The organism is Nocardia sp. Marseille-Q1738 (genome assembly GCF_965283145.1).
Map to the genome: position 1 here is coordinate 1 of NZ_CBDIMS010000001.1, position 111,816 is coordinate 111,816.

The following is a 111,816-nucleotide window of genomic DNA, read 5'->3' on the forward strand; positions in this document are numbered from 1 at the left end:
CCAGCCGGAAAAATAGCTGACTTAAATACCCGACCCTCCACACGGGGGGTGAAGAGCCGGAACCAAAAATAATTGGCACTGACATTCATCGACACACTATTGAGTTCTCAAAGAACACACGCACACACCATCGCCCGGTTTGAGCCGTTTGATCGGTGAAGCAACTTTTCCAGCTTAGCTCAGCCTCGAACCCAGTTGCAAACAAGGTTCTCGTTCGAGCTAGTGTGATCGCCAGGCGCTCCTCGTCCTACCTCGTTTCCCTCGCCTCTCGCTCAGCGTTTCCGCTCAGCTCCTCGGCTCCGGGTCGGTGTCCGTGTCGCTCTGACTTGGACAAAGTTACGTGTCTGCGTGCACGATGTCAAATCCCCTGGTCAGGAAGCGTTTTCGCGGAAACGTTCAATCCGCGGCGCCGACGCGCACTACATCGCCCCCCAGTGCCTGCAACTGCTCGACGAAATTCGGATAACCGCGATCGATGTGGAAGACGTCGTGCACTTCGGTGGTCCCATCGGCGACCAAGCCGGCGAGGACCAATCCGGCACCCGCTCGAATATCGGACGACCACACGGGGGCACTCGACAACCTCGGAATACCGCGCACTACGGCGTGGTGCCCGTCGGTGCGGGCGTCGGCACCGAGCCGGATCATCTCCTCCACGAAACGGAACCGCGCTTCGAAGATGTTCTCGGTGATCATCGAGGTCCCGTCGGCGATGGACGCGAGCCCGATGGCCATCGGCTGCAGGTCGGTCGGGAAGCCGGGGAACGGCAGGGTCGAGAAGTTCACCGCGCGCGGGCGCTCGGCCTGCACCACACGGAAGCCGTCCTGCTCGAACGAGATCCGCGCACCCGCGGAACGCAACTTGTCCAGCACCAGGGACAGGTGCTTGGGGTTCACTCCGGTGACGCGGATGTCCCCCAGGGTCATCGCGGCGGCGATCCCCCAGGTCGCGGCCACGATGCGGTCACCGATGACGCGGTGTGTGGTGGGCGAGAGCCGCTCGACGCCCTGGATGGTGAGCACCGAGGTGCCCGCCCCGCTGATCCGCGCGCCCATCCGGACGAGCATGTTGCACAGGTCGACGATGTCCGGCTCGCGCGCGGCGTTGTCGATCACCGTCTCCCCCTCGGCGAGCACTGCCGCCATGAGGATGTTCTCGGTCGCGCCGACGGAAGGGAAGTCCAGACGGATCCGGGCGCCTTGCAACTCGTCCGCTCTCGCCACCACGCAGCCGTGCTCGATCTCGCTGGTCGCGCCGAGCAGACGCAGACCGGCTTGATGCATATCGAGCGGACGCGAGCCGATCGCGTCACCACCGGGCAGCGCGACGACCGCACGCTTGCACCGAGCCATCAGCGGACCGAGCACACACACCGACGCACGGAACTGGGTGACCGCGGGGAAGTCCGCGTGGTACTTCGGCTCGGCGGGCGTGGTGATCGTGACCACCCCGCCGTCGATGGTCACGTCACAGCCGAGGCCGCGCAGTACATCGGCCATCAGCGGCACATCGAGGATGTCCGGGCAGTTCGAGATCGTGGTGGTGCCCTCGGCCAGCAACGCAGCGGCCATCAGCTTGAGGACGCTGTTCTTGGCGCCCCCCACCGTGACCTCACCGACGAGTCTGTTTCCGCCGGTAACCAGAAACCGTTCCATGCCGCCTCTCCGCGTATTCGGCGCACTGTTGGTGCAAGGATAGTTGCGGCGGCCCACTACGGTGCCGCCTCTCCGCGACTCCCCTTCGCCTCTGGCCATCTTTGCCGTACGAGTGAGTGCCGCGAGCTGGGTTTGCGCGGCCGACGGCGTGGTCGGCGTCGTGGTCCCGGCATACCCGGTGGTTACTCGCGTACTCGCATGTTCTCGCCGACGCGATCAGTCGCTCGGCAGGTCCCCGCCGGGCTTCCACAGGATATCGCCGCCGGGATTGGCCACCCGGCTCAGGATGAACAGCAGGTCCGAGAGCCGATTGAGGTACTTGGCGGGCAGGACGTTGGTGTCCTCCGGATACGCCTCGATCGCGGCCCACGCGGAGCGTTCCGCGCGGCGGGCAACGGTGCGGGCGGTGTGCAGCAGGGCCGCCAGCGGCGTACCACCGGGCAGGATGAACGAGTTCAGAGCGGGCAGTTCGGCATTGAACTCATCGCACCACGCTTCGAGCCGGTCGACGTAGGGCTGGGTGACGCGCAGCGGCGGGTACTTCGGCTCCGCGACCACGGGTGTGGAGAGGTCGGCGCCGGCGTCGAACAGATCGTTCTGCACGTGCCGCAGCACCGCCAGCATCGTCTTCTCCGGCTGCCCGAGTGCGATCGCCACGCCGATGGCGGCGTTCGTCTCGTCGCAGTCGGCGTACGCGACCAGGCGCGGGTCGTTTTTGGCGACCCGGGAAAAGTCGCTCAGTCCCGTGGTCCCGTCATCGCCGGTCCGGGTATAGATCCGCGTCAAGTGCACACTCACAGCACAACCCTAATGGGCGCAGCCAGGCGAAGTCCGCCCCAGCCCGCGGTCAGGTCCAGCGAAGGCCTTGGGCAGCCGCTCATCTGTTTCGGTCTACAGGCCTGGCATCCGCCGAGTGCGGTCCGAAGGGCGGGACTCCACCCAGGAAAGAAAGGCGGTCAACGAGTCGCGGTCGAGTGCCAACTCGAAGCCGCCGGTCCGGTCCGACACCGCGATCACGGCGATGTCGTCGGTCATGATGTCGTATTCGTCACCGCGCGGGCCGCGGCGATCACCGATCTCGATGCCTTGGCGCCGAATCGTGGAATCCGGGCCCAGTTTGAGGCTGGTCAGCTTGAAGAAGACGAGCCGGTCCTCGTCGTACCGGATCAATCCGTGCCGCCAGCCCTGACCACCGCGGGCAGGGAGAACGCGCAGAATCGCGGCAGTTCCGCCGCGACGCAACATGATCAGGCGATAGGTCGAGGCCAGCGCGAGGAACACGAGCATGAGCACCAGAATGATCAGCAGAACCATCCCGGTTTGCAATGCCGTTCGTCCCTTCGCTCCGCCGCCGTGTCGTCGACACGGTATTTGATTGGCGGTGTTCGCAGGCTTCGTTGGTTACGCAGGCTTTCGCCTCCGAGCCTGATGCTCACACCGCGTGCGGTCATTCAACCACGGCCCTGAGTTTACAAATGGCCCGGCCGTGTCCGACTCGCCTGCAAAAGACGCTGTCGGCGGTGAAGAGTGTCTTCACCGCCGACAGCCGTCGTTCCTCGATGACAGGTTGTTGCTACGCGTTCGAGGTCTGCTCGACCGCGCGCACCCGGGCCTGAGCCGCCTTCTGCTGCTCTTCGCTGGCCTCCGAGTCGGCCAGGACCCGGCGGGCCGCCTCGACATCCACCTCGTCGGCGAACTCCGCCGATTCGGCCAGTACCCGAACCGAGTTCGCGGTCACCGAGAAGAAGCCACCGTGCACGGCGGCGACGATGCGCTCACCCTCGCTGGACACGATGTTCACGGTGCCGCCTTCGACCAGCTGGCCGAGCAGCGGCTCGTGCCCCGGCATGATGCCGATCTGGCCCTCGGTGGTCTGCGCGCTGACGAACGACGCCTGGCCGGACCAGAGCAGCCGTTCGACCGCGACGAGATCGACTGACATTTCCGCCATTGGTGACTACTACTTTCCGGCGATCTTCTTCGCGGCCGCCTCGACGTCGTCGAGACCACCGCAGCTGTTGAACGCCTGCTCCGGGAAGTGGTCGAACTCGCCCTTGCAGACCCGGTCGAAGTCGTCGATGGTCTGCTCCAGCGGCACGACCGAACCCACCTGGCCGGTGAACTTCTCGGCCACGATGAAGTTCTGGCCCAGGAACTTCTCCAGACGACGGGCGCGGCCGACGAGGACCTTGTCCTCTTCGGAGAGCTCGTCCATACCGAGGATGGCGATGATGTCCTGCAACTCCTTGTACTTCTGCAGGATCCGCTTCACCTCGTTGGCCACCGCGAAGTGCCGGTCACCGACGATCGAGGCCTCCAGGATGCGGGAGGTCGAGGTCAGCGGGTCGACGGCGGGGTAGATGCCCTTCTGCGAGATCGGGCGGGAGAGCTCGGTCGTCGCGTCCAAGTGGGCGAAGGTGGTGGCCGGCGCCGGGTCGGTGTAGTCGTCGGCAGGCACGTAGATGGCCTGCAGCGAGGTGATGGACCGACCGCGGGTCGAGGTGATGCGCTCCTGCAGCTCACCCATCTCGTCGGCCAGGGTCGGCTGGTAGCCGACGGCCGAAGGCATGCGGCCGAGCAGGGTGGAGACCTCGGAACCGGCCTGGGTGAACCGGAAGATGTTGTCGATGAACAGCAGCACGTCCTGGTGCTGCACGTCGCGGAAGTACTCGGCCATGGTCAGGGCCGAGAGGGCGACGCGCATACGGGTGCCCGGCGGCTCGTCCATCTGGCCGAAGACGAGGGCGGTGTCCTGGAGGACGCCCATCTCTTCCATCTCCAGGCGGAGGTCGGTGCCCTCACGGGTGCGCTCGCCGACGCCGGCGAACACGGAGGTACCGGAGAACTCCCGCGCGATACGGGTGATCATCTCCTGGATCAGAACGGTCTTGCCGACGCCGGCGCCACCGAACAGACCGATCTTGCCACCCTTCACGTACGGGGTGAGCAGGTCGATGACCTTGATACCCGTCTCCAGGATCTCGGTCTTGCCCTCGAGCTGGTCGAACGACGGCGGCTTGCGGTGGATGCCCCACTGCTCGCCGTCACGGCCGGTTCCGGGCGCGTCCAGGCAGTCGCCGAGCGCGTTGAAGACGTGGCCCTTGACCACGTCGCCGACTGGCACCGAGATCGGCTTGCCGGTGTCGGTGACGGTGGCGCCGCGGACCAGGCCGTCGGTCGGCTGCATCGAGATGGTGCGCACGATGTTGTCGCCGAGGTGCTGGGCGACCTCGAGGGTCAGGGTCTTGGCCACCGAGGTCAGGGCGATCTCGGCGTGCAGGGCGTTGAACAGTTCGGGGATGGCTCCGCGGGGGAATTCGACGTCCACGACGGGGCCGATGACCCGGACGACGCGGCCCGTGGCGGCGCCGGTCCGGCTCGTGTCTTCTCGAGTGACAGCTGCGGTCATTGGTGTTGGTTCTCTCCGTGTCGATGGGCGGCCCTCGGGCCGCGGCGCTTAGTCGCGGTCCGAGCTCGCCGCCAGCGCGTTCACGCCGCCGACGATTTCGCTGATTTCCTGCGTGATCTGGGCCTGACGGACCGAGTTCGCCTCGCGCTGAAGCACACTCGCGAGTTCGTTGGCGTTGTCGGTGGCGGCCTTCATTGCGGTGCGCCGAGCCGCGGACTCGGATGCCGCTGCCTCGAGCAACGACGCGTAGATACGCGTATTGATGTACTTCGGCAGCAGCGCCGCCAGCAGCACATCGGCGTCGGGCTCGAATTCGTACTGGGCGTGGACTTCCGCGGTCGGCGAATCCGACACGATGTCCTCGCCCAGGTCGAAGTTCTCGTCGACGAAGCTCACCTGGATGGGCGCAAGCCTGCGCACCTCCGGGGTCTGTGTCAGCATCGACACGAAGCGGGTGTAGACGATGTGCAGTTCATCCACACCGGCGATGTCGCCCGTCCCGTGCGGGTGCGGAACCTCGCCGTCGGACCCGGCCATGAACGCATCCACCAGATGGTGGCAGGCGGCCGAGGCATCGGTGTACTTCGGCTGCTGCGAGAACCCGGTCCAGGCGGAGACGAACGGACGGTTGCGGAAGGTGTAGTACGTCAGGCCCTTGTTGCCCATGACGTAGAGCACCGGCTCCTTGCCCTCGTCGCGCAGGGTGGTCATCAGCTCTTCGGCGCGCTTGAGCACGTTCGAGTTGTAGCCACCACACATACCGCTGTCACTGGTGATCACCAGCACCGCCGCACGACGCGGGTTGGGGCGCTCGGTCAGCAGCGGGTGCGACAGGTTCTTCGACGCGCTCGCCAGCTCGCTGAGGACCTTGGTGATCTCCTCGGCATACGGCTTCGCGGCCGCGACCCTGGCCTGGGCCTTGGAGATGCGCGAGGTCGCGATCAGCTCTTGAGCCTTGGTGATCTTCTTGATCGAATTCACACCACGAATGCGGGAGCGCAATTCACGCAAGCTTGCCATCAGCGGTTCACACTCCCTTCATTCGCACGAATCGAATAGCGCATGGCAGGCTCGATTACTTCTCGACGTGCTTGCGCGTCACCGACAGGGACTCGACCTCTTCATGGTCGAGCTCGCCCGCTTCGGCCTCGTTCACCACACGGCTGCCGTCGGAGGCGAGGAAGCCCTGCTTGAACTTGTCGGTGGCCGCCTTGATCGCCTCGGCCGCGTCGCCATCGAGCACCTTGCCGCCCGCGATGGCCTTGAAGGCATCCGCGGCGGTGCGGTGCAGATCCTCCAGCAGCTCCACGTTGAAGCGGCGGATGTCGGCGACCGGAACCGAGTCGTAGTAGCCGCCGTCGACCAGGTAGATCGAAACGATCTGGTCTTCGACCGACACCGGCGAGTACTGGTCCTGCTTGAGCAGCTCGACCCAGCGGGCACCGCGCTCGAGCTGCGCCAGCGACGCGGCGTCGAGGTCGGAGGCGAAGGCGGAGAACGCCTCCAGCTCGCGGTACTGCGCCATTTCCAGACGCAGCGAACCGGCGACCTTCTTCATGCCCTTGGTCTGGGCGGCGCCACCGACGCGGGAGACCGAGGTACCGACGTTGATCGCCGGGCGGACACCCTTGTTGAACAGGTCGGACTCGAGGAAGACCTGGCCGTCGGTGATGGAGATGACGTTGGTCGGAATGAACGCCGAGATGTCGTTGGCCTTGGTCTCGATGATCGGCAGACCGGTCATCGAGCCTGCGCCCATCTCGTCGGACAGCTTGGCGCAACGCTCCAGCAGACGGGAGTGCAGGTAGAAGACGTCACCGGGGTACGCCTCGCGGCCCGGCGGGCGACGCAGCAGCAGCGAGATGGCGCGGTAGGCCTCGGCCTGCTTGGTCAGGTCGTCGAACACGATCAGCACGTGCTTGCCCTGGTACATCCAGTGCTGGCCGATGGCCGAACCGGTGTAGGGCGCCAGCCACTTGAAGCCGGCGGAGTCGGAGGCCGGGGCCGCGACGATGGTGGTGTACTCCAGCGCGCCGTGCTGCTCCAGCGCGGTCTTGACGCCCGCGATGGTCGAACCCTTCTGGCCGATCGCGACGTAGATGCAGCGCACCTGCTTCTTGGGGTCGCCGGTCTCCCAGTTGGCCTTCTGCGCGAGGATCGCGTCGATGCAGACCGCGGTCTTGCCGGTCTTGCGGTCGCCGATGATCAGCTGGCGCTGGCCACGGCCGATCGCGGTCAGCGCGTCGATGGCGGTGATGCCGGTGGCCAGCGGCTCCTCGACCGGCTGGCGCTGCAGCACGGTCGCGGCCTGCAGCTCCAGCACGCGCTGCTCCTCGGACTCGATCTCGCCGAGACCGTCGATCGGCTGACCGAGCGGGTTCACCACGCGGCCGAGGAACTTGTCGCCGACCGGAACCGAGAGCACGTCACCGGTCCGGCGGACCTCGTGACCTTCCTGGATTTCGGCGAACTCGCCGAGGATGACCGCACCGATCTCACGGTCCTCGAGGTTGAGCGCCACGCCGAGCACGCCACCGGGGAACTCGAGCAGCTCGTTGGCCATCGCCGAAGGCAGGCCGCTGACGTGCGCGATGCCGTCGCTGGCGTCGGTGACCACGCCGACTTCTTCGATGGAGGTCTCGGGGGTGTAGCTCTGGGTGTAGCTCTCGATCGCGCTACGGATCTCGTCGGAGGAGATCGTCAGCTCCGCCATGTTCTTCCTGCTCTCGCTGTCTGGGTCTGGAATGTCGGGGGTGGTGGTGAGCGCGCTAGGTCAGGGCCCGGCGCAGCTTTTCCAGTCGGCCGAGGGCGCTGCCGTCGATCACGTCGTCACCGACGCGCACGACGAGCCCGCTCAGCAAACTCGGGTCGACCTGGACGTGCACCGTGATCGCCTTGCCGTAGATGCGGCCCAGCGAGCCGGCCAGCCGGTCACTCTGCTGCTCGGTGAGCGCGATCGCGGCGCGCACGTGCGCGACGATCTGCTCACGGCGACCCGCTGCCAAGTCGGACAGCTCGTCGAAGGCCGCGCCGATGCTCGTCCGCTGCCTGGCCACCACCTGCTCCGCCAGGGTCAGGGTGATCGGCTCGGTCTTGTCCGCGAGCAGGCGGGCGACCAACTCGCGCTTGGCCGAAGCCGGCTTCGCCCGATCCGACAGAGCCTGCTCCAGCTCGGGGTTGTCGGCGATGATCCGGCCGAGCCGGAACAGCTCGTCCTCGACCGCGTCGAGCCGGCCGCGCTGCGCCGCCGACTCCAGCAACGCCTCTTGGCCGAGCAGTACCAGGGTGTCGACCAGGTTCGAGGTGCGCGACCAGTTCTGGGCCACCGCGGTGGTCAGCACCGCCAGCGTGGCAGCGCTGACCTTGCCGCCGAAGACCCGCTCGCAGAGTTCCGCGCGCACGGAACCCGGCACCGACACGTCCGCGAGCGCCACACGCAGCGAACGCTGGTCGTCCAGCACGGCGACAACGGCGAACAGTTCCGAACCCGTCGTGGCCGCAGCCGTATCGCTTCCGGTCAGAGCGGCCCGAAGCGCCTCCCGGGACCGGGCGCTTGCCTCGCGGCTCGCTGCGTACATGCTTCTCACTTTCGCGTCGTTACCTTCCGACCCCGATGCCAGCGTCCGACTCGTCGAGCTCGTCGAGGAACCGCTCGATCGACGCCGCCTGCTTGGCCTCGTCCGACACCGACTGACCGATGATCTTCTCGGCCAGGTCGACGGCCGTGCGGCCGACTTCGGAGCGGAGCTCGGTGAGGATCTGCTGGCGCTGGGCTTCCAGCTGGGTGTGGCCTGCCGCGACGATGCGGTCGCTTTCGGCCTGGGCCTCTGCACGCATCTGGGCGAGGATTTCCTGGCCCTGGGTGCGCGCGTCCTCCCGGATGCGGGCGGCCTCGAGCCGGGCATCGGCCAGCTGCTGCTGGTACTGCTGCAGGGTGAGCTGAGCTTCCTCCTGCGCGGCTTCCGCGCGAGCGATGCCGCCTTCGATCTTGTCCGAACGCTCATCGAGCGTCTTCATCAGGCGCGGAACCACGTACTTGTAGAACAGGGCCGCGATGATGATGACGCAGACGATCGACCAGACGATGTCGTACGTTTCGGGGACGAGAGGATTCACTTCCTCTCCCTCCGCCGCCGCGAGCAAAACTGACTCGTACATCGGAATCAGAAAATGAAGCCGGCGACGAGACCGATGAGGGCGAGCGCCTCGGTGAACGCGATACCGAGGAACATGTTGGTGCGGATGGTGCCCTGCAGCTCAGGCTGGCGCGCGATGCCCTCGATGGCCTTGCCGACGACGATGCCGACGCCGATGCCGGGGCCGATCGCGGCGAGACCGTAGCCGATGGCACCGAAACCCTTGAAGGTGCTCTCGGTCGTCGCGGCTTCCTGGGCCAGGTAAGCGAGGCTCATGAGTCTTCCATTCCCTTTCTGTTGCTCACCCGCCGGTCGGCGTGGTGTAGCAGGTTTCCGGTAGTTGTGTCGGTCGGGTCAGTGATCGGCCGCGTGCTGCGCGAGCCCGATGTAAACGGCGGTCAGCAGCGCAAACACATAGGCCTGCAGGAAGATGACCAACATCTCGAACAGCGTGAATCCGAGTCCCGCGATCAGCGAGAACGGCGAGAACACCTTCATCCATGCGGTGGCGTCGAACAGGAAGAACCAGGTGGCGCTGAAGAACAGCACCAACATGATGTGACCGGCCAGCATGTTGGCCATGAGTCGGACGGTCAGCGTGAACGGACGCAGGATGAAGGTGGAGACGAACTCGATCGGAATCAGCAGCACGTGCAGTGCGGGGGGAACATTCGGAACGACGATGCTGCTGCGCATGTAGGTGAGGAATCCGTACTTCTTGATACCGACGTAGTTGAACGCCAGGTACGCGATGACGGCCAGCGTCAGCGGCATGCCGATGCGAGCATTCGACGAGATGTTCAACCCCGGAATGATGCCGGAGAAGTTCAGAAAGAGGACCGTGAAGAAGATCGTCGCGATCAACGGGAAGAATCTGCGTCCCGATTCCTTGCCCAGCACCTCTTCGCAGATCTGCTCCTTGACGAAGACCAGGCCGATTTCGGCGACATTCTGCAGACCGCGCGGCACGATCTTCGGCGAACGGAACGCCAGCAGCATCACGCCGACCAGAACGGCCGACATCAGCAGGCGGATCAGCATCAATCGATCGAGTTCGAACGGCGTTCCCTCGAACAGCACAGCTGGAGGGAAGAAATCGGTAAGCGACGGCGCATGGAACTCGGCCGCCAGAGTGGTGACGCTCAGCGTTCTCTCCCGTGTTCGGGCCGCGGGTACGGTCATTCCCGCGGTTCGATCGGACATTGACGATCAATTTGGTCGACTCAGGTCGGCTCGAAGTTCGTCAGCAGCTGTGCGGCGGTTTGGACTCCACCCGGCGTCTGTACGTGTGTCGGCGACATCGTCGACATGCAGAACCGGAACACCCCTCGGAGCCCGGCACGGCAGTAAGCATAGCGGCCTATGTGGGAGATCCAGCGGGTGACCCCTCACTTGGTCGCTTGCTTACCAACACTTTACCAAGTGATCTACGACAGCATGTAGGGGGTGTGCGTTTTTTGTTACTCGCGGGTATCAGACGCTTCCGTGTCGGTGGTCGTCACGTACGGAACCTTCTGGCGCAGAACGCCGTACGTCTCGGCGCCGAGCACGATGACCAAGGCTCCGACGACGGTGAGGAACAGGACGACCCGGTCGTAGAAATCGAACTGGTTGAGGATCGCTATGACGACCAACGCCACCAGCATCTTGCCCACCCAGCTCACCAGCATGACCAGACCGGCGGTGGTCGGCGGCAGTTTCGCGCCGAACAGCACGACGGCCGCGGTGGTGAGAATGAAGCCCCCGCCGATCGCGGCGCCCAGCAGCGCGCCCCACACGCCCGGCATTCCCGAGACGGCGGCGCCCAGCCCGACCGCGAGGACCACCAGCACGCCCAAGCCGATCAGGCCGTAGCGCAGAGCGGACCGCAGCGGAGCGTCGGGGCCGGGGACAGGTTCGATCACAGCCGCCGACTTTACCCCGACGCCGATCCGTCCCCCGCCGGGTCCCTACGCCGCAGCCCCGGAATCGCGGTGATCACCAACGCGAAAACCAACCCGCCCGCCATCATCAGGACAACCAGCCTGCGGTCCATCAGCGAGGTGCCCACCGCACCGAACGCGAGCACACCGACCCACAAATAGATGAGCAGCACCACGCGCCGGTGGGAATGACCGATCTGCAGCAAGCGATGATGCAAGTGCATTTTGTCCGGCGTCGAGAAACTCACGCCCGCGCGAACCCGGCGCACGATGGCGAGCAACAGGTCCAGCACCGGAATGAACATCACCGCGCCGACCAGCAACAGCGGGGAAAGCAGACCCACGATGTCGCGCGGCCCATACCCCTGCAACGGGATTCGACCGGATGCACCGGTGGACACCGCCGCCAGCATCAATCCGATCAGCATCGAGCCGGAGTCGCCCATGAATATGCGCGCGGGCTGGAAATTGTGCGGCAGGAATCCGAGGCATCCGCCCGCCAGCGCGGCGGCGAGCAGCGCGGGCGGGTAGGTATCGACCGAGCCGCCCTGCTCGTTCATCAACCCCACGCAGAACACGAAAACGGCCAGCGCGGCGATCAGGCCCAGGCCCGCGGCGAGACCGTCCAGACCGTCGACGAAGTTCATGGCGTTGACCAGGGTGACGGTGACCGCGACCGTGACCAAGCCGCCTTGCAACCCGTCCAGCACCACCGTGGTGTTGCTGAACGGGTTGTAGATGACGTACCAGCCCAGCCCCATGACGGCCATCACGCCCGCCGCCGTCACCTGTCCGGCGAACTTCGTGAGCGCGTCGAGTCCCCACCGGTCGTCGACGATGCCGACCGCGACGATGAGCGTGCTCGCCACCAGCACGGCGATCGGGATATTGGGTTTGTAGTCGAATCCGCTCCGCAGCGCGGGCAGCTGGTGCGCGAACAGCACCGCGGTGACCACGCCGATGTACATGCCGACGCCGCCCATCCGCGGAATCGGCTTGACGTGCACGTCCCGATCGCGCGGCACGGCGACCGCGCCGAAGCCGATCGCCAGCACGCGCACCCCGCCGGTGGCCAGGAAGGTCACCACCGCGGAGATGAGCAGCACGACGAGCAGCTCCCGCAGGGGAACGACAGCACTCGAACCCATCATCCGAGCCGCTGCGCGGCGCCACCGAGCGCCTCCGGCGACATGCCGAGCACCTCGGCGATGTCGGCGACGGGCACCGCGCCGGCGCGCAGGATGCGCGGTTGGTCGGCGGTCAGGTCGACGATGGTGGAGGCGACGGCGTGCTCGGCGGGACCCCCGTCGAGATACACGCCGACCAGCTCGCCGAGCTGATCCTTGGCCTCGGCCGCGGTCTTGGCCGGTGGCTGTCCGGACACGTTGGCGCTGGACACCGCCAGCGGGCCGACCTCACGCAACAACTCGAGCGCGACCGGGTGCAGCGGCATCCGCAGCATCACCGTCCCGCGCGTGTCACCGAGATCCCAGGCCAGCGAAGGCGCTTGCTGCACAACCAGACTCAGGGCACCGGGCCAGAACGCCCGGATCAGTTCGCGCGCTTGCGGCCGCACCGAGAACACCAGGCCGTCGATGGTGTGCCAGGATCCGACGAGCACCGGCACCGGCATGTCCCTGCCCCGGCGCTTGGCCGCGAGCAACGAGCTCACCGCGGTGGAATCGAACGCGTCGGCGGCCAAGCCGTACAGGGTGTCGGTGGGCAGCACGACCAGCCGTCCGGATTTCAGGGCGCTGGTGGCTGCGGACAGTCCGGCGGCACGCGAGTCGGGATCCGCGCAGTCGTAGACGGTACTCACCCGACCATCCTGTCACGCTGTACCGCCTCTCCGCGTATTCAGGCTCCCCCGCCTCTCCGAATCCTCAGGCCGTACCAGTCGGGTGACGCGCGATTTGCGTTCAGGTCCTGCGTCGGGTGCCACTCGAGTTTTGGGCGTGCCCGACGAGTTACCCATGTACTCGCGAGATCAGTTGTCACGTTCTCAGCGGCGTTTGTGCCGCTTCGACGGCTGCCAGGTCCGAATCACGCCTGAGCTGCACACCGCGGTGTTGAACGCACACTTCTACCAGGGGCGAGCGGGTTGATGGTGCACGGTTCCGAGAGCGGCTAGCTGGTGAGCACTCTTGCCGCTTGAACTTCACGTCCTGATAGAAGACATCACCCGCCTGATCGACTGGGTGCGGCACCTGGCGAACGGGGTCGGGGGTCAAGTGCGAGTGGCGGCGACGAAGCGTGGTTTCCCTGCAAGGTCGGGGTGTTCGACGATGTCGGTGAATTCCCCGTGCTCTGCCAGCAGTGCGGCCAGGGCGGAACCGTTGGTGTCGTCGTGTTCGATGGCGACGCCGCCGCCTGGGCGCAGCAGGCGGGTGATGTTCGGGATCATGCCGCGGATGACCGACAAACCGTCCGGGCCGCCGAACAGGGCGATCGGCGGGTCGTGCTCGGCCACCTCGGGGTCGAGGCGGGCGCCCTCCGGGATGTAGGGCGGGTTGGAGACCACGACGTCCACGCGGCCGTCGAGGTTGGTGAGCAACGTGGGGTCGGTGGCGTCGTCGGCGTAGAGCGTGATCGGTGTGTCACCCGCCGCGATGCGGTCGTCGGCGTTGCGGCGCGCCCAGACCAGCGCCGCGGGATCGAGCTCGATCGCGTGCACGTCGGCGTCGGGGCGAGCGTGCGCGATGGCGAGGGCCAGCGCGCCCGATCCGGTGCACAGGTCGACGACGATCGGGGCGTGATCGTGCGGCAGGGCCTCCAGCTGCGCCAGGGCCCACGCGAACAGCAGCTCGGTCTCCGGGCGCGGCACGAAGACGCCTGGTCCCACCGCGAGATCGAGCGCACCCATCACGGCCGTTCCGGTCAAGTGCTGCAACGGAATCCGCTGGGCACGGCGATCGACCAGCTCGCGGTACTCGGCCAGCTTGCCGGGCGGCACGAGCGGGGTCAGTGCGAGCCTGGTGCGTTCCACGCCGAGAACGTGCGCCGCCAAATGCTCGGCGTCGGCCCGCGGACTGTGTACCCCGGCCGTCCGCAACGTCTCGATGGCGTCGTTGATGGCGGGGCGCAGCGCTACTCGGGTGGTGGACATGGCACTGACTCTGCCCGAAACGCGATCATTCCGCGGCCATACGCGCTTCGCGATCCGCCTTGCCCAGGGCATCCAGCAGCGCGTCGAGATCGCCGTCGAGCACGGCGTCGAGGTTGTGTGCCTTGAAGCCGATGCGATGGTCGGTGATCCGGTTCTCCGGGAAGTTGTAGGTGCGAATCCGCTCGGAGCGGTCCACGGTGCGGATCTGGCTCGCCCGGCCCGCGGCCGCCTCCTGGTCGGCCTGCTCCTCGGCCAGCGCTTGCAACCGGGCCGCGAGCACCTGCATGGCGCGGGCCTTGTTCTGCAACTGGGACCGCTCGTTCTGGCAGGTGACCACGATGCCGGAGGGCAGATGGGTGATGCGTACCGCGGAGTCGGTGGTGTTGACGCCCTGACCGCCCTTGCCGGAGGAGCGATAGACGTCGATCCGCAGATCGGACTCGTCGATCTGCACCTCTTCGATTTCGTCGGGCTCCGGGTAGATCAGCACGCCCGCCGCCGACGTGTGGATGCGTCCCTGCGATTCGGTCACCGGGACGCGCTGCACCCGGTGCACACCGCCTTCGAACTTGAATCGCGACCACACGCCGTCGCGCGCGGCGTCCCGGCTCTTGATCGACAACGTGGCCTCTTTGTAGCCGCCCAGATCCGACAGCGTGGCGTCGAGAATCTCGACCTTCCAGCCGTGGCGCTCGGCGTAGCGCACGTACATGCGGGCCAAGTCGGCGGCGAACAAGGCGGACTCCTCGCCGCCCTCCCCGGACTTCACCTCGAGCACGACGTCGTCGCCGTCGTGCGGGTCGCGCGGGGCCAGCAGGTCGGCGAGGGCCTGTTCCAGTTCCTGGACCTGTTGTTCCAGGCCGGGGATCTCGGCGGCGAAGGCGGCATCGTCGGCGGCGAGTTCCTCGGCGGCGGACAGATCGTCGCGCGCCGCCTCCAGCTTGCGGTACGTGGCCATGACCGGAGCCAGCTCGGCGAACCGCTTGCCGACCCGGCGCGCGGCGCCCGCATCGTTGTGCAGCGACGGATCGGCCAGCTGCGTCTCCAAGCCGGCGTACTCGGCCAGAACGTCATCGATGGCGGACGGTTGCGTCACGGTGCTTCCTTCTCCTGGTACCTGTCCATACAAAAACACCGACGCCCGGCCTGCGCAGCAGGACCGGGCGTCGGCGAGGAAGCTACTTGGCGTCGGCCTTCTTGCCGGCACGCTTGCCGTAGCGGGCCTCGAAGCGGGCCACGCGGCCACCGGTGTCGAGGATCTTCTGCTTGCCGGTGTAGAACGGGTGGCACTGCGAGCAGACCTCGACGGTGATGTGCCCCGACTCCTTGGTGCTGCGAGTCTGGAAGGTGTTGCCGCAACCACAGACGACCGTGGTGTCGACATACGCCGGGTGAATTCCTGCCTTCATGGATGTCCTCTCGAGATGTGGCCGCCGGGTCGCCGACGCGAATTCGCGACGAGCGTGAACCGGAACCGACTAGGCGGGAGGTCTGCTCACGTGAGCAGACGCAACGACCGTTCAGTATGCCAGAACTGCCGTTACGCTCCCAAAACGCCCCTGGCGAGTGGTTTGTTCCCGCCCTGGGTATTCCCCCCGATCGTTTGCGCCCCTGAAAATTCGGGCGCGCGAATCCTCGCCGCCTTCGAGACGCTGAAGTCGGGTAGTCCGCTACTCAGGAATGCGAACAGATCCGTTCATAGAGTTGCAGACCTGGTGCACATCGCCGTTCGGCGGCAGGAAGGAGACCCGCGTGGCAATCCGGATCGCGTCCGCGATTTTCGTTCTCCTGATCCTCACCGCGGCCGTCGGCTGGTGCGCACTCCCCGAAACCACGAACTATCCTGCCCCCGCGAACGCCGTGTACGTCCGGACCGCCACGCCGGGTCCCGGAGACGCGACCTGCGCGCTCATCCTCGGTTTCCTGATCAGCGGCGCGGCCGTGATCGGCCTGGCCTTCTTCGCCCCGGGAACGCCGAAAGGGTCCCGCACGGGCGGGACCCTTTCGGCCGTTGCCATGGCGACAACTCGGTTCTACGCGCTACTCGTCCAGCGCGCCCGGCGCGGTCTTGCTCACCTGCATGAGGAACTCGAGGTTGTTCTTGGACTTCTTCAGACGGTCGATCAGCAGATCGATCGCCTGGTGCGAGTCAAGGCCGGACAGTACGCGGCGCAGCTTGTGCAGTACCGCCGCCTCGTCGGGGCTGAGCAGTAGCTCGTCCTTGCGGGTACCGGACGGGTTGACGTCCACCGCGGGGAACACCCGCCGCTCCGCGATCTTGCGGTCCAACTTGAGTTCGGCGTTACCGGTGCCTTTGAACTCCTCGAAGATCACCGTGTCACCGGTCGAACCGGTCTCCACCATCGCGGTGGCGATGATGGTGAGCGATCCGCCGTTCTCGATGTTGCGCGCCGCGCCGAGGAACCGCTTGGGCGGGTACAGCGCGGTGGAATCGACACCACCGGAAAGGATCCGGCCCGAGGCGGGTGAGGAGTTGTTGTACGCGCGGCCGAGCCGGGTGATCGAGTCCAGCAGCACGACGACGTCCTTGCCCATCTCCACCAAACGCTTGGCGCGCTCGATGGCGAGTTCGGCGACCGAGGTGTGGTCCGACGGCGGACGGTCGAAGGTCGAGGAGATGACCTCACCGCGCACCGAACGCTGCATGTCGGTGACCTCTTCGGGACGCTCGTCGACCAGCACCACCATCAGGTAGCACTCCGGGTTGTTGGTCGCGATCGCGTTCGCCAGATCCTGCAGGATCGTGGTCTTACCGGCCTTCGGCGGCGATACGATCAGCGCGCGCTGCCCCTTGCCGATCGGCATGATCAAGTCGATGACCCGGGTGGTCAGCTTGTTCGGCTGGGTCTCCAGCCGCAACCGCTGGTTCGGGTACAGCGGGGTGAGCTTGCCGAACTCGGGGCGGCGCTTCGCGGCCTCGACCTCACCGCCGTTGACCGTGTCCAGCCGCACCAGCGGATCGAACTTCTGGCGCTGGTTGGCCTGTTCGCCGTCACGCGGGGCGCGCACGGCGCCGGTGATCGCGTCACCGCGGCGCAGACCGTTCTTGCGAACCAGGTTCATCGAGACGTAGACGTCGTTCGGCCCGGCCAGGTAGCCGGAGGTGCGCACGAAGGCGTAGTTGTCCAGCACGTCGAGGATGCCCGCGACCGGCTGGAGCACGTCGTCCTCGCGGATCTCCAGCTCGCGCGTCTCGCCGCCACCGCTCTCGCGGTCGCGACCACGACGACGCTCCCGGAAGCGGCGTCCGCGCCGACCGCGACCGCCTTCCTCATCGTCACCGCCGCGGCCCGCCGCGCTGCCGTTCTGGCTCTGGCCCTGGCCGCGCTCGCCTTGGCCACGCTCGCCGCGCTCGCCCTGGCCACGCTCGCCCTGGCCACGCTCGCCCTGGCCACGCTCGCCGCGCTCCCGGCGACGCTCGCCGCCCTGTTCGGCGTCCTGCCTCGCCTCGTCACCACGCGTTTCGCCGGGCGCGCTCTCGCCGCCGGATCGCGCCTGGTCACGACCGCGCCGCTGCCGACCGCGGCCACGCTGGCCACTCTCGCGGCCGGACTCCTCGGTGGTTTCGGTCGCGGAGGCGGGCGCAGAGTCGGCCGCGGGCGCGGAATCGGCGTGCGCGGTCTTCGCCGGGGCGGGAGCCTCGGTGGCCGGGGCCGAAGCCGCGGGCGTCACGTCGAGGGTCGCCTGCTCGGCCTTCGCCGGCGCCGACGCGACCGGAGCCGATGCGGGCGCGGAATCGGCCGCGGAATCGGCCTTCGCCGGGGCATCGGACTTGGCGGTCACCGCGGACTTCGCCTCGCCTTTGGCGGGCTTTTCCACCTTCGCCGGTTTCCCGGCGGACTGATTTTCCTTGATGGCGGCGATCAGATCGCCCTTGCGCATTCCGGAGGTACCTCGGATTCCGAGTTCCCCCGCGAGGGCGCGCAACTGCGGCAACAACATTCCAGTCAGCCCCGATCGTGCGACGTCGGTGTGTTCGCTCATCTTCGAAATCTGTCCGGATTCACTTTCGCGGTCGCCCGTCGGGTTCGATTCCACGCCGGGTGTCGCGAGCAGGTCCGTATCTGTCACGGAAATCCTTTCCTTCCCTCGATCGCCGTGTGCTGTTTCGAGGGTTCGTCCCGCAGCCCGGGCATTCTGCCGGACTGGGATGCGTCCGTCCGGGCGCTATGTGCCGTATCACCTGCCCCGCCGGACCGGCGGCTTCTCCACCATTGGCGAAAGGTGGGGAGTGATCATTCCAGTTGCGCAGCTACGCAGCACCCCCATGGCCTGGAGGCTCGAGCCTGGAGCCTGCTGGAGCGATTGCCCTGATGAAGCACCGGCGTCTGATGCGCACGATGTACGGACTTGCCCAGGATAGCTGCCCATTGCGAATCTCGGCAAGGCAGACTCGCCGTCAGTCGACCTGGACGCCTTCGGCGAGTCCAGGCTCCACCACACGCAGGCCGTCGGTGGCCGCGAGTTCGCGGAGTTCCGCGGGGAATTCGCTGGTACTCAAGGCCAGGATGGTCGGTCCGGCGCCGGAGACGGTGGCCGCGATCCCCGCCGCCCGCAGACGCGCGATCCAGGATGTGGTCAGCGGTAGCGCGGGGGCACGCTGGGGCTGGTGCAGGCGGTCCGCGGTAGCCGGCATCAACAGGTCGGGGCGCTGGGTCAGCGCGACCACCGCGAGCGCGGCGCGGCTGACATTGAAGGCGGCGTCGCCGTGCGGCACGACCTCGGGCAGCAGGCCGCGGGTGTGCGCGGTGGACGAGCGCTCCTCGGGAATCAGCACGACCGGTCGCAGCGCGGGATGCGCCTCGAGCCGCACCGCGCGGTAGACGCGACCGTGGTACTCCGTCTCGGGCGTGACATCGCGGCCCGCGTCGGCGGCGAGCTCGGTCTCGGCCTCGGTCCACGAGACCACGATTCCGCCGAGCACGCTGGCCGCCGCGTTGTCCGGGTGACCTTCGAATTCCGAGGCCAGCTGGACCAATTGATCGGCCGGCGTGGCCAGCGCCGGGTCCAGCTTCGCCGCGAGGGCACAGCCGGCGGCCAGTCCACCGACCACCGCGGAAGCCGACGAGCCGAGCCCGCGCGCATGCGGAATCACGTTGCGGCACACCACATCGAGCCCGTCGGCCCACACGCCCGCCGATTCCAGGCCGCGCTCGATCGCGCGGACCACGAGATGCGAAGGGCCCCAAGGCACATCGTCGGCGCCCTCACCCTCGACCCGGATGGTGAGTCCGGAATCGGTGGTGCGCACTTCGATCTCGTCATAAAGACCCAATGCCATTCCGAGCGAGTCGAACCCTGGCCCGAGGTTCGCGGTCGACGCGGGTACCCGCGCGGTCACGGTGAGGCCAGCGGGCAGCGTCGCGCTCACACCCGCGCCTCGCCCGGCTCCGGCATGCGCGGTGCGCGCTGTGTCGATGATTCGCTCGCTACCGCTCATGAGCTGGCTGTCGCGCGAACTCAACTCAGGCCAGCTCGAGTTCGGCGGCGACCGCGACCGGGTCGACCGGAATCGCCTGGACCTGCGGCATCCCCGACAGCGCCGTGTCGGGATCCTTGAGGCCGTTACCGGTGACGGTGCACACCACGGTGAGCCCGGCATCCAGCCAGCCTTCCTTGCGCGCGGCGAGCACACCGGCGACGCTGGCGGCCGACGCGGGCTCGACGAACACGCCTTCGGTGGCCGCGACCAGGTGATATGCCTCGAGGATCGCCTCGTCGGTGGCGGCGCGGAACACTCCGCCGGACTGTTCCTTGGCCTCGACGGCACCGTTCCACGAGGCCGGCGCGCCGATCCGGATGGCGGTCGCGATGGTCTCCGGGTCCTTCACCGGCGCCCCGTTGACCAGCGGCGCCGCGCCCGCGGCCTGCACGCCGAGCATGCGCGGCAGCTGACCGGTGACACCGTCGGCGTAGTACTCGCGGTAGCCGCGCCAGTAGGCAGTGATGTTGCCTGCGTTGCCGACCGGAAGCGCGTGCACGTCCGGCGCCTTGCCGAGCACGTCGCAGATCTCGAAGGCCGCGGTCTTCTGCCCCTCGATGCGCGCGGGGTTCACCGAGTTCACCAGGCCGATGCTGGGGAAATCGGCGGTGACCTTGCGGGCGAGCTCCAGGCAGTCGTCGAAATTGCCCTGCACCTGGATGATCTTCGCGCCGAGCATGACCGCTTGGGCCAGCTTGCCCATCGCGATCTTGCCCTGCGGGATCAGCACCGCGCAGCTCATGCCGGCGCGGGTGGCGTACGCCGCGGCGGATGCCGAGGTATTGCCGGTGGACGCGCACAGCACCGCTTTCTGGCCGCGGTACTTGGCGTCGGTCATCGCCATGGTCATACCGCGGTCCTTGAACGACCCGGTCGGGTTCAGGCCCTCGACCTTCAGGTACACCTCGCACCCGGTCAGCTCGGACAGGTGCGGCGCGGGCACCAGCGGCGTTCCGCCCTCGTAGAGCGTGACCGGCTCCCAGTCGGCTGCGCCCGCGAGCCGATCGCGGTAAGCCGCGATCAGGCCCGGCCAGCGGGAGTGCACTCCTGCCTGGGGTGCGACGCCAGTCGTACGCCCACCCGGCGACACTGTGGTCATTCTTCGGTGCCTTCCAATCTCAGAACGCTGGTCACGGATGTGACGGATGCCATTTCCGCCAGTGCGGCGACGGTGTCCGCGAGCGCCGACTCCGTTGCGTGGTGGGTCACCACGACCAGGCGCGCACCCGAGCCGTGCCCTTCTTGACGGACGGTCGAGATGCTCACCTCGTGCTTGGCGAATTCGCCCGCCACTTTTTCCAAGACCCCAGGACGGTCCTCGACCTGCAGGTTCACGTGATAGCGGGTGGGCGTATCGCCGATCGGCGCGATCGGTAGCTCAGCATAAACCGATTCGCCGGGAGCGCGACCCCCGTAGAACTTGTTGCGTGCCGCCATCACCAGATCGCCGAGTACCGCGGAGGCGGTGGGAGCACCGCCTGCGCCCTGCCCGTAGAACATCAGCCGCCCGGCGTTCTCCGCCTCGACGACGACCGCGTTGAAGGCGCCGGTCACCGCGGCCAGCGGATGCTTGCGCGGGATGAGCGCCGGGTAGACGCGCACCGAGACGCGCTCCTTGCCGCCCTCGTCCGGGCCGGGCTCGCCGGGGCCCGCGTCCACGCGCTCGCAGATGGCCAGCAGCTTGACGGTGCAATCCAGCGCCGAGGCGGTCTCCAGATCCTCCGCGGAGATCCGCGAGATGCCCTCGCGATACACGTCGGCGGCGGTGACCCTGGTGTGGAACGCCAGCGAGGCGAGGATCGCGGCCTTGGCCGCGGCGTCGTAGCCCTCCACGTCGGCGGTCGGGTCGGCCTCCGCGTACCCGAGCCGGGTGGCCTCGGCCAGCGTGGCCGAGTAGTCGGCGCCGGTCTCGTCCATCGCGGAGAGGATGAAGTTGGTGGTGCCGTTGACGATGCCGACCACCCGGTTCACCCGGTCCCCGGCCAGGGACTGGATCAGCGGGCGCACCACCGGGATGGCGCCCGCGACAGCGGCCTCGAAGTACAGGTCGGCGCGGTTGCGTTCGGCGGCCGCGGCGAGTTCGCCGGTGTAGTCGGCCAGCAGCGCCTTGTTCGCGGTCACCACGGATTTGCCCGCGTTCAGCGCGGCCAGGATCAGCCGGCGCGGCGGATCAATGCCGCCGATCACCTCGACGACCAGATCGACATCCTCGCGGGCGACGAGAGCGTCGGCGTCGGTGGTCAGCAGGTCCGCCGGAATGCCGCGGTCGGTGCCGAGGCTGCGCACGGCCACGCCGCGTAGCACCACCGGGGCGCCGACGCGGGCACGCAGGTCCTCGGTGTGCTCGCGCAGGATGCGCACGACCTCGGTGCCGACATTGCCCATGCCGAGGACCGCGACCCCGATCGGGCGATCGGTGCCCCAGACGCCGTTCTTCGCGTTCGCCGTCACGCTTCCACCTCCAGGCTGAGCAGGTCCGCCACCGTCTCCCGGCGCAGGATCAGACGCGGCTGTCCGTCCCGCACCGCGACGACCGCGGGGCGGGTCAACTGGTTGTACCGGCTGGACATCGAATAGCAGTACGCGCCGGTGGCGGCGACGGCGACCAGGTCACCGGGACCGACATCGGCGGGCAGCCAGGTATCGCGAATGACGATATCGCCACTCTCGCAATGCTTTCCGACTACACGCGCGACCACCGGCCCGGCCTGCGACGAGCGCGAGACCAGACGGCAGTCGTAGTCGGCCTGATACAGCGCGGGACGGATGTTGTCGCTCATGCCGCCGTCGACGCTGACGTAGCGCCTGCGCAGGCCGCCGTCCAGCGAGACGTCCTTGATGGTGCCCACCTCGTACAGCGTCACCGTGCCGGGGCCCGCGATGGCGCGGCCCGGCTCCACCGCGATCACCGGCACGGGCAGGCCCGCGCGTTCGGCCTCGGCGGCGACCAGCTCACGCAGCTTCGCGGCGAACTCGTCCAGCGGCGGCGGGTCGTCCGACGGCAGATACGAAATACCAAGTCCGCCACCGAGATCCAGCGTGGAGATCTGGGCGGTGCGCTCGATGCCGAACTTGTCGATGGCCTCGCGCAGCAGGCCGAGCATGCGCCGCGCGGCGATCTCGAATCCGTCGATCTCGAAGATCTGCGAGCCGATGTGACTGTGCAGGCCGACCAGACGCAGGTTGTCGGCGTCGAAGACGCGCGCCAGCGCCTCCATGGCGTCGCCGCCCGCGATCGAGAAACCGAACTTCTGGTCCTCGTGCGCGGTCGAGATGTATTCGTGGGTATGGGCTTCCACGCCGACCGTGACCCGGACCAGCACGTCCTGCACCACGCCGGCGAGGCCGGCGACGGCTTCCAGGCGCTCGATCTCGATCAGCGAGTCGACCACGATGTGGCCGACGCCGGCGGACACCGCTGCCTCCAGCTCGGCTACCGATTTGTTGTTGCCGTGCAACGCGATTCGCTCGGCCGGGAAACCCGCGTGCAACGCCACGGCGAGTTCGCCGCCGGAGCACACGTCCAGCGACAGGTCCTCGTCCCGGATCCAGCGCGCGATCTCACCGCACAGGAACGCCTTGGACGCGTAGTGGACGCGTGCGTTCGCCCCGAAGGCGCGGACCATGTCGCGGCAGCGGGAACGGAAGTCGTCCTCGTCGACCACGAACAGCGGAGTGCCGAACCGAGCGGCCAGCTCGTCCACCGGCACGCCGGCCAGCCGGACCACGCCGTCGGCGTCGCGAACGGCGTTGCGCGGCCAGACGTTCGCGGGCAGATCGATCATCTGTTCCGGGTCGCTCGGACGTTCCGGCAGATTGGGCGCATGCGGGATCTCGGCGTGCCGGGGCCCGGCGGGGTGCGCACTCATGCTTGCGCCTCGCTGCCGCTCGGCTCCGGCATGACCGCGCAGGCGGCTGTGTCGATGGCTCGCTCGCTCAATGAAGTTTCCTTCCTCACTCTGGTCCGGTGCGCGGTCACATGCGCTCCGGCGCACTGACGCCGAGCAGGCCGAGGCCGTTGGCCAGGACCTGACGCGTGGCGTTGACCAGGGCAAGGCGGGCGGCGTTCGTCGGCGAGACGGGCTCGTCGCCCAGCGGCAGGACGCGCAGGTTCTTGTTGGTCTGGAAACGGTGGTAGGCGCCGGCCATCTCCTCCAGATAGCGGGCCACCCGGTGCGGTTCCCGCAGGCTCGCCGCGCTGGCCACGACGCGCGGGTACTCACCCAGGGTGCGGATCAGCTCGCCTTCCTCGTCGGCCGACAGCAGTGCGAGATCCGGGGTGACGGAGTCGTACTCGAACTCGGCGGCGTTCCGCGCGATGGAGGCGGTGCGCGCGTGCGCGTATTGCACGTAGTAGACCGGGTTCTCGTTGCTCTGGCTGGCCCACAGATTCAAGTCGATGTCGATGCTCGAGTTCACCGACGAGCGCACCAGCGAGTACCGCGCCGCGTCCACCCCGATCGCCTCGACCAGGTCGTCGAGCGTCACCACGGTGCCTGCGCGCTTGCTCATCCGCACCGCGACGCCGTCGCGCAGCAGGTTCACCATCTGCCCGATCAGCACCTCGACGGTGGCCGGGTCGTCGCCGAACGCGGCCGCCGCGGCCTTCAGCCTGCCGATGTAGCCGTGATGGTCGGCGCCGAGCATGTAGATGCACAGATCGAAGCCGCGCGAGCGCTTGTTCTGGAAATAGGCGATGTCACCGGCGATGTAGGCGGCCTTGCCGTCGCTCTTGATGACCACCCGGTCCTGGTCGTCCCCGTATTCGGAGCTGGCGATCCACCAGGCGCCGTCCTTCTCGTACAGGTCGCCGGAGCTCTTCAGCTTCTCCACCGCCTGCTCGACCGCGCCGGAGGCGAACAGCGAGCTCTCGTTGAAGTAGACGTCGAAGTCGGTGCCGAACTCGTGCAGCGACTCCTTGATGTGCGCGAACATCAGCTCGACGCCCTCGGCGCGGAACAGTTCCAGGCGCTCGGCCTCCGGCTTGCTCAGCGCGTCGGGGTGCGCGGTCACGATCTTGTCGGCGATTTCGGCGATATAGGCGCCCGCGTATCCGTTGTCCGGGGTCGGCGCGCCCGTCGCGGCCGCGACCAGCGAGGCGGCGAACCGATCGATCTGCGCGCCGTGGTCGTTGAAGTAGTACTCGCGCACCACGTCGGCGCCCTGCGCGGCCAGGATGCGGCCGAGCGCGTCGCCTACCGAGGCCCAGCGGGTGCCGCCGAGATGCACCGGGCCGGTGGGGTTGGCCGAGACGAATTCGAGGTTGATCCGGGTGCCCTTCAGCGTGTCCGCGGTGCCGTACGCGGCGCCGGCGGCGAGCACCCGCTCGATGATCGCGCCCTGCGCGGAGGCGGCGAGGCGGATGTTCAGGAAGCCGGGCCCGGCGACCTCGGCGGCGGCGACGCCGTCCGCGTCGGCCAGCGCGTCGGCCAGCCAGGTCGCCAGCTCGCGCGGCTTGGTTCCGGCGCGCTTGGCCACCTGCATCGCGACATTCGTGGCATAGTCGCCGTGTTCCGGGTTACGGGGACGCTCCACGATGACCTCGTCGGGCAGGACCGCAGGGTCCAGTCCACGTTCGACAAGCACCTTCGCCGCGGTGGCGCGAAGGAGATCTGCAAGGTCAGCTGGAGTCACGAGTCTCTATCCTATGGTCTTGGCGGGTGTACACCACGGGGTGGGCACTGCGCAGCCAGCGGATCCACCACGTCGAAAGAGCACAACGAGCGATGCCGAACAGTCCCAGCGCCAAATCGGCCAAGGCCGCCAAGGCCGCGGCGAAGTTGTCGGCTCCCCGCAAGCGGGGCAAACAAGGGCAACTTCCGAAGAAGAATCGCCAGATTCCCTGGCTGGCCATCGGCGCGGCCGTAGTCATCATCGCATTGATCGGCGCCCTGGCCTACAACCTGGTCCCCAAATACCAGGAGAAGGCCGAGCTGGACAAGTACACACCCAGCGCGCAGCGGAAAGATCCCTCCGAGGGGATCGCGGGCGTGGTGAAGAAGGAGTACCCCGCAGGCCTGCACATTGCCGGGAACCAGCGGGTCGCCTACGACCAGGCGCCGCCGTTCGGGGGTCCGCACGACCAGTCCTGGGCGACCTGCACCGGCGTGGTCTACAACAAGCCGATCCGGGTGGAGAACGCGGTGCACTCACTCGAACACGGCGCTGTGTGGATCACCTATAACCCCGACAAGGTGAACGCCGACGGCATCGAGACGCTGAAGGCGAAGGTCGAAGGCAAGCCGTACACGATGATGTCGCCCTACCCGGGTCAGGATTCGGCGGTGTCGCTGCAGTCCTGGGGGCATCAGTTGAAGCTGGACAGCGCCGACGACAAGCGCGTCGGCCAGTTCATCACCGCGCTGCGGTTGAACTCCTACACCTACCCGGAGGTCGGCGCGGACTGCTCGACGATCGTCTTCGACACCGACAACCCGCCGCCGTTCGACCCGACACCGCCAGGACCAGATGCGGTGCCGATGGACGGCAAGGGCTTGACACCCGACCCGTCCGAGGTCGGCGGCATGCCCGGCGGGCTGCCGGGAGTGCCGGGCGTGCCCGGTCTCCCTGGCGTGCCAGGCGTACCGGCGCCGACCCAGCCCGCGCCGGGTACGGGGCAGTAGTGCCCGCCGACGACATCTCGGACAACGCCGAGACCGGACCCGAGCACGGGGCGGCAACGCCCACCGACAAGCCGTCCACCGATAAGACGCCCACCGACAAGGTCCAGAACAACGTCGAGACCGGACCCGGGCACGGGGCGGCAACGCCCACCGACAAGGCATCCGCCGACCTGGTCCCGGACAACGCCGAGACCGAATCCTGTCTCGGCGGGCAGTTCCGCCGCCAGCGCACCGCGCTGGTGATCCTGGGCACCATCGGCGCCATGCTGATCGGCTTCGCGATCGGCGTGCTGGTGCGGATTCCGCTGGACAGTTCCACCGAGCCGGATCCAGGACCCGTCGACGTGGGCTTCAGTCAGGACATGTCGGCGCATCACGCCCAAGCGGTGGAAATGGCGGGCGTGGTGCTGGTTCGCTCCACCGACACCGAGGTACGCCGCCTCGCCTACGACATCCTCACCACGCAGCAGAGCCAGATCGGCCGCATGCAGGGCTGGCTGCAGCTGTGGGGCGAACCCGCGCAGGGCGTGGACGGGTACATGGGCTGGATGACCGAACCGATGGGCGGCCACGACCATTCCGAGCCGAGTTCGCCGCACCATTCCGGCCCGGTGGCCGCCATGCCCGGCATGGCTACGCCCACCGAACTCGCCGCGCTGCGTCAGGCCACCGGACCCGCACTCGACACGAAGTTCCTGCAGCTGATGCTGCGCCACCACGAGGGTGGCCTGCCGATGATCGACTACGCCGCCCAGCACGCCGAAACCACCGCGGTGCGCACCCTCGCCGACACCATGGCCAAAACCCAACGCGGCGAATCCGCACTGATCACCACGATGCTCACCGCACGCGGTGCCACTCCCCTCCCCGCGAGCTGACCCGAAACCACGCCCCCCGACGCGCTTTTTGGCGGACGGCGGTCGATACGATAGGCTGACCCAGCCCGATCGGACCGCCATCCGGCCCCGACCGAGCCCTATCCCGCCCTCGTAGCTCAGGGGATAGAGCGTCTGCCTCCGGAGCAGAAGGCCGCAGGTTCGAATCCTGCCGAGGGCACCCACGACAAAGGCCCCTGCCAGCTTGATCGCCGGTAGGGGCCTTTCTCGTCGACGACCTCAGCTCGCCTCGAGGACACATCGTCGCCCAAGTCATCGCCGCCTGCTTGCGCCTCGTGACCGATCCGGCGTGGGAGGCCGAGAACTCACCTGATCCGGAACGCGCGGATCAGATGCGGCTCGGAGCGCAGACCGTCGGGGATAAATCCCTCATCGAAGCTTCCCCGTGGCTGGTAGACGAGATCCGCATGCGCGGCCGGGCTGGCGGCGCGATGCGCGCGAACCGCACCCCGGAACATCCCGACATGGGTGTGCGGCGTGCCGCGCGAGGCTTCCACGCCCTGCCGCAGCAAGTGCCGCGATACTCCATGGGAACTCGTGCCCGACAAACATGGCTGCCCGAGAGCGATTAGGTATCGCCTAGCCTCAGCGTTCGGCGTCGGTGCCGTCCTTTCGAGCACCTGTCAACGCAGCCGACCACGCGGCGTACTCGTCCTCGTTGAACGCCCGGCCGGAGTCGCAACTACCGATGTGAGCCTCCTTGATCGCGGCGAAGTACGCTTCGTTGTCGCTGGCCATTCTCATGCCTCCCTGGGGAATTCGGTGATCGGCCCGTCGTGTTCCATGAGCCACTTGATCAATCGGTCGGCTCTGTCGGCGTCCCGTGCCATCGCGCCGAAGCCACCGCCGAGGATTCCGTCCGTCCACTGCCCGGTCCACCGACCGATCGCGGCGTCGCCTTCGTGGTTGAGGACGAAGTACAAAGCGCCACGTTCCTGTCGTTGGTCGCTCACGGCTTGGTAGGTGCCGGTCAGCTTGGAGTCGCTCAGGCGCAGATCGGCACGCCAGTCGTAGTCCCCGTCCGCGTCGAGGTAGACGAATTCGCCCGCGTGCGTAGCGGTGAGACCGTGGCGGTTGAGGGTCGGCAGGCCGTCGCGGGAGGTATCCCAGGTGGCGTACCACTCACCGGATAGGTCGAGGCCGATCGGAGCGATCCCCAGCAGTTCGGCCACCGAGAAGTTCAGCGCCTGCGCGATGTTGACCAGCGCTTCGGACGGAGGAGCCGTGCCGTCTTCCCATCGGCCGATCTGCTTGTCGCTGGTGCCGAGGATGCGCGCGAGTCCCGCCTTGGTCTGACCGATGGCCAGCCGCCGGTTGCGCATGTTGTCGCTGATGCTGCCCATACTGTCCGATCTTCGTACGGTTCTGTCCTGACGGTTCTGTCCAGCATACCCCCGAAAGTGTCCCACAGACCGGGCAAAGGTGCTCTAATGTCTCCTTACGGGACAGATTTGTCTGGACAGATTCGACCCCAAGGGGGACAGAAATGGGAACATCGACGGAGTGGGCGATACTGGCCGTCCTCACGCCGGGTGGAACGCTCACCGTCACCCAGATTCAACGCCAAGCCCAGCTCACCGCATGGAGCACCCGGCGGGCGATAGGTCAGTTGGAATCGCGGGGCCTGATCATGGCTGCACCGCATTCCGCCCGCTGGTCTATCACTCCACGTGGACGCTCGGCGTGGGCCACCAAGGGCAGGCGATTCGCGGAATGAGCGACGGATGGATCGAGGTCGGCATCGCGGTTGCAATCGGCCTGCCCTTGGGTGTGCTCGTCGGGACGATCTACTGGCCGGAACGGATACCGAAGGGCAGGTCGGTGGAGGACATCAAGCGCCGGGTGGAAGAAGAACGTCGTCGGACGCGCTGATCAGCCCCTTGTGCACGGGTCCCGGGTCCGCCAACCTCACAGCTGCGCATTTCGTCGAGCTTGCGAGCCTGGCGCGGGATCATGTTGTCGCCGGTGTCGATTCCATTGCCTTGGCCAACAGGACATCCCACGGGAACCCTTCACCAGGGTCGGAGTGATCGGTGGCGTGCCAGGCCTCAACGGTGTCGCCGTGGCCGCCGACGCCGGACTCTCCTGCGCGCATCTGGTCGCCATTGAGTTTCACGAGCGGAATGCCGTAGCGGTCGGACCAGTCGCGCAGAACGCGGGCGCCGGCGTCCAGCTGAGCCGGACGCGAGAGCCATTCGTCGCGGGGCTGCCGCGCGTAGCCGAGGAAACACAGGTGCAGTCCGCGCTCGTTGGCGGGAGAGCCCGCGGCCCAAGGGATGTAGTCGTCATCGTTGCTGCGCCCGATGCGGCCGTCGGCACCGACGACGATCGTGTACGACGCCCCCACCTCCGGCTGGGCGAGGTAGTTGAGCAGTCCCTCGAGCGAGCCGTCGGCCGGGCCCTCGTTGGTGTGCACGATGATGAGCGAGCAAGAGTGCGGGTCGCGCGGACCGCCGTCGCTGGGAGACAGGATCGTCACGTCTGCCTCGAGTTGGTTGCCCACGGGCTTATCTCCTATCGGAATGGCTGATTCGGGTTCGCGGGCGCCACACAACCATGACAGCGGTTCGGGAGAATCCGGGCGGCTCGGTGATGATGATCAGCTGCACGCCCCCCGTGCTGATCGTGAAGTTGCTGGAGCCAGTGACTCAGTCCGGTGAGCATACCATCGGGGTCGGGATCTGATTCCATTGCACCACAACGCTATTAGCGTCACGTGTGGCCAGGACTCCGCTTCCGGGCGAACTGGCTGCTGGCCAGCACTGGTTCCCGCGTCCCGCCGGAGCGCCTACGGTGTCACTGCGTGATCGGCGCAGCCCACTCTTCACCCCAGAGCGGACAGGCCCGCCACCATACGCCGGAACGGGGCATCATGCGCCCGACCTACCCCATCTCACAGGAGCGTGAACAGCGTTGGGAGACAAAGGAACCGGAAACAGGCCAGCACGGAGGTGGACGGTCGCGGTTGTCGTCGCGACCGTCGCGGTGGTGGTCGCACTACTCGGGATCGTGCTGTTGCCCGAGATCACCGGCGACCGACCGCCGTTCGACACGGACGCGGTTCCGGGAACGCAGGTCGTGTGGGTGACGGCACCCGCGGGCGCCAATCGGGGGACGCTCGAGTTCTGGCAGCGCAACCGGCTTCGGCAGTGGGAACGCACGCTCGCGGCACCCGCGTGGGTCGGCGCGGAAGGTATTTCGAAGGAGGCCAGAGAAGGCGCGGCATATACGCCGGAGGGCACCTTCGCGTTGACGGAGAGCTTCGGGCGGCTACCCGACGTGGGCGCCGAGCTTCCCTACCTGTCGGTGGACCCGTCGAACACCTGGTGGTGGGTGTCCGACACGGAGAGCCCGCTGTACAACCAGAAATATCAATGCGCCGAGGGTGACTGCCCGTTCGACACGAGTCTCAGCGAGAACCTCGGACGAACCGAGCCGCAGTACAACCACGCACTGGTCATCGACTACAACCGCTTCCCCGTCGTGCCGAAGCAGGGCTCGGCCTTCTTCGTCCACGTCGAGGCGGGCAAGCCGACCGCGGGATGCGTCGCGGTCGGCGCCGATGTCATGCGGACACTGCTGACCACACTCGAACCGTCGAGGAAGCCGGTCATCGGCATGTACGCGACCTGAGACCAGGCCCCGCCTCGAGCGTGGGGCGCGACGAGAGAAGGGCTCCCGGAAACCGGGAGCCCTTCGTCGGAGTGGTCGGGTGCCGTCTACGGTTCGACGATCACGGCAGAGGTGCGGTCGGCTTGTCGGTGGCGCTCAGGACGCCCGCGGCGGAGAGGTAGCTGAACGCGGGCGCGGTCAGGCCCGGCTGGAGGAAGTAGAGGTGGGCTTTGGTGAGGGTGCCGTTTTCGGTGGCGTCGCACAGCGCGTTCAAGGCGGTGGGGTCGACGGTGAGAGCGGTCAGCTTGCCCGCCTCGTAGTCCATCTCCACCCATTTCGCGTGGATCGCGGCGCTCATGACGCTGCCGGTGAAACTTTCCCGGTCGGCGGCGGCGCTGAGGCTCATCTCCAGACCGTCGTCGAGATCGGTCGGCGTGTGCTGCCAGCGACCGAATTCCCACCAGCGCACGAAGGTGACCGGACCGTCGACCCCGCCGGGCAGATTCGTCGCCGGATCCACCGTGCGCACCCAGGCGGGCGCCGCGGCCAGCGGATCGTAGGCGGTCCCCGCGACCTCGTTGTCCTCGTCCCTGCCGAATAGGAGCGCACGCTCGCCGGGATATCTGACCAGCGAGTACCAATTGCCCTCGCCGTCGTCGTTGAGCAGCCGGCCACCTGCCACTCTGGCCGTCTGCCCGATCTCCTCCCCGCTCGCAGCCCGCTGGTCGGCGTGGGTCGCGGAGGTGATCACGTCCAAGACGGTCACGCGCGCCCACAGCACCTCGGGATGCGGCAACTGAAATCCCATGCCGGGCAACGTATCAGCTCCCCCGCCTCGCCGCGATTCAAGCTCCCCCGCCTCTCTGGGTCTTCAGGCCGTACCAGTCGGGTGACGCAGGATTTTCGTTCAGGTCCTGCGTAGGTGCCGCTCCATTTCTGGGCGTACCCGACGAGTTACCCATGTTCTTACGAAATCAGCGGTTGCGTGCGACCGGCTGTTGTGTGGCTGGCCCGATGCTGCATGGGAGGATCGAGCCGATCGGTGAAAGTCGCTGTACAGGAAGGTCTTGTACGCCTGATACGAAGTTACAGCTGCGAATTTGCGGACGGGCCGCGGCGCGGGCGCAGAGCGTAGGCGGGGACCAGCTGGTCCCGCACATGCAGATCCGGGCGCCCGTCGGCGAACTGGATGCTGTAGGTGACGCGGCCCATCCAGTCGCCGTCGACGGTGGGCAGCCAATGCGTGAGGGTTCCCGGGCGCTCGCCGCGCATGATCACGCCCGCGCCGTTCACATGCCGCGGGGTGCCCGGGTCGCGGACCAGGATCGCGTCCAGCCGGACCCAGACCGGGCGCGGCGGGTAGGTCAGCGTCCGGTAGTAGTGGCCGGTCCTGTTCGGGTAGACCAGCTCCGGTTCCGTGCCCTCGGTTCGCGGCACGTCATCGCTTGTCGAACCCATGTTCGAATGGTAGCCGCCATCGCGTGGCAAGCACCAGGCAACCCGGCCTCGAATCCGACGGCATGACGGCTACCACAGACGCTGGTCTTCGCACGGGCACGCTTCTAATATGATCGTTCTAGAACGAACATATTAGAAGGAGTCCCGCATGTCATCGAAGTTCGAGGTCGTCAAGGGTTTCTACGCGGCGACCCAGGCGGGCGACGGGCCCTCGATCCTGGCCTTGCTGCATCCGGAGTTCCTGGCGCAAACCGCGCCGGGCATGCCGTGCGGCGCGGGCGGCACCTTCCACGGCCCGCTCGAGGCTATGACCAGGATCTGGGGCGCGGTCGCCCGGGAGTTCGACACCGCGCCGTACGACGAGACCTGGCACGAGACCACCGACGGCACCGTCGTGGTGACCGGTCACTATCGCGGCGCCGCCCGCGTCACCGGTCGCGAGTACGACGCCGAGTTCGTGCACCTGTGGCAGGTGGACGACGACGGCCGCATCACGCGGCTGCACCAGTACACCGACACCGCACGCTGGTATGACGCGCTCGCGGAGTCCGACGCCTGAGCACGCCCACGCGGATCCGTTCGCTTCTGCTTCCGTAAGCTCGCGAACGGTCCCGCCGGTCGGTTTGCGATCTGCCGGGCACGCCAGTTGCCGTAACGTTCCTGGCGTCGGGATACCGCCGACGTCACCGGCACGCTCACCATCGAGCGGTTCCCGGCGAGCGGCCAGTCAGGACCGAGCAGCTGAAGGAAGAAGACGGCAAGTGGAAGGTCTGCTCCGCGCAGGGCACGCGCTGACCCGATGCACGCACGGATGAGCTGCTGCGGGCCGACCCGCAGGACCGTACTCGGGGCGCTCGGCCTCGCCGCACTGTTCCCCCTCGCTGGTCATGCGAAAACGGCTCGGGCGCAGCGGAATCCACTCGTCGCCACGGATCTCGAGGTGGTCACGATCACCGACACCTCGGTGATCCTCACCTGGACCACCCTCGCGCCCGACTCGGCCGGGCGATTGATCCCGGTGGACGCCGACACACAGGTGCGCATCGGCCCCGCGGATTCCCCGCGCGGACCAGCGCCGGTATACGCCGACGACCGTCCGACACCGTTCCACTATGCCGAGATCGATGGTCTCGAACCGGGCCGCACCTACCGATTCGAGGCGTGGTCGGCGGGGCTTCGCGCGACGCCCGCGCTCTCGCTCACGACATCCGGTCCGGCGGCGCCGGAAGCACGCGGCGAGTTCACCACGCTCGTGCCGCCGCCCGGCCGCCGACTACGCACCATCGCCCTGGCCAACGATGTGCACTACGGCGAGCAGGTCAGCGGTCTGATCGTCGGCGAACTGCCGCCGGGTTTCCGGCAGGACCCCGGCTTTGCGCCCTACCCCGAGGTGATGCTGGCCGCGATGCTGGACGACCTGCGCCGCCCCGACCGGGGAGCCGAGCACCTGTTGATCGCGGGCGACCTCACCGCCGAAGCCTCCGAGCTCGAAACCCGCGCGGTGCGCGCCCGGCTCGACGCGTGGGGCTCGCTCGGCCGGGACTACCTGGCCGTGCGCGGCAACCACGACCGGCCGCACCGAGGGACCGAATACTCGCGGTGCGCAGCCGCACCCGCAGGGCACCACGACTGCTGGGCCAACGCCTTCTCCTCGCGCCAGCAACTGATCGAACACGAGATCGGCGGCCTGCGGGTGTTGGGATTGGACACCAGCGAATTGGAGGGCGCGGGTGGGTCCATCGATCGCCCGCAATTCGACCTGCTCGCCGAGCGCTTGGGCGCGGACCCGGACCGGCCGACGCTGATGTTCGGCCACCACCCCGTCACCGCGGAGTCCGGGTTCACCAACGTCGCCGGGCCCGGCTTCGTGCTCAACGGACGCGACAGTGCCGAACTCCAGGCGCTCTACGCCCGGTGCCCCGGCGTCTTCCTGCACCACAGCGGCCACACCCATCGCAACCGGCGAACCCGGCCGGACGCGCCGTGCGCGGTGGAATTCCTGGAGGTCGCCGCGATCAAGGAGTATCCGGGCGGCTACAGCCTGCTGCGCCTCTACGAGGGCGGTTACATGGTCAACTTCTACAAGACCCGCACCGAGGACGCGCGGCGCTGGAGCGCCCTCACCCGCGGCGAGTATTTCGGACTGCTGCCGGATTACACGTTCGGCATCTGTCCCGATCGCAATCATGTTGTGCTGCGCGACTTCTCGGGGCTGACGTAACAAGCGGACGAATTCCGGGAATCCGCCGCGGGACCGAGACCGTTCGCGCACGTCGGAGGCGGTATCTTCCTTAGGTAAGCCTCAACATATGCACGGGGCATGAATGCGATCGGAAGGACGAGGATGAAGCCGGTCAGATGGAAGACGTTTGCCGCTGGACTGGCCGTCGCGATGACGGCACTCGGCATGACGGCCTGCTCGAATTCCTCGGACGACGCGAACGAGATCACCGTCTACAACGCGCAGCACGAATCCCTCACCAAAGAGTGGGCCGACGCGTTCACCAAGGAAACCGGCATCAAGGTGACGTTGCGGCAGGGCGGCGACACCGCGCTGGGCAATCAGCTGGTCGCCGAGGGCGCGGCCTCACCCGCCGACGTCTTCCTGACCGAGAACTCGCCCGCCATGGCGCTGGTGGAGAACGCGGGCCTGTTCGCCGACGTGAACTCCCAGACCCTGGATCAGGTGCCCGCGCAGTTCCGTCCCTCCAGCGGCAAGTGGACCGGCATCGCGGCGCGCGCAACGGTGTTCGTCTACAACAAGAACAAGGTCCAGCCCGGTCAGCTGCCCGCCTCGCTGCTCGATCTGGCGCAGCCGCAGTGGAAGGGCCGCTGGGGCGCGGGCGTGTCCGGCGCCGACTTCCAGGCCATCGTCGCGGGCCTGCTCGCACTGAAGGGCGAGGACGCCACCCGCGCCTGGTTGAAGGGCATGAAGGAGAACGCGACGCCCTTCCCGAACAACGTGGCCACCATGAAGGCGGTCAATTCCGGTAGCCCCGACGGTGGCGTCATCTACCACTACTACTGGTACCGCGACCAGGCCAAAACCAAGGAGAGCAGCGCCGATACCGCGCTGCACTACTTCAAGAACCAAGACCCGGGCGCGTTCGTCAGCATCTCCGGCGGCGGCGTGCTGAAGTCGAGCAAGAAGCAGGAGGCGGCGCAGAAGTTCCTGGCGTTCATCACCGGTAAGGCCGGACAAGAGGTGCTGCGCGACGGCACGTCGCTGGAGTACCCGATCGCCAGCGGCGTGGCCGCCAACCCGGCGCTGCCGCCGCTGGCCGACTTGCAGGCCCCGGCGATCGACCCGTCGAAGCTCGACTCGAAGAAAGTCACGGCGCTGATGACCGAAGCGGGTCTGCTGTAGCCGTGGCACTGCGGACCGTTGTCGCCGCGCCCCGGGTCGGCAGGCCGGGGCCCCTCGTCACGGGCGTCGCGCTGCTGTTGGTGGCGGCGACGTTCGTGCCGCTCGGGTACATCGTCTCGACGGTCTTCTCCACCGGTCTCGAGCAAGCGGCCGAGTTGGTGTTCCGGCCCAGAGTCGGTGAGCTGCTGCGCAATACGCTCGGGCTGGTGGTGTGCACCGTACCCGTCTGCGTGGCGCTCGGCGTCGGGCTGGCTTGGGTGGTCGAGCGCACCGACGTGCCGGGGAGATCGTGGTGGGGCCCGGTTTTCGCGGCGCCGCTCGCGGTGCCCGCGTTCGTCAACAGCTACGCGTGGGTCAGCGTCTTCCCCGGCATGCACGGCCTGGGGGCGGGCGTGGTGATCTCGACGATGTCCTACTTCCCGCTGGTGTACCTGCCCGCCGCGGCCACGCTGCGGCGCTTGGACCCAGCGGTGGAGGAGTCGGCGCGAGCGCTGGGCTCCGGTCCGGTGGCGGTGTTCGCGCGGATCGTGCTGCCGCAGTTGCGGTTGGCCATCCTCGGCGGTGGGCTGCTCATCGCACTGCACCTGCTCGCCGAATACGGCGCCTTCGTCATGGTCCGATTCGACACGTTCACCACGGCAATCTTCGAGCAGTACCAGTCCAGTTTCGCCGGGCCCGCGGGCAGCATGCTCGCGGGCGTGCTCGTGCTGTGCTGCCTGGCGCTGCTCGGAGCCGAGGCCGGGCTGCGCGGCCGGGCCCGCTACGCGCGGATCGGCGGTGGGGCGCCACGCGCCGCAGCCCGGGTTCGATTGGGCATCGGCGCGATACCGGTCCTGGCCGTGTTGGTCACGGTGACCGCGGGAGCGCTCGGCGTACCGCTCTGGACCATCGGGCGCTGGTTGAGCATCGGCGGCACGGCGGTGTGGGATGCCACGGAGATCGGCAACGCGCTGGGCCAGACGGTTGGACTCGCCGCGTTCGCCGCGCTGCTCACCACGCTGTGCGCGTTTCCGGTCGCGTGGATCGCGGTACGCTCCACCTCGGTGTTCGCGCGGCTGGTCGAGGGCGCGAACTACATCACGAGCTCGCTGCCCGGCATCGTGATCGCGCTGGCCATGGTGACCGTGACCATCCGATGGGCACCGCCGCTCTATCAGACGATGTTCATGGTGGTCGCGGCGTATGTCCTGCTGTTCCTGCCCAGGGCACTGGTCAGCGTGCGGGCCGGGCTCGCGCAGGTGCCGGTCGGCTTGGAGGAGGCGTCCCGCTCGCTGGGCAAGTCGGTACCGGCCACGTTCTGTCTGGTCACCCTGCGGCTCACCGCACCCGCCGCGGCCGCCGCGGCGGCGCTGGTGTTCGTAGCGGTGGCCACCGAACTGACCGCGACACTGCTGCTGGCGCCCAACGGAACTCGCACGCTGGCGATGCGGTTCTGGGCGCTGTCGGGCGAATTGGACTACGCGGCCGCCGCACCGTACGCCCTGATCATGATCGCCACCGCGGTGCCGGTGACGTATCTGCTGTTCACCCACTCTCGGAAGGCGGCTGGGATATGAGTCGCGTTGTCGTCGCCGACGTCTCGAAGACGTTCGGACACAACCGAGTACTCGGCGGGATCACTCTCGATGTGCCCGACCACACCGCCACCGCCGTGGTCGGCTCGTCCGGGTGCGGTAAGACCACACTGCTGCGGGTCATCGCGGGGTTCGAGTCGCCGGACGCGGGTTCGGTGTCGATCGGATCGGAAACCGTTGTCGGCGAATGCTTCTCGGTGCCGCCACAGCGACGCAACATCGGCTACGTCGCGCAGGACGGCGCGCTGTTCCCGCACCTGACCGTGGGCCAGAACATCGCCTACGGGCTACCCGGCCTGCGCCGCCGCAGCCACCATCGGGTGCGGGAACTGCTGGAGATGGTGTCGCTGGACCCGTCCTATGCCGACCGGCGACCGCACCAGCTCTCCGGCGGCCAGCAGCAGCGCGTCGCCCTGGCCCGCGCGCTGGCCCGCAAGCCCGCCGTGATGCTGCTGGACGAGCCGTTCAGCGCACTCGACGCGGGCCTGCGCGCGACCACCAGGCAGGCGGTGGCCGACACCCTGCGCGCGGCGGGCATGACCAGCATTCTGGTGACCCACGACCAGGAAGAGGCGTTGAGCTTCGCCGAGCAGGTCGCGGTGATGCGCGAAGGACGCTTCACCCAGATCGGCACGCCGGAGGAGGTCTACGGCACACCGAAGGACCTGTTCACCGCCCGCTTCCTCGGCGACTGTGTGCTGCTCGACGCGGTGGTGGAAGCCGACGTGGCGAAGTGCGCGCTCGGCCGGATCCCGGTGCAGCGCAACGCACCGGCGGGAACCGTGACCATCATGCTGCGACCGGAACAGCTTGTGGCCCAGACTGTTTCGGAAGGCGAGCCCGACAGCGGCCGGGTCCGCGCCGTCGAGTTCCGCGGCGCAGACGTCATCCTGACGATAGACCTGGACGGTTCTGCCACTCCTGTGCGAGTCCGCCGGGCCAGCGTCGACGCCCCCACCACCGGCCAGCGGGTGCGCCTCGAGGTGCTCGGCTCAGCGGTGGCGTACAACGAGCCGACCGCCGCCGCCTGAACCGACGCCCACCACACCCGACAGGCACACGAGTGGCACACCATGGAGAAGTCTTCTCGCGTTCCGCCGCAGCCATGTGCCACTCAGCGGCGCACCTCGAGGCGCTCGGCTCGGCGGTGGCTCGCGCCGAGCCGCGGCACGCTCACGCACGGCACGCGATGGAGTGGTCTTCTCGCGTTCTGCCGCAACCATGTGCCGCTCGGCACTGCTCCTCGAGATGCTCGGCTCGGCGGTGGCGTACACCGAGCCGAGCACCGAGGATGCTTGGAGCGAGCGGCGGGAATTGAACCCGCGTAAACGGCTTTGCAGACCGTTGCCTAAACCACTCAGCCACGCCCGCCTCGTCCTAGATAGTGCCCGGGACCGGCGGCGCGGCCCACCATTGCGCTCACGGTGATCCGAAGGCTGGTCGGATGTCCCCGGCTGCGGTCGGCCTCATGGAATGATCGAAATATGTCTCGGCCACGCCCGCTTCCGCTCGACCCGATCGAGGAGGCCCACCGCCAGTGGGTCGGCCACGGCTGGGGCGACGTCGCCGACGGCATGGCCGCGGTGACCTCGCTGGTGCGCGCCCAGCAAATCGTGATGGCGCGGGTGGACGAGGCACTGAAACCCACCGGTTTGACCTTCTCGCGCTATGAACTGCTGATGCTGCTCAGCTTCAGCAAAACCGGCGCGCTGCCGATGGCGAAGGCCAGCGCGCGCTTGCAGGTGCATCCCACCAGCGTGACCAACACCGTCGATCGCTTGGAGGCGGCGGAACTGGTCGAGCGCGTACCACATCCCAGCGATCGGCGCGCTACCTTGATCGAAATCACGGACGCGGGAAGAGAATTGGTGGCGAAAGCGACGAAGGAACTCAACGAGAAGGTCTTCGCGCTTCCCGGGCTACCGCCGGACCGACTGCACACGCTCCTGCAACTGCTGGCCGAATTCCGCCACGCCGCGGGCGACTTCGATACCGGGGAGGGAACGGCGCGCTGGTCGGCCACCGCTGCGGAGTAAGCGACAGTACCGGTCGGTCGCATTCTCCTTTTGCCCGAATCGGGAAGTGACTACCGGGCATCCGAGCGGCGAATTGCCGGGCCCGTCGTCTTGGCAGCGGCGGGGAAAAGGTTCACCATGTAATCCATGGTGCTGGTCTTGGGTGTATCGGCGGGCGCTGGAGGCGCACACGCGATGCTGACACACTCCGATCAGCCACACCTACCCCCGATCGATCACTGCGAGGTGCCCCGGCGGGCGGGCGGCGGTGTCGAGGAGTCGGTCTTCGAGGCGATCCACCAGATGATGGGCGCCGCAGGCGCGCGTGACGAGTTGGTCTCCGGAACGGCCGTGACCTGCCGCTGTCCCCTGCATGCCGATGCCATCCGCGCCAACGCAGGCGAGCGCAGGCTCACCATCGTCGAGGAACCGCTTGCCCAGCTGCGCTATCTGCGCTTCACCGGGCAACTTCCGGACAGCGGCTCGGTGATCCTTTACGACCTGGGCAGTTCCGGGCTGACCATCACCCACGCCGATTGCCGCACCGACACGATTCTGTCCAGCCGACGCAGCACGGTACTCGGCGGCGACGGCTACGACGCCTTGTTGCGCTGGCGGCTGGCCCGCGACGGCGTGCTCACCGACAAGCCGACCAGCCGGCGCCATCGCGAGGAGCTGAGCGACGCCAAGGTGGTCACCGCGATCGACACCAACACCGGCGACCGGGCCGTGCTGACGCGCAGCGACCTGGTCGAACTCTGCACCGCGGGCATCCACCACTCCGCGTCGTTCGTGCGCCAGCTCATCGAAGAAACCGGCGTGCGACCGGAGGCCATGGTCCTGCTCGGCGGCTGCACCCGCAGCCCCAGCATCCGGGCCGAGCTGGCCGAACTGATCGACCTGCCGATCATCTACGACCCAGAACCGGAGCTGGTCTCGGCACGCGGGGCCGTCCTGCTGGCCGCCGAACGACGGCGCGGCGACCTCCGAATGCCCCGGGTCCGCGCCGGAGCCACACTGGTCCCACCCACCGTGGACCGGCGCAAACTCATCGCCGCGGTCGCGGTCACCGTCGCACTCGGCGCCACCATCGCCGGACTCCTCGCCACCGACAAAGGCTCACCCCGGCCGGAAAGCGGCAACGAGCGCACACCAGCCGAAATCGTCGCGCCTACACCCAGATCCTTCGGATAGCCCACGGCGCATCCACACCGGTTCACACGCACCGAATACCCCGGCGCTCGTTTCGCGTTTCGCGGCGCTGTGTGGTCACACGTGCACTGGTCCACCACCGCGTCGACCTCGATGCTTCGTGGTCAGTCAGGCGACAGTGGCGATCACTGCGGCTGGGCAGAACCCGGTCGCAGGCCGTAGGCGGGTCGATCTCCGCGATCACCCGATCTTCCGGCAGTCGGCGAAGTGGTCGTTCAGGTAGCGTGCGACGGGTCGGCCGGCTGTCGCTTCGGGGGCTTCCAGCAGCACGACTACCCGCGAAAGAGCCGGGATCGCTGCCGGATATCGGAGTATGGTCGAGTCGGTCTCGGGGCATACCCGGATCCGCTTCGGACTCTTGAACCCTTTGCCGAGGGAGGCGTGATGGGCGAATTCGTCACGGCGGCCTTGATCGGCGGGTTCCTCATCGTGGCCTACCTCATCCGACGCCGCAACCAGCGCGGTGGATGAGCGACTGCCCCGTTGCAGGTCAGTGGAACGCGAAGTAGCGCAGCCAGAGATACGGTGCGGCGACCGCGATGGTGATCGCGGTGACGACGGCGCCTTTGCGGGTGAATTCCCAGAAGCTGATCGGGTTGTCGGCGCGGCGGGCGATGCCGAGCATCACGACATTGGCGCTTGCGCCGACGGCAGTGAGATTGCCGCCGAAGTCCGCGCCCAGAACCAGCGACCACCACAGCGCACCGGCTTGCGGGTGGTCCATGCTCTCGACGAGGTCTGCGACCAGGGGGCTCATGGTGGCGACGTAGGGAATGTTGTCGATGAGGCCGGATAGCAACGCGGAGACGACGAGGATGAGCATCGTCGCCAGCAGTGCGTCACCGCCGGTGGCGTCGGTGGCCAGCTCGGCGAGTCGTTCGATCACCCCAGTTTTCACCAGAGCGCCGATTATCACGAACAGGCCCGCGAAGAACAGCAAGGTGTCCCATTCCACCGCGGACAGGTAATCGCGCTGCGGGACGCCGGAGATCAGGACCAGTACACCGGCGCCGAGCAGGGCCACCACCGATGGCGCGATGTGGAAGAGCGAGTGTCCGACGAACCCGGTCAGTACGGCGGCGAGCACGATCGCGCATTTCACCAGCAGCCTGGGATCGCTGATTGCTTCGCGTTCGTTGAGGGACATGACATCGTCCGCGCGGGCCGGGTCCACGTCGAAGCTGCCTCGGAACAGGCTCGGAAGCAGCAGTGTGAATACCGCGAGCGCGATGAGCACGATCGGTGCCATGTGGATCAGGAAGGTGTTGAACGACAGCCCGGCCCGGCTGCCGATGATGATGTTCGGCGGGTCGCCGATGAGCGTGGCGGCGCCGCCGATGTTGGATGCGAGGACCTCGGCGATGAGGAAGGGCACCGGGTTGATCGCGAGCCGATCGCAGACCAGCAGCGTCACCGGCGCGATGAGCAGCACGGTGGTGACATTGTCGAGCATGGCCGACGCGAGGGCGGTGATGAGGACCAGCAGGACCATTACTCGGACCGCGGATCCTCTGGCGCGTTTGGTCGCCCAGATCGCGATGTATTCGAAGACACCGGTCTGGCGCAGAACGCCGACAATGATCATCATCCCGAGCAGCAAGAAGATGACGTCCCAGTCGATGCCGATCTCGCGGGAGTAGAAGGCGTCCTCGGATCCGGTGACGCCGAAGGCGAGCAGGATCGCGGCGCCGCCGAGGGCGGCCTTGGTCTTGTGGATGCGTTCGGTGGCGATGAGGGCGTAGGCGACGATGAAGACCGAGACCGCGACAACTGTCACGACGTCCACCACGCATGAGCGATCGAAGTGGCGCTGGTGATCCCGTCGCGGGTCAGCTGTCTTGCAGCGCAGCGGCCAGTAGCCGGGATGCGGTGATCACTCCGATGAGTTCGTCGCCCTTCAGCACGGCGATGAGCGGGCAGCGTAACCGGGCCATGACCGCGGCGACCTCGATGATCGTGTCGTCGGACCGGGCCGCGGGCACCTTGCTGAGTCGTTCGGGGATGACGTCGCGCACCTTCTTGCCACGCAGCTTGTCCGCGATCCGGTCGCACATCGATTCGGTGAGCACACCGGCCAGGGACGGATCGTCTTGCACGTATTTCGGGACGATGAAGCGCACCACCTGGGAGGCGGGCAAGACGGCTTGCGGGACGCCTTGGCCATCGGTGACCACGATCCCCGGCAACCGGTGCTCGGCCAGCAGCCGAGCAGCGTCCAGCGCGTCGGTGTCCAGACTGACCACCGGGTATTCCTCGGCCATTTGAGCAGCGCGCACACCTGCAGGATACGACCCGGGACGGTGTGATCGCCCGTGCGAAGTTCGTCAAGATCAAGTACGTGCCTGTCACAACAAACTCCCAGGTTGGTGGGTGTGACCCGAGTGCTCAGACCACATGCCGACCAGACTTCCCGGCGCTCCAGAGTAAAGATGCCGCAAGCAACGCCCAGGAGGCAACTCGGGACCTATCCGGCCCATAGCGCCTGGGTTGCTCTCTCCCGCTCCGTAGCGCAAGGTCCGGGCCGATCACAGCTGATCGCCGTAGAGTGTGGTCGACGCTGACAACGCCCACCCGGACGCAAACCGAGGGCGGCGTACCCGAAGCCCTGCCGTGCACGACGTGGCGCGGTGGCCAAGCGGGATGCATGTTCGGCACCGGTTCCCACATAGCACGAAGCCCCGCCCTCGTTTCGAGGTGCGGGACTTCGCGGTTTTGTGCTCAGGGGCGGTTGAACTCCCCATCCGTCATGCCTGCGGTGAAGGCGTCCCATTCGCTGGGCGTGAACATCAGTGCCGGGCCGGTTGGATTCTTGCTGTCGCGTACCCCGATCATGTCCCCGTCGAGGAACGCTACTTCGACGCACTCCTGGTCAGCTCCGCTGTGGGTGCTCTTGAACCACCTCGCGGCGGACAGGTCAACGTTCACGGCCATGCTCCTTGATCTGGGAGATTGTGCTAGCGGCGGTTGAATTCGCCATCCGTCACGTCTGCGGTGAAGGCGTCCCACTCGCCGGGCGTGAACACCAGCGCCGGGCCGGTGGGGTTCTTCGAGTCCCGAACTCCGACGTGCCCGTCGTCAAGAAAGGCCACTTCGACGCAGTCGCCATGTCCTCCGCTATGGCTGCTCTTGAACCACTTTGCGCCGGACAGGTCGGTGTTCACGCTGAGTACTCCTTCACCATCTGCCGTAGCAGACTCCTGCTTGCTTGCGCGTCCAGCGCGGAGCGGTGGAGGGCCGTGGACGCGCTTTTGTATATTGCGACCTCCGCGTCTTCCTCAAAGTACAGGTTGCTGGTGAAGGACTCGACATACACAACGGGCGGGTCGGCCTCGAAGGACAGGATCGAGAAGGCACCGGTGGCTGTCCCTGCTGGATAACCGGCGGTGAACGGCAGGATGCGGATGCTGATGTTTGCGCGGGTGCTCATGTCGGCGAGATGCGCCGCTTGTGCGCGCATGATCCGTCGGTTTCCGACGACCCTGCGCAGTATGGCCTCGTCCAAGACCATGTTCACCTCCAAGGGCTTGGTCTTGCGGGTCAGGCTCGCTTGGCGCTGGAGTTTGAGTTCGATGCGCCGGGCCTGTTGCTCCTCGGAGTCGTGCGGGAAGAACAGCTGGTTGAGCGCCTTCGCATAGTCGGCAGTCTGGAACAGGCCGGGTACCAGTTCTGATCGGTAGATGTCGATCGACCGTGCCTCGTACTCGAGCCCGACGTATACGTCGAATCGCTCTTGCATGACTTCGGTGTGCTGCTGCCACCATTTCTTCGGTTGCGCAGTCGCCTCCGCGAGCAGACCGATCAACGCCGCCACTTCGTTCTCGTCATCGATACCGAGGACTTCGCAGAGGTCGCGTACGTCACGATCGTTGAGCGTGCCGAGATACCCTCTCTCGATGCGCGATTGAGTCGGGACGCTCCAGCGCATCGCTTTCGCAACGTCCGGCTGCCTGAGATTCGCCGCGTTGCGGGCCTCGCGGATGTGGTTGCCGAACCGGCGTCGCGGTAGCGACGGTGGCGGTGTGCTGTCCTTGGCCATCTGTCCCCCTTGATGCTTTCAGAATGAAAGATATTGTCTCACAGATTGGTAGCTGTCCGGCAGGTTTTCGGCAATCCGTTGATATTTTCAGATTGATGCCGTCAGAGCGCGGGACTGGTGGTCTTCTGGATGTGCGCCCGGTGGGGAGGTTGCCCGAGTGGTTCTGCCCCACTCCCCGGTTCCCCTCACATCTGATCGGACGGGGGCCGGGCGCGCCTTCAGCGACGAGCAAGCAGGGGAGAACTGATGGACGACAGGCCTTTCGGGGACACGCCACTGTCCCGCGTCAACTACTACCGGCGGGTATGTGACCTGCCCGCCGTCATCGACCCGCCCTGCATGGGCAGGATCATCATGAGAGCCACTCACGTATGGGGCATCATCATGCCCGCCCCACTCGGCGCGGCGGTCAGAAACCATATGCGGCAACAACATCCAAACGTTGGGCCGATCATGTCGCACCCGCGGTCGAAGCGGTGGACCATCCTCACCCGACCTGATCTCCCAGACGAGGTGCGGCTGTTCGCCGAGCTGTATCGGCTGAACGTGTCGATCGTGCGGACCGGAGCAACGATCGCGCTGCCGAGCCCGGACCAGCGATCCGCGCATCTGCGGCTGTGGGTCGAACCGCCGAAGTGCCCGTTCCGCCATTCGGGTCTGGTCGTGGTCGACGCCATCCGAGCGTGCGCAGGACCCGGCAAGCCCCCGAGGACGGCGGCGCATGTCTGAATCCAGTCCGCCCAGGTCGCTGCGGTTGTCGGAATGCATCGGCGCTGTCTTCCGGAACACGACCGACACGCTGATGTACGTGGGCTGTCCACAGTGCCGTCACGTCGCCCGAGTGCACGACGGCGTGATCGGCGCACACGGCGGTGTGTCGGGCCGCGACTGCTCTACCGCCGGGCTGCGCGTGGTCGATGACAGGTCCGATTTCGTGATCGGTGCTCGGTGATGGGCAGCGGTGAACCCACAGAAGCGAACACGTCCCCCCGCCCTACCGAGACCGATGTCCGCCTCAGCGTCTTCTGGCACGGCCTGCACCTCGAATTCGCCGCCTGCACCACAGCCGCGCACGCATTCGTCCAGGAATGGAGGGCAACCCACTACGGCGACGCGGTGGAAGTCTTCCCGGACGGCGCGAAGGGTCTGCCCCGACTCCCCTGCGAGCGGCTCTACCTCGAGCCATGATTTCCACCGGCCGACTTCGCCCGGCCGAGTGTGCGGCCGGGCGATGTCGTCGTCAGCGGTTGGTGAACTTCGCGGGGCGCTTCTCGACGAAGGCGGTCATGCCTTCCTTCTGGTCCTCGATCGCGAAGAGCGAGTGGAAGACGCGGCGTTCGAAGCGCAGGCCCTCGGCGAGGGTGGTCTCGAACGAGCGGTTCACCGCCTCCTTGGCGATCATCGTGACCGGCAGCGACATCGACGCGATGGTCTCGGCGACCTCGAGCGCGGTGTCGAGCAGTTCCGCGGCGGGCACGACGCGCGAGACCAGACCGGCGCGCTCGGCTTCCTCGGCGTCCATATTGCGGCCGGTGAGCACCAGGTCCATCGCCTTCGCCTTGCCGATCGCGCGGGTCAGGCGCTGCGAGCCGCCGATGCCGGGGATGACGCCCAGCTTGATCTCCGGCTGCCCGAACTTCGCGGTGTCGGCCGCCAGCAGGATGTCGCAGATCATGGCCAGCTCGCAGCCGCCGCCGAGCGCGTAGCCCGCGACCGCGGCGATTGTCGGCTTGCGGAACTGCGCCAGCCGGTCCCAGCGGGCGAAGTAGTCGTTGAGGAACATGTCCATGTACGACTTGGGCTGCATCTCCTTGATGTCGGCGCCGGCCGCGAAGGCCCGCTCCGACCCGGTGATCACGATGGCGCCGATCTCGTCGTCGTGCTCGAGCTCGTCGAGCGCGGCGATGACGTCGTCGAGGACCTGCGCGTTCAGTGCGTTCAGCGCGTTCGGGCGGTTCAGCGTGATCCAGCCGACCCGGCCCTTGCGTTCCAGCAGAATCGTCTCGAAGTCACGCCCTCCCGTCACCCGGCCGCCACCCCCCACGGAATCGCTTCGCGATGCGTCCATCTTCAGGCACCCTCTTTGTCGGAACGATTACGGACATCGGTGACGATAGCGGAGAAGTCCCGCCCGGCAGCCGTCTGGTTGAACCGGCTGTAGATCTCCGCGGCGAGCAATCCGAGCTGGCCGTCGACGTTGTTCTCGAGCAACGCGTTCTCGGCCAGACCGAGGTCCTTGGTCATCAAGGCGGTGGCGAAACCGGGCTGGTAGTCGTTGTTGGCCGGGCTGGTCGGCACGGGGCCGGGGACGGGGCAGTAGTTGGTCAGCGCCCAGCTCTGGCCGGAGGCGGTGGAGACCACGTCGAAAAACGACTGATGACTCAGCCCGAGCTTCTCACCGAGCACCAGCGCCTCCGACAGCGCGATCATCGAGACGCCCAGCAGCATGTTGTTGCAGATCTTCGCCGCCTGGCCAACGCCGGAGCCGCCGCAGTGCACGACTTTGCCGCCCATCACCTCGAGCACGGGAAGCGCGGCGGCGAAGTCCTCGGCGGCGCCGCCGACCATGAAGGTCAGCGTCCCCGCGGCCGCACCGGCCACACCGCCGGACACAGGAGCGTCCAGCGCGCGGTGACCGGCAGCCGTGGCACGTTCTGCCGCGACTCTGGCGTCGGCCACGTCGATGGTGGAGCAGTCGATGAACAGCGTGCCCGGCGCGGCAGCCGGGAGCAGTTCGGCGTACACGTCGAGGACGAGTTTGCCATTGGGCAGCATGGTGATCACAGTGTCGGCGGCCGCCGCGTCGGCGGCCACGCCCACGACCGTCGCGCCGTCACGCTCGGCCTCCTCCCGCGCCGCAGGCACCGGATCGAAGGCGAGCACCTCGTAACCCGCCCGCACCAGGTTGGCCGCCATCGGCGCGCCCATGTGGCCGAGGCCGAGAAAACCGATTCGCTTGCTCATCACGCCACCTCCGGGGCCACCAGGCCCAGTTCTCGTTCGCCCAAGTCGGCGAAGTATGTGTCTACCTGCGCGTCTGTGACCTCGGCGAGGGTCGCGGGCGACCACTTGGGAGCACGGTCCTTGTCGATCACCTGGGCGCGGATGCCCTCGACCAGATCATGCGAGGACAGCGACGCGATCGAGACCCGGTACTCCTCGTTCAGCACCGCCTCCAGGCTCGGCGCGGTCCGCGCGGCACGGAGCGCGCGCAGCGTGACCTTCAGCGCGACTGGGGATTTCGCCAGGATCTCGGCGGCGGCCGCTCGCGCATCGGGCGCTTCGTGCGCCTCCAGGCGCGCGACGATCTCCTCGACGGAGTCGGCCCGGTAGCAGGCGTCGATCCATCCCTGTCCGGTGACCAGCGCGGATTCCGGTGCGTCCGTGGCGAACTTGGCGATCGCGATATCGGCGCTCTCCGAACGCAGCGTCTCCAGCAGGGCGGGCAGATCCTCCGAGGCGACGAAATAGTCGGCGAAGCCTGCCGCGATGGCATCACCTGCGCTCATGCGCGCGGTGGTCAGCGCGACGTGGGTGCCGATCTCACCCGGGGTGCGCGCGAGCAGATAGGTGCCGCCGACATCGGGAACGAAGCCGATGCCCACTTCCGGCATGCCGATCTTGGACCGTTCGGTGACGATGCGGTGGCTGCCGTGCCCGGACAGACCGACGCCGCCGCCCATCACGATGCCGTCCATCACCACCACGTACGGCTTCGGGTAGCGGCCGATCAGCGCGTTCAGGACGTACTCGTCGCGCCAGAACCGGCCGGTCGCCGAATCCGCGGTATTCGCACCATTTTTCGCGTCGGCATGGATGGCGACGATGTCACCGCCCGCGCACAACCCGCGCTCACCCGCGCCGGTGACGACCACGGTGCGCACCGCGTCGTCCTCGGCCCAGGCGCGCAGCGCATCCGTGATGGCAAGGGTCATCGAATGATTCAGCGCGTTGATGGCCTTCGGCCGATTCAGCGTGATCAGGCCGAGGCCGTCACGCTTTTCGAGCAGAACTTCTGATTCGGTCATGCTGTGTCCTTTCCGGCATGAACGGGGCCCTCCATGGTCACGCTGCGCTGCCGCCTCCGGGTCTGACCGTTCATGCCGCTCCTACCACCGCGCGGGCGACGACCACCCGCATGATTTCGTTGGTGCCTTCGAGGATCTGGTGCACCCGCAGATCCCGGACGATCTTCTCCACGCCGTACTCGGCCAGATAGCCGTAGCCGCCGTGCAGCTGAAGCGCCTTGTTGGCCACCTCGAAACCGGCGTCGGTCGCGAAGCGTTTCGCCATGGCGCACAGCTCGACCTTGTCCGGCGCGTCGGCGTCCAGCGCCGCCGCGGCCCGCCACAGCAGGGTGCGCGCGGCCTCCAATTCGGTACGCATATCGGCGAGTTCGAATTGCAGCGCCTGGTTTTTCAGCAGCGGCTTGCCGAACGCGTGCCGCTCGGCCAGATACGGCACCGTCTTGTCCAGCGCCGCCTGCGCGCCGCCGACCGAGCACGCGGCGATATTGAGCCTGCCGCCATTGAGGCCGTTCATTGCGATGCGGAAGCCGTCGCCCTCCGCGCCGAGCCGGTTCGCCGCGGGAATCCTGGCGTCGGAGAAGATCACCTGACGGGTCGGCTGCGCGTTCCAGCCCATCTTCTTCTCATTCGGGCCGAAGGAGACGCCGGGAGTGTCGCCGGGCACGATGAACGCCGAGATCCCGCGAGCCCCGGCGTCTCCGGTCCGCGCCATGACGACGTAGACGTCGGTGGCGCCCGCACCGGAGATGAACTGCTTGGCGCCGTTGAAGATGTAGTCGTCGCCGGCGCGGACGGCCTTGGTGGCCAACGCCGCCGCGTCCGAGCCGACGCCCGGCTCGGTGAGCGCGTAGCTGGCCAGCAGCTCCATCGTGGTCAGGCGAGGCAGCCAGCGGTCGCGCTGTTCCTCATCGCCGTAGCGATCGATCATCCACGTGGCCATGTTGTGGATGGAGATGTAGGCGGCGATGGCCGGGCAGCCGGTGGCCAGCTGCTCGAAGATGCGCACGGCGTCGAGCCTGCGCAGGCCCGAACCGCCCACGTCCTCACGGACGTAGATGCCGCCCAGGCCGAGCGGGCCCGCCTTGCGCAGCACGTCGACCGGGAAATGCTTCTGCTCGTCCCATTCCAGCGCGTTCGGGGCGAGGAATTCGTCGGCGAAGCCGCGCGCGGTGTCGCGGATCGCCCTTTCGTCGTCGTCCAAGTCGAACATGCGCGTCAGTCCATGGTCGGGATGACGAACGCGTTGCTTTCCTTCAGCCCTGCGGGCCAGCGCTGCGTCACCGTCTTGGTCTTGGTGTAGAAGCGGATCGAATCCGGACCGTGCTGGTTCAGATCGCCGAAGCCGGAACGCTTCCAGCCGCCGAAGGTGTAGTACGCGATCGGCACCGGGATCGGGACGTTGATGCCGACCATGCCGACCTGCACCCGCGCGGCGAAGTCGCGGGCGGTGTCGCCGTCGCGGGTGAAGATCGCGACGCCGTTGCCGTACTCGTGCTCGTTGGCCAGCCGCAACCCTGCTTCGTAGTCCTTGGCGCGGACCACGCTGAGCACCGGACCGAAGATCTCCTCGCGGTAGATCCGCATGTCCGGGGTGACCTTGTCGAACAGCGTCGCGCCGACGAAGTAACCGTCCTCGGCGCCTTCCACCACCAGCCCGCGACCGTCCACGACCAGCTCGGCGCCCTCATCGATGCCGAGCTGGACGTAGTTGTTCACGCGATTCACCCCGTCCTGGCCGACCAGCGGGCCGAAGTCGGCGCCGGGGTCGTCGGAGCGGCCGACATTGAGCTTGTGCACCCGCTCGGTCAACTTGGCCACCAGGCGGTCGGCGGTCTCCTCGCCGACCGGAACCGCCACCGAGATGGCCATGCAGCGTTCGCCCGCGGAGCCGTAGCCCGCGCCGATCAGCTGGTCGGCGACGTCGTCGAGGTCGGCGTCCGGCATGACGATCGCGTGGTTCTTCGCGCCGCCGAAGCACTGGGCGCGCTTGCCGTTCGCCGTCGCGGTCTCGTAGATGTACTGCGCGATCGGGGTGGAACCGACGAAGCCGACGGCCTTGATCCGCGGGTCGTGCAGCAGCGTGTCGACGGCTTCCTTGTCCCCGTTGACCACGTTGAACACACCGGCGGGCAGACCGGCCTCGAGGAACAGCTCGGCCAGCCGCAGCGGCACCGAGGGGTCGCGCTCGGAAGGCTTGAGCACGAACGCGTTGCCGGTGGCCAGCGCGGGACCGGCCTTCCACAGCGGGATCATGGCCGGGAAGTTGAACGGGGTGATGCCCGCGACCACGCCGAGCGGCTGGCGCATCGAATAGACGTCGATGCCGGTGCCCGCGCCTTCGGTGTACTCACCTTTGAGCAGGTGCGGGATGCCGGTGGCGAACTCGATGACCTCCAGTCCGCGCTGGATGTCGCCTTTGGCGTCCGCGATGGTCTTGCCGTGCTCGGAGGACAACAGGGCGGCCAGCGAGTCCATCTCGTCCTGCACCAGGGTCAGGAACTTCATCAGCACGCGCGCCCGCTTCTGCGGGTTGAACGCGGCCCACCCCGGTTGCGCCGCCTCGGCATTCGCGATGGCCGCCTCGACTTCGGACTTGCTCGCCAGCGGCACCCGAGCCTGCACCTGCCCGAGATTGGGGTCGAAGACGTCACCGAAGTTGCCGGACGCGCCCGGCACATGCTGTCCGCCGATGAAATGAGTGAGTTCGCGAACCATGCCAGTCCTGTTCTCGTAGCGATCGGGACACCGCCATGCGGTATGCGGGCATCCTATAGTTGGACATCCAAGTATCGACACACCATCCAGAGCGATGTGATTCATCCCACGTCTATGGCGGTGGGGTAGCACTCTGGTGACCGAGTCCAACCAGTGACGCCCAGTTCCCCGCAAGCCCACGGTGAGCCCCCGCCGCCGACCCAGCACCGGTACCGGCATATCCCGGGAGTGGCACATGGCTGCGGCGAAACGCGAGAAAGCGCCTCCGGGATGTGCCACTCGCGCAGCTAGCTGGGTTTGTGGGACCGGGTGAGTTGGAACGCCCCGAAGGCGAGCGTGAGGGCGCCGATTGCCACGACCACGGCCGCCGCGCCGAGCGCGTCGGTCCAGTCGGCGACGGCCTCGCCCGCGGCGAGTGCCACGGACACGGCACCGCCGATGACGAGTACTGCCGACCGCTGGGTCGCGTACAGGACGAAGCAGACCAGCGCCACCAGCGCGGTTAGCACATAAGCCCAGGTCCGGCCGTCGACGTCGATGCTCTGCGCGGCCGCGACGGAGGTGACGATGGCGATGAGATATCCGACCTGGGTTTCGAACAGGGCGCCGATTCTGGTCAACGCGAACCACACGCCACCGAGCAGCAGTACAGCCGCGCTGCCCCACACGTCGTCGAGCTCGAACACCTCGGTGAGCATCCCCGCGACGGCCGCGGGCACGAAGCAGGCGCAGACGAGCATGCCGAGCACCGACGGCAGCGCGAGGTAACCGAGTACCGCGACCACCGCACCCGCCGCGCACGCGAAAACCCAAGCGGCGTCGAATCTCCCGTCCTCGAACGCGGTGCCGACCGCACCGGCGAGCGCGACGGAAGCCAATGCGAACAACGCCGCCGCAAGCCTGGCGCGGGCACCGTGCGCCCTGCGGCGAGTGAACAACGCACCGGCGAGCAGGACTCCGCCGAACAGCAGTCCGGCCGCCACGATGGCGAGCACGCCCACCCGGACCGGACGTCCCAGATCCTCCCAAGACGAAGCCATCACCAGGAAGATCCCGCCGAACACCAGACCGGCACCGAGGTAAGCGGCGATCTCGGCGAGCACCTTTCCGCGCGCCGCCGCAGCCTGCTCGACAGCGAGCGCCGCGAGTACCGCATCGGCCTGCTCACGGGACAGCACACCCTCGGCGACCAGCCGCCCTACCGCTGCCCCGGCCCTGTCGTCGCGCACCATGCGCCCAGTATGTCCGAGTCGGCAGTTCGGGCAACACAAATCAGTCCTGCACAACCTTGCCCGGACTGCTGTTGGCATCGACTTGGACGAACACTTCGCGACTCCGACGACGCGGACCGCCTCGCACAACCACCGCCGGTAACCGTTGAACTCGACCAGCCACCGTCCAAGTCGTGCGCTGGATGACGCAACCGGGCTCGGCACAATGGTCACGAACCAAGACCCCACCACAAAGAGCGCCGTGGCTCTCGGCCATCAGGGTGACGCCCACGTCGTGGCTGGTGCGGTCGATCGCGTCGAGTGCCGCCCCGTGGAAGACGAATCGAGTCGGCCACCGCGTCACGCAACCAGACGCGGCACGAGCGGCAATGGGCCGCCGCTGAACCCAGCCGCCTTCCCTGCGCCAGCGGGTCGGGCGCGCCGGGGAATGAGCTGCCACGCCGCTGTCGCGCCCGGCGCGCCGGACCACCTGGCGATGTGATCACTATCACCGTAGAATTAGTTTGACGTCCTAGTATCGGGCGCCAATGGACTCGCCGGAGGATCCCGTGGCCGACCGCAGCGCGCTCTACACGCCCATCCATCCCGTTCGCTTCGTCACCTCCGCCGCCCTTTTCGACGGCCACGACGCGGCGATCAACATCATGCGCCGCATCCTGCAGAGCCAGGGCGCGGAGGTGATTCACCTCGGCCACAATCGCGCGGTCAGCGAGGTGGTGGACGCGGTGCTCACCGAGGACGCGCAGGGCGTCGCGGTCAGCTCGTATCAGGGCGGCCATGTCGAGTACTTCGAATACCTGGCCGACGCCTTGCGGAAGGCCGGAGCCGAGCACGTCCGGATCTTCGGCGGCGGCGGGGGCGTGATCGTCGCTGAGGAGATCGCGCGGCTGGCAGAATCCGGCGTCACCATCTTCTCCCCCGAGGACGGGCAGCGACTCGGCCTGCCGGGGATGATCAATCAGTTGATCCGCGACTGCGACATCGACTTGGCGGCCGAACCGCCCGCGCTGGACGCGGTACTCGCCGGCGAGCGATCCGCTCTGGCCCGCGTCATCACCTGCCTGCAAGGGGACACGCTGCCGGAGACGGACCGGCAGAAGCTGGCCGAAGCGGCCGCGGCGCGCCGCGTGCCGGTACTGGGCATCACCGGGACCGGCGGCTCCGGAAAGTCCTCGCTCACCGATGAATTGGTGCGCCGACTGCGCTCGGATCAACAGGACAAGCTGCGGGTCGCGATCCTCGCGGTGGACCCAACCCGGCGCCGCGGCGGCGGCGCGCTGCTCGGCGACCGCATCCGAATGAACGCGCTCGGCGCCGACCATGAACAGACGCAGCCGGACGAAGTCCGTCCACAGCCCGCGCCGGGCCGAGCGAAGGCGAGGCAGCCGCACGTTTTCTTCCGCTCGCTGGCCACCCGCAGCGGACGGGAACTGCCGGACAATATCGATCTGATCGTGGCCGCCTGCAAGGCCGCCGGATACGACCTGGTCATCGTGGAGACGCCGGGCATCGGCCAGGGCGACGCGGCGGTGACCGACCACGTCGACGTCTCGCTGTACGTGATGACGCCCGAATTCGGCGCCGCCTCCCAGCTGGAGAAGATCGACATGCTGGATTTCGCGGACGTGGTGGCGATCAACAAGTTCGAGCGGCGCGGCGCGGCGGATGCGTTGCGCGACGTGGCCCGGCAGCTGATCCGCAATCGGGAGGAGTTCCAGTCGACACCGGAGGACATGCCGGTCTTCGGCACCAGCGCCGCGACGTTCAACGACGACGGGGTGACGGCGCTCTACCAGCACCTGACCGGCTTGCTCGCCGACCACGGCCTACCGCTGGAGCCCGGCACGCTGCCGAAGGTCGACACCCGCGTTTCCACGCGCTTCGCACAGCTCATCCCGCCCGCACGGGTGCGCTATCTGGCCGAGATCGCCGAGACCGTACGCGCATACCACGCCGAGACCGCCGCCCAAGTTGTCGCGGCCCAACGCCTGCAACGCCTCGAGCAAGTCGCGGCCGAACTGCCGGATGACCACGCCGTGGCGGAACTGGCCGAACGCGCACGCGCCGAGCTCACCCCGGCGAATGCCGCGCTGCTGGCCGAATGGCCCGCGCTGGTCGAGTCCTATCAGGGCGAGGAGCAAGTGGTGCGCGTGCGCGACCGCGAGATCCACACCCCGTTGCGCCGGGACACGCTGTCCGGCAACTCGATTCCGCGCGTCGCGCTGCCGCGCTACACCGATCACGGTGAGCTGCTGCGCTTCCTGCGCGCCGAACACCTACCGGGCCGATTCCCCTTCACGGCTGGGGTGTTCGCGTTCAAACGCGACACCGAGGATCCGGCCCGGATGTTTGCGGGCGAGGGCGACCCCTTTCGCACCAACCGCAGGTTCAAGGTACTGAGCGAGCATTCCGACGCCAAAAGGCTGTCCACGGCGTTCGATTCGGTGACGCTCTATGGTCACGACCCCGCCGAGCGCCCCGACATCTACGGCAAGGTCGGCACGTCCGGGGTGTCGATCGCCTCGCTCGACGACATGAAAGTTCTCTACGACGGCTTCGATCTGACCGCGCCGACCACGTCGGTGTCGATGACCATCAACGGACCGGCGCCGACCATCCTGGCGTACTTCCTCAACACCGCGATCGACCAAGCGCTGGATCGGTTCGCGACCGAACAGGGACGCCCGCCGACCGACACCGAGGCGGCCGACATCCGGGCCCGGGCGCTGGCCACCGTGCGCGGCACGGTGCAGGCCGACATCCTCAAGGAGGACCAGGGTCAGAACACCTGCATCTTCTCCACCGAGTTCAGCCTGCGCATGATGGCCGACATCCAGGAATGGTTCGTACACAATAACGTCCGCAATTTCTACTCGGTGTCCATCTCCGGCTACCACATCGCCGAGGCGGGCGCGAACCCGATCAGCCAGCTGGCCTTCACCCTGGCCAACGGATTCACCTATGTGGAGGCGTATCTCGCGCGCGGCATGCACATCGACGATTTCGCGCCCAACCTGTCGTTCTTCTTCTCCAACGGAATGGACCCGGAGTACTCGGTCATCGGCCGGGTCGCCCGGCGCATCTGGGCCATCGCCATGCGGGATCGCTACGGCGCAGGCGAACGATCGCAGAAGCTCAAGTACCACATTCAGACCTCCGGCCGGTCGCTGCACGCGCAGGAGATGAACTTCAACGACATCCGCACCACCCTGCAAGCGCTGATCGCGATCTACGACAACTGCAACAGCCTGCACACCAACGCCTACGACGAGGCGGTGACCACCCCCACCGAGGAATCGGTGCGCCGCGCGCTGGCCATCCAGCTCATCATCAACCGGGAGTGGGGCGTCGCGATGAACGAGAATCCGCTACAGGGCAGCTTTCTCGTCGACGAGCTCACCGACCTCGTGGAGGAGGCCGTGCTGGTCGAGTTCGACCGGATCAGTGAACGCGGCGGCGTGCTCGGCGCGATGGAGACCGGCTACCAGCGCGGCAAGATCCAGGACGAATCGATGCGCTACGAGCAGCGCAAACACGACGGTTCACTGCCGATCATCGGCGTGAACACCTTCCGCAACTCACACGGCGAACCGCACCGGGTGCTGGAGCTGGCGCGCGGCACCGAGGCGGAGAAGCAGTCGCAGCTGCAGCGGGTCCGCGAGTTCCAGCAGCGCCACCGCGACGACGCCCACACCGCGCTGGCCCGTCTGGAGGCGGTGGCCCGTACCGACGACAACATCTTCGAGGTGTTGATGGACGCCGCTCGCGTGTGCACGCTGCAACAGATCACCGACACCTTCTTCCGCGTCGGCGGACAATACCGCCGCAACGTGTGAGGCGCGGAAAGCGCTGATCCATCAGAAGATTCGCACCTCGGGGATGGTATCCATGAGCGCCGCCCACTCGGGGTACTTCGCGAGCTTCGCCTCGTGCAGCGCCATGATCTTCTCGCGCAGCTCGGGATCGGCCTGATCGGAGACGTCGGGACCGATCGCGATCTTCGCGAAGTACGGGATGATCCGCGGATCGCCCGCCAAGTGGACCGGGTCGTGCATGTAGCGCTCCAGCGCATCCAGGTCTTCGATGCCCACGCAGTAGGCGTGGGTCAGCCCCTCGGACGCATCACCCAAGTTCTGGCCGACCGTCGAGAACGACACCGACTCCACCGACGCCGTCCGCCGCATCGTCGCGAGGACCTCCGCTTTCTGCTCCTCGGTGGTCTCGGGGCGGAAGCCGAAGCGCAGCAGGTGAACGATCATGAACTCCTCCTCGGATTGAACTTACTAGTTCAATCTAGAGAACTGATCAGTAGATACACAAGATTGAACCCATGAGTTCATTCCGGGGGTCGGAGGCGCTAGCATGCAGAAGTGGCCGGAACAACGGCGGCGCGCGGCCGCATCGACAAGCGACAGGCGATCCTGGACGTCGCGTTCACCGTCTTCGCTCGCCGCGGCTACGACAAGGCTTGTGTGCAGGAGATCGCCGACGAGGCGGGCGTCGCCAAACCGACGGTCTACAACCATCTCAACGACAAGCAGACGCTGTTCGAGCACGCGGCGCTCGCCGCGGCCGACGCCGTCGCCGCACAGACCTTGGCGATCGTCGACGAGTTGCGCGAACCCGGGGATGATCTGGCCGCGGCACTGACCGATGCGGCCCACCGGTTGCTCGAGGTCTGCGCGAGTGATCGCGCCCGCGCCTTACGCGCGATCACCTATGCCCAGCTCGCAGCGTTTCCCGACCTCGTCGACACCGTTCTCACGCGTACCTCGCGCACGGTCGCCGAGGCGCTGGCCGATCGGCTCGCCCGGCTCGCACTCGCGGGCAGGCTCCGCGTCACCGACCCGTCGGAGGCCGCCGAGCAATTGCTCGCCTTGCTCACCGCCCCGCTGGAGGCCCGCTCCCGGCTCGGGACCCGCCCCGTCCCCGCCGACGAACTCGAGGGCATCGCCGCGGCCGCGATCCGTACTTTCCTGGCCGCCTACGGTTCCCGCTGATTCCCGGACCCGCCCCGCATGGGCCGTGTGACAATCGGCCCGGGCAAACCATCAGCGCGGTTGGGACGGCAGACATGGATCTCTCGGGCATTCGGATCATCGACGCGCATATCCACCAGTGGGACCCGTTCACCACGCCCCGGGATTTCAGCGGGCTGGCGAAGCTGTTGCGGCGGCTGCCGGTGCCGGTGGACCTGGCCAAGCGCCTCGCGCCGCGACGCGACCGCGAATTCGTCGGCGACCCGGTCGCCTATCTGCGGCCCTACCTTCCGTTCGACTACCGTGCCGATGCCGGGAACGCGCCGATCGAGGTGGTCGCGCACATCGAGGTCGAATGGTCGCAGCCGGGACCGCTGGGGAAGGCAGGTGAGACCGCTTGGGTGGCGGGTCTGCCACTGGAGGCCGCGCCGCGGCTGGGGGCGATCCTCGCGGGTGGCGACCCGGCGGAGCCCGGGTTCGGCGAGTTACTGGACGCGCATGCCGCCGCCTCACCGCTCTTGCGCGGCATCCGCACGATGGTCGCCCACCATCCCGATCCGTGGGTGCGGTCGTTCACCGACACGCCGGGCAAACTCACCACCAAGGCGTTCCTGGACGGCTTCGCGCACCTCGCCGAGCGCGGCCTGTCCTTCGAAGCATGGGTGTACTCGCACGCCATTCCGGATGTCACCGCTCTCGCCGAGCGTTATCCGGAGGTGCCGATCGTGCTGAACCACCTCGGCACGCCCGCGGGGATTTTCGGCGCGGTCGGCAAGCACACCGGTACCCATCCCGGACTGCGCAGACAGCTACTGGTGCGCTGGCGCGACGATCTCAGCGCGCTGGCCGCGCACCCGAACGTGGTCGCGAAGGTCAGCGGGCTGATGATGCCGATTCTCGGCCACCCGGTCCCACCCCGCGGCACTCCGACGCCCGTTCCGCAGCTGCTCGACCGAGTCGGTCCGCTAGTCGAGCACGCCCTCGACGTCTTCGGCGCCGACCGCCTCATCTGGGGCTCGAACTTCCCCGTGGACAAGCCGATCACCAGCATTCCGGACAGCATCGAGACGATCGCGGCCGCGATCACCGGTCACGGCGGCGGCCGACCGGAACTCGAGCAGGTCTTCCGGACCACCGCGCAGGGGGTGTACCGGATCGCGGACTGAGTCGGAACTCGTCGCGAGCACTACGGGCTCCGACCGCACGAACGAGTTCTGCACGATCATCCCCGCGAGCGGCACCGGCGGTCGCGCGGGCATGGGCCGACTCAGCGTGGACGCCGACGGCACACACAACCATCTGGTTCGATTACGAACTCGGCTGATTCGGCAGCCGCGCACGCCCCAGTGCCGCGGTGAGTTCGGCGCGAGCGGTCGCCAGCGACGGCCCGTACCAGGTCAGGGCACGGCCCTCCACCAACGCGACCGGAATGTCCGGGAAAGCGTCCGGCCCATCGGATTCGGTGAAAACGTAGGGCTCGTCGGGGAGCACCGCCAGGTCGACACCCTCGGTCAGCTCCGCGTCGGTGACGCGGGGATAGCGCTCGGCGCGAACGGCGTGCACCAGCCGCAACCCGAGACGGCGTGCGATATCGCCGGTGAAGGTGTCGCGTCCGACCACCATCCACGGGTTGCGCCAGATCGGGATGACCGCGGCGCATTCCGGCTCGGGTGGCGGTGGCGCCCAGGCGGATTCGGCTTCGACCAGCCAGGGCGGGACGCCGACGCCGAGGGCCTTGGTGCAGAGCCGGGCGAGGGAGGCCATGGCGTCGTCGACGGTTTCGATCTCGGTGACCCACACCGGGATTCGCGCCGCGCGTAGCCGCATGACATCCAAGCGGCGGTTCTCCTCCATGTTGCACAGCACGAGATCTGGGCGGAGTTCGATGATGCGCCGGACGTTCGGGTTCTTGGTGCCGCGGACCCGCTCGACCGCCAAGTCCGCCGGGTGCGTGCACCACTGTGTCGCGGCGACAAGGACTTCCGGGCAGGTCATCGCCACCGTCTCGGTCAGCGACGGCACCAGCGAAACCACCCGGCGCGGGGGCGTGTGGATGTCGACGGGTGTTCCGAGGTCGTCGCGCGGCAACGCTGCCGGTGGGCTCTTCCCTGCCACGCCTGCCAGCCTATAACAGAACATATGCGCTGGTCGGTGCGCATTTCTTGGACCGGTTGCGCGCGGCGTCCAGGCGTGGTCGATCTGATGCCGATCGGTCCTTCTGGTGCCGCCGGGAACCGGGGGTCGGCTCAGCGCTGAGGCCACCAGCGTGAAACGCGGCGTCGCGCTCTGATGCACCGGACCATGAATCGCCAGATCCGCTGGAACCCAGGCTCTTAACGCCATCCTCGACGGCCCGCGGTGAGGGGAACACGCTGGGGCGAGACACGTGGTACCGCTGGTTTACGCGTCAAGTTCGGCGCAAGGGCAGTGCGGGGGCAGTTCCATACGGAAGGGTCTGGCGGGAGACTGAGAAAGGCACCCGGTATCGGGAAGTCTCCGGTCCCTTCGCTGCCGCCGGACTCGATCCCGCCCCGATTGTCCGGCGTCAACCGACAGCCCCGATGCCGGGTGCCTACCAAGCCGATCAGTCGTCGAATCGGCGATAGAGCGCGGTGAGTTCGCGCAGGCCGGTCGCGGCGGTCGTCTCGTCCGGAGCGGTCATCCGCAGCGCCTTGCGCAGCAGCAGCGGGTCCAAATCATCTGGCGCGGGACAGGATTCGGGGCTCGGCAGGTCCGGAAATACGATGTGGTCGCCGTACGGGTCATCGGAGACGGCAGGCTGGGCGTCGCGTTCGATGCCGCCGATCAGCGTGTCCAGGTCGAGGCCGCGCAGGGTGAGGATCTCGCGGGGGCGTTCGTCGAGCCGCTCGGCCAGCAGATAGCACACCGCGGCCACATGCTTGCACGGCCAGCCCGGATCCGGGCAAGTGCACGTGAAATCCAGGTCCGCCGCGGTGGTCGGCAGCAACAGCGGCCCGAGGCCGGTCGGCAGCGCGCCCGACGCGATCTCGGCGAGCATGCCCGGCGCGGAACGGATGGTCTCGATCAGCAGCTCCAGCTCGTCCGCGCGCAGGGGGCGCACGGTGAAGACCGCGGTGAACGGACGCGGTTGGCTGCCTTGCACTTCCGCGGTCACGGCGCCGGGCTCGATCCGGTAGTTCACCACCTGACCCGACCTGGCGTAATTGCGGCCGCGCGCCAGACGCCCCGGCTCCGCCATCCGCTCCACCGATTCCACCAGGGCCTTGCCCCACCACGTGCGCCCGAACGTCCCGCGGCGGCTGCGCGCGGCAACCCCGCCGCGCACCGGCAGCTTCTTCCCGTACTCGGAGTAGTCGACGAAGGGACTCATTCGCCCACCGCCGCGGCGCCCAGGGTGAACAAATCGCGCAGTTCGTCGGTGCTCAGCTCGGTGATCCAGTTCTCCCCCGCGCCGACGGCCAGATCGGCGAGCTGCCGCTTGCCGGTGATCATCTCGTCGATCCGCTCCTCGATGGTGTCCACGCAGACCAGCTTGCGCACCTGGACGTTGCGCCGCTGCCCGATCCGGAACGCGCGGTCGGTGGCCTGGTTCTCCACCGCGGGATTCCACCAGCGGTCCAGGTGGACGACGTGATTGGCGGCGGTGAGGTTGAGTCCGGTGCCACCGGCCTTGAGCGACAACAACATCAACGGCGGTCCGTCCGGCGCCTGGAACCGGGTGACCATGTCGTCGCGCTTCTTCTTCGGCACCCCACCGTGCAGGAACGGGATCTCGGCGCCGAACCGCTCGGCCAGATAGGGCGCAACGAGTTCGCCGAACTCACGGAACTGGGTGAACAGCAAGGCTTTCTCGCCGTCGGCCAGCACCGCGTCGAGCACGTCCTCCACGAGGGCGAGCTTGCCGGAACGGTGGGCGCCGCGGTGCAGCACCGCCGACCCGTCGCCGAGAAAATGCGCGGGATGGTTGCACACCTGCTTGAGCCGGGTGAGTGCGCCGAGGACCGCTCCCTTGCGGGCCATCCCTTCGGCGTCCTTGATCTTGGCGAGCATGTCGTCGACGACGGCTTGGTAGAGCGCGGCCTGCTCGACGGTGAGATTGGCCCGCACCGTCATCTCGAGTTTGTCCGGCAGATCGCTGATCACCGCGGGGTCGGTCTTGACTCGGCGCAGCACGAACGGCCGGGTGAGCCAGCGCAGGCGGCTGATCGCGTTCTCGTCGCGCTCGCGTTCGATGGGCACCGCGAAGCGCGCTCGGAACGACTGCGGGCTGCCGAGCACCTTCGGCATCGCGAAATCCATGATGGAGCGCAGCTCTTCCAATCGGTTCTCCACCGGAGTTCCGGTGAGCGCCAGGCGATGTCGCGCGGGCAGCGACCGTGCCGCCCGCGCCTGCCGCGTGCCCGCGTTCTTGATGTGCTGTGCCTCGTCCAAGACGACGCGGTCCCACGGTTGCCTGCCGAGTTCCTCGACATCGCGGGCGAGCAGCGCGTAGGTGGTGATCACCAGATCGGCGGCGGCGATTTTCGCGTCGAGTTCGGCGCCCGCGAGACGTCCGGCGCCGTGGTGCACCCACACCCGGAGATCGGGCGCGAATCGCTCGGCCTCGCGCTGCCAGTTGCCCACCACGGACATCGGACACACCAGCAAGGTGGGGTCCGGCTGCTCCGGCGCATCGGCCGCCGTCTCGCGCTCGTGCACCAGCAGGGCGAGCACCTGGACGGTCTTGCCGAGCCCCATGTCGTCGGCGAGGATCGCGCCGCAACCCATCCGGCTCATGGTGGCCAGCCAGGCCAGACCGCGTTCCTGATACGGCCGCAGCTCGGCTTTCAACCCGACCGGCGGCGTGACCGGCGCGGGCGCGTTGGCGCCATCGAGCAGGTCCGCCGCCCAGCCCGAGGCCGTGACCTCGGCGATGGGCACCTGCTGCACCCGTGATCCCGCTATCTCGCCGAGCATGTCCGCGAAGGTGACCGGAGAGTCGTCGGTATGCGCGGCGACATAGCGGGCCGCGGCGGCGAGCACCTTGTGGTCGGCCTGCACCCACTGCCCGCGCAACTGGACCAGATCGGACTTGCCGCGCACCAGCCGTTCCATCTCGGCCGGGGTCAGCACGATATCGCCGAGCGCGAGTTCCCAGCGGTAGGAGACCAGGCCGCGCATGCCGACCGTGCTCTCAGCGGCGGGCACCGCGCTGTCCACCTGCAGCCGCATGCTCGGCTCGGCGACGCTCCACGCCCGCGGCAGCAGCAGCCGGACCCCCGCGCCGTGCAGGGCGTGCGCGCCGTGCGCGACCAGGTCGAGCACCACCTCGGTGGGCAGCAGCAGATCCATGCTGCGCGGATCGCTCGGCAGATCGCGCAACCGCGGGTAGGCCCGCTGCGCCGCGCCGAGTTTGTCCACCGCGATCCGGACGAGATTCGGATCACCGTGCAGTGGAACGGGTTTCGGCGCCTCGCCGGCGATGGCCAGGCAGACCTCCAACCGCCACAGCGCCACCGTCTCGTCGCCGGTGCCGAGTTCGCCGTCCGGCTCGAGCAGGCGAAGCACCAGATCCGGTTCGTCGCCGGTCAGGCTGGCGCGCCACTGTTCCAGCACCTCGGCCACTTGATAGCTGCCGTTGTCCAGCGGAGTATCCCCGACCAGGGCAGCCACCAGGGGATGCGGCGAATCGGTCAGGTCGACCAGCGCTCGCGCGATCGGATCGGTGAGTTCGGTGACCATGTCGTCGAGCAGCGCGGCCGGACGTCCGGCTACTCGCAGAGCCTGGGGCATGGCGACGGCCAGTTCGGCCAGCCACGCGCGTTGCCGCTCGCCGCCGACCAGCCGCCAGCGCACCCACCACTCGCCGTCCTCCCTCCGCAGCTGGGGAACTACCCGCCCGGCGCGCACCCAGCGCTCGACCCCGCGCGCGACGTGCGCGAGAAAGCGCAGATCACCCGCCACCCCCTCGGCGGGCAGTCGCTGCCGCAGCACCTGCGCTGCCGCGGAGGGGGTCAGCGCATGCGCCCGGACCTGTTCGGTGGCGCCGGACCCGGCAGCCATAACGTCGGCGCGGTGCCGGAACTTCGCGGCACGCAGCACACCACCCAGCGGGTCGGGAAGCGCAGGCAGCGCGGCGGCCGGCGAGTCGTGCCACAGCAGCAACCCGCCACCCGGCGACCACAGACCGTGCAGCATCACCCCATCCAATCAGGCCGGTCCGACACCACCACGGCCACTGGGGCGTCCCCGGTCTCGGCCGGATCGGGTTCGACCGGCATACCCTGTACGGCTGCCGGAGTAGCACCGCGGCGTGGGCTGCGGCAGGCGGACACGCCGACGACGTGCCGCAGCGAGCGAAGAACGCAGGTCAGGCGTAGTTTCGAAGGTGCGGCCAGTACCGGGAAGGCAGGGACGAGCCGGGCGGGACGGCACGGACCGGAGGATGTGCAGACTCCGACCCGGCGGAACCGACGGGCAGTACCCAACGGACCGGAAAAGGAAGATACTGGAATATCCGCTGGTCATCGCGGAAGAACCGCAGCTTGGTGTCAAGGGAAGCGGAGGAAGCAGCATGACGATTCTGCTCCAGGTCCTCGAACAGAGCTTCACACCGACGACCGCGTGGGAACGACGGAAGTTCACCTTCGTGCACGCCGACAAGATCGTCGGCATGCGGTGCGACGGACAGTGCGGCGTGTGGCTGGACCTGTCGCGACCTGGTGAATCCCAGCGTCTGGCGCGGACAAGCGACCCGCGTGACGCGGTCACGTTCCTGCTCACCACCTTCGCGAAGATCGCCGAGTGCGAGGAGCGCGGCGGATCGTGGGTGATCGGGCACGACGGAACGCACATCGAGTCCATCGCGGCCACCCGGTTCCCGCCCCGGGCGAGCGAGGTCGCCGACGACGATCTCCTGGCGCGCGCCTGGTTGTAACGGCTCGCGCCGTCAGTTCCCCGTCGCCACCGGCCGTTTCGGATCGTTCGACCACTGCGACCACGAACCGGGGTACAGCGCCGCCTCGACACCTGCCACCGCGAGCGCGGCGATCTGATGTGCCGCCGTCACGCCGGACCCGCAGTACACCGCCACCGGCCCCGAGCCGAATCCGGCAAAGCGGTCGCGCAGTTCGTCCGCTGTCCGGAAGCGGCCATCGGCGTCGAGGTTCTCGGCGGTCGGAGCGCTCAGCGCGCCGGGAATGTGCCCGGCGCGGGGATCGATCGGCTCCACCTCACCGCGGTAGCGCTCGCCCGCGCGGGCATCCAGCAGCACGCCCGGCCAGCGTGCCGCGGCGTCCGCGTCGATCACGGGCAGCTGGCCGGGGCTCAATTCGACATCGCCCGGCTCCGGGTCCGCTTCGGCGCCGGTCGCGATCGGCCCGCCCGCGCCGGTCCATGCGGGCAGCCCGCCGTCGAGAATGCGCACGTCCGCGACCCCCGCCCAGCGCAGCAGCCACCAGGCGCGGGCGGCGGCCATGCCGCCGGTGGCGTCGTAGACGACCACCGGATCGCCTTCGCACAGCCCCCAGCTGCGCGCGCACTTCTCCAGTTGCGCGGGGTCCGGCAGCGGGTGCCTGCCGCGGGCGGGTGAAGGCGGCGCGGCCAGTTCGGTTTCCAGATCGACGAACACCGCCCCGGGGATGTGGCCGTCGAGATAGTGCTGCGGCCCATCCGGGTCGCCCAGCGCCCATCGGACGTCCAGCAGGCGAAGCCGCTTGTCCGCCAATGCTTCCCGAAGGTCCCCTGGTGAGATCAGTACCGCGCTCAACCCAGCTCCTCGTCCCGAATCGCGTCCTCGCGCACCGACTCCCCCACCCTACGCATCCGGATGCGCCGATGTCGCCATACTCGCGCGTACCGCTGAGCCGGGCGGCGCGAGTCAGGCCAGTTTCCGGGCACTGGCTGGTGACACGGCCTGGTGACCAGGGGCAATATCCGGCCAATGTCGAAGGTTTCCACGGCCCCGGCCACCACCGCCCGCGAACCCGAGCGATCGAAGGCCGGTCTCGGCCAGCCGATCGGCGCGGGCGTGGTGACGGCGCTGGTGGGTTTCACCAGTTCGTTCGCCGTTGTGCTGAGCGGGCTGACCGCGGTGGGGGCGACTGCGGCACAGGCTGCGTCGGGCCTGCTCGCGCTGTGCCTCATGCAGGCGATCGGCATGATGCTGCTGAGTTACCGGTATCGGATGCCGATCACGCTGGCCTGGTCCACGCCGGGGGCGGCGCTGCTGGCCGGCACCGGGGCCGTGGCGGGCGGGTGGCCCGCGGCGATCGGCGCCTTCGTGGTGGCCGGGGTATTGATCGTGATCACCGGACTGTGGCAGCGGCTCGGCGCACTGGTCGCCGCGATCCCGGTGGAGATAGCGCAGGCCATGCTGGCCGGAGTGCTGCTGCCGCTGTGCCTGGCTCCGGTACGGGCGGTGCAGACCAGTCCGGCGGTGGTGATCCCGGTGATTCTCGTCTGGCTCGTGCTGCAACGGTATGCCCAGCGCTGGGCCGTGATCGCGGCCTTCGCCACCGCGGCAGCCGGCGCCGCGATCAGCATCGTCGTCCAGCACAAGCCGCTCGATGTGCGCGCCATGGTTCCGTCGCTGGAACTTACATTGCCGCACTGGAGTTGGCAGGCGCTGATCGGCGTCGCGATCCCGCTCTACATCGTGACCATGGCGTCGCAGAACATCCCCGGCACCGCGGTGCTGGCTTCGTTCGACTACCGGGTGCCGTGGCGCGCCGCGATGACCGCCACCGGCCTCGGCACCGTCATCGGGGCGCTCGCGGGCGGGCACGCGATCAACCTCGCCGCGATCAGCGCCGCGCTCTCGGCGGCGCCGGCCGCGCATCCGGACCCGAAGCGACGCTGGATCGCGGCATTCACCGTGGGCGTGGCGTACGTACTGCTCGCGCTGGGCTCGGCCGCTCTGGTCACCCTGGTCGCGGCCGCTCCGGCGGGCACGCTGGAGACCGTCGCGGGTCTGGCCCTGCTCGCCACACTCGCCGCGGCACTCAACGCGGCGCTGCGCTCCGACGAACACCGGGAGGCCGGGATCGTCACCTTCTTGATCGCCGCGTCCGGCGTCGGCTTCGCCGGAATCGGCGCAGCGTTCTGGGCTTTGCTCGCCGGTCTGCTGGTGCGCAAAGTGCTGCGTTGACTACCGAACGCGGCTGGTACGGAAGCAGGAGTGCATAACGGCGGCGCCGGAATCGGCGCAGCGTTCCGAGCGTCCCTAGCCGGTCTGGTAGCGCGAAAGCCCCCGGCCGCTCCGGCGGCACGCTGGAAGCGTCCCGGTCTGGCCTTTGCCGACGCACACCACCGCGGCCAGCGCGGCGCTCCAGGGGCCGGTTGCCGCTACGACTGGAGGGCGGCCTGGAAGCGGCGCATGCCGTCGATCCAGCGGTCGTAGTCGGAGCCCTTGTGGCGGTACATCTTCAGCACCTCGGGATGCGGGAGGATCAAGAAGTGCTCCTCCGCGACTCCGGTGAGGACGATCTCGGCGACCTCGTCCGGGGACAGCACCGCGCCCGCGCTGGTGACGGCTTTCACCGCGAGCTCGGCTTCGGCGGCATGCTCCGGCGGAACGAGTCCGCCGTGCAGCAGCTGGGTGTCCACGCCCATCGGGCACACGCAGCTCACCCGCACCCCTTTGTCGCCGTAGGTGACCGACAGCCACTCGGCGAATCCGACGGCCGCGTGCTTGGACACCGCGTAGGGCGCCGAACCGAGCTGGGTGAGCAGGCCCGCCGCCGACGCCGTGCTCACGAAATAGCCGCCACGCTCCAGCCAGCCGGGCACCAGCAGCCGCGCGGCGCGGACATGGGCCAGCACATTGACCTCGAGCGCGGCGGCCCATTGCTGATCGGTGCTGTCCAGACCCGCGCCGCCGCCGATGCCCGCGTTCGCGAAATACAAGTCCACCGGTCCGAATTCGGCCTCGGCTCGCTCGATCAGCCCGCGGATCACCGTTTCGTCGGCCACGTCGCCACCGATCGCGACCGCGGCCGAGCCGAGCGATTCCGCGACCCGCGCCGCACTGGCCGCGTCGAGGTCGGCGAGCACCACCCGCGCCCCACCCGCGACAAGCCGGCTCGCCAGCGCCGCCCCGATCCCGGCGCCCGCCCCCGTGACGATCGCAACCTTGCCCGAAATATCCATCCCCGCACCCTAGCGGGGCGTCACCGGCCCTCGCCGAGAACTCCCCGGCCACCTCGGACAACTGTGGGCGCGCGACGGCGTACGTCGGCGCGGCAGCGAGGCGCTGCTGGAAGTCAGCTCGTTTACGCCAGTGAGCGGTGAACTCGTCGGCGCGCCCGGCGGGCAGGCGGATGGTCGCGATCACTATCCTCGATCACACTCGAGGTCAAGAACGTTCAGCTCGAATTCGCCAGGCGATCCAGCAGCGGCGCGGTACGCGGACCGACCAGCTCGCGCATCACCAGCGCCATATTGGTCCGCTCGACGCCGGGAATCTTGAGGATCTGCCCCGCGATGCGATACAGGTCGTCGGCGTCCTGCGCCACCACCCGCACCGTGAGGTCGGTGAGCCCGGTCATGCCGCACACCTCGGTCACCTCGGGCACCTCCGCGAGTTCGTCGACCACCGAATCCAGCCGATGCTGATCGACGACGACCGCCACGAACGCCGCGAGTGGATACCCGAGCGCGCGCGGCTCGACGCGGCGTTCGAAACTGCCGAGGACGCCACCCGCCTCCCAGCGGGACAGCCGAGCCTGCACGGTATTGCGGGACAGGCCGAGCCGGGCAGCCAGCTCGACGCCCGTCGCCCTGGGATTGGCGACCAGCTCCAGCAACAGCCTGGCGTCGGTGGCGTCCAGGGTCACGCCGACGTTTTCTCTGGTCATACAACGCAGTATGACACCAATCGCGGGGTCGGAATTGAGCATTCTGCCCATTCGCCTGTCAAGCACTTGCGCAGTTCGCGTTCTGGTGGATGCTGTGAGATAGAACACATTCCTTTGTGGCGCGACGGGGTGAGCACCGATGACGGGCAAGTCCGAGTATCCGGTCCAATTGGTCCAGCCGGACGGTCGCCGCGTGCTCGATCCCGAGCATGCGGCGCTGGTCGCCGATATCGGTCCCGAACAGCTGCGCGAACTGTACGAGGACATGGTCGTCACGCGAAGGATCGACACCGAGGCCACCGCGCTGCAACGGCAGGGCCAGCTCGGACTCTGGGCGCCACTGCTCGGGCAGGAAGCCGCCCAGGTGGGTTCGGCGCACGCGCTGCATCCCGACGACTACGTGTTCTGCAGCTATCGCGAGACCGCCGTCGCCTACTGCCGCGGTGTGCCGCCCACCGATCTCACCCGGCTGTGGCGCGGCGCGGCCCACCACTGCTGGGACCCGCACGCGGTGAACATGACCAACCCGAACATCGTCGTCGGCTCCCAGGGCCTGCACGCCACGGGCTACGCGTTCGCCGCGCACCTGGACGGCGCCGACATCGCCACCATCGCCTATTTCGGCGACGGCGCGAGCAGTCAGGGCGATATCGCCGAGGCACTGGGGTTCGCCGCGAGCTGGAGCGCGCCCGTGGTGTTCTTCTGCCAGAACAACCACTGGGCGATCAGCGAACCGGTGCGTGTGCAGAGCGCCACCCCGATCGCGCGCCGCGCGGATGGCTACGGCATGCCGGGCAAGCAGGTCGACGGCAACGACGTGCTGGCCGTGCTCGCCGTGACCAGGCAGGCGGTGGCGCGGGCGCGCTCGGGCTGCGGCCCCTCGTTCATCGAGGCGCTCACCTATCGGATGGGTCCGCACACCACGGCGGACGATCCCACCCGCTACCGCTCGACCGCCGAGACCGAGCAGTGGGCGCGGCGCGATCCGATCGACCGGATGCGCAAGCTGCTCGAACGCGAGGACCTGTGGGACGAGGCGTTCGCCCGGCACGTCGCGGAGCGCTCCGACGAGGTCGCGCAAGCGGTGCGCAGCGCCACCATCGACATGCCCGACCCCGCGCCGACGGAGCTGTTCGATCACGTCTACACCACCCCGCACCCGCTGATCACCGAACAGCGGAGGGTGTATGCGGAGTACCTGACCGGCGATCCCGGCCTGTCCTCCGCACGAGGAGAAGGAGTCACACAATGATCACCACCTTCGCCGCCGCACTCAACACCGGATTGCGGCGTGCGCTGGAGGACGACCCGAAGGTCCTGCTGATGGGCGAGGACATCGGCCGTCTCGGCGGGGTGTTCCGGGTGACCGACACACTGCAGAAGGACTTCGGCGACAATCGCGTCATCGATACGCCACTGGCCGAATCCGGCATCATCGGAACGGCTTTCGGCATGGCGCTGCGCGGCTACCGGCCAGTGTGTGAGATCCAGTTCGACGGCTTCGTCTACCCCGCGTTCGACCAGATCGTCTCGCACGTGGCGAAGATCAACTATCGGACGCAGGGAAAGGTCAACGCGCCGCTCACGATTCGCATCCCGTTCGGCGGCGGCATCGGGTCGGTGGAGCACCACTCCGAGTCGCCCGAAGCTTATTTCGCACATACCGCGGGCCTGCGTGTCGTGACGCCGAGCAACCCGGCGGACGCGTATTCGATGATCCGGCAAGCGATCGCGCTGAACGACCCGGTGATCTTCTTCGAACCCAAGCGCAGGTACTGGGACAGAGCCGATGTCGACTTCGTCGCGCTGGACCGTGACGGCGGGCTGCCGCTGGATCGCGCCAGGGTGTGCACAACTGGCACGGACGCGACCGTCGTCGCGTACGGCGGCACCGTCGCGACCGCGCTGTCGGCCGCGAAAATCGCCGCGGCGGAAGGACACGCGCTCGAGGTGATCGACCTGCGCAGCCTCTCGCCGATCGACTTCGACACGATCGAGACGTCGGTCGCGAAGACCGGGCGGCTGGTCGTCACGCACGAGGCGCCGGTATTCGCCGGGCTCGGTGCGGAGATCGCCGCGCGGATCACCGAGCGCTGCTTCTACCATCTCGAAGCACCGGTCCTGCGGGTCGGCGGATTCGACATCCCCTACCCCCCGGCTAAGCTCGAGAAGCACCACCTGCCCGACCCCGACCGCATTCTCGACGCGGTCGACCGCTCCCTCGCCGCCTGACGCGGGTTCGCCGTAGTGAGAGGTGCCCACGTGGAAGACCATGCCCGCCAGCCCCTTCCGGCGTCCGTGCTGGAGTTCCGGCTTCCGGATCTCGGGGAAGGGCTCACCGACGCCGAGCTGGTGTCCTGGGCGGTGGAAGTCGGCGACACGGTGGAGTTGAACCAGACCATCGCGGAGGTGGAGACCGCCAAAGCGGTGGTGTCGCTGCCGTGCCCGTTCGCGGGCCGGGTGGTCGAATTGCTGGCGCAGCCGGGCGACACGGTCGCGGTCGGCGCACCGCTCCTCCGCGTGGAGCCCGAGCGGAAAACGGCACCCGAAGACACCGCCACTGGGGAAGCGCGGCGCTCCTCGGTTCTGGTGGGCTACGGCCCCGAGGAGGAAGCGACATCTCGGCGGCGCAGGCCCGCAGGGCAACCGGAGCAACGGATTCCACAGCCGGTCGCGGCGGAAGATGCGGCAGATACCGCCGAGCCGGGCGCTCCCGTCCGGGAATCCGAACGATCGAGTTCGGCACTCGGCGCGAGCGATATCGCGGCAGATACCTCAGCCGAACTGGGCACCACTGACCAGGAGCCCGAACGGCAGGACTCAGCGCTCGGCACGACGAATGTCGCGGCAGACACCGCCGTCCAGGAGCCCGGACGACCGAGTTCAGTGCTCGGTGCAGCACGCGCGGCGGCCACCCCGGCCGCCCGAAAACTCGCACGCGAACTCGGTATAGATCTGTGGTTCGTCGCGGGGTCCGGTCCGGGCGGCGCGGTTACCGTCGACGACGTTCGCGGCGCGGTGCCCGTCTCCCAGCCGCGTCCGCTCGAACACGCCGGGGCACCAACGGCCGTCGCCGATTCCGGGGTGGTCCGCCCGCCCGCGCGTGAGGTCCGCACCCCGATCAGCGGCATCCGCAAGCGCACCGCCGCGGCGATGCAGAACAGCGCCCGTACCATCCCGCAGGCCAGCACCTTCGTCACGGTCGACTGCACCGCCTCGATGGAGCTGCTCGACCATCTGCGCAGCACGAAATCCTTTGCGGGGCTGACACCGACACCGCTGGCGCTGGTCGCCAAGTCGGCACTGGCCGCACTCGCCGACTTCCCCGGCATGAACGCCTTCTGGGACGAAGCCAACCAGGAGATCGTCACCAAGCACTATGTAAATCTCGGCATCGCGGTAGCCACCGACCGCGGCCTGCTCGTGCCGAACATCAAAGAGGCGCAGACCCTGAGTCTGCGCGATCTCACCCGCGAGATCGGCTGGCTGGTCGACACCGCGCGCTCCGGCGGCGCCACGCCCGCCGACCTGCGTGGCGGCACCTTCACCATTACCAACGTCGGCGTCTTCGGCGTGGACGCCGGGGTACCGCTGGTCAATCCGGGCGAAGCCGCGATCCTGTGCCTCGGCTCGATCCGCAAGCGGCCGTGGGTATTCCGCGACGAGCTCGCGGTCCGGTGGGTGACCACCCTCGGCGTGAGCTTCGACCACCGGATGATCGACGGACAACTGGCCGCCCGCTTCCTCGCCACCACCGCAAGCCTGCTGGAGGATCCGCTGACGCTCCTCAGCCGCGTCTGACGGCCGTAGTCCGGGGACCGTCAGTCCGTGACGAGCGCCGCCGCGGCAGCGCGAATGACGTCCGGGATCTCGACCGGCTTCCGCGTCTCCGCGTCCACGTAGACGTGCACGAAGGTGCCGGTCGCGACCAGTTCCAGGCCGCCGTCGGCCTCGCGGAAGATGGCCAGATCGTAGGTGATGCTGGAACGGCCGAGCCGCGCGACGCGCAAGCCGACCTGCAACCGATCCGGGAAGCTGATCGAACCGAGGTACTGGCAGGAGGTCTGCGCGACCACACCGAGCGCGGGCAGCGTGCGGATGTCGGTGCCGGTGGCGTGCATCAACCACGCGTTGACCGCGGTGTCGAAGTACGAGTAGTACGTCACGTTGTTCACGTGCCCGTAGTGGTCGTTGTCGGCCCACCGGGTGGGGACCGGCCAGAGCACCGGATACTGCTGCGTCACCCGGCCGACGATAGCTCAGCCGGAGTCCGGGCTGTATCTACGCGGCGCGTGCGGGGCCCTCCATGGCTACGCAAGCTCCCTCCTCCGGGCCTGACCGCTCACGCCGTGGCGGTGGTCGCGCGGGGAGACGCCGAAGTGGCGCTTGAACGCGGTGCTCAGCGCGAAGGCGCTGCCGTACCCGACCTGGCGGGCGATCGCCTCGACGGTGGCGTCGGATTCCTGGAGCAGGTCGGCGGCCAGCGCCAGCCGCCATTCGGTGAGGAACGCCATCGGCGGCTCGCCGACCAGGTCGGTGAACCGGCGGGCCAGCGCGGCCCGGGACACTCCGACCGCCTCGGCCAGGCCCGCGACCGTCCACCCGTGCGCCGGGTTGTGCTGGAGCAGGCGCAGTGCTTTGCCGACGAGCGGGTCACCATAGGCGTGGTACCAGGCGGGCGCGTCGTTGCGGGCGAACCACGCGCGCAGCGCGGCGATCAGCACCAGATCCAGCAGGCGATCCAGCACCGCGCTCTGCGCGGGCTGATCCTTGGTCGCCTCGTCGACCAGAATGTCGAGCACTCTGCTGTCGAAGTCGCCCCGCTGCAACACGATTACCGGTGGGAGCGCGCGCAGCAGGCGCTCGCTGGCCGCGCCCGCGGACTCGTAGGTCCCGGTGACCATCATGGTGGCCCCCACCGGGTCGGTGCCCCACTGCCGAACGCCGAGACTCAATGTCTCGCAGAGGATTTCGCCGTCCGGCGTCTTCGTCACCTGTCCCGGATGGATGACGATCTGCGGTTCGGTCGCCGGGTCGTCGGCCACCGTGTACGAATCGGGCCCGCGGAAGATCGCGACATCGCCCGCGCCCAGCTGCCGCGGCGCGCCCTGGCCGGTGACGATCCACGCGCCGCCGCGGATCATCGACAGCACCGTCAGCGGGGACTGGTCCTGAATCCGCAGCGACCACGGCGGGTCCAGCAGCGAACACATCACGAACGCGCCGCGAGCGCGAGGACCTTCGAGCAGACTGGCTAGCGCATCCACCCGTCAACTGTAGACGATCGAACATGACCATGAGCCGCTGAACGATGTTCCGTCTCAGCCCGGGCCGATGTACTAGGACCATGACAAACACCACCGCTCACCAGCGCCTCATCCTCGTCACCGGCGGCACCGGCAAGACCGGCAGCCGCGTCGTCTCCCGGCTCCGGGCGGCCGGGCATCCGGTGCGGGTCGGCTCCCGAACCGCTGACATTCCCTTCGACTGGGCCGACCGGGACACCTGGGCCGCGGCGCTGACCGGCGTGCACAGCGCCTACATCGCCTACCAACCGGACCTCGCGGTCCCCGGCGCTCCCGAGGTGATCCGCGCGTTCGCCGCGGCCGCCACACACGCCGGCGTGCGCAGGCTGGTGCTGCTGTCCGGCCGCGGCGAGCCGGAAGCCGTGCAGTGCGAGCAGATCGTGCAGGAATCCGGCCTGAACTGGACCATCGTGCGGTGCAGCTTCTTCGCGCAGAACTTCAGCGAAGGCGCGTTCACCGAGTACATCCTGGCCGGGCAGGTCGCGCTGCCGAACGGCCACGTTCCGGAGCCGTTCGTGCACGCCGACGACATCGCCGACGTCGCCGTCGCAGCGCTCACCTCGGACGGGCACGACGGCGAGATCTACGAACTGACCGGTCCACGGGCGATAACCTTCGCCGAAGCGGTCGCGGAGATCGCCGCGGCCACCGGCAGGCCGATCGCCTTCGTGCCGATCTCCCGCACGGATTTCGTCGCCGGGCTGACCGACTACGGGCTTCCCGCCGACTCGGTGAGCCTGCTGGACTACCTCTTCGGCACCGTGCTCGACGGCCGCAACGCCAAGCCTGCCGACGGGGTGCGCCGGGCGCTCGGACGGGAACCGAAGGATTTCGCGGACTACGTCATGGCGACGGCAATCACCGGAGTGTGGAATGTTCCGGAGCAATGAGGCGTTGACCTGAGCAGACAGGCTCGCCCGCGGACGTGACGCGCAGCGTCGAGCGCCATGCACCGGACGCACGACCAGGTCAATGACGCCCTGGACCGGTTCCGCGGGTGGGCTGGCCATACCGGATCGTCCGTCGGTACCGTCGAAGTGGTGTTGAGCCCGACGGTCGATCGTCCGATCCGCGTCGCGCGCGCCGCGGTGTTCACGGTATTCGCGTTGAACGGCTTCCTGCTCGCGATGTGGGTGGTGCACATCCCGGTCGTCACCGACCGCACCGGCGTCGCGAAATCCACGCTGGGGATGTTCATCCTGCTGATGGCCGGTGCGGGCATCGTGGGAATGCGGCTGGCGGGTCCGCTCGCCGACCGGTTGGGCAGCAGAACGCTGGTCGGCGCGGCCGCGTGCATCGCCTCGGTAGCCGTGCTCGGGCCCGGCCTCGCCACCGGACCCGTCACACTCGCCCTCGCGCTGGCCTGCTTCGGTTTCGGCAACGGCGCGCTGGACGTCTCGATGAATACCCAAGCGGTGCATGTGGAACGGGCCTACCGGCGTCCGATCATGGCCGCGTTCCACGCCTTGTTCTCCGGCGGCGGCCTGCTCGGTTCGCTGGTCGGCGCCGCCACCCTCCGAGCCGGCTGGGATGTGCGACTGACGCTGGCGTTGGCGGCACTGGGCTGCGTCGCGCTGACGCTCGCTTTGGTGCCGCGCCTGCTTCGCGACACCACATTCGACGCGGAGACAGAGCAGACGACCATTCACGGCGTCCGGACCGACCACGACACCCCCCTGCCCGAGCAAGACGGGAAACTCGGCAAACGCGACACGACCCCACTCGAGCGAGAGACAGCCCTGCTCGGCGTCGATCCCGAGCACGACACGGCACCGGTCCGGCCCGACGGCGCACCGATCGCGTACGACACCACACCGTCGCTCGGCAAGCCCGATCCGAACACCTCGGAACACACCGCGCGCACGACGGATACCGAAACCCGCGATCGCCGCCGAAAGGTGCTGGCACTGGCGGCGATCGCTTTCGCATTGCTGCTGGCCGAAGGCGTAGCAGCCGACTGGAGCACGTTGCAGATGCGCGAGCATCTCGGCGCCGACGAGGCGACCGCGGCGCTCGCGTTCGGCGCCTTCTCCACCACGATGACGGTCGGACGTTTCGGCACCGACCGAGTCAGCCACGCGTTCGGCCGGGTGGCGGTGGTTCGCTACGGTGCCCTGATCGCGGCCATCGGATTGGCCGTGATCATCATGTCGCCGTGGGTTCCGCTGACGCTGCTGGGCTGGGCGATGGCCGGACTCGGACTCTCCGGCGGTGTTCCGCAAATCTTCACCGCGGCAGGCAATCTCGGTTCGGACACCGCCGCCACCGACATGTCCCGAGTATTCAGCGTCGGTTATCTCGGGCTGCTCGCCGGTCCCACGGTGATCGGCTGGCTCACCGCGGTGGTATCGCTGACCACGGCCATGGTGGTGCCGCTGGTGGCCATGCTGCTCTGCTGCCGATACGCGAGCGTCGTGGCCACACCGCGAAAACCTTCGCGCTCCGAGCAGTAGGAGCCGCGACCCCGCGGCCTACTTGGGCGGCACCAGGCACAGCGTGATGGGTTCGGGCTTGGGGTAGACGATCGTGTCGTTCTCGGTCGCCTTCGATCCGCACGCGGATACGTCCGCGGTGCCGCGCACCACCCGGCCGATCTTGAAGTCCGCCGCCGCGCCACAGGCGACCTTGGTGCTGGCGCCGAGGAAGCCGCCGTCGATACAGTCGCCCTCCTTGACGTTCAGCCGCAGGCAGAGCGTGTATTCGTCGCCGCCGGTCTGGTAGTAGCTGGCGTAATCCTTGGTCGGGCACTCCGCGTTGGAGTCGTCGAGCCGTTGCGCCACCACGTAGTTGGCTTCCGAATCGGAGCAATCCTTGATGGCGAACTCGGCCTTGACGGTGGTGCCGGACAACTTCGCGCATTGGCCGATCTCGATCTTCTCGCCATCGGAGCGCAGCACGGTCCGGCCGCCGACGATCAGGAGACCGATCACCACCACCGCGCCGAGCACGGCAAGAATCTTTCCGATTCCGCCACCGCCGCCGCGATTCTGCTGCGGTGGCGGCCCCGGCGGAGGGAAACCGCCAGCGGGGTAGCCGGGCTGCTGCGGCGGCGGGAAGCCACCCTGTGGCGGATATCCAGCTTGCGGCTGACCGGGATATCCCGGCTGTGGATATCCCTGCGGCTGGCCCGGAAAGCCTTGTGGCGCCCCGGCCGGCGGCTGCTGCGGAAAGCCCGGCTGGCCGCCGGGCTGACCTGGATACGGATAGTTCGGTGGTGTGGTCATGGATCCCCTCCCCGGGTCTCGCGTGGTTCCGTCCGCACTGGGCGACGGGCGAACCCATGGAATCTAGCCGATGCGCACGGGCGCCGCCGCATGAGATACCGCGTGGTCCACTTCCATCGCGTTGAACCGCCGCAATAACTTCGGCTCCGCAAGGTCAGAGATACAGCCCCGGATGCACCGCGTCTCGTGCGACGGCATCGATCCGAACGTCACCGTCACGCAGCACAACCAACTCAGCGAGCGTCGCGCCGTCCGGGCCCGCGGTGGCGCCGCTCCCCTCCCTGACCAGCCAAGCCGCCGCCTCCGCCGCGGACAGCCGCCCGATCTCGATCCGCGCCAGGCACCGCCCCGGCCGGGTCACCGCCGGATGCAGCCGGGACAGATCCTCGTTGGTGGTGATGACGACCAGCACGTCACGACCTTGGCCGAGCATGCCGTCGGTCAGGTTGAGCAGCCGGGAAAGCCCTTGGCCCGCGGCCTCTTTCGCCTCACCGCGGATCAGCTCGTCACAGTCTTCCAGGACGAGCATGCGCCAGCGGCGCGCGCCGCCGTCACCATCGACGCCCGCGGCCACGTCCATCAAGTATCCCGGCTTGCCGAACATCACCTCGGGATCCAGCACGCAGTCGAACTGGCACCAGGAACCCCAGGCCCGAGCCAATGCGCGCAGCGCGGTGGTCTTCCCGGTGCCGGGAGGTCCGTGCAGCAGCACCAGTCGGCCGCGCACGTCGTCGGCGGTGAGCGTCATCAAATGATCCATCGCGGCGGCGACCTCCCCCGCGTAGTTGCCGCGGATCGCGGACCACTCGGGCGCGGAGATCGAACGAGCGCGCCGCTGCGGTCCGTGGCTGTGCAGATGCCAGAACCCCATTTCGACGGTCTCGCCCACCTCGGGTGGAGCGGCCGCGTCGCGGATCGCCTCGGCGAGCAGTTCGTCCGCGAGCGCGTCGGTGACGGCGGTGACCTCGACCAGCGCCGATCCACCCGACCAGCGCACCGACCGCAACGACCACCCGTCACCGACCACCAAGGTCGCGCCGCTGTCGTCGTCGCGCACCGTGCGCACCACACGACCCTGTGCCGGTCGCAGCGGCGCGTCGGGACGCACCCGCTCCAGATGCGCGGTGCGCGCGCACGGCTGGTCGCCGCGCAGGAATGGACCGAGCGCGAGGGCATCGATCGCGTCGCGGACCGAGTAAGTGGAATCGACCGTGACGGTCCACGGCAGACGCTCGGCGGGATCGACCGTGGGCTGCCCGGGACCGATCAACCGAAGAGGCTCATGACGTGCGGACACTCCGAGCATGATCCGGGGTGACCGTCCACGGTGTCCATCGAATTACGACAAACGCCCCCGCACCGAGGACTCGGTGCAGGGGCGTTCGCGTCGAAACCGCCGGCCTACAAGACCTTCAGTTCTTCGGTGACCGCGCTGACGGACTTCTTGGCGTCGCCGAACAGCATGGAGGTGTGGTCGGCGTAGAACAGCGGGTTGTCGATACCGGCGAAACCACTGTTCATGGAGCGCTTGAGCACGATCACCGACTTGGCTTGGTCGACGTTGAGCACGGGCATGCCGTAGATCGGGCTGGCGGCGTCCTCGCGGGCGGCCGGGTTGGTGACGTCGTTGGCGCCGATCACCAACGCGACGTCGGTGCGGTTGAATTCGCCGTTGATCTCGTCCATCTCCTTGAGCGCGTCATAGGAGACCTCGGCCTCGGCCAGCAGCACGTTCATGTGGCCGGGCATGCGACCGGCGACCGGGTGGATGGCGTACTTGACTTCCACACCCTTCTTCTCCAGCAACTCGGCCATCTCCTTGACCGCGTGCTGGGCCTGCGCGACGGCCATGCCGTAGCCCGGGACCACGATCACCTGGTTGGCGTACGCCATCTGGATCGCGGCATCCGCGGCGGAGGTGGCTTTGGCCTGCTTCTGCTCACCACCGGCGCCGCCGACTGCCGCACCGCCGCCACCGAATCCGCCCGCGACGATGGCCGGGATGGACCGGTTCATCGCCTTGGCCATCAGGTTGGTCAGGATGGTGCCGGACGCGCCGACGATCATGCCCGCGACGATCATCGCGGTGTTGTTCAACGCCAAACCCGCGGCCGCGGCCGACAATCCGGTCAGCGCGTTGAGCAGCGAAATGACGACGGGCATATCCGCGCCGCCGATCGGCAGCACGACCATCAGTCCGAGCACACCGGCCGCGAGCAGCAGCAGCACCATCCACCACCACGCCGCACCACCATCGGCGGCGCGCACGCCGATCACCACCGCGGCCGCGACGGCGACGACAAGTAGCAGCAGGTTCAACGGTTGCTGCAGCCTGCCGACGCCGATCGGTTTGCCGGGCAGGATCTCCTGCAACTTGCCGAAGGCGATCAGCGAGCCCCAGAACGACACCGAACCGATGATCGCGGCGAACAGCGAGCCGACGATGATGTGCACGGTCGGTTCCTCACCGTGCTTGAACGCCGAAAAGCCGGTGGTGTCGAGGAACTCCGCCCACGCGATCAACGCGACCGTGCCGCCACCGACGCCGTTGAACGCGGCCACCAGCTGCGGCATCGCGGTCATCTTGGTGTAGCGCGCGGGCGGCACGCCCAGCACGACACCCAGCACGAGCCCGGCGATGATCAGGATCCAGTTACCGGTCTCCCGAACGGCGATCAACGTCGCGACTACGGCGAGGCCCATGCCGACCGCGGCGATCCAGTTGCCGCGCACCGCGGTCTTCGGCCCGGTCAAACCCATCAGGCCGTAGATGAACAGCGAGAACGCGACGATGTAGAGGATATTGACGAGGTTGTCCATGACCTACTTGCCCGCCTTCGCAGAACTGTCAGCCGCCTGGGCCGCGACCGGCTTCTTGCCCTTGAACATGCCCAGCATGCGGTCGGTGACCACGAAACCACCGACCACGTTCAAGGTTCCGAAGACCAACGCGACGAACAGGATGATCTGGATGCCGATCGAAGGGTCTTCCATCCTGCCCAGCGTGACCAGGGCGCCGAGCACGACGATGCCGTGAATGGCGTTGGTTCCCGACATCAACGGCGTGTGCAAGGTGTTGGGCACCTTGGAGATCACGGCGAAGCCGACGAACCCGGACAGCACCAGGATCGCGATATTCGCCAACAATTCGGTGTACATCAGCTCTCCACCTTCGCCTCGGTCACGTCCTTCGCCTCGGTCGACTCCGCAGCCTCGGTCGACTCCGCCGACTCCGCCACCTCAGCGGAGTCCACCGCCTCGGTCGACTCCGCCGCCGCACTCGGCTCCGCCCCCTCGGGCGCGTCGGCCGATTCGGTCGCATCGCGGGTGACGCAGGAATCGGCGAGCACCTGATCGCTGAAGTCCGGCGCGAGCTTGCCGTCGGCCAGCATCAGTTCCAGCAGCGCCGCGATGTTCTTCGAGTACAGCTCGCTGGCGTGCTCGGGCATGGTCGCGGGCAGGTTCAACGGCGAGGCGATGGTCACCTCATGCTTGACCACGGTCTCGCCCGGCTCGGTCAGCTCACAGTTGCCGCCGGTCTCTCCAGCCAGGTCCACGATCACGCTGCCTGGCTTCATGCCCTGCACCGCCGCGGCTGTCACCAACCGCGGCGCGGGACGGCCGGGCACCAACGCGGTCGTGATCACCACGTCGAAACCCTTGATCGCGTCCTCGAGCGCCTGCTGCTGAGTGGCCTTCTCCTCCTCGGTCAGCTCGCGCGCGTACCCGCCCTCCCCCGCGGCATCGATGCCCAGATCCAGCCACTGCGCACCGACCGAACGCACCTGATCGGCCACCTCCGGGCGCACGTCGTATCCGGTGGTGCGTCCACCGAGACGCTTGGCGGTAGCCAGCGCCTGCAACCCGGCCACGCCCACACCCAGCACCAGCACCGTCGCGGGCTTCACCGTGCCCGCCGCCGTGGTCAGCATCGGGAAGAACCGCGTCGACTCCGACGCCGCCAGCAGCACCGCCTTATAACCGGCCACGTTCGCCTGCGACGACAACGCGTCCATCACCTGCGCGCGCGAAATCCGCGGGATCGCCTCCACCGCGAACGCTTGCACCCCCGCCGCTTTCAGCGCACCGATCTGATTCTCCGCGTTCCGCGGCGCCAGGAATCCGATCAACGTCTGCCCCGACGACAGCTTGCCCACCTCGTCGTCACTCGGCGGGGCCACCTTCACGACGACATCCGCCGACCACGGATCCCCGATCGAGGCACCCGCCTCCACATAGGCGCTATCGGGAATCAGCGCACCGAGCCCGGCACCGGACTCGACGACAACTTCCACACCTTGCTTGGTCAGGCTCGGAACGATTTTCGGCACCAATGCGACACGGCGTTCTCCCGCGGCGGATTCGCGGACGACTCCGACACGCGCGCCACGCGGCGATGGATCGCCTACGCTCTGCGTTGTCTCCACTTGTCAGACTTCCTTCTCGTACTGAGCTTCAGGCAACGGGTAGACGACCGGACGATGTTACTGTCGAGTAAGTTCGCCCAAATCTTCGCAACTGTACCTGGCTCGCGGTGAGCGTAGCTGAGATGCCCGTCACACACGCCGGACGGATCGCGCCGCTACGCCGGATTCCCCGGTCGTCGCGGAGCACGCCGCCGACTGCCGAACCGCGGTCTACTCGTTTTTCCTCTCGCTGTGTGATCGTGGTCGCCCCAGGTGAACGCGGCAAGACCGTACGGAAAAGTCCCTTACTTACCCCTAGGTTCGACAACTGGTCAGGGCCTCGGCGTGTCGCTGGATAGTGACGTGCGTCATGTTCGATCGGCACAGAGGGGGTGTTCCGGTGCGCTCGTACGCCGTATGGTCCAGCGTGTGAACGACTGCGTCTTCTGCCGCATCGTGGCAGGCGAGGCTCCAGCGGCCAAGGTGTACGAGGACGACACGCTCTGCGCGTTCCTCGACATCCGACCGGTCGCCCGCGGGCACACGCTGGTGATCCCGAAGCGGCACGCGGCCGAGTTGGAGGACCTCGACGCCGAACTCGGCGCGCAGATCTTCCGGGCCGGACATCGGCTCGCGCTGGCCATCCGCCGCAGCAGCCTCGCCGCGGACGGCGCCAATCTGGTTCTCAACGACGGCATCGCCGCATTTCAGACGGTCCCGCATGTCCACCTGCACGTGATCCCCCGTCGGCACGGCGACACGCTCCGGTTCGCCAAAGGTTTTCTGCTGCGGCGCCCGCACGACCCGGTCGCTACCGCCGCCGCCATCCGGGATGGCATCGCGGCACTGGACAACGAGGGCGAAGGCCCGGAAAAGGAAGTCGACGGATGACCGAGACGCTGGACCGCACCGCGCAGATCAGCCTGCTGTCGCAGCAGTGGGACGCGATCGAAGCGCTGGTCGCCCCGCTGGGCGAGGACGGCTGGCGCACGCCATCGTCGCTGCCCGGCTGGACCGTGTTCGACATCGTCGCCCACGTCATCGGCACCGAGTCCTGGCTGCTCGGCGACCGTCCGCCCGCGCACGACCCGAACAGGGTCAAGACCGATGTGCGCACGCTTCCCTACGTGCGCAACGAGACCGCGGTGCTCAACGAGATCTGGGTGGACCGGCTGCGCCCGCTGTCCGGCGCCCGGCTGCTCGAGCTCTACCGCGACGTCATCGACCGCAGGCGAGCGGCACTCGCGGCGGTGGGCGACGCCGAGTGGGCGAAGGAAACCGTGTCGCCGATCGGTCAGATCAGCTACGGCCGGTTCATGCGGGTGCGGTTGTTCGACTGCTGGACGCACGAGCTCGACATCGCCGACGCGCTCGGCGTGCGGGTCGAGGAGGGCGGGCCGCGCGGCGAACTGGCGTTCGCCGAGTTCGCGCTCGGCATTCCGCGCGTGGTGGCCAAGAAGGGCGAGGCGCCCGACGGCGCGCGGATCGCCTTCACGCTGACCGGTCCGCTGGCCAGGACGCTGCGTATCCAGGTGGCGGGCCGGGCGAACTACGTGGACGCGTTCGACCAACCCGCCACGGTCGAGATCGGCATGGACTCGGGGCTTTTCGTGCGGTTGGGCTGCGGCCGGACGAAGGCCGAGGAGCACCTCGACGAGATCAGCATCGACGGCGACGCCGAACTCGGGCAACGCCTGGTTCGCCACTTGGCCTTCACCCTCTGACCCCCGTGCGCCTCTTCCTGTCCAGCTACCGTTTCGGGGCGCACCACGACCGGCTGGTCGCGCTCGCCGGGCCGCCGGGCCGGGTCGCGGTGATCGGAAACGCTTGCGACGCATGGCCCGCCATGCGAGCGTCGGCTATCACCAGCGACTTGGTGCCGTTGCGCAAACTCGGATATGCCCCGGAGGAGATCGATCTGCGCGAATTCGTGGACCGCACCCCGGAACTCGAACGCCGTCTTGCCGAGTTTCCGCTCGTGTGGGTGCGAGGGGGCAACACGTTCGTTCTGCGCGCCCAATTCGCCCGCAGCGGAGCAGATCGCGCGCTCACCCGGCTGCTCGCCGACGACGCACTGGCGTACGCGGGCTACAGCGCGGGCGCGTGTGTGCTCACACCGGACCTGCACGGAATAGAGACACTCGACGACCCGGCCGAGGTCGCACCCGCCTGCGGCATCGAACCACAATGGGACGGACTCGGTTTGGTCGATCGCGCCATCGTCCCGCACATCGATTCCGCCACCGACCCCGACGGCGCGTGCAACCAGCTCGCCGCGCGATACCGTGCCGAAGCCATCGCACACTGGGCGCTCACCGACGACGACGCGATCGTCATCGATGGATCGCATACCGAGGAGCTGATCAGCTCGTCTGGCCGATGACCAGCCCGGCCAGTGGCACATGGCCGCGGCGAAACGCGAGAAGGTCACACGGTGGTGTGCCACTCGTCAGTGGGACTGGCGGTCGGGGGCGAGGCGTGGTTCGGGCTCGGCGGCGCGGCGACGGAAGACGAGCCAGCGCATGGCGCTGTACATGTAGACGGCCTCGCAGGCGCCCGCCAGTAGGCGGGACAGGTGGTATTCCACGCCCAGCGCGGTCAGTCCGCTGCCGACGCCGAGGATGAACGCCAGGTAGTTGATGACGACCACCACGACGTACACGGCGGCCTGCCTGCCGACCGGCGCGTGCGAATGGAAGTTGAAGGTGCGGTTGAGCACGAAGCTGAGGCCGAACGCGCACACATACGCCACGGTCACCGACAGCCAGACCGGCAGACCGAACCAGCCGTGGAGGAGAGTGAGCAATACCAGGTCGACGCCGAAGGTGAAGCTGTTGATCAGCGCGAAGCCCAGGAAGGTCGGCGGGACGAGACGATCCAGCCCGAAAGGCAACCTGGCCACGACGGCCTCGCACCAGCGGGTGAATCGATCAGCGATCGTGTCGGCGGTCTCGGACAGCTCGTGCACGCGGCAAGCCTGCCAGCGGCAGGTGTCCGACAGGTGAGCAGCCGGAGACCGGGCGGTAGCTCGGCTGACCCGCGTCCGGGGTCCGCCCGCCGAACGGTCGAGCCAATGCGGGAAGCCGTCGTCGGCGCTGCGAGCCTGCACCTCCGGAAACGTGCGGGCAGATCCGGCGTGCAGCGCGTCCAGGACGATACCGCCGTCGCTCCACGCCGATCAGCCGCCCGATCAGCGAATATCCGGCACGGGGAGCTAGCGTGAAGATGTGGACCTGGAAGACCTGATCGCCTGTCTCCCCGAAGGCGCGGTGCTCACCGACGCCGATCTGCTCGCGAGCTACCGGCAGGACTGGGCGCGTGATCCGGACGCCGGCACCGCCCTGGCCGTGGTACGCGCCACCAGCACCGATGACGTGGCCGCGACGCTGCGGTGGGCCAGCGCCCACCGCGTGCCGGTGACCCCGCGGGGCGCCGGGTCCGGCCTGTCCGGCGGCGCGACGGCCGTCGACGGCGGGATCGTGTTGAGCACCGAGCGGATGCGCGCGATCACGGTCGATCCGGTCACGCGGACCGCGGTCGTGCAGCCGGGCTTGCTCAACGCGGAGGTCAAGCGCGCGGTCGCCGACCACGGCTTGTGGTACCCGCCCGATCCGTCGTCGTTCGAGATCTGCTCGATCGGCGGCAACGCCGCGACCAATGCGGGCGGCCTGTGCTGCGTGAAGTACGGCGTGACCACCGACTATGTGCTCGGCATGGAGGTCGTGCTCGCCGACGGCACCGTCGTGCGGCTCGGCGGCCCGCGACTGAAGGACTCGGCGGGGTTGTCGCTGACCAAGCTGTTCGTCGGCAGCGAGGGCACGCTCGGGGTGATCACCGAGCTGACCTTGCGGCTGCTGCCCGCGCAGCCGCCACAGAGCACGGTTGTCGCGAGCTTCGGCACGCTCACCGCCGCCATCGAGGCGATCTTGACGATCACCGGCGAACTCCGGCCGTCGATGCTCGAGTTCATGGACTCGGTGTCGATCAACGCCGTGGAGGACGAGTTGCGGATGGGCTTGGACCGCACCGCTGCCGCGCTGTTGGTCGCGCGCTCCGACGCACCCGGCGAATTCGCCCGGCGCGAGGCCCAGATCATGGCGACCGCATGCGAGAAGGCAGGCGCTACCGAGGTTTTCCACACCGACGACCCTGCCGAGGGCGAAGCCTTCGCCGCCGCACGGCGTTTCGCGATTCCCGCCGTGGAGAAACTCGGCCCCCTGCTGCTGGAGGATGTCGGCGTCCCGCTGCCCCGGCTCGGCGACCTGGTGACCGGCATCGCCGAGATAGCCGAGCGCAACGCGGTGACGGTGTCGGTGATCGCGCATGCGGGAGACGGCAACACCCACCCGCTGATCGTGCACGATCCGTCCGACGCGGACCACACCGCACGAGCGCACCGCGCCTTCGGCGAGATCATGGAACTGGCCATCTCCCTCGGCGGCACCATCACCGGCGAACACGGCGTCGGCCGGTTGAAGAAGGCCTGGCTGCCCGATCAGCTCGGCCCCGATGTCATGGCCCTGACCCGGCGCATCAAGGACGCACTCGACCCGAACGGCATCCTCAACCCGGGCGCGATCCTGTAACCGCCTCGCCGGAACATTCCCCACCGCCAAGGAGTTCTACCCCATCATGACGACCAGGCTCGAACACAACGTCGCCGACACCCGTTTCGAGATCTACATCGATGACACCCTCGCCGGCTACGCCGACTACGCCGAAAACGCGGACACCAAGGTCCGCGACTTCCACCACACCCTGACCTTCCCCGAATTCCGCGGCCACGGCATCGCCGCCCAGGTCGTCGAGTACGCCCTCGACGACTCCCGCAAAGCGGGCTACTCGGTCATCCCGACCTGCTGGTACGTCGAGAAGTACATCACCGAACACCGCGAATACGCCGACCTCGTCGGATAGTGCCCGTTGCCGAGCGGAGTGAAATGGCGGCTCAGCCAGGCTAGGGCCAGCCACCTTTCGACTACGCTCGGTGCCACCGTCCGCACCCGTCATCTGGTCTAACGGTGAGAGCGGCCGTGATGACACCGGACAGCAGGGGCAGGCGTCGATCGCGCTCAGGAGGGTTACAACTTACCTACAGCCATATCTCGGCAGTGGTACTGCCGACTGTCGGCGTGCTCGTACAGCGGCTAGCCTTGCCGGACAGCCTGACCGGAATGGCTAGCCGCGGCGTGGAATCGCGAACACGACCAGACCCATGACAACCATGACACCTGCGAGCGCGAGGTTCAGGTCTGCCAGAGTCGCAAGAGGCCAAAGCCCACCCGAGACGTAGAAGGAAGCCGCCCACGCGACTCCCATCACGACGAGGGCAGCCGGAACGACCCAATGGTTCCCGAGCGGTTGTCGAGGTGGAACCGCATCGGACGATTCCGGTGGATCCTGGTTCGCAGGCTCCCGCGGTTGTGCGAGCCGAAGCTGACGCACCGCCGCCCATGCGGCAACAACGCCCGCGATCGTAGCGATAAGGGTGAGTACCAGTCCGGCTGCCTCATGTGGCTTCACGCGACTGTAATCGCGCGGCCACCGACTTCTGTTGCAGCGTTGGGTGTTACCCACCTGGGCGAGCGAAGACACATGCGTTCGATCGATGGCCGAAGCGGAACCACAGCCAGTCGACCGGGCAGAGTCCGGCCGATTCGTGTTCGGCTGCGGAAGGTAAGTCGGGTACGGCTGCCCAAGCTCCCACACTTCTCGGTTATCGCAGAGGCGACCATGCATGTCCTGGAGCGACATTGGAGGTGCAAGCGTGCTGCCGACGCGCCGCGTACGACGCTTCATCAGTACGCGCTGCGCGTCGCCGCGGGCGCTCTCGAGTCTGTATGGCGAAATTCGGCAACAACTCGCCCGACACTTCGAAGCTGTAGCGGTGCTACGCCTCTGTCGTGATCGGGTACTCATTGGCGATCACGTGCGCTCGGCGGGCCAAATCGACTCGGCCACTTCGAGTACGGTGCCGTCTGGCCTTCGCGCAGTGTGGTGACCGGTCAGAAGGTCGTGTGGATGTGGTGCCGCCGAGCTACGAGCGGGCGCGGAATGCGATCGGCCGGATGTTCGGGCGGCCTGTGCTGCTCGACGGCCTGGAGACGGCCTGAGATGCGCATCGAGGCACGCCCGAACATCCTGCGATCTACAGAAACATCACCTGAGCAGCGCGCGAGACATCACTAGGCGCTGGATCTGGTTGGTGCCCTCGTAGATCTGGGTGATCTTCGCGTCGCGCATCATGCGCTCGACCGGGAAGTCGGTGGTGTAGCCCGCGCCGCCGAACAGCTGGACGGCGTTGGTGGTGACTTCCATGGCGACGTCGGAGGCGAAGCACTTGGCGGCGGCGGAGATGAAGCCGAGGTTCTTCTCGCCGCGCTCGGCGCGGGCGGCCGAGCTGTAGACCATGAGGCGGGCGGCCTCGATCTTCATCGCCATGTCGGCGAGCATGAACTGGGTGTTCTGGAAGTCGGCGATCGACTTGCCGAACTGCTTGCGGTCCTTGGTGTAGGCGATGGCCGCGTCCAGCGCACCCTGGGCGAGGCCGACGGCCTGCGCGCCGATGGTCGGGCGGGTGTGGTCGAGGGTCTGCAGCGCGGTCTTGAAGCCGGTGCCCGGCTCGCCGACGATGCGGTCACCCGGCACCCGGCAGTTCTCGAAGTACAGCTCCGCGGTGGGCGAGCCCTTGATGCCGAGCTTGTGCTCCAGCGGGCCGACCACGAAGCCCTCGTCGTCCTTGTGCACCAGGAACGCCGAGATACCGTTGGCGCCCTTGTCCGCGTCGGTCACCGCCATCACGGTGTACCAGGAGGACTTGCCGCCGTTGGTGATCCAGCACTTGGAGCCGTTGATGATCCAGTCGTCGCCGTCCTGCTTGGCCCGGGTGCGCATGCTGGCCGCGTCGGAACCGGCCTCGCGCTCGGACAGCGCGTAGGACGCCATCTCGCCGTTGACGATGTCGGACAGCACCTTCTTCTTCAGCTCCTCGGAGCCGTTCAGGATCAGGCCCATGGTGCCGAGCTTGTTGACCGCGGGGATCAGCGAGGAGGAACCGCAGACGCGGGCGACCTCTTCGATCACGATGCAGGTGGCCACCGAGTCGGCGCCCTGACCGCCGTACGCCTCGGGCACGTGCACGGCATTGAAGCCGGAGGCGTTGAGCGCGGTCAGCGCCTCTTCGGGGAAGCGGGAGTTGCCGTCGACGTCCTTGGCGTGCGGGGCGATCTCCTTCTCGGCGAGCGCACGGATCGCCTCGCGCAGCTCATCGTGGAAGTCCTCGAGCTTGAACAGGTCGAAATCGGGGTTTCCCGCCATCGGGCTCACTCCTGGTCGTCGGTGATGATCGCTGATATCCGCCAGCACATCGGCACTCAGTGCCACTTTGTCACCGAGTATACCCACATATACGTCGGCCACGTGCGGATAAACCGTGGCACTCAGTGTCAGATTGGTCGCATTCCGGTCCTGGTCAGAGCGTGCCGAGCTTGCGCAGGAGCAGATCGGCGACCTGCCTGGGCGGAGCGTCGCGGGGAAATACGGCGACGACCAGCTCATCGGCATTCGCCGTGCGCCTGGCGCCGCGCGGAATCGCGGCCAGCTCTACCCGCAGATCCGCGGCGCCCGCGTCCGACTCGCCGCGCACCATCCGGCGCAGCAGATAGTTGTGCGTCGCCGTCACGGCCGCGGTGAACTGCACCCGGGCCAGATCCGGCACATCGGGCAGCCGTTCACGCAGGTAGTCGGTGAACAACCGCTCGTAACGGAACACCGTGACGATCTCCCGCTCACGCAGCGCGGAGACCCGGCGCACCACCTGATACCGCCGCGCCGCGATGTCCCGCCACTGCGTGAATCGCTCGAACACCTGCACCACCGCCGAGCACACCGCCTCCCACGGGTCCTCGCGCGACGCGGAGAGGAACTCGGCCGCCTGCGCCAACTGCGACTCGTGATCGGCGAAGATCACATCCTCTTTCGACCGGAACTGCCGGAAGAACGTCCGCCGCGAGATCCCGGCCGCTTCCGCGATCTCGTCCACAGTCGTCGCCTCATACCCCTTCTCGGCGAACAACCGCAGCGCCTGATCCACCACCGTGAGCCGAAAGTAGGCGGTGTCGTCGTTGCCCCTCGGCCGCGCGATATCCCCTGTAGTCACGAACTCACCGTAGTCAGGGGCCGCCTGCGAAGGTTCCACACGGTGAGGGTTGGCGCTGTTTACGCCCGCACGAAGATCTACAGCGCGGGTTCGAGCTCGGCGCGGTGCTCGGTGACCCACCAGTGGGCGGAGCGGATGCGTGCGGGCACGCCGTCCGAGCGGAGCCGCATCATCGCGGGTTCCCCTGCGGCGGCTCCCCTTTCGATTCCGTGCTGGCACCGGTCCTGCCACCACAGGATTGTGTCGAGGAGTTCGTCGCGTTCGTTGGTTCCGTAGGCGTCGCACATCAGGCGCAGCAGTGTGGCAGTGGTGGGGATATTGGTGATGGCGGGGCCGAGGCCCAGGTACTGCCAGCATGCCTGGGCCAGATCGTGGATGCGACGGCCAGGAGCGGCCAGGTCCCAGTCCAGGAAAGCGACGGGCCGCAGGCCGTCGCCCAGATCTCGATAGACAGTGTTCTTCGGCGAGAGGTCGTTGTGGCAGACCACTTCGGTGTCCGCCGCGAGGTCGGTTCCCGCGGTCAGATCGTGGAACGCACGGATCAGCTCCGCCACCCGGGCCAAGGCAGCCGGGGAGGCGATCGGCACGGAGCGTGCCTGGTCGGATGCCACATGTCCGTCGAGGTACGTGAGAATCTCACGCCCTTGCTCGTCCATCCCGAGGAAGCGAGGCGCGCCCGCCCAGCCGTACCGCTCGAACCGGCCGAGGAGTTCGTGCGCGAACTCGGCCCGCGCACTGGGGCGTCGGCGAACGGTGTCGCCGACGCGGACCACGTCATTGACGAAGCCCCCTCGCAAGAGGATCTCCCGCATATTCGCGCCCGGGAACGGCTCAGCCCAACAGCTTGGTGCGCAGGGCGTCGTCCTTGTCCAGGACCATCTGTTCCAGTCCGGCCTGGAACTGTTCCATGCGGGTGCGCAGGGCCGGGTCGTGGGCGGCGAGGATGCGGGCGGCGAGCAGGCCCGCGTTGCGGGCGCCGCCGATGGAGACGGTGGCGACGGGGACGCCTGCGGGCATCTGGACGATGGACAGCAGCGAATCCATGCCGTCGAGGTACTTGAGCGGGACCGGCACGCCGATCACTGGGAGCGGTGTCGCCGAGGCGACCATGCCGGGGAGGTGGGCCGCGCCGCCCGCGCCCGCGATGATCACTTTCAGCCCCCGGCCCGCGGCCTCGCGCGCGTAGTCGAGCATGCGCTGCGGGGTGCGGTGCGCCGAGACGACGCCAACCTCGAAGCGAATCCCGAACTCCGCCAACGCTTCCGCCGCAGCCTCCATGGTCGGCCAGTCCGAGTCGCTGCCCATGATCAGGCCGACCGACGGGGTCACGGCCTCTGCTTCACTCATGCGGATCCCATCTATCGGTCCATACCGCGTGCGACATCCAGTGCGCCGCCCGCTCGGCCTTCTCCCGAACCTCGGCCACGTCGTCGCCGAGAACGTTCACATGCCCGATCTTGCGATCGGGACGCTCGCCCTTGCCGTACAGATGCACCTTCGCCGCGGGCATCCTGGCGAACAGGTGGTGCAGCCGCTCGTCCATCGACATGACCGGGGCCTGCGCCGCGCCGAGAATATTGGCCATCACCGTGACGGGCGCGAGCGGAGCGGTGTCGCCGAGCGGGTAGTCGAGCACGGCGCGCAGATGCTGCTCGAACTGGCCGGTGCGGGCGCCGTCCATCCCCCAGTGCCCGGAATTGTGCGGCCGCATGGCCAGCTCGTTCACCAGCAGTTGGCCATCGGTGGTCTCGAACAGCTCCACCGCCATCACGCCGACCACACCGAGTTCCTTGGCGAGATTCAGCGCCATGGTCTCCGCGGCGGTGGCGGTGTGCTCCGGCAGACCGGGCGCGGGCGCGATCACCACCGCGCACTGTCCGTTGCGCTGCACGGTCTCCACCACCGGCCAGGTCGCCGCCTGCCCGAACGGCGAACGCGCCACCATCGCCGACAGCTCCCGCTTCAGGTCGACCTTCGCCTCGGCGAGCAGCTGGACGCCGTGTGCGAGCTGATCGCTGACGATCGCCTCGGCCGCCTCGGCGGATTCGGGCATCCACACACCGCGCCCGTCGTAACCGCCGCGCACCGCCTTCAGCACGATCCGCCAATCGTGCTCCTGACCGAAGCGCACCGCGTCGGCGACCGAGGTGACCGGCGTGAAGGCGGGCACGGGCAGCCCGAGCTCGCTCAGCTTGGTGCGCATGGCCAGCTTGTCCTGCGCGTAGACCAGCGCCCGCGGCGGCGGCTGCACGTTGACACCCTCGGCGACCAGCGCCTCCAAGTGTTCGGTCGGCACGTGCTCGTGGTCGAAGGTCAGCGCGTGTGAGCCGACCGCGGCCTTGCGCAGCGCGGTCAGATCGGTATGGCTGCCGAGTACCACATCCGGGCTCACCTGTGCGGCCGGGTCATCGGGGTTCTCGGCGAGCACGCGCAGCCGCTGGCCCAGCGCGATGGCCGCCTGGTGGGTCATGCGCGCGAGCTGGCCACCACCGATCATGGTGACGGTGGGCATGGCCGATGGATCGAAGGAACGAGCGCTCACGTCGGACCATATTGTCATGTCCGGCGCAAATGATCGGGACCGGTACACTCCGGTCTTGTGTCATTCGTCGACGACGTGGTCAGCGTCCTCCCCAAGCCGCTGCAAGATATCGCATACCGGCATCGGGAACTGATCAAGTTCGCGATCGTCGGCGCGACCACGTTCGTCATCGACAGCGGCATCTTCTACGCGCTGAAGTGGACGGTGCTGGCGGAGAAGCCGGTGACCGCCAAGATCATCTCCGGCGTCATCGCCGTGATCGCCTCCTACATCCTCAACCGGGAGTGGTCGTTCAAGAACCGGGGCGGACGCGAGCGCCATCACGAAGCGCTGCTGTTCTTCGGCGTCAGCGGCGTCGGCGTCGTCCTGGCCTTCACTCCATTGTGGATTTCCAGCTACATCTTCGACCTGCGGCAACCCAACGTGAGCTTCACGGTGGAGAACATCGCCGACTTCATCAGCGCGTTCGTCATCGGCAATCTGCTGCAGATGGCCTTCCGGTTCTGGGCGATGCGCCGCTGGGTGTTCCCGGACGAAATGAGCGAGCTCGAAGCGGAATTCGTGGATCTGGTGGAAGAGGAACTCGGCCGCAGCTGAGTCACCTCGGCTCGGGCACGACCGCCGCCGGACGAACCTTCGACGACCCGAGGAACACCGCGAACAGCGCGGGCCTGCGCCGCTGCAATTCCAGCCGGCCACCGTCGGCCTCGACCAGAGCCCGCGCCAGCGCCAACCCCACACCCGTCGAACCGCCCGCGGAGAATCCCCGGTCGAAGATGTGCGGCGCCAGCTCGTCGCGCACGCCGTGGCCCTCGTCGGCGACCTCGACACACACCAGCGGTTCGCGGTCGGCTCCCGGCCACACCGAACGCACCGACACCGTGCAGGTCCCGCCGCCGTGCATGAGCGCGTTGTCCACGAGCACCGCCACCGCCTCGCGCAACCGCGAACCCGTGATCGGCGCGCGCAGTGAATCGTCGCCGGTCAGCGTGAGAGTGCGGCCCGCCTCGGTGAACGGGTGGGTCCATTCGGCCACCACGCCGCGCAATTCGGCCATCACCGGCACCGGGTCGCGGTCGGCCGCGTCCTCGTCACGGGACGCGCGCACCAGGTCGTCGATCGCTTCGGTGAGCCGGTCCACCTGGGCCATCGCCTCCTCGGCCTCGTGCACCACCTCCGGATCGGCGTGCGCGGACAGCTCGTCGAGGCGCAGCCGCACGGCGGTCAGCCTGCTGCGCAACTGATGCGAGACGTCGGCGACCAGGGCGTGTTCGCGCTGCAGTCGTCCGGCGATCTCCACGGTCGCGGAGTCGAGCACGTCGGAGACGCGATCCAGTTCGGCGATACCGTGCCTGCGCGGATCGGGCCGGAAATCGCCCATCGCCAGCCGGGCGGCGCGCGCCGCCACGTCGCGCAGCGGATCGGCCACTCGGCGAGCGGTGACCACCGCCACCGAGACCGCCGCGCCCAGCGAGGCGAGCACCGCGAGCGCGACCACCGCGACCGCCTGGCGCTGCATGGCGTGCATCGGCGCCGATGGCACCTCCAAGCGCAGTGACCCGGACGTGCCCATCGACAGCGACTCCACCAGCGGGTCGGGCACCTCGGCCACTCCGAGGTCGCGGCGGGAGGCGTTGTCCGCGGGCGCGGGATAGACGATGGTCAGTCTGCTGTTCTCGGGCACCAGCGCCGCCACCGATCTGGTGTCCAGCTCGCCGAGCACCATCCCATCGCCGTGCTCCTGCGCGATGATCTCCGCGGCGATCCGGTCCAGCCGGTTCTGCAGGTCGTTGCGGGTGATGTCCTCCACCCACAGCCACGCCGTGTAGATCAGCGGCACGCCGAGCACCACCGTGGTGAGCGTGAGCACGGTGAGCATCGAACGCAGAATGCGGCGGCGCATGTCAGTCGGTGTTCAGCCGGAACCCGACACCGCGGACGGTGACGATGCGCCGTTCGGCCATCGGCCCCTCGTCGCCGATCTTGCGGCGCAGCCAGGACATGTGCATGTCCAAGGTCTTGGAGCCACGCAGTTCGGCGTCGCCCCACACCGCGCGCAGGATGGTCTCCCGCGGCACCACCTGGCCCGCCCGATCGATCAGCACCTTGAGCAGCTCGTATTCCTTGTTGGCCAAACCGATTTCGACGCCGTTGACCATAACCCGCCGCGCCGCGGGCTCCAGGCGGATACCGCCGACCTCTACCGTGTCGTCGCCGATTCCACTGCGCCGCAACAACGCTCGCACTCGGGCGAGCAGTTCGGCGAGCCGGAACGGCTTACCGACGTAGTCGTCGGCGCCCGCGTCCAATCCGACCACGAAGTCCACCTCGTCGGTGCGCGCGGTGAGCATCAGCACGGCCAGATCCGCGCCGCGGGCACGCACCTGACGGCACACCTCCAGCCCGTCCATGCCGGGCAGGCCGAGGTCGAGAATGAGCAGATCGTGGCCGCCCTCCAGTGCACGCTGCAGCACGGCTGGACCGAAACTCTCGACGGTCACCGAGTAACCCTCGCGGCCGAGCGCGCGCGATAGCGGAGCGGCGATGGCCTCGTCGTCCTCGGCCAGCAGTACGGCGGTCATACGCCCAGGTTACGGGCTCACCGGTAGCTGCGGCGGTCGTCCCAGCGATCGTCGTGCCCGTTGTGCTGGCGTTCGACCTCGAACACCTGGTGATACAGCAGCGAATGCACCTGCTGGACGGACGGGATGTCGTCGTACTCCAACGGCTCGGAGGAGGACGATTCGATGATCAGCGTCCCGGTGCCGAGCAACCGGTCGAACAGGCCGTGCCGGAACTGGACACTGGAGATCCGGCTCATCGGGATATCTATGCCGCTGTGGGTGATCACGCCCTGGCGCACCAGCACCCTGCGGTCGGTGACGATGAAATGCGTCGACTTCCACGTGATTATCGGTGCGACACAACGCCATAGGAGAATCCCCAGGTACACCACGAGCACCGTGAGCAGCAACGCGGCGCGCGCGGTTCCCTCGGCTTTGCGCGAGATCAGTCCCGCCGCGAAACCGGCGAGCGCGGTGGCGACGATCAGCGTCACGATCGGCCAGAAGAGCATTTTCCAATGCGGATGACGATGGAGCATCAGCTGTTCGTCGGGCGCCAGGACATCCTCCGGATAACCCATGCCACGCACACTACCGGGTGCGGATGCCGGAAAGGCGCACGCCGCAGCGCGTCATGCTGCACAATCGTCGGCCTGCGTGTGACGATTCCTCCGCGGTTGCTCTCCGCCGATCCGGCTCTGTCCCGACGTGCACCGCACAACGCCCGGTTGCCCGGTCGAGCAGTTCGTCGCTACCGGGCTTTTCGCACTGTGACGCTTGCCGTTTCGGCGATCACTGCCCCACGCGCAGGTGCGTGACGTCGGCCGCCGACACCGCTTCACCGTCGATGAGCAGGCGCCCGGCATCGTCGATGTCTTCGGCGAGGCCGGTCAGCGTCCGGCCGCCGGGCAGTTCGGCACGAACCTGGGTGCCGATCGTCGCGCACCGCTCGCGATAGGCGGCGGCCAGCTCGCCGATCGCCCAGTCGTCGTCGCGCCAGGCGGAGAAACGACGGGCGAACTCGGTCAGCAGCGAGCGGACGAGCACGGTGCGATCGGTCTGTTCCGCCCCGGCCAGGACGAGCGACGTCGCGTGCGGCACCGGCAGTTCGGCTTCGGTGAGGCTCACGTTGAGCCCGACGCCGACCACCACCGCCGGCGCACCGGCGCCCGCCGCGACCTCGGCGAGGATGCCCGCGACCTTGCGGCCATCGATCAGCACATCGTTCGGCCATTTGAGCTCGGCAGGCACGTCCGTGGTCGCCCGCAGCGCGTCGACCACGGCCACGCCGGTCAGCAGGGACAGCCAGCCGAGCGTGGCCGGGTCGATTCCGCGCAATCGCACCAGCACCGACATCGAGATCTGCGCCCGCGGCGGGCTGACCCAGGTCCGCGCGTGCCGGCCGCGCCCCTCCTCCTGTGCCTCCGCCAGGAGAACCGCGTGGTCGGCGCCCGGCTCGGCCGCGCGCGCGATCAGGTCCGTGTTCGTGGACCCGGTCGACTCCACCACGTCGATCTGCGAGAAGAACGACAGCTCGGGCGACTCGATGACGCTGCGCCGTAACTGCTCTGCATCCAACGGTGGCCTCTGCATACCGGCAGGCTACCCGTCGGGCGAGACGCTACCCGGCCAGGTCGAACTCGCCGATGAACGGGTCGCGCGCCGCCGCGCGTACCCCATCGCCTTCCGCGGACAGCTCCTCCGTGGTGGTCTCGGCCCAGTACTCGGGCTCGCCGTACTTCGGCTCGGTCTCGGCGGGCTGCGTGGTCCACGCCGCGGCGGCGGCGTATTCGGCGAAAGTCTTGCTCCATTCCCACATGACGGGCTCCTCCCCTGAGCTCGAAAATCCGTCGCTGCCAGGCTATCCGGACACGACCGATGGGCGATACTCATTTTCCGCCCGCCAACCCCGCGACCGACCAGGAAGTTCGTCCCCTGAAATATGATCTAGCTGCGTTTTTAACCCGCGGGTAGCGCGGACTCGGTTACGGAGAAGCACTGGCACTGGTTACACTCCGGAGCCATGACGAGTGTCCAGCAGCAGCCCGCCTCAGGCCCGGCGGACTCCCCCGATATCCACACCACCGCCGGGAAGCTGGCTGACCTGCGGAATCGGCTGGAAGAGGCCAAGCACCCGATGGGTGAGGCCGCAGTCGACAAGGTGCACGCGAAGGGCAAGATGACCGCCCGCGAGCGCATCCTCGCCCTACTGGACGAGGGTTCCTTCGTCGAACTCGACGCGCTGGCCCGCCACCGCAGCGTCAACTTCGGCTTGGAGAACAACCGCCCGCTCGGCGACGGCGTGGTCACCGGCTACGGCACCATCGACGGCCGCGACGTGTGCATCTTCAGCCAGGACGTCACGGTGTTCGGCGGCAGTCTCGGCGAGGTCTACGGCGAGAAGATCGTCAAGGTGATGGACCTGGCACTGAAGACCGGCCGCCCGCTGATCGGCATCAACGAGGGCGCGGGCGCGCGCATCCAGGAGGGCGTGGTCTCGCTGGGCCTCTACGGCGAGATCTTCCACCGCAACATCCAGGCCTCCGGCGTGATCCCGCAGATCTCGTTGATCATGGGCCCGGCCGCGGGCGGGCACGTGTACTCCCCGGCGCTGACCGACTTCGTGGTGATGGTCGACGGCACCAGCCAGATGTTCGTCACCGGCCCGGACGTCATCAAGACGGTCACCGGCGAGGACGTCACCATGGAGGACCTGGGCGGCGCGCACACGCACATGGTGAAGTCCGGCGTGGCGCACTACGTCGCCTCGGGCGAGCAGGACGCGCTGGACTACGTCAAGGACCTGCTGTCCTACCTGCCGAGCAACAACCGCGCCGAAGCGCCGCGGTTCCCGGCCACCGACCCGATCACCGGCGCCATCGAGGACTCGCTCACCGAGGAGGACCTCGAACTCGACACGATCATCCCGGACTCGCCGAACCAGCCCTACGACATGCACGAGGTGATCCGTCGCCTGCTCGACGACGACGAGTTCCTCGAGGTGCAGGCCGCGCGCGCGATGAACGTCATCGTCGGCTTCGGCCGGATCGATGGCCGCAGCGTCGGCATCGTGGCCAACCAGCCCACCCAGTTCGCGGGCTGCCTGGACATCGACGCCTCGGAGAAGGCCGCCCGTTTCGTGCGCACTTGCGACGCGTTCAACATCCCGATCATCACCCTGGTCGACGTTCCCGGCTTCCTGCCCGGCACGGGGCAGGAGTACAACGGCATCATCCGGCGCGGCGCGAAGCTTCTCTACGCCTACGGCGAGGCCACTGTGGGCAAAATCACGATCATCACGCGGAAGGCCTACGGCGGCGCCTACGACGTCATGGGTTCCAAGCACATGGGCGCCGACGTGAACCTCGCCTGGCCGACCGCGCAGATCGCCGTCATGGGCGCTTCCGGCGCCGTCGGATTCGTCTACCGCAAGCAGCTGCAGCAAGCCGCCAAGGAGGGCGGAGACGTCGATGCGCTGCGGCTCGAGCTGCAGAACGAGTACGAGGACACACTCGTGAACCCGTACGTCGCCGCCGAGCGCGGATACGTCGACGCGGTCATCCCGCCGTCGCACACCCGGGGCCAGATCGTGTCCGCGCTGCGACTGCTCGAACGCAAGATGGTGACCCTTCCGCCGAAGAAACACGGCAACATTCCGCTGTGATCGAGCGATACCCTCGTTGGGCCGCGCAGACTGGTTGCAGAGACGCAATGAGTGAATCCGAGGATGATTGCTTCATCCGTAAACAGTCGGAAAATGGGAACAGCCTGACCAGGTGATCATCCTGATCGAGGCACAGAGAGGATCTGGCACTGTGACGACCGTGGCAGAAGAAGATGTGTTGACCGCCGTCGAACTGGATCTCGCAGTCGACCCGCTCACGGACGAGGTCGGTGCGCCCACCGGCCAGGACGCGGCCACGCTACCCGCCGAAGCCACCGCGGAGCCGCTCTTCCGTGTCGTGAAGGGCTCGCCCACCGACGAGGAACTCGCCGCGCTGGTGTGTGTGCTGTCCGCCCTGGCGAGCGATGCCGCGCCGGCGGGCCCGTCCGGCCCTCCGGACGGGTGGGGCCGCCCGACGCTGATGCATCGCGGCACTTCGCCGTTCTCCCCGTACGCCTTCCCGCAGCTGTCCCACCTGCGCGGGTGACCCATCTGATTCTCGCTTCCGCGTCGCCTGCCCGCCGGGAGGTTCTCCGCTCGGCGGGCATCGACCCGATCGTCCGGGTTTCCGCCGTGGACGAAGACGCGGTGGCCGCCGCTCTCCCCGAGGGCACACCACCGCAGGTAGTCGTGGTGGAACTCGCACGGGCCAAAGCGGACGCCGTAGCCGCCGGCATTCCCGAGTTCGCCGCCGACTGCGTTGTGGTGGCTTGTGATTCGATGCTGCTCGTCGACGGCGAACTCCAGGGCAAACCGCACACCCCCGAGGTCGCTCGCGCCCGCTGGGGCGACATGGCCGGGCGCAGCGCGGATCTCGTGACCGGCCACTGCGTCGTGCGGCTCCAGGACGGTCAGGTCACCGCCGAAGCGGTCGACTGCAGCAGCACCACCGTGCATTTCGCCAAGCCGGAGCCGGATGAGCTGGACGCCTATATCGCCACCGGCGAACCGCTTCAGGTGGCGGGTGCGTTCACCCTGGACGGACTCGGCGGCTGGTTCGTCGATCGCATCGACGGCGACCCGTCCAGCGTCATCGGCATCGGGCTACCACTGCTGCGCCGACTGCTTGGCGACGTTGGGATCAGCGTTACGCAGTTGTGGGGCCACACGGCCTGAGGGCGCGGGGAACGCCTCCGCGTCGCCGCCAGGAGGCACCGTGGCCGCCTCCTGGGCTTTCTCGCGCGACGCGGCCATCAGTTCCAGTCGGACCACGCACAATTCCGGCTCGACGAACGGATGCATCCGGACGTCGATCTCGCCGCGCGCACCGCCCCGCTCCAGCACCTCTTCGATCAGACCCAGGTGCACGCCGCACACCACCTCGGAATGCGTTCGCGCGAGTTCGCGCAGCGGACACGCCGTCAACCGGATCAGCGCCTTGTCGTCGGTCTCCGAGGACGGATCGCGTTCGGGCGCGAAGCCGAGTTCCGACATCAGCGTCATGGTGACGTCCTTGGCGTCCTCCAGCGATTCGACCCGGTGCTCACCGATATCGACCTTGGTGCCCCACGCTCGGCCCGCCGCGATGGCGGCCTCCGATCTGCGCCGCGGGTCGGGCCCCAACTGGTCGGCGAGCACCTGCGCCAGGTCCTGATAGCCCACCGATCGCTGCACCGCGCTGTAGCCGATACGCGGACGCCCGCGACCGCGCGGCGGCTGCTGGAATTGCCGGACGAGGGATTCCCTGGTGAGCACGTCCAGATGGAACCGGACCGTGGTGACGTGCTGTCCGGTGATCCTGGCCAGTTCCTGAGCGTCGAGAGGCTCGCTTGCGCCACGTAGGATCGCGAGCAGTCGCCGCCGCGGCCAAGAATCGGACATAGCTCACCCCTCCTCCCGGGAGACTTTATCGGATGTAGGTGCCATTTATTCGCCCCTCATCCGATTTGTGATCTGAAACGAGAGTCACTGTCGTCTCATACCTACCATCGCTGTGAGACTTCCCAATCGCTGTCACCGCCGCCCTACCCACGCATGAAGGACCCACATCGTGCCCGTTGCCCCGGATCCTCATCCCTCGTTCGGTTCCTACGCACACTCTCACCGACTAGTAACCACCGAGTGGCTGTCGGCAAACATCGGCGCGAAGGGACTCAAGATCATCGAGGCCAACGAGGACACGCTGCTCTACGACATCGGGCACGTTCCGGGCGCCACCAAGCTGGATTGGCGAAGCGATCTGAACGATCCGGTCACGCGCGACTATATCGACGGAACCCGCTTCACCGAACTGATGCGCGCCAAAGGAATAGAACGTGATGACACTGTGGTGATCTACGGGGATCGCGGCAACGCGCAAGCGGCGCACACCGCGTGGGTATTCACCCTGTTCGGACACGAGGACGTGCGGTTGCTCGACGGCGGCCGGACGGCGTGGATCTCCGAGGGGCGCGACACGACCTTCGAGCCCGCCTACCCCGTGCCCAGCGACTACCCGACCGTGCGCCGCGACGACGGCACCGCCCGCGCCTTCCGCGAGGACGTGCTCGCACACCTCGGCAAACCGCTGGTCGACGTGCGCGCGCCCGACGAGTATTCCGGCGCGCTCGCCCAGAAGCCGGACACTCCGGAAGACGCGGCGCTGCGCGGCGGCCACATCCCCACCGCGTCGAACATCCCGTGGAGCGAGACGCTCGCCTCCGACGGGCGGTTCCGTTCCCGCGCCGACCTCGAGGACGTCTACCGCGCGCTACCCAGCCAGGAGGACCTGATCGTCTACAGTCGGGTCGGCGTACGATCCGGCCACACCTGGTTCGTGCTGACCCATCTGCTCGGCTACGACCGCGTGCGGAACTACGACGGCTCCTGGACCGAGTGGGGCAACTCGGTGCGGATGCCGATCGCCAAGGGGGATGAACCCGGCGAGGTCCCCTCGGGTGGTGGTTCGCGGCGCACCCGCAGCAGGTAGGGCCGTGACCGATCCCTGCCACAGCCCGCGTACGTTGTGATCCACGACCTACTGTGGAGTAGGACTAGCCGAGTTCGGCGTCTGTTGGCACACTGCCTACACTCGCCGAGACGTAAGTTTGTCGATTACGGGAGCGGAGCCTGCGCAGCGACCCCATCCCCCTGAAGCGACCAAAAGAATGCACACAGGAGGCTCAGTGCCCAGCCATGCCAGCGCGCGGATCACGAAGGTACTCGTAGCTAACCGAGGCGAAATCGCCGTGCGCGTGATCCGGGCGGCCAAGGACGCCGGTATCGGCAGCGTCGCGGTGTACGCCGAGCCGGACGCCGACGCACCGTTCGTCAAGCTCGCCGACGAGGCCTTCGCCCTGGGCGGCCAGACCTCGGCCGAGTCGTACCTGGTGTTCGACAAGATTCTCGGCGCCGCGGCCAAGTCCGGCGCCGACGCCATCCACCCGGGCTACGGCTTCCTCTCCGAAAACGCCGACTTCGCACAGGCGGTCATCGACGCGGGGCTGATCTGGATCGGCCCGTCCCCGCAGTCGATCCGCGACCTGGGCGACAAGGTCACCGCGCGGCACATCGCCGAGCGCGCGAACGCGCCGATGGCCGCGGGCACCAAGGACCCGGTCAAGGATGCGAACGAGGTCGTGGAGTTCGCCGAGAAGTACGGCGTTCCGGTGGCCATCAAGGCGGCATTCGGCGGCGGTGGCCGGGGTATGAAGGTCGCGCACTCCATCGAGGAGATCCCCGAGCTGTTCGATTCCGCCGTTCGCGAGGCGACCGCCGCGTTCGGCCGTGGCGAATGCTTCGTCGAGCAGTACCTGGACAAGGCCCGCCACGTCGAGGCGCAGGTACTCGCCGACAAGCACGGCAACGTCGTGGTCGCAGGCACCCGCGACTGCTCGCTGCAGCGGCGCTTCCAGAAGCTCGTCGAGGAGGCGCCGGCGCCGTTCCTGTCCGACGAGGTGCGCGCGAAGATCCACGCCTCGGCCAAGGCCATCTGCAAGGAAGCCCACTACTACGGCGCCGGCACCGTGGAATACCTGGTGCAGGGTGAGACGGTCTCCTTCCTCGAGGTGAACACCCGACTGCAGGTCGAGCACCCGGTCACCGAGGAGACCTCGGGCATCGACCTCGTGCGCCAGCAGTTCCGGATCGCCAACGGCGAGAAGCTGGAGATCACCGAGGACCCGGCCCCCCGCGGCCACTCCTTCGAGTTCCGCATCAACGGTGAGGACGCCGGCCGCGGCTTCCTGCCCGCCCCGGGCCCGGTCACCGTCTACCGGGAGCCCTCCGGCCCCGGTGTGCGCGTGGATTCCGGTGTGGTGCAGGGCAGCGTGATCGGCGGACAGTTCGACTCGATGCTGGCCAAGCTGATCGTCACCGGCGAGAACCGCACCCAGGCATTGGAGCGTGCGCGGCGCGCGCTGGCCGAATTCGAGGTCGACGGCCTGGCCACCGTCATCCCGTTCCACCGGGCGATCGTCGAGGACCCGGCATTCGTGGGCGACGGCGAGAAGTTCGACGTCTACACCAAGTGGATCGAAAACGAGTGGGTCAACACCATCGAGCCGTTCGCGGGCGTGGGCGCCCCGGCCGACGAGGACGAGGAGCTGCCGCGACGGAAGGTCGTCGTCGAGGTCGGCGGGCGCCGCGTCGAGGTGTCGCTGCCCGGTAACTTCACCGTCGGCGCCGGAGCCGAGGGGGCCGCGGGCAACGGCGCGGGTGTCATCCGCAAGAAGCCCAAGCCTCGCAAGCGTGGCGGCGCGGGCGCCGGTGCGGCCTCCGGTGACGCGGTCACCGCTCCGATGCAGGGCACCGTCGTCAAGGTCGCCGTCGAGGAGGGCCAGTCGGTCGAGGCGGGCGATCTGATCCTGGTGCTCGAAGCCATGAAGATGGAAAACCCGGTCAACGCCCACAAGGCGGGTGTGGTCACCGGCCTGTCCGTGGAGGCGGGCGCGGCGATCACCCAGGGCACGGTTCTCGCGGAGATCAAGTAGACACCCTGGCGGAGACCGTCCCGGAGCGGGCGCAGGACAACGACGTCCGCGCCCGCTCCGCTCGTTTCCGGAGATCCGTGGTCGCGCAAGCGGCCTCGTCCACCCCGACTCCTGGGCACCGTCCCCCCGGTGGTTACACGCGCTCTTCTTCGACCTGAGGTTCGCGCCGCGGTGTCGTATCGTGATGCGGTGACCAGCTCGTCAAGCGTCTCCCCCGTCGCGGAGCTGATCCGCGCGCGCCGTGCCGCGTCCAGCCGTGCCGACGGGCATCGGCTCGTGCTCGTCGTCGAGGGCGGCGGCAGCCGAGGCGTGTACTCCAGCGGCATGGTGTCCGCGCTGGAGGAACTCGGGCTCACGGCGGTGTTCGACGCGGTGTACGGCACGTCGGCGGGGGCTATCAACGGCGCCTGGCTGCTGTGCGGGCGCGCGATCCCCGGTATGCGTACCTGGACCGACCCGGTGATCATGCGCCGCGCCATAGACCCGGCCCGGCTCCTGCGCGGGCGACCCGCGTTCGATCTGCGCTACCTCGTACACCAGGTGTACGACGGCATCGAGCCGATGGATTTCGACGCGATCCTGGCGAATTCCACAACGTTCCATCCGATCGCCACGGATATCCGTACCGGTCGAGCGGTCGACCTGCATCCGCACATCACCGACAAGGGCACGCTCATGCGTGCGCTGCGAGCGTCGGCGGGCCTGCCCATCCTGGCCGGTCCACCGGTCAGCTTGGGCGGCTCCGCCTACTTCGACGGCGGCCTCACCGAGACGGTGCCGATCCGCACCGCCGTCAAAGCGGGCGCGACGCATGCCCTGGTCCTGCGCACCCGCCGCGTCGACGAGAGACGTCCGCCCGCCTCACGGCTGCACCAGATCGTGGGCGGCAGCTATCTGCGCGCGGTGGCACCCGGCGCCTACCGTGCTTGGCTCGAACGCCCGCGCCAGCAGGACATCGAGGACAAAGCGCTGGCCGATCTCGGCGATTCCGTCCTGCAGATCCACCCTCCGCCCGGCTCCCCGGATGTCGACAGTGCCGCCCGCGACACGACGCTCCTGTCCGCCGCGCTCCAGATCGGCCGCCATGCCGTCCTCGGCGCTCTCTCCACCACCATCCACGGCGGTGTAGCGGTCGCCGAGTGAGGAACCGGCACAGACGTCAAGAAACCTTGACGCGAGTGCCGTTGGACAGCACGAAGTCGTGGAGTTCGAGGTGGTCCGGGCTGGCGTCGGGTGGCAGGTCGAAGACCAGTTGGGTGGTCGCGGATTGGCCGGGGCGCAGCTCGAAGGAGTAGCCGAGGCCCTGCTGCGTGTTCTGCCACAGGGTGGCGGTGGCGTTGTGATCGAAGGGGATGCCCTTGGCGTCGACGAGGCGCTGCCCCAGCGGTAGGAACCACTTCACTTCGTCGGAGATATTGCGGATGGCCAGCGTGACGGTGAGGAACGAGCCTGCGGCCGCTTGCAGTCCGACGCGGGATACGCCCGCGTCGACCTTCGTCACGACGAATTCGAACTTGCCGTCACGGACGGCGGTGCCGACCGGCGCCACGGCGGCAGGGTCGGGCAACCGCTGATCCTCGGGCGGTCCGGGGTGCTCCACGGCCACCACGGAGGGCGGCAACGTGGGGGCGGACGTGCCGGAGTCGCCCGCCCTGCTCCCCGCCGCGATCAGCGCGAGGCACCCTGCCGCGAATGCGAAGGGCGCGAGGAAAACTACGACCAGCGCGCCGATCACTTTCGACATCACGCTCCGGCGCCGTCGCGGCTGTCGCCGGATCACCGGGGCGATCGGGCGTCGCCGCGGAGCCGCGGGATAGGCGGGACGTCCGACCAACGGGAAGACTTTGCGCGCGGGCGCGCCCCGCCGTGAATAGGGCGGTGGGGCAACGGGACCCGGCCTGGGGGACAGCACACGCGCCTGAAGTGCGAGCAGCCGCGCCTGCCAAGCGTTGCCCGGATGTCCGGGCGGGACCGGTGCGGCGGGGTAGGACCCATTCTCATACCACCGTCGAACAGCGGTGTGTGGTGGCTGTCCGGCAAGAGTGCCGGAATAGCCCTGCACAGAAGATCCCGGAACATGCTGCCCCGGAGCCGGATGGGGTGGGGGCGCGTGTCGGGGCCAGTCGAGTTTCGTGGCCACCAAGGTCGGGGGGGCCCGGCTCCGGCAGGACCTTCGTCGGAGCGGGCCGATCGAGTCCCTGCCCGAATCCGTGCCCTGCTGGGGAGCCCTCTGCAAGCCGTGGGCGGCATCGTCGACGGACTGTGCGCCGGCCACGCGTTCCTGCGAACGCCCGCCCTGTGCCGCTTCCCCGGCTGGATTCCCTGATTCGGGCAGGGACTCGATCGGCCTCGGCGCGAGCGCCGCCGGTTCATCGGTCAATGCGTTGGTTGCCGGACGGTCTGCGCCAGAAGGCGCGGGCGGCGATGCGGCATGCGGGGCGGCAGCGCCGATCGCGGCACGTGCGGCGGCGGCGAATTCGCCCGCGGTGGAGAATCGTTCGTTCGGATCTTTGGCCAGACCGCGAGCGATGACGGCATCCAGCGCGGCGGGAACGTCGGCGCACACCGACGCGGCCCGCGGTGGCGCCGTCATCAGGTGGGCGTGCATCTGCTGTGCGGGATCGGTGTCGCCGTAGGGGCGGGCGCCGGTGAGGCATTCGTAGAGCACGCAGGCCAGCGAGTAGACGTCCGCGCGGCCGTCCACCGCACCGGTGAATCGTTCCGGAGCCATATACGCCAGCGTGCCGATCGCCATGCCGGTGGTGGTCACGGCGGTCTGGCCGAGTCCGTGCGCGATGCCGAAGTCGATCAGATAGGTGAAGCCGCTGGGATGGACGATGATGTTCGAGGGTTTGACGTCGCGGTGGACCAGTCCCACCCGGTGCGCCGCGTCGAGCGCCACAGCGACGTGACCGACGATGCCGACCGCCACGTCCGGCGTCATCCGCCCCGCGGCCCCGAGTTTGCCCGCCAGGTCGGTGCCCTCGACGAATTGCATATCGATGTAGAGCCGACCGTCGATTTCGCCGAACCGGTGGATCCGCGGGACGTGCGGGTCGCGCAGCTGTGCCACGGCCTCGGCCTCGCGCTCGAATCGTTTGCGATAACCCCCGGTGGCCGCACGTTCGGCGGGCAAGAGTTTCAACGCCACCCGTCGCGCCGCCGCCGTGTCGTACGCCAGCCACACCTGCCCCATGCCGCCCTTGCCCAGCAGCCGCTCCAGCCGGTAACCCCCGAATCGCACCTCCCCCATCGCGAACCTCCAGTCACCGTCGACGTCTGGTCGACCCGCCCACCGCCGCGGCGCCGACCACGGAAAATCAGCAGCTCACCCCGCGAATACCCAAGGACGTGGCCTCTTCGGAGCGTAACCGCACCCCGCGTCGCACACCACTGTGTGCTGGACGACAGTACGGCGGAATGGCCGCCTACCGATGCGGTCTCGCCTTGTCTTTGCCGTTGCCCTGTTTCGGATGATCCGGCTCGTCCTTGCTCTTGGGGCCCGATTTGTCCCCTCCGGATCCGCTCGGACCGTTATCGACGTTCTCCGGGACACCACCGGAATTCGACAGCGGAATCCAATCGGCTTTGCCCGTCGCCACCGGGGTGCAGGTCAACCTGATGCCGTCGACCACGACACCGTGCACGTCGACCGCGGGATCACACGGCAGTCCGGCCGCGGGCACGCCCTGAGTCGGCGGCGAAATCGGCACCGGTACGGCCGGGACGTGCGACGGCGGTTCCGAGTGGGACGTGCGCTCCTGCCTCGGGGAGGAAACCGGCGCGGCCGCCGGGCCGGCGTCGGCGGGCTCGGGCCCCCCGAACCACAGCGCTCCGGCGACCGCCGCCACAAGGGCCGCGAAGGCCGCCAGCGCCACGCGCGGTCCGCGAGACGTCCGCGTATACGGTGGGCGCGATTCGGGGGGCCACGTCCTCCAGCGCGGCGGCTGCATGATGGTCGATACCGGGGACGCCAGCTCGGCCGTCGTCGCGTCCCGGCCCATCACCGCCGCATACGCCGCGGACGCGAGTTCCCCCACGCTGGACCACCGCCGGTCCGGGTCCTTCGCCATGCCGCGCGCGATCACCGTGTCCAGCGCCGCGGGCACACCTGGATTCAGCGCGGAGGCGAGCGGCGGCGTGTCCAGCAGGTGGGCGCGCATCAGACGCGGCGCCGCGGCGTCGTCGAACGGCCTTCGGCCGGTGAGACACTCGTACAGCACACAGGCCAGCGAGTACTGGTCCGCACGGGGCCCTGCCGCGCCATCGAATCGCTCCGGTGCCATGTAGGCCAGCGTGCCCACCACATTCCCGGTGGCGGTGATCGCGGGCTGATCACCGCGGTGCGCGGTGCCGAAGTCGATCAGGTACACCGTGCCGTCCGGCTGCACCATGATGTTGGACGGCTTGACGTCGCGGTGCACCAGACCGGCGCGATGCGCGGCATCGAGCGCGGCCGCCGTCTGCGCGACGATCTCCACCGCCTGCTGTGGCTCCAGCCTCCCGTGGCGCCGCAACAGCGCCGCGACGTCGAGACCATCGATGAACTCCATCTCGATATAGAGACGGCCGTCGAGCTCGCCGAAGGAATGGATCGGCACCAGATGCGGCCCACGCACCTGGGCGGCGAGCCGGGCCTCTCTCGTGAATCGCTGCCGGAAGCCGGTATCGGCCGCGTGCACGACGGCCAGGACCTTCAATGCGACGGCACGGCCGGCAGTAGTGTCGTACGCGAGCCACACCTCGCCCGTGCCGCCGCTGCCTAGCAACCGGTCGAGGCGGTAGTGGCCGAACCACAGCTCGCCCATGTCTATCGAACCTCCCGCTAGCCTTCTCCTCATGAAGGAGCTACCCGAAAACCACGTCGGTACCACGGAACGCGCGCGAACGGTGCCGCGGAACGCCGATCATGGCGCAGCGGGGCGGCTCCGCGCCGCGGAATTCGGCAGACTGGTCGCGGTTGCCCTGGTCGGTGTCGCCCGGCGCGGCGAAGCGGGCGCGGGCTGATGGAACCGATCGAGATCAACGCGGGCACTTGGTATCTGCGTGCCCTGCGCGCGGACGACCGCATCGATGACCGCCCGGCGCTGGCGGCGGGCGGGATCACCGACCCCGACTACGTGGCCCAGCGCAGCGCGGGCTGGACCGAGGAGACCCACTTCTCCTGGGCGGTGTGTGAACCGACCACCGCCGAGCTGGTGGCCGAGATCGGCGTGACGCCCGCGGGCGATGGCACCGCGACCATCACCGGATGGGCGCGCCCGGGCTACCAGCCGGCCCTGGACGCCGGGCTGACGTCCGTCCGTCGCTTCGTCGAGGGTGGTTTGGGCCTGCGGCCGGTCTCCTCCTGAGGATGCCGGGCGGGATCAACGCATGACGCCGGTGTGCCCGGTGGAATAGCGTCCGGGTTGGGGCCAGATGGTGAGCCCGTGCGGTCCTTTGCCCACGGGGATGCGCGCCAAGAGATTCCAGTTGACGATGTCGATGGCGTATACCTCGCCGTGGTGGCGGCCGGACGCCCAGAAGACGCGCCCGTCCGCGGAGATATTGCCCATGTCAGGGCTGCCGCCTCCCGGCACGAACCACTTGTGCACCAGGGCATTCGCCGCGAAATCCCACACCGAGATGCTGCCTTCGTGCCGGTTGGTGATGAGCATCTGGCGGGAGTCGCGGGTGACGTAGAGCCCGTGCGTGCCCTTGCCGGTCGGCACGAAACCGGTGTTCTCGAACGTGTGCGCGTCGAAGGTGTAGATGCCGTCGGCGGCCATGTCGGCGACGAAGAAGGTGTGCCCGTCCGGCGACAGCTTCACATCCTGCGGTTTGCCGGAGCGGCCGCCGGGCAGATCGACCACCTTGACGACCTTGCGCTCGGCGACGTCGAAAGCCAGCATCCTGCCGATGAATTCGCAGGACGCCAGGCCGAACCGTCCGTCGGCGGTGAAGTCCATGTGATCGACGCCTGCGCAGTCGGGCACCGGAAGTGCGTGGATCTTCTCCCAGGTCCGCGGGTCGTAGAAGTCCAGCGACTTGTCCGCCTCCGCGACCACCAGGGCGTACCGACCGTCGGGCGTGTAATACATGTTGTACGGGTCGCGGACGGGAAAAGGCTCCCCCGGCTTGCCCGTGCGCGGATCGATCGGCAACAGGCTGCCCGCACCCAGTGGCAAGTCGTTGGTGACGTAGAGCGTTTGCATGTCGTAGGACGGGACGACGTGCTGCGGCTCCTGGCCACCCGCGGCGAAGGTGTCGATCACCTGGAAGGTGTCCGGATCGATCACCGAGACCGTGTTCGACTGGCTGTTGGGCACGTAGACCAGCGGGCGATGGTCGGCCACGCTGGGACTCAGTTCGCGGTTGGCCGCGTACACGTCGGTGGGCGAGAGCGGCGGCGGCATCCCGGGCAGCAGATCGGTCATGTGCGGCGGGAGCCCGCTGCTTGTCGGTGCGGCCACGGTGGTCGTCGCCGCCTGTCCCGCCTCGGCGCCCACCGTGCCCGCGTCGCTGGCGGCGCAGCCTGTCACGGCGGACAGCACGGTGAGGGAAGCCACGAGGTGGGATGCGCAGTACCGGTACATGCGCTGTCGGTTCAAGCGCCGCACCTGCTCGGAGAGTGGTGAAGACGAGTGGACATGCTTGCGAAGCCTAGGAGGTGGATCCGGGATTCCGGCGCACCCCGCGCCGAGGACACCGGAATGCCCGGATCATCCCCTTCGCGTGCTATTCGAGGGTGGTCAGCACCCGATCCAGGGCGTCGACGGCCTCATCCAGCTCGGCGATCGTGACGGTCAGCGGAGGACGGAAGCGGATACCCCGCTCGCCGGTGCCGAGAATCAGCACACGCTCACGTTCGTGCAGCGCCGTGAGCACCTCGTCGCGCAGCCGAGCCGATGACAGCGTGATCGCGCACATCAGTCCGCGCCCGCGCGCCTCACTGGCGTCGGCGTGCCGTGCGGCCACCCCCGCCAGCCGGTCGAGCAGGTGCGCGCCCAGCGGCCGGGACCGTTCGATGAGCTCGTCGCGCTCGATCACCTCCAGGATGCGCCGGGTGCGCACCATGTCGACGAGGTTGCCACCCCAGGTGGAGTTGAGCCGGGAGCTGACCGTGAACACATTGTCGGGCACCTCGTCCACGCGCCCGCCCGCCATGACGCCGCACACTTGGGTCCGCTTGCCGAAGGCGACGACGTCCGGTGCCAGCCCGAGTTGCTGGTAGGCCCAGGTGGTTCCGGTCATGCCGACGCCGGTCTGCACCTCGTCGAGGACGAACAGCGCGTCGTTGTCGTGACACAGCCGCTGCACGGCTTGCAGGAACTGCGGCCGCAGATGCCGGTCGCCGCCTTCGCCCTGGATCGGCTCGGCGATGAAACATGCGATGTCGTCCGGGTTTTCCGCGAATGCCCGGCGCGCTTGGGCCAGCGCGCACGCCTCCGCCTCCTCGATGTCGAGGGCGTCGGTCAGGTAGGGCGCCTTGATGCGGGGCCAGTCGAACTTCGGGAACCGCGCCGTCTTCACCGGATCCGTGTTGGTGAGCGACATGGTGTAGCCGGTACGGCCGTGGAACGCGCCGGTCAGGTGCAGCACCTTGGTGCCGAGTTCCGGTGCGCGGCCGTGGGATTGGTTGTGCCTGCTCTTCCAGTCGAACGCGATCTTGAGGGCGTTCTCCACCGCGAGACCGCCCCCGTCGATGAAGAACAGGTGCGGCAGCCGCGGATCGCCGAGCACCCGCACGAAGGTCTCGACGAAGCGGGCCATCGCCACGGTGTAGATATCGGAGTTGCTCGGCTTGTTCAGTGCCGCGGTGAGGAGTTCGGCACGGAACTGTTCGTCCTCTGCGAGGGCGGGATGGTTCATGCCCAGCGCGTTGGAGGCGAAGAAACCGAACATGTCGAGGTAGGCGGTGCCGTCGCGTTCGTCGACGAGACGGCAGCCGCGGGACTGCTGGAGGTCGAGGACAAGGTCGAAGCCGTCGGCGAGGATGCTTGCCGACAAGATCTCGCGGACCCGGGCGGCGGGGGTGACCGCCGGGCGGGTGCGTTCCAGTTCGATGGTCACGCCCTGAGGGTACGAAAAAATTTGCGTAACCTCTACACCAAAACGGATTAATTCCTAGCTATCGCTACCTGTCATAGAATGTCTGAAGGATGATGGTGCTCCGGGTGCGCACGTTGGCGGTCGCTCTGATCTCCTGGAGCAACTGCTCGAGGTGCCGTGGGGAGGCCACGCGAACCAGCAGGATGTAGCTCTCGTCGCCGGCCACCGAGTGGCAGGCCTCGATGCCGGGGATGTGCTGGAGCACCGCGGGCGCGTCATCGGGTTGCGACGGGTCGAGAGGAGTGATCGCGACGAATGCCGACAGCAACTGGCCGAGCGCTTCGGGATCGACGTGTGCGGTATACCCGCGGATCACGCCGCGCGCCTCTAATCGACGGACCCGCGATTGCACGGCGGACACCGACAGACTCGCCTTTTCGGCCAGATTCGACAGGGTGGCCCGTCCATCGGCCATCAGTTCACGAATCAGCAGGCGATCGATGTCATCGAGTACGGGTCTTGCCGGTGTATCCGCCATCAGCGAAGGCTAACCCAGGCGGCCCACCTCGTGTCCGGAACCTGACCTCCATCCTCCCGCTATGTGGGACGACACCCCCGCTCTGCGGGCCACCGATGCCGCGATGCGGCCGAAAGGTACGGCGGAACAACAGATGACTGAAGTACTCGGCGCCAAGACCACTACGCAGGAACTCAC

The 111,816-nt window shown here is 68.0% G+C and carries 111 protein-coding genes and 2 tRNA genes (1 of these 113 only partly in view); 41 read left to right on the forward strand and 72 right to left on the reverse strand.

Annotation, left to right across the window (positions count from 1 at the left end):
• Positions 1 to 396: 396 nt before the first annotated feature.
• The 23 genes from murA to argS form a co-directional block, all read right to left on the reverse strand.
• Positions 397 to 1,656, reverse strand: a complete 1,260-nt coding sequence (murA, locus tag ACWPXK_RS00005) for a UDP-N-acetylglucosamine 1-carboxyvinyltransferase (RefSeq protein ID WP_454193956.1) — start codon at positions 1,654 to 1,656, stop codon at positions 397 to 399.
• Between the two features lie 216 nt (positions 1,657 to 1,872).
• A complete protein-coding gene (locus ACWPXK_RS00010; protein WP_454193957.1) occupies positions 1,873 to 2,454 on the reverse strand; it encodes a cob(I)yrinic acid a,c-diamide adenosyltransferase in 582 nt (193 codons plus the stop codon).
• A gap of 93 nt (positions 2,455 to 2,547) precedes the next feature.
• A complete protein-coding gene (locus tag ACWPXK_RS00015) occupies positions 2,548 to 2,970 on the reverse strand; it encodes a DUF2550 domain-containing protein (protein ID WP_040775004.1) in 423 nt (140 codons plus the stop codon).
• Between the two features lie 259 nt (positions 2,971 to 3,229).
• Positions 3,230 to 3,607 (reverse strand): F0F1 ATP synthase subunit epsilon, encoded by a 378-nt coding sequence (locus ACWPXK_RS00020; RefSeq protein WP_454193958.1) that lies wholly within the window; start codon positions 3,605 to 3,607, stop codon positions 3,230 to 3,232.
• Between the two features lie 9 nt (positions 3,608 to 3,616).
• The gene (gene atpD, locus ACWPXK_RS00025; RefSeq protein WP_454193959.1) at positions 3,617 to 5,065 is read right to left on the reverse strand and encodes a F0F1 ATP synthase subunit beta; all 1,449 of its coding nucleotides are present in this window, start codon (positions 5,063 to 5,065) and stop codon (positions 3,617 to 3,619) included.
• Positions 5,066 to 5,113: 48 nt separating this feature from the next.
• Positions 5,114 to 6,085 carry a F0F1 ATP synthase subunit gamma gene (locus ACWPXK_RS00030; RefSeq protein WP_454193960.1) on the reverse strand — a complete coding sequence of 324 codons (972 nt, stop codon included), beginning with the start codon at positions 6,083 to 6,085 and terminating at the stop codon, positions 5,114 to 5,116.
• 55 nt (positions 6,086 to 6,140) lie between these two features.
• Positions 6,141 to 7,778, reverse strand: a complete 1,638-nt coding sequence (gene atpA, locus ACWPXK_RS00035) for a F0F1 ATP synthase subunit alpha (RefSeq protein ID WP_454193961.1) — start codon at positions 7,776 to 7,778, stop codon at positions 6,141 to 6,143.
• A gap of 55 nt (positions 7,779 to 7,833) precedes the next feature.
• Positions 7,834 to 8,643 (reverse strand): F0F1 ATP synthase subunit delta, encoded by an 810-nt coding sequence (locus tag ACWPXK_RS00040; protein WP_454193962.1) that lies wholly within the window; start codon positions 8,641 to 8,643, stop codon positions 7,834 to 7,836.
• 19 nt (positions 8,644 to 8,662) lie between these two features.
• Positions 8,663 to 9,223 carry a F0F1 ATP synthase subunit B gene (locus tag ACWPXK_RS00045; protein WP_454193963.1) on the reverse strand — a complete coding sequence of 187 codons (561 nt, stop codon included), beginning with the start codon at positions 9,221 to 9,223 and terminating at the stop codon, positions 8,663 to 8,665.
• 5 nt (positions 9,224 to 9,228) lie between these two features.
• The gene (locus ACWPXK_RS00050; protein WP_454193964.1) at positions 9,229 to 9,477 is read right to left on the reverse strand and encodes an ATP synthase F0 subunit C; all 249 of its coding nucleotides are present in this window, start codon (positions 9,475 to 9,477) and stop codon (positions 9,229 to 9,231) included.
• Positions 9,478 to 9,555: 78 nt separating this feature from the next.
• Positions 9,556 to 10,404 carry a F0F1 ATP synthase subunit A gene (gene atpB / locus ACWPXK_RS00055; protein WP_454193965.1) on the reverse strand — a complete coding sequence of 283 codons (849 nt, stop codon included), beginning with the start codon at positions 10,402 to 10,404 and terminating at the stop codon, positions 9,556 to 9,558.
• Positions 10,405 to 10,661: 257 nt separating this feature from the next.
• Entirely contained in the window at positions 10,662 to 11,105 is a 444-nt protein-coding gene (locus tag ACWPXK_RS00060; RefSeq protein ID WP_364337385.1) for a hypothetical protein, read from the reverse strand.
• Between the two features lie 11 nt (positions 11,106 to 11,116).
• Positions 11,117 to 12,274, reverse strand: coding sequence for a glycosyltransferase family 4 protein (locus tag ACWPXK_RS00065; RefSeq protein ID WP_364337383.1), 1,158 nt, complete (start codon positions 12,272 to 12,274; stop codon positions 11,117 to 11,119).
• Positions 12,271 to 12,942, reverse strand: coding sequence for an L-threonylcarbamoyladenylate synthase (locus ACWPXK_RS00070; protein WP_454193966.1), 672 nt, complete (start codon positions 12,940 to 12,942; stop codon positions 12,271 to 12,273). Before ACWPXK_RS00070 ends, ACWPXK_RS00065 begins: the two co-directional genes overlap by 4 nt.
• A 408-nt stretch (positions 12,943 to 13,350) precedes the next feature.
• The gene (gene prmC, locus ACWPXK_RS00075) at positions 13,351 to 14,229 is read right to left on the reverse strand and encodes a peptide chain release factor N(5)-glutamine methyltransferase (RefSeq protein WP_454193967.1); all 879 of its coding nucleotides are present in this window, start codon (positions 14,227 to 14,229) and stop codon (positions 13,351 to 13,353) included.
• Between the two features lie 25 nt (positions 14,230 to 14,254).
• Positions 14,255 to 15,325, reverse strand: a complete 1,071-nt coding sequence (gene prfA / locus ACWPXK_RS00080) for a peptide chain release factor 1 (RefSeq protein ID WP_454193968.1) — start codon at positions 15,323 to 15,325, stop codon at positions 14,255 to 14,257.
• Positions 15,326 to 15,407: 82 nt separating this feature from the next.
• Positions 15,408 to 15,638, reverse strand: a complete 231-nt coding sequence (gene rpmE / locus ACWPXK_RS00085) for a 50S ribosomal protein L31 (RefSeq protein WP_011207583.1) — start codon at positions 15,636 to 15,638, stop codon at positions 15,408 to 15,410.
• A gap of 631 nt (positions 15,639 to 16,269) precedes the next feature.
• On the reverse strand, positions 16,270 to 18,321 hold the full coding sequence (rho, locus tag ACWPXK_RS00090) for a transcription termination factor Rho (protein ID WP_454193969.1): 2,052 nt from the start codon (positions 18,319 to 18,321) through the stop codon (positions 16,270 to 16,272).
• Between the two features lie 328 nt (positions 18,322 to 18,649).
• Entirely contained in the window at positions 18,650 to 19,621 is a 972-nt protein-coding gene (thrB, locus tag ACWPXK_RS00095; RefSeq protein ID WP_454195378.1) for a homoserine kinase, read from the reverse strand.
• A gap of 94 nt (positions 19,622 to 19,715) precedes the next feature.
• Positions 19,716 to 20,831, reverse strand: a complete 1,116-nt coding sequence (gene thrC / locus ACWPXK_RS00100) for a threonine synthase (RefSeq protein WP_454193970.1) — start codon at positions 20,829 to 20,831, stop codon at positions 19,716 to 19,718.
• Positions 20,828 to 22,183: a homoserine dehydrogenase gene (locus ACWPXK_RS00105; RefSeq protein WP_454193971.1), complete on the reverse strand. Its 1,356-nt coding sequence runs from the start codon at positions 22,181 to 22,183 to the stop codon at positions 20,828 to 20,830. The genes thrC and ACWPXK_RS00105 overlap by 4 nt, the downstream gene beginning before the upstream one ends.
• Positions 22,180 to 23,601, reverse strand: a complete 1,422-nt coding sequence (gene lysA, locus ACWPXK_RS00110; protein ID WP_454193972.1) for a diaminopimelate decarboxylase — start codon at positions 23,599 to 23,601, stop codon at positions 22,180 to 22,182. Before lysA ends, ACWPXK_RS00105 begins: the two co-directional genes overlap by 4 nt.
• A 106-nt stretch (positions 23,602 to 23,707) precedes the next feature.
• Entirely contained in the window at positions 23,708 to 25,366 is a 1,659-nt protein-coding gene (gene argS, locus ACWPXK_RS00115) for an arginine--tRNA ligase (RefSeq protein WP_454193973.1), read from the reverse strand.
• A 92-nt stretch (positions 25,367 to 25,458) separates the two neighbouring features.
• Between argS and ACWPXK_RS00120 the strand changes: the two genes are divergently transcribed.
• From ACWPXK_RS00120 to ACWPXK_RS00130, 3 genes are all read left to right on the forward strand, one after another.
• Positions 25,459 to 26,355, forward strand: coding sequence for a DUF3105 domain-containing protein (locus ACWPXK_RS00120; RefSeq protein WP_454195379.1), 897 nt, complete (start codon positions 25,459 to 25,461; stop codon positions 26,353 to 26,355).
• Between the two features lie 170 nt (positions 26,356 to 26,525).
• Positions 26,526 to 27,233: a DUF305 domain-containing protein gene (locus tag ACWPXK_RS00125; protein ID WP_454195380.1), complete on the forward strand. Its 708-nt coding sequence runs from the start codon at positions 26,526 to 26,528 to the stop codon at positions 27,231 to 27,233.
• Positions 27,234 to 27,338: 105 nt separating this feature from the next.
• Positions 27,339 to 27,411: transfer RNA gene (locus ACWPXK_RS00130), tRNA-Arg, on the forward strand.
• A 145-nt stretch (positions 27,412 to 27,556) separates the two neighbouring features.
• On the opposite strand, the gene ACWPXK_RS00135 is transcribed toward ACWPXK_RS00130, so the two are convergent.
• The 3 genes from ACWPXK_RS00135 to ACWPXK_RS00145 form a co-directional block, all read right to left on the reverse strand.
• Positions 27,557 to 27,763 (reverse strand): hypothetical protein, encoded by a 207-nt coding sequence (locus ACWPXK_RS00135; protein ID WP_454193974.1) that lies wholly within the window; start codon positions 27,761 to 27,763, stop codon positions 27,557 to 27,559.
• Between the two features lie 73 nt (positions 27,764 to 27,836).
• Positions 27,837 to 27,989 (reverse strand): hypothetical protein, encoded by a 153-nt coding sequence (locus ACWPXK_RS00140; RefSeq protein WP_454193975.1) that lies wholly within the window; start codon positions 27,987 to 27,989, stop codon positions 27,837 to 27,839.
• A gap of 2 nt (positions 27,990 to 27,991) precedes the next feature.
• Positions 27,992 to 28,594 carry a helix-turn-helix domain-containing protein gene (locus ACWPXK_RS00145; protein WP_454193976.1) on the reverse strand — a complete coding sequence of 201 codons (603 nt, stop codon included), beginning with the start codon at positions 28,592 to 28,594 and terminating at the stop codon, positions 27,992 to 27,994.
• Positions 28,595 to 28,737: 143 nt separating this feature from the next.
• Here ACWPXK_RS00145 and ACWPXK_RS00150 point away from each other — a divergent pair, with 143 nt between their 5' ends.
• Positions 28,738 to 28,968: a hypothetical protein gene (locus ACWPXK_RS00150; protein ID WP_454193977.1), complete on the forward strand. Its 231-nt coding sequence runs from the start codon at positions 28,738 to 28,740 to the stop codon at positions 28,966 to 28,968.
• A complete protein-coding gene (locus ACWPXK_RS00155) occupies positions 28,965 to 29,123 on the forward strand; it encodes a hypothetical protein (RefSeq protein WP_454193978.1) in 159 nt (52 codons plus the stop codon). The genes ACWPXK_RS00150 and ACWPXK_RS00155 overlap by 4 nt, the downstream gene beginning before the upstream one ends.
• A gap of 79 nt (positions 29,124 to 29,202) precedes the next feature.
• Here the strand turns inward: ACWPXK_RS00155 and ACWPXK_RS00160 are convergent, their stop codons facing one another.
• Positions 29,203 to 29,754 carry a peptidoglycan recognition protein family protein gene (locus ACWPXK_RS00160; RefSeq protein WP_454193979.1) on the reverse strand — a complete coding sequence of 184 codons (552 nt, stop codon included), beginning with the start codon at positions 29,752 to 29,754 and terminating at the stop codon, positions 29,203 to 29,205.
• A gap of 410 nt (positions 29,755 to 30,164) precedes the next feature.
• On the opposite strand from ACWPXK_RS00160, the gene ACWPXK_RS00165 reads away from it, so the two are divergent.
• Positions 30,165 to 30,884, forward strand: coding sequence for a L,D-transpeptidase family protein (locus tag ACWPXK_RS00165; protein ID WP_454193980.1), 720 nt, complete (start codon positions 30,165 to 30,167; stop codon positions 30,882 to 30,884).
• A gap of 100 nt (positions 30,885 to 30,984) precedes the next feature.
• Here ACWPXK_RS00165 and ACWPXK_RS00170 read toward each other — a convergent pair whose 3' ends face one another.
• Both ACWPXK_RS00170 and ACWPXK_RS00175 read right to left on the reverse strand, forming a co-directional pair.
• On the reverse strand, positions 30,985 to 31,671 hold the full coding sequence (locus tag ACWPXK_RS00170) for a hypothetical protein (protein ID WP_454193981.1): 687 nt from the start codon (positions 31,669 to 31,671) through the stop codon (positions 30,985 to 30,987).
• Between the two features lie 278 nt (positions 31,672 to 31,949).
• On the reverse strand, positions 31,950 to 32,321 hold the full coding sequence (locus tag ACWPXK_RS00175) for a hypothetical protein (RefSeq protein ID WP_364325516.1): 372 nt from the start codon (positions 32,319 to 32,321) through the stop codon (positions 31,950 to 31,952).
• Between the two features lie 148 nt (positions 32,322 to 32,469).
• Here ACWPXK_RS00175 and ACWPXK_RS00180 point away from each other — a divergent pair, with 148 nt between their 5' ends.
• From ACWPXK_RS00180 to ACWPXK_RS00200, 5 genes are all read left to right on the forward strand, one after another.
• Positions 32,470 to 32,880 carry a nuclear transport factor 2 family protein gene (locus ACWPXK_RS00180; RefSeq protein WP_454193982.1) on the forward strand — a complete coding sequence of 137 codons (411 nt, stop codon included), beginning with the start codon at positions 32,470 to 32,472 and terminating at the stop codon, positions 32,878 to 32,880.
• 240 nt (positions 32,881 to 33,120) lie between these two features.
• Positions 33,121 to 34,542, forward strand: coding sequence for a metallophosphoesterase (locus ACWPXK_RS00185; RefSeq protein ID WP_454193983.1), 1,422 nt, complete (start codon positions 33,121 to 33,123; stop codon positions 34,540 to 34,542).
• Between the two features lie 123 nt (positions 34,543 to 34,665).
• Positions 34,666 to 35,688 (forward strand): iron ABC transporter substrate-binding protein, encoded by a 1,023-nt coding sequence (locus ACWPXK_RS00190; protein ID WP_454193984.1) that lies wholly within the window; start codon positions 34,666 to 34,668, stop codon positions 35,686 to 35,688.
• 2 nt (positions 35,689 to 35,690) lie between these two features.
• Positions 35,691 to 37,244: an ABC transporter permease gene (locus ACWPXK_RS00195; protein ID WP_454193985.1), complete on the forward strand. Its 1,554-nt coding sequence runs from the start codon at positions 35,691 to 35,693 to the stop codon at positions 37,242 to 37,244.
• Positions 37,241 to 38,293 (forward strand): ABC transporter ATP-binding protein, encoded by a 1,053-nt coding sequence (locus ACWPXK_RS00200; RefSeq protein ID WP_454193986.1) that lies wholly within the window; start codon positions 37,241 to 37,243, stop codon positions 38,291 to 38,293. The genes ACWPXK_RS00195 and ACWPXK_RS00200 overlap by 4 nt, the downstream gene beginning before the upstream one ends.
• Before the next feature lie 265 nt (positions 38,294 to 38,558).
• On the opposite strand, the gene ACWPXK_RS00205 is transcribed toward ACWPXK_RS00200, so the two are convergent.
• Positions 38,559 to 38,633 (reverse strand) — tRNA-Cys (locus tag ACWPXK_RS00205).
• A 113-nt stretch (positions 38,634 to 38,746) separates the two neighbouring features.
• On the opposite strand from ACWPXK_RS00205, the gene ACWPXK_RS00210 reads away from it, so the two are divergent.
• Both ACWPXK_RS00210 and ACWPXK_RS00215 read left to right on the forward strand, forming a co-directional pair.
• Positions 38,747 to 39,298: a MarR family winged helix-turn-helix transcriptional regulator gene (locus ACWPXK_RS00210; RefSeq protein ID WP_454193987.1), complete on the forward strand. Its 552-nt coding sequence runs from the start codon at positions 38,747 to 38,749 to the stop codon at positions 39,296 to 39,298.
• 174 nt (positions 39,299 to 39,472) lie between these two features.
• Entirely contained in the window at positions 39,473 to 40,471 is a 999-nt protein-coding gene (locus tag ACWPXK_RS00215; protein WP_454193988.1) for a hypothetical protein, read from the forward strand.
• A 508-nt stretch (positions 40,472 to 40,979) separates the two neighbouring features.
• Here ACWPXK_RS00215 and ACWPXK_RS00220 read toward each other — a convergent pair.
• From ACWPXK_RS00220 to ACWPXK_RS00240, 5 genes are all read right to left on the reverse strand, one after another.
• The gene (locus ACWPXK_RS00220; protein WP_454193989.1) at positions 40,980 to 42,266 is read right to left on the reverse strand and encodes an SLC13 family permease; all 1,287 of its coding nucleotides are present in this window, start codon (positions 42,264 to 42,266) and stop codon (positions 40,980 to 40,982) included.
• Between the two features lie 52 nt (positions 42,267 to 42,318).
• Positions 42,319 to 42,765, reverse strand: coding sequence for a CBS domain-containing protein (locus ACWPXK_RS00225; RefSeq protein ID WP_454193990.1), 447 nt, complete (start codon positions 42,763 to 42,765; stop codon positions 42,319 to 42,321).
• A gap of 442 nt (positions 42,766 to 43,207) precedes the next feature.
• On the reverse strand, positions 43,208 to 43,414 hold the full coding sequence (locus ACWPXK_RS00230) for a DUF397 domain-containing protein (RefSeq protein ID WP_454193991.1): 207 nt from the start codon (positions 43,412 to 43,414) through the stop codon (positions 43,208 to 43,210).
• 29 nt (positions 43,415 to 43,443) lie between these two features.
• Positions 43,444 to 43,650 (reverse strand): DUF397 domain-containing protein, encoded by a 207-nt coding sequence (locus tag ACWPXK_RS00235; RefSeq protein WP_454193992.1) that lies wholly within the window; start codon positions 43,648 to 43,650, stop codon positions 43,444 to 43,446.
• The gene (locus tag ACWPXK_RS00240; protein WP_454193993.1) at positions 43,647 to 44,525 is read right to left on the reverse strand and encodes a helix-turn-helix domain-containing protein; all 879 of its coding nucleotides are present in this window, start codon (positions 44,523 to 44,525) and stop codon (positions 43,647 to 43,649) included. The genes ACWPXK_RS00235 and ACWPXK_RS00240 overlap by 4 nt, the downstream gene beginning before the upstream one ends.
• A 246-nt stretch (positions 44,526 to 44,771) precedes the next feature.
• Here ACWPXK_RS00240 and ACWPXK_RS00245 point away from each other — a divergent pair, with 246 nt between their 5' ends.
• Genes ACWPXK_RS00245 through ACWPXK_RS00255 form a run of 3 tightly spaced genes read left to right on the forward strand, consistent with a single transcriptional unit; the run spans position 44,772 to position 45,713 of the window.
• Entirely contained in the window at positions 44,772 to 45,254 is a 483-nt protein-coding gene (locus ACWPXK_RS00245) for a DNA-directed RNA polymerase subunit beta (protein WP_454193994.1), read from the forward strand.
• Complete coding sequence (locus ACWPXK_RS00250; protein WP_454193995.1) at positions 45,247 to 45,477, forward strand: hypothetical protein; 231 nt, start codon at positions 45,247 to 45,249, stop codon at positions 45,475 to 45,477. The genes ACWPXK_RS00245 and ACWPXK_RS00250 overlap by 8 nt, the downstream gene beginning before the upstream one ends.
• Positions 45,477 to 45,713 carry a hypothetical protein gene (locus ACWPXK_RS00255; RefSeq protein WP_454193996.1) on the forward strand — a complete coding sequence of 79 codons (237 nt, stop codon included), beginning with the start codon at positions 45,477 to 45,479 and terminating at the stop codon, positions 45,711 to 45,713. Before ACWPXK_RS00250 ends, ACWPXK_RS00255 begins: the two co-directional genes overlap by 1 nt.
• 52 nt (positions 45,714 to 45,765) lie before the next feature.
• Here the strand turns inward: ACWPXK_RS00255 and ACWPXK_RS00260 are convergent, their stop codons facing one another.
• From ACWPXK_RS00260 to ACWPXK_RS00285, 6 genes are all read right to left on the reverse strand, one after another.
• Entirely contained in the window at positions 45,766 to 46,593 is an 828-nt protein-coding gene (locus ACWPXK_RS00260; RefSeq protein WP_454193997.1) for an enoyl-CoA hydratase, read from the reverse strand.
• Positions 46,594 to 46,595: 2 nt separating this feature from the next.
• The gene (gene mmsB, locus ACWPXK_RS00265; RefSeq protein ID WP_454193998.1) at positions 46,596 to 47,489 is read right to left on the reverse strand and encodes a 3-hydroxyisobutyrate dehydrogenase; all 894 of its coding nucleotides are present in this window, start codon (positions 47,487 to 47,489) and stop codon (positions 46,596 to 46,598) included.
• The gene (locus ACWPXK_RS00270; protein WP_454193999.1) at positions 47,489 to 48,553 is read right to left on the reverse strand and encodes an enoyl-CoA hydratase/isomerase family protein; all 1,065 of its coding nucleotides are present in this window, start codon (positions 48,551 to 48,553) and stop codon (positions 47,489 to 47,491) included. The genes mmsB and ACWPXK_RS00270 overlap by 1 nt, the downstream gene beginning before the upstream one ends.
• A 70-nt stretch (positions 48,554 to 48,623) precedes the next feature.
• Positions 48,624 to 49,763, reverse strand: a complete 1,140-nt coding sequence (locus ACWPXK_RS00275) for an acyl-CoA dehydrogenase family protein (RefSeq protein ID WP_454194000.1) — start codon at positions 49,761 to 49,763, stop codon at positions 48,624 to 48,626.
• 5 nt (positions 49,764 to 49,768) lie between these two features.
• Positions 49,769 to 51,268 carry a CoA-acylating methylmalonate-semialdehyde dehydrogenase gene (locus ACWPXK_RS00280; protein ID WP_454194001.1) on the reverse strand — a complete coding sequence of 500 codons (1,500 nt, stop codon included), beginning with the start codon at positions 51,266 to 51,268 and terminating at the stop codon, positions 49,769 to 49,771.
• A 287-nt stretch (positions 51,269 to 51,555) separates the two neighbouring features.
• Positions 51,556 to 52,500: a DUF2157 domain-containing protein gene (locus ACWPXK_RS00285; RefSeq protein WP_454194002.1), complete on the reverse strand. Its 945-nt coding sequence runs from the start codon at positions 52,498 to 52,500 to the stop codon at positions 51,556 to 51,558.
• A gap of 527 nt (positions 52,501 to 53,027) precedes the next feature.
• On the opposite strand from ACWPXK_RS00285, the gene icmF reads away from it, so the two are divergent.
• Entirely contained in the window at positions 53,028 to 56,336 is a 3,309-nt protein-coding gene (gene icmF / locus ACWPXK_RS00290; RefSeq protein WP_454194003.1) for a fused isobutyryl-CoA mutase/GTPase IcmF, read from the forward strand.
• Positions 56,337 to 56,357: 21 nt separating this feature from the next.
• On the opposite strand, the gene ACWPXK_RS00295 is transcribed toward icmF, so the two are convergent.
• Positions 56,358 to 56,759 carry a Dabb family protein gene (locus ACWPXK_RS00295; RefSeq protein ID WP_454194004.1) on the reverse strand — a complete coding sequence of 134 codons (402 nt, stop codon included), beginning with the start codon at positions 56,757 to 56,759 and terminating at the stop codon, positions 56,358 to 56,360.
• Between the two features lie 111 nt (positions 56,760 to 56,870).
• On the opposite strand from ACWPXK_RS00295, the gene ACWPXK_RS00300 reads away from it, so the two are divergent.
• Together ACWPXK_RS00300 and ACWPXK_RS00305 are read left to right on the forward strand one after the other, a co-directional pair.
• Entirely contained in the window at positions 56,871 to 57,500 is a 630-nt protein-coding gene (locus tag ACWPXK_RS00300) for a TetR/AcrR family transcriptional regulator (protein WP_454194005.1), read from the forward strand.
• A gap of 74 nt (positions 57,501 to 57,574) precedes the next feature.
• Entirely contained in the window at positions 57,575 to 58,645 is a 1,071-nt protein-coding gene (locus ACWPXK_RS00305; RefSeq protein WP_454194006.1) for an amidohydrolase family protein, read from the forward strand.
• A gap of 142 nt (positions 58,646 to 58,787) precedes the next feature.
• Here the strand turns inward: ACWPXK_RS00305 and ACWPXK_RS00310 are convergent, their stop codons facing one another.
• The 3 genes from ACWPXK_RS00310 to ACWPXK_RS00320 form a co-directional block, all read right to left on the reverse strand.
• Positions 58,788 to 59,594: a helical backbone metal receptor gene (locus tag ACWPXK_RS00310; RefSeq protein ID WP_454194007.1), complete on the reverse strand. Its 807-nt coding sequence runs from the start codon at positions 59,592 to 59,594 to the stop codon at positions 58,788 to 58,790.
• Positions 59,595 to 60,063: 469 nt separating this feature from the next.
• Entirely contained in the window at positions 60,064 to 60,831 is a 768-nt protein-coding gene (locus ACWPXK_RS00315; protein ID WP_454194008.1) for an SWIM zinc finger family protein, read from the reverse strand.
• Positions 60,828 to 63,638: a DEAD/DEAH box helicase gene (locus tag ACWPXK_RS00320; protein ID WP_454194009.1), complete on the reverse strand. Its 2,811-nt coding sequence runs from the start codon at positions 63,636 to 63,638 to the stop codon at positions 60,828 to 60,830. The genes ACWPXK_RS00315 and ACWPXK_RS00320 overlap by 4 nt, the downstream gene beginning before the upstream one ends.
• A gap of 376 nt (positions 63,639 to 64,014) precedes the next feature.
• Here ACWPXK_RS00320 and ACWPXK_RS00325 point away from each other — a divergent pair, with 376 nt between their 5' ends.
• Positions 64,015 to 64,377, forward strand: a complete 363-nt coding sequence (locus ACWPXK_RS00325; RefSeq protein ID WP_454194010.1) for a hypothetical protein — start codon at positions 64,015 to 64,017, stop codon at positions 64,375 to 64,377.
• 12 nt (positions 64,378 to 64,389) lie between these two features.
• Here ACWPXK_RS00325 and ACWPXK_RS00330 read toward each other — a convergent pair whose 3' ends face one another.
• Positions 64,390 to 65,208, reverse strand: coding sequence for a sulfurtransferase (locus ACWPXK_RS00330; protein ID WP_454194011.1), 819 nt, complete (start codon positions 65,206 to 65,208; stop codon positions 64,390 to 64,392).
• Between the two features lie 174 nt (positions 65,209 to 65,382).
• Between ACWPXK_RS00330 and ACWPXK_RS00335 the strand changes: the two genes are divergently transcribed.
• Positions 65,383 to 66,588, forward strand: a complete 1,206-nt coding sequence (locus tag ACWPXK_RS00335) for a benzoate/H(+) symporter BenE family transporter (protein ID WP_454194012.1) — start codon at positions 65,383 to 65,385, stop codon at positions 66,586 to 66,588.
• Between the two features lie 197 nt (positions 66,589 to 66,785).
• Here ACWPXK_RS00335 and ACWPXK_RS00340 read toward each other — a convergent pair whose 3' ends face one another.
• Both ACWPXK_RS00340 and ACWPXK_RS00345 read right to left on the reverse strand, forming a co-directional pair.
• Entirely contained in the window at positions 66,786 to 67,589 is an 804-nt protein-coding gene (locus ACWPXK_RS00340; protein WP_454194013.1) for an SDR family oxidoreductase, read from the reverse strand.
• A 215-nt stretch (positions 67,590 to 67,804) separates the two neighbouring features.
• The gene (locus ACWPXK_RS00345) at positions 67,805 to 68,296 is read right to left on the reverse strand and encodes an Lrp/AsnC family transcriptional regulator (RefSeq protein WP_040774899.1); all 492 of its coding nucleotides are present in this window, start codon (positions 68,294 to 68,296) and stop codon (positions 67,805 to 67,807) included.
• A 139-nt stretch (positions 68,297 to 68,435) separates the two neighbouring features.
• Here ACWPXK_RS00345 and pdhA point away from each other — a divergent pair, with 139 nt between their 5' ends.
• From pdhA to ACWPXK_RS00360, 3 genes are read left to right on the forward strand one after another with little or no spacing between them, the layout of a single operon-like run.
• On the forward strand, positions 68,436 to 69,548 hold the full coding sequence (pdhA, locus tag ACWPXK_RS00350; RefSeq protein ID WP_454194014.1) for a pyruvate dehydrogenase (acetyl-transferring) E1 component subunit alpha: 1,113 nt from the start codon (positions 68,436 to 68,438) through the stop codon (positions 69,546 to 69,548).
• Positions 69,545 to 70,528 (forward strand): alpha-ketoacid dehydrogenase subunit beta, encoded by a 984-nt coding sequence (locus tag ACWPXK_RS00355; protein WP_454194015.1) that lies wholly within the window; start codon positions 69,545 to 69,547, stop codon positions 70,526 to 70,528. The genes pdhA and ACWPXK_RS00355 overlap by 4 nt, the downstream gene beginning before the upstream one ends.
• A gap of 30 nt (positions 70,529 to 70,558) precedes the next feature.
• On the forward strand, positions 70,559 to 72,097 hold the full coding sequence (locus ACWPXK_RS00360) for a dihydrolipoamide acetyltransferase family protein (protein WP_454194016.1): 1,539 nt from the start codon (positions 70,559 to 70,561) through the stop codon (positions 72,095 to 72,097).
• 20 nt (positions 72,098 to 72,117) lie between these two features.
• Here the strand turns inward: ACWPXK_RS00360 and ACWPXK_RS00365 are convergent, their stop codons facing one another.
• Positions 72,118 to 72,540, reverse strand: a complete 423-nt coding sequence (locus tag ACWPXK_RS00365; protein ID WP_454194017.1) for an acyl-CoA thioesterase — start codon at positions 72,538 to 72,540, stop codon at positions 72,118 to 72,120.
• A gap of 66 nt (positions 72,541 to 72,606) precedes the next feature.
• A complete protein-coding gene (locus tag ACWPXK_RS00370; RefSeq protein ID WP_454194018.1) occupies positions 72,607 to 73,563 on the reverse strand; it encodes an AraC family transcriptional regulator in 957 nt (318 codons plus the stop codon).
• Between the two features lie 80 nt (positions 73,564 to 73,643).
• Between ACWPXK_RS00370 and ACWPXK_RS00375 the strand changes: the two genes are divergently transcribed.
• Both ACWPXK_RS00375 and ACWPXK_RS00380 read left to right on the forward strand, forming a co-directional pair.
• Positions 73,644 to 74,492 carry an SDR family oxidoreductase gene (locus ACWPXK_RS00375; RefSeq protein WP_454194019.1) on the forward strand — a complete coding sequence of 283 codons (849 nt, stop codon included), beginning with the start codon at positions 73,644 to 73,646 and terminating at the stop codon, positions 74,490 to 74,492.
• Positions 74,493 to 74,549: 57 nt separating this feature from the next.
• Positions 74,550 to 76,055, forward strand: coding sequence for an MFS transporter (locus tag ACWPXK_RS00380; protein ID WP_454194020.1), 1,506 nt, complete (start codon positions 74,550 to 74,552; stop codon positions 76,053 to 76,055).
• 18 nt (positions 76,056 to 76,073) lie between these two features.
• On the opposite strand, the gene ACWPXK_RS00385 is transcribed toward ACWPXK_RS00380, so the two are convergent.
• The 5 genes from ACWPXK_RS00385 to ACWPXK_RS00405 form a co-directional block, all read right to left on the reverse strand.
• On the reverse strand, positions 76,074 to 76,550 hold the full coding sequence (locus ACWPXK_RS00385; RefSeq protein WP_454194021.1) for an LppU/SCO3897 family protein: 477 nt from the start codon (positions 76,548 to 76,550) through the stop codon (positions 76,074 to 76,076).
• Positions 76,551 to 76,980: 430 nt separating this feature from the next.
• The gene (locus tag ACWPXK_RS00390) at positions 76,981 to 78,132 is read right to left on the reverse strand and encodes a DUF5925 domain-containing protein (RefSeq protein ID WP_454194022.1); all 1,152 of its coding nucleotides are present in this window, start codon (positions 78,130 to 78,132) and stop codon (positions 76,981 to 76,983) included.
• A gap of 95 nt (positions 78,133 to 78,227) precedes the next feature.
• Positions 78,228 to 79,646, reverse strand: coding sequence for an NAD(P)(+) transhydrogenase (Re/Si-specific) subunit beta (locus ACWPXK_RS00395; protein WP_454194023.1), 1,419 nt, complete (start codon positions 79,644 to 79,646; stop codon positions 78,228 to 78,230).
• Positions 79,647 to 79,649: 3 nt separating this feature from the next.
• Positions 79,650 to 79,985 (reverse strand): NAD(P) transhydrogenase subunit alpha, encoded by a 336-nt coding sequence (locus tag ACWPXK_RS00400; RefSeq protein WP_454194024.1) that lies wholly within the window; start codon positions 79,983 to 79,985, stop codon positions 79,650 to 79,652.
• Entirely contained in the window at positions 79,985 to 81,253 is a 1,269-nt protein-coding gene (locus tag ACWPXK_RS00405) for a Re/Si-specific NAD(P)(+) transhydrogenase subunit alpha (RefSeq protein WP_454194025.1), read from the reverse strand. The genes ACWPXK_RS00400 and ACWPXK_RS00405 overlap by 1 nt, the downstream gene beginning before the upstream one ends.
• 408 nt (positions 81,254 to 81,661) lie before the next feature.
• Here ACWPXK_RS00405 and ACWPXK_RS00410 point away from each other — a divergent pair, with 408 nt between their 5' ends.
• The 3 genes from ACWPXK_RS00410 to ACWPXK_RS00420 are packed head-to-tail and all read left to right on the forward strand — an operon-like array spanning position 81,662 to position 83,615.
• Positions 81,662 to 82,123 (forward strand): HIT family protein, encoded by a 462-nt coding sequence (locus ACWPXK_RS00410; RefSeq protein WP_454194026.1) that lies wholly within the window; start codon positions 81,662 to 81,664, stop codon positions 82,121 to 82,123.
• Positions 82,120 to 82,956, forward strand: coding sequence for a maleylpyruvate isomerase family mycothiol-dependent enzyme (locus ACWPXK_RS00415; protein WP_454194027.1), 837 nt, complete (start codon positions 82,120 to 82,122; stop codon positions 82,954 to 82,956). The genes ACWPXK_RS00410 and ACWPXK_RS00415 overlap by 4 nt, the downstream gene beginning before the upstream one ends.
• Before the next feature lie 5 nt (positions 82,957 to 82,961).
• On the forward strand, positions 82,962 to 83,615 hold the full coding sequence (locus tag ACWPXK_RS00420; protein WP_454194028.1) for a Type 1 glutamine amidotransferase-like domain-containing protein: 654 nt from the start codon (positions 82,962 to 82,964) through the stop codon (positions 83,613 to 83,615).
• Between the two features lie 66 nt (positions 83,616 to 83,681).
• Here the strand turns inward: ACWPXK_RS00420 and ACWPXK_RS00425 are convergent, their stop codons facing one another.
• Positions 83,682 to 84,200 carry a GtrA family protein gene (locus ACWPXK_RS00425; protein ID WP_454194029.1) on the reverse strand — a complete coding sequence of 173 codons (519 nt, stop codon included), beginning with the start codon at positions 84,198 to 84,200 and terminating at the stop codon, positions 83,682 to 83,684.
• A 259-nt stretch (positions 84,201 to 84,459) separates the two neighbouring features.
• Here ACWPXK_RS00425 and ACWPXK_RS00430 point away from each other — a divergent pair, with 259 nt between their 5' ends.
• Together ACWPXK_RS00430 and ACWPXK_RS00435 are read left to right on the forward strand one after the other, a co-directional pair.
• Complete coding sequence (locus ACWPXK_RS00430; RefSeq protein ID WP_454194030.1) at positions 84,460 to 85,818, forward strand: FAD-binding oxidoreductase; 1,359 nt, start codon at positions 84,460 to 84,462, stop codon at positions 85,816 to 85,818.
• A gap of 46 nt (positions 85,819 to 85,864) precedes the next feature.
• On the forward strand, positions 85,865 to 86,149 hold the full coding sequence (locus tag ACWPXK_RS00435; protein WP_454194031.1) for a GNAT family N-acetyltransferase: 285 nt from the start codon (positions 85,865 to 85,867) through the stop codon (positions 86,147 to 86,149).
• Positions 86,150 to 87,391: 1,242 nt separating this feature from the next.
• On the opposite strand, the gene ACWPXK_RS00440 is transcribed toward ACWPXK_RS00435, so the two are convergent.
• The 5 genes from ACWPXK_RS00440 to ACWPXK_RS00460 form a co-directional block, all read right to left on the reverse strand.
• Positions 87,392 to 88,549 carry an acyl-CoA dehydrogenase gene (locus ACWPXK_RS00440; RefSeq protein WP_454194032.1) on the reverse strand — a complete coding sequence of 386 codons (1,158 nt, stop codon included), beginning with the start codon at positions 88,547 to 88,549 and terminating at the stop codon, positions 87,392 to 87,394.
• 154 nt (positions 88,550 to 88,703) lie between these two features.
• Positions 88,704 to 89,390 carry a TetR family transcriptional regulator gene (locus ACWPXK_RS00445; RefSeq protein ID WP_454194033.1) on the reverse strand — a complete coding sequence of 229 codons (687 nt, stop codon included), beginning with the start codon at positions 89,388 to 89,390 and terminating at the stop codon, positions 88,704 to 88,706.
• Positions 89,391 to 89,467: 77 nt separating this feature from the next.
• Entirely contained in the window at positions 89,468 to 90,202 is a 735-nt protein-coding gene (locus tag ACWPXK_RS00450) for a phosphotransferase (protein ID WP_454194034.1), read from the reverse strand.
• A gap of 19 nt (positions 90,203 to 90,221) precedes the next feature.
• Complete coding sequence (gene purE, locus ACWPXK_RS00455) at positions 90,222 to 90,737, reverse strand: 5-(carboxyamino)imidazole ribonucleotide mutase (RefSeq protein WP_454194035.1); 516 nt, start codon at positions 90,735 to 90,737, stop codon at positions 90,222 to 90,224.
• The gene (locus tag ACWPXK_RS00460; RefSeq protein WP_454194036.1) at positions 90,730 to 91,950 is read right to left on the reverse strand and encodes a 5-(carboxyamino)imidazole ribonucleotide synthase; all 1,221 of its coding nucleotides are present in this window, start codon (positions 91,948 to 91,950) and stop codon (positions 90,730 to 90,732) included. The genes purE and ACWPXK_RS00460 overlap by 8 nt, the downstream gene beginning before the upstream one ends.
• A 39-nt stretch (positions 91,951 to 91,989) precedes the next feature.
• Between ACWPXK_RS00460 and ACWPXK_RS00465 the strand changes: the two genes are divergently transcribed.
• On the forward strand, positions 91,990 to 92,529 hold the full coding sequence (locus ACWPXK_RS00465) for a GtrA family protein (protein ID WP_442943973.1): 540 nt from the start codon (positions 91,990 to 91,992) through the stop codon (positions 92,527 to 92,529).
• Between the two features lies 1 nt (position 92,530).
• On the opposite strand, the gene ACWPXK_RS00470 is transcribed toward ACWPXK_RS00465, so the two are convergent.
• The 5 genes from ACWPXK_RS00470 to ACWPXK_RS00490 form a co-directional block, all read right to left on the reverse strand.
• Positions 92,531 to 93,835 carry a sensor histidine kinase gene (locus ACWPXK_RS00470; protein ID WP_454194037.1) on the reverse strand — a complete coding sequence of 435 codons (1,305 nt, stop codon included), beginning with the start codon at positions 93,833 to 93,835 and terminating at the stop codon, positions 92,531 to 92,533.
• A 1-nt stretch (position 93,836) separates the two neighbouring features.
• Positions 93,837 to 94,514 carry a response regulator transcription factor gene (locus ACWPXK_RS00475; protein ID WP_454194038.1) on the reverse strand — a complete coding sequence of 226 codons (678 nt, stop codon included), beginning with the start codon at positions 94,512 to 94,514 and terminating at the stop codon, positions 93,837 to 93,839.
• Positions 94,515 to 94,531: 17 nt separating this feature from the next.
• The gene (locus tag ACWPXK_RS00480) at positions 94,532 to 95,077 is read right to left on the reverse strand and encodes a PH domain-containing protein (RefSeq protein ID WP_454194039.1); all 546 of its coding nucleotides are present in this window, start codon (positions 95,075 to 95,077) and stop codon (positions 94,532 to 94,534) included.
• A gap of 211 nt (positions 95,078 to 95,288) precedes the next feature.
• On the reverse strand, positions 95,289 to 96,089 hold the full coding sequence (locus tag ACWPXK_RS00485; RefSeq protein WP_454194040.1) for a biotin--[acetyl-CoA-carboxylase] ligase: 801 nt from the start codon (positions 96,087 to 96,089) through the stop codon (positions 95,289 to 95,291).
• A 28-nt stretch (positions 96,090 to 96,117) separates the two neighbouring features.
• The gene (locus ACWPXK_RS00490) at positions 96,118 to 96,315 is read right to left on the reverse strand and encodes a hypothetical protein (RefSeq protein ID WP_454194041.1); all 198 of its coding nucleotides are present in this window, start codon (positions 96,313 to 96,315) and stop codon (positions 96,118 to 96,120) included.
• A 204-nt stretch (positions 96,316 to 96,519) separates the two neighbouring features.
• Here ACWPXK_RS00490 and ACWPXK_RS00495 point away from each other — a divergent pair, with 204 nt between their 5' ends.
• The 3 genes from ACWPXK_RS00495 (at position 96,520) to ACWPXK_RS00505 (ending at position 99,276) form a co-directional block, all read left to right on the forward strand.
• A complete protein-coding gene (locus tag ACWPXK_RS00495; RefSeq protein WP_454194042.1) occupies positions 96,520 to 98,160 on the forward strand; it encodes an acyl-CoA carboxylase subunit beta in 1,641 nt (546 codons plus the stop codon).
• A 151-nt stretch (positions 98,161 to 98,311) separates the two neighbouring features.
• Positions 98,312 to 98,647 carry an acyl-CoA carboxylase subunit epsilon gene (locus ACWPXK_RS00500; protein ID WP_454194043.1) on the forward strand — a complete coding sequence of 112 codons (336 nt, stop codon included), beginning with the start codon at positions 98,312 to 98,314 and terminating at the stop codon, positions 98,645 to 98,647.
• Complete coding sequence (locus ACWPXK_RS00505) at positions 98,644 to 99,276, forward strand: nucleoside triphosphate pyrophosphatase (RefSeq protein WP_454194044.1); 633 nt, start codon at positions 98,644 to 98,646, stop codon at positions 99,274 to 99,276. The genes ACWPXK_RS00500 and ACWPXK_RS00505 overlap by 4 nt, the downstream gene beginning before the upstream one ends.
• Here ACWPXK_RS00505 and ACWPXK_RS00510 read toward each other — a convergent pair.
• Entirely contained in the window at positions 99,205 to 99,981 is a 777-nt protein-coding gene (locus ACWPXK_RS00510; protein ID WP_454194045.1) for a helix-turn-helix transcriptional regulator, read from the reverse strand. The two genes, ACWPXK_RS00505 and ACWPXK_RS00510, sit on opposite strands and share 72 nt — an antisense overlap.
• 169 nt (positions 99,982 to 100,150) lie before the next feature.
• On the opposite strand from ACWPXK_RS00510, the gene ACWPXK_RS00515 reads away from it, so the two are divergent.
• The 3 genes from ACWPXK_RS00515 (at position 100,151) to ACWPXK_RS00525 (ending at position 104,213) form a co-directional block, all read left to right on the forward strand.
• Complete coding sequence (locus ACWPXK_RS00515) at positions 100,151 to 101,068, forward strand: sulfurtransferase (RefSeq protein ID WP_454194046.1); 918 nt, start codon at positions 100,151 to 100,153, stop codon at positions 101,066 to 101,068.
• Positions 101,069 to 101,264: 196 nt separating this feature from the next.
• The gene (locus ACWPXK_RS00520; protein ID WP_454194047.1) at positions 101,265 to 103,070 is read left to right on the forward strand and encodes an acetyl/propionyl/methylcrotonyl-CoA carboxylase subunit alpha; all 1,806 of its coding nucleotides are present in this window, start codon (positions 101,265 to 101,267) and stop codon (positions 103,068 to 103,070) included.
• Between the two features lie 189 nt (positions 103,071 to 103,259).
• Positions 103,260 to 104,213, forward strand: a complete 954-nt coding sequence (locus ACWPXK_RS00525) for a patatin-like phospholipase family protein (RefSeq protein ID WP_454194048.1) — start codon at positions 103,260 to 103,262, stop codon at positions 104,211 to 104,213.
• 16 nt (positions 104,214 to 104,229) lie between these two features.
• Here ACWPXK_RS00525 and ACWPXK_RS00530 read toward each other — a convergent pair whose 3' ends face one another.
• A complete protein-coding gene (locus ACWPXK_RS00530; protein ID WP_454194049.1) occupies positions 104,230 to 106,323 on the reverse strand; it encodes a protein kinase domain-containing protein in 2,094 nt (697 codons plus the stop codon).
• A gap of 175 nt (positions 106,324 to 106,498) precedes the next feature.
• The gene (locus ACWPXK_RS00535) at positions 106,499 to 107,878 is read right to left on the reverse strand and encodes a serine/threonine-protein kinase (protein WP_454194050.1); all 1,380 of its coding nucleotides are present in this window, start codon (positions 107,876 to 107,878) and stop codon (positions 106,499 to 106,501) included.
• A 31-nt stretch (positions 107,879 to 107,909) separates the two neighbouring features.
• Between ACWPXK_RS00535 and ACWPXK_RS00540 the strand changes: the two genes are divergently transcribed.
• Positions 107,910 to 108,077, forward strand: coding sequence for a hypothetical protein (locus ACWPXK_RS00540; RefSeq protein ID WP_454194051.1), 168 nt, complete (start codon positions 107,910 to 107,912; stop codon positions 108,075 to 108,077).
• A complete protein-coding gene (locus ACWPXK_RS00545) occupies positions 108,077 to 108,421 on the forward strand; it encodes a hypothetical protein (protein ID WP_454194052.1) in 345 nt (114 codons plus the stop codon). The genes ACWPXK_RS00540 and ACWPXK_RS00545 overlap by 1 nt, the downstream gene beginning before the upstream one ends.
• Positions 108,422 to 108,436: 15 nt before the next feature.
• Here ACWPXK_RS00545 and ACWPXK_RS00550 read toward each other — a convergent pair whose 3' ends face one another.
• From ACWPXK_RS00550 to ACWPXK_RS00560, 3 genes are all read right to left on the reverse strand, one after another.
• Positions 108,437 to 109,660 (reverse strand): YVTN family beta-propeller repeat protein, encoded by a 1,224-nt coding sequence (locus ACWPXK_RS00550; RefSeq protein ID WP_454194053.1) that lies wholly within the window; start codon positions 109,658 to 109,660, stop codon positions 108,437 to 108,439.
• A gap of 127 nt (positions 109,661 to 109,787) precedes the next feature.
• Positions 109,788 to 111,122 carry an L-lysine 6-transaminase gene (gene lat, locus ACWPXK_RS00555; RefSeq protein WP_454194054.1) on the reverse strand — a complete coding sequence of 445 codons (1,335 nt, stop codon included), beginning with the start codon at positions 111,120 to 111,122 and terminating at the stop codon, positions 109,788 to 109,790.
• 64 nt (positions 111,123 to 111,186) lie between these two features.
• Positions 111,187 to 111,639 (reverse strand): Lrp/AsnC family transcriptional regulator, encoded by a 453-nt coding sequence (locus tag ACWPXK_RS00560; protein ID WP_040774829.1) that lies wholly within the window; start codon positions 111,637 to 111,639, stop codon positions 111,187 to 111,189.
• A 133-nt stretch (positions 111,640 to 111,772) separates the two neighbouring features.
• Between ACWPXK_RS00560 and amaB the strand changes: the two genes are divergently transcribed.
• Positions 111,773 to 111,816: the 5' portion of an L-piperidine-6-carboxylate dehydrogenase gene (gene amaB, locus ACWPXK_RS00565; protein ID WP_454194055.1), read on the forward strand. It continues 1,489 nt past the right edge of the window; 44 of the gene's 1,533 nt are visible here — the first part of the coding sequence; the start codon lies at positions 111,773 to 111,775; the stop codon falls past the right edge of the window.

Excerpts from the sequence above, each read along its gene's own strand:
- murA (WP_454193956.1), bottom strand. The coding sequence starts at position 1,656 with ATGGAACGGTTTCTGGTTACCGGCGGAAACAGACTCGTCGGTGAGGTC.
- ACWPXK_RS00015 (WP_040775004.1), bottom strand. The coding sequence starts at position 2,970 with ATGGTTCTGCTGATCATTCTGGTGCTCATGCTCGTGTTCCTCGCGCTG.
- ACWPXK_RS00020 (WP_454193958.1), bottom strand. The coding sequence starts at position 3,607 with ATGGCGGAAATGTCAGTCGATCTCGTCGCGGTCGAACGGCTGCTCTGG.
- atpD (WP_454193959.1), bottom strand. The coding sequence starts at position 5,065 with ATGACCGCAGCTGTCACTCGAGAAGACACGAGCCGGACCGGCGCCGCC.
- ACWPXK_RS00030 (WP_454193960.1), bottom strand. The coding sequence starts at position 6,085 with ATGGCAAGCTTGCGTGAATTGCGCTCCCGCATTCGTGGTGTGAATTCG.
- atpA (WP_454193961.1), bottom strand. The coding sequence starts at position 7,778 with ATGGCGGAGCTGACGATCTCCTCCGACGAGATCCGTAGCGCGATCGAG.
- ACWPXK_RS00040 (WP_454193962.1), bottom strand. The coding sequence starts at position 8,643 with ATGTACGCAGCGAGCCGCGAGGCAAGCGCCCGGTCCCGGGAGGCGCTT.
- ACWPXK_RS00045 (WP_454193963.1), bottom strand. The coding sequence starts at position 9,223 with ATGTACGAGTCAGTTTTGCTCGCGGCGGCGGAGGGAGAGGAAGTGAAT.
- ACWPXK_RS00050 (WP_454193964.1), bottom strand. The coding sequence starts at position 9,477 with ATGAGCCTCGCTTACCTGGCCCAGGAAGCCGCGACGACCGAGAGCACC.
- atpB (WP_454193965.1), bottom strand. The coding sequence starts at position 10,404 with ATGTCCGATCGAACCGCGGGAATGACCGTACCCGCGGCCCGAACACGG.
- ACWPXK_RS00065 (WP_364337383.1), bottom strand. The coding sequence starts at position 12,274 with ATGATGGGTTCGAGTGCTGTCGTTCCCCTGCGGGAGCTGCTCGTCGTG.
- prmC (WP_454193967.1), bottom strand. The coding sequence starts at position 14,229 with ATGTCCACCACCCGAGTAGCGCTGCGCCCCGCCATCAACGACGCCATC.
- rpmE (WP_011207583.1), bottom strand. The coding sequence starts at position 15,638 with ATGAAGGCAGGAATTCACCCGGCGTATGTCGACACCACGGTCGTCTGT.
- thrC (WP_454193970.1), bottom strand. The coding sequence starts at position 20,831 with ATGACCACAGTGTCGCCGGGTGGGCGTACGACTGGCGTCGCACCCCAG.
- lysA (WP_454193972.1), bottom strand. The coding sequence starts at position 23,601 with ATGAGTGCGCACCCCGCCGGGCCCCGGCACGCCGAGATCCCGCATGCG.
- ACWPXK_RS00120 (WP_454195379.1), top strand. The coding sequence starts at position 25,459 with ATGCCGAACAGTCCCAGCGCCAAATCGGCCAAGGCCGCCAAGGCCGCG.
- ACWPXK_RS00140 (WP_454193975.1), bottom strand. The coding sequence starts at position 27,989 with ATGGCCAGCGACAACGAAGCGTACTTCGCCGCGATCAAGGAGGCTCAC.
- ACWPXK_RS00145 (WP_454193976.1), bottom strand. The coding sequence starts at position 28,594 with ATGGGCAGCATCAGCGACAACATGCGCAACCGGCGGCTGGCCATCGGT.
- ACWPXK_RS00150 (WP_454193977.1), top strand. The coding sequence starts at position 28,738 with ATGGGAACATCGACGGAGTGGGCGATACTGGCCGTCCTCACGCCGGGT.
- ACWPXK_RS00155 (WP_454193978.1), top strand. The coding sequence starts at position 28,965 with ATGAGCGACGGATGGATCGAGGTCGGCATCGCGGTTGCAATCGGCCTG.
- ACWPXK_RS00170 (WP_454193981.1), bottom strand. The coding sequence starts at position 31,671 with ATGGGATTTCAGTTGCCGCATCCCGAGGTGCTGTGGGCGCGCGTGACC.
- ACWPXK_RS00175 (WP_364325516.1), bottom strand. The coding sequence starts at position 32,321 with ATGGGTTCGACAAGCGATGACGTGCCGCGAACCGAGGGCACGGAACCG.
- ACWPXK_RS00180 (WP_454193982.1), top strand. The coding sequence starts at position 32,470 with ATGTCATCGAAGTTCGAGGTCGTCAAGGGTTTCTACGCGGCGACCCAG.
- ACWPXK_RS00185 (WP_454193983.1), top strand. The coding sequence starts at position 33,121 with ATGCACGCACGGATGAGCTGCTGCGGGCCGACCCGCAGGACCGTACTC.
- ACWPXK_RS00190 (WP_454193984.1), top strand. The coding sequence starts at position 34,666 with ATGAAGCCGGTCAGATGGAAGACGTTTGCCGCTGGACTGGCCGTCGCG.
- ACWPXK_RS00200 (WP_454193986.1), top strand. The coding sequence starts at position 37,241 with ATGAGTCGCGTTGTCGTCGCCGACGTCTCGAAGACGTTCGGACACAAC.
- ACWPXK_RS00210 (WP_454193987.1), top strand. The coding sequence starts at position 38,747 with ATGTCTCGGCCACGCCCGCTTCCGCTCGACCCGATCGAGGAGGCCCAC.
- ACWPXK_RS00215 (WP_454193988.1), top strand. The coding sequence starts at position 39,473 with ATGCTGACACACTCCGATCAGCCACACCTACCCCCGATCGATCACTGC.
- ACWPXK_RS00240 (WP_454193993.1), bottom strand. The coding sequence starts at position 44,525 with ATGGCCAAGGACAGCACACCGCCACCGTCGCTACCGCGACGCCGGTTC.
- ACWPXK_RS00245 (WP_454193994.1), top strand. The coding sequence starts at position 44,772 with ATGGACGACAGGCCTTTCGGGGACACGCCACTGTCCCGCGTCAACTAC.
- ACWPXK_RS00250 (WP_454193995.1), top strand. The coding sequence starts at position 45,247 with ATGTCTGAATCCAGTCCGCCCAGGTCGCTGCGGTTGTCGGAATGCATC.
- ACWPXK_RS00255 (WP_454193996.1), top strand. The coding sequence starts at position 45,477 with ATGGGCAGCGGTGAACCCACAGAAGCGAACACGTCCCCCCGCCCTACC.
- ACWPXK_RS00260 (WP_454193997.1), bottom strand. The coding sequence starts at position 46,593 with ATGGACGCATCGCGAAGCGATTCCGTGGGGGGTGGCGGCCGGGTGACG.
- mmsB (WP_454193998.1), bottom strand. The coding sequence starts at position 47,489 with ATGAGCAAGCGAATCGGTTTTCTCGGCCTCGGCCACATGGGCGCGCCG.
- ACWPXK_RS00270 (WP_454193999.1), bottom strand. The coding sequence starts at position 48,553 with ATGACCGAATCAGAAGTTCTGCTCGAAAAGCGTGACGGCCTCGGCCTG.
- ACWPXK_RS00275 (WP_454194000.1), bottom strand. The coding sequence starts at position 49,763 with ATGTTCGACTTGGACGACGACGAAAGGGCGATCCGCGACACCGCGCGC.
- ACWPXK_RS00280 (WP_454194001.1), bottom strand. The coding sequence starts at position 51,268 with ATGGTTCGCGAACTCACTCATTTCATCGGCGGACAGCATGTGCCGGGC.
- ACWPXK_RS00285 (WP_454194002.1), bottom strand. The coding sequence starts at position 52,500 with ATGGTGCGCGACGACAGGGCCGGGGCAGCGGTAGGGCGGCTGGTCGCC.
- icmF (WP_454194003.1), top strand. The coding sequence starts at position 53,028 with ATGGACTCGCCGGAGGATCCCGTGGCCGACCGCAGCGCGCTCTACACG.
- ACWPXK_RS00295 (WP_454194004.1), bottom strand. The coding sequence starts at position 56,759 with ATGATCGTTCACCTGCTGCGCTTCGGCTTCCGCCCCGAGACCACCGAG.
- ACWPXK_RS00305 (WP_454194006.1), top strand. The coding sequence starts at position 57,575 with ATGGATCTCTCGGGCATTCGGATCATCGACGCGCATATCCACCAGTGG.
- ACWPXK_RS00315 (WP_454194008.1), bottom strand. The coding sequence starts at position 60,831 with ATGAGTCCCTTCGTCGACTACTCCGAGTACGGGAAGAAGCTGCCGGTG.
- ACWPXK_RS00320 (WP_454194009.1), bottom strand. The coding sequence starts at position 63,638 with ATGCTGCACGGTCTGTGGTCGCCGGGTGGCGGGTTGCTGCTGTGGCAC.
- ACWPXK_RS00325 (WP_454194010.1), top strand. The coding sequence starts at position 64,015 with ATGACGATTCTGCTCCAGGTCCTCGAACAGAGCTTCACACCGACGACC.
- ACWPXK_RS00335 (WP_454194012.1), top strand. The coding sequence starts at position 65,383 with ATGTCGAAGGTTTCCACGGCCCCGGCCACCACCGCCCGCGAACCCGAG.
- ACWPXK_RS00340 (WP_454194013.1), bottom strand. The coding sequence starts at position 67,589 with ATGGATATTTCGGGCAAGGTTGCGATCGTCACGGGGGCGGGCGCCGGG.
- ACWPXK_RS00345 (WP_040774899.1), bottom strand. The coding sequence starts at position 68,296 with ATGACCAGAGAAAACGTCGGCGTGACCCTGGACGCCACCGACGCCAGG.
- pdhA (WP_454194014.1), top strand. The coding sequence starts at position 68,436 with ATGACGGGCAAGTCCGAGTATCCGGTCCAATTGGTCCAGCCGGACGGT.
- ACWPXK_RS00355 (WP_454194015.1), top strand. The coding sequence starts at position 69,545 with ATGATCACCACCTTCGCCGCCGCACTCAACACCGGATTGCGGCGTGCG.
- ACWPXK_RS00375 (WP_454194019.1), top strand. The coding sequence starts at position 73,644 with ATGACAAACACCACCGCTCACCAGCGCCTCATCCTCGTCACCGGCGGC.
- ACWPXK_RS00380 (WP_454194020.1), top strand. The coding sequence starts at position 74,550 with ATGCACCGGACGCACGACCAGGTCAATGACGCCCTGGACCGGTTCCGC.
- ACWPXK_RS00390 (WP_454194022.1), bottom strand. The coding sequence starts at position 78,132 with ATGCTCGGAGTGTCCGCACGTCATGAGCCTCTTCGGTTGATCGGTCCC.
- ACWPXK_RS00395 (WP_454194023.1), bottom strand. The coding sequence starts at position 79,646 with ATGGACAACCTCGTCAATATCCTCTACATCGTCGCGTTCTCGCTGTTC.
- ACWPXK_RS00400 (WP_454194024.1), bottom strand. The coding sequence starts at position 79,985 with ATGTACACCGAATTGTTGGCGAATATCGCGATCCTGGTGCTGTCCGGG.
- ACWPXK_RS00415 (WP_454194027.1), top strand. The coding sequence starts at position 82,120 with ATGACCGAGACGCTGGACCGCACCGCGCAGATCAGCCTGCTGTCGCAG.
- ACWPXK_RS00435 (WP_454194031.1), top strand. The coding sequence starts at position 85,865 with ATGACGACCAGGCTCGAACACAACGTCGCCGACACCCGTTTCGAGATC.
- ACWPXK_RS00440 (WP_454194032.1), bottom strand. The coding sequence starts at position 88,549 with ATGGCGGGAAACCCCGATTTCGACCTGTTCAAGCTCGAGGACTTCCAC.
- ACWPXK_RS00450 (WP_454194034.1), bottom strand. The coding sequence starts at position 90,202 with ATGCGGGAGATCCTCTTGCGAGGGGGCTTCGTCAATGACGTGGTCCGC.
- purE (WP_454194035.1), bottom strand. The coding sequence starts at position 90,737 with ATGAGTGAAGCAGAGGCCGTGACCCCGTCGGTCGGCCTGATCATGGGC.
- ACWPXK_RS00460 (WP_454194036.1), bottom strand. The coding sequence starts at position 91,950 with ATGACAATATGGTCCGACGTGAGCGCTCGTTCCTTCGATCCATCGGCC.
- ACWPXK_RS00470 (WP_454194037.1), bottom strand. The coding sequence starts at position 93,835 with ATGCGCCGCCGCATTCTGCGTTCGATGCTCACCGTGCTCACGCTCACC.
- ACWPXK_RS00475 (WP_454194038.1), bottom strand. The coding sequence starts at position 94,514 with ATGACCGCCGTACTGCTGGCCGAGGACGACGAGGCCATCGCCGCTCCG.
- ACWPXK_RS00480 (WP_454194039.1), bottom strand. The coding sequence starts at position 95,077 with ATGGGTTATCCGGAGGATGTCCTGGCGCCCGACGAACAGCTGATGCTC.
- ACWPXK_RS00485 (WP_454194040.1), bottom strand. The coding sequence starts at position 96,089 with ATGCAGAGGCCACCGTTGGATGCAGAGCAGTTACGGCGCAGCGTCATC.
- ACWPXK_RS00490 (WP_454194041.1), bottom strand. The coding sequence starts at position 96,315 with ATGTGGGAATGGAGCAAGACTTTCGCCGAATACGCCGCCGCCGCGGCG.
- ACWPXK_RS00495 (WP_454194042.1), top strand. The coding sequence starts at position 96,520 with ATGACGAGTGTCCAGCAGCAGCCCGCCTCAGGCCCGGCGGACTCCCCC.
- ACWPXK_RS00510 (WP_454194045.1), bottom strand. The coding sequence starts at position 99,981 with ATGTCCGATTCTTGGCCGCGGCGGCGACTGCTCGCGATCCTACGTGGC.
- ACWPXK_RS00530 (WP_454194049.1), bottom strand. The coding sequence starts at position 106,323 with ATGGGGGAGGTGCGATTCGGGGGTTACCGGCTGGAGCGGCTGCTGGGC.
- ACWPXK_RS00535 (WP_454194050.1), bottom strand. The coding sequence starts at position 107,878 with ATGGGCGAGCTGTGGTTCGGCCACTACCGCCTCGACCGGTTGCTAGGC.
- ACWPXK_RS00540 (WP_454194051.1), top strand. The coding sequence starts at position 107,910 with ATGAAGGAGCTACCCGAAAACCACGTCGGTACCACGGAACGCGCGCGA.
- ACWPXK_RS00545 (WP_454194052.1), top strand. The coding sequence starts at position 108,077 with ATGGAACCGATCGAGATCAACGCGGGCACTTGGTATCTGCGTGCCCTG.
- ACWPXK_RS00560 (WP_040774829.1), bottom strand. The coding sequence starts at position 111,639 with ATGGCGGATACACCGGCAAGACCCGTACTCGATGACATCGATCGCCTG.